The sequence below is a fragment of the Occultella kanbiaonis genome (assembly GCF_009708215.1).
Taxonomy (GTDB): domain Bacteria; phylum Actinomycetota; class Actinomycetes; order Actinomycetales; family Beutenbergiaceae; genus Occultella; species Occultella kanbiaonis.
The window spans coordinates 4617914-4733256 of sequence record NZ_CP046175.1; the positions used below are offsets into that span (position 1 = coordinate 4617914).

A 115343-nucleotide genomic window follows, 5' to 3' on the forward strand; every position below is an offset into this window, starting at 1 on the left:
ACGCCACGGTGGCCGGCGCGTACGTCGGCCAGGCCGGTGAGAGCGTCAACCCGTTCTTCTACGCCGTTGGCGCGGACGTGGACCGTCGCGTCGAGGCCGTCCAGGGTGCGCTCTACCTGGAGAGCACGCAGGTCGGTGGCCCGGTGACCGCGATCGGCACCGAGTACGCCGACGTGGTCGACTCCACGCTGCTGCGGGACCTGACCGTGTCCGGCAACGTCGCGGGTGCCACGCTGTGCGGCTCCGAGGTCGACGGCAACGTCACCTACACCGAGAACGGCGGCGTCCAGGTGGGCACCGGCTCGTCCATCGCGGTCTGCGAGGACGTCACCTACATCGGGGGCAGCCTCACCGCCTCCAACAACACCGCCGGCGTGGCCGTGAACGAGGCCATCATCCGCGGTGACCTCCGTGGCGAGGGCAACGACCCGGCCCCCACGGGCGCCGACAACCGCGTCCGCGGCGAGATCTCCGGTCAGTTCGTCGACCTGGCCCCGGCCTCGCAGCCGCAGGCCCGGACGTTCGGCGCCGAGGTGTCGAACGAGCAGATCCTGCTCGACAGCATCACCGAGCGTCGCACCGCTGCTGAGACCGAGGCTGCCGCGGACGGTCCCGCCAACCTCTGAGTTCCCAGCCCCACCCAGCAGGACCAGGAACGCCCGGGTGTCGGCCATCGGCCGGCCCCGGGCGTTCTGCGTCCCGGGTGTCGGCCATCGGCCGGCCCCGGGCGTTCTGCGTCCCGGGGTCCCCTGCCGCAGATCGGGCGTCCTGATGCCCTCCCGGGTCCGCCTCCCCGCAGATCGGGCTGCTGCAGCCCCGACCCCTGGCCTCCGACGCACTCCCCTGACGCGAACCGCGGGTCCAGGCGCACCCGACCCACACTTCGGGTCAGCGGAACCGCGCCGGGGCCTCCAAGCGGCTCCACTGACGCGAATCGTCAATGCACCCACCCACAACCCGCACCTCGGGTCAGCGGAACGAGCGCGCTCAAGATTCCCCTGTCCCGAACTGCGGGTCCAGGCACACCCGACCCGCAGTTCGGGTCAGCGGAACCGCGCCGGGACCTCAGCGCGACGCTCGTCGTCCACGTCGAGGTGACTTGGGCATCCGCCCGGGGCGGCAGGGGTGGGATCGGGCCAGTCAGCGGGCCGGGAACTGCGCCGCGAGGGCGCGCACGGCGTCCTCGTCGACGGTGACGCCGAGGCCCGGTGCCGTGGGCAGGGAGACCTGCCCGTCGGAGACGGCGCCGTCGGCCATGAAGTCCGCAGACATCAGGGCCGCGGACTTCAGCGACGTCTGCGGCCCGTACTCCATGGCCGCGAGCGACTCGGCGGCACCACTGACCTGCAGCCCGGCCGCATAGGCCAGCGAGGTGGCCATCGAGTGGTGCGGGGCGATCGGGACGTAGTTCGCCGCCGTCACCCCCGCGATCGCGAAGCCCTCGCTGATCCCGGTGCGCCCGATGTCCGGCTGCGCGATGCCGACGGCCCGCCGCGCGGTCCACTCGGCGAACTCGAACCGGTGCCGCATCGCCTCGCCGACGGCCACCGGGGTGGCCAGGTCCTGGGCGAGCAGTTCGTGGCCGCGCAGGTCCTCGGGTGCGAGCGGCGCCTCGAAGAACCAGATCCCCCGCTCGTCCAGGGCCCGGCCGAGCGAGCGGGCCGGGCCGAGCTGGTGCACCCAGTGGGCGTCCACGGCGACCCGCGGCGCGGGTCGGTCGCCGGCCGGTTCGCCCGCGAGCGCCTCCAGCACGGCGTCCACGGTGACCAGCACGGTGCGCGGGTCCATGCTCAGGTGCAGCTTCATCGCGTCGAAGCCGGCCCGATGGGCGGCGACGGCGTGCTCGGCCTTCTCCTCGGGGGTCGCCCCGCCGACCGTGGTCAGGTAGAGCGGCACCTCGGTGCGGTAGGTGCCACCGAGCAGGGTGTGCACGGGCAGGCCGTGGGTGTGGCCGGTCAGGTCCCAGAGCGCGATGTCCAGACCGGCGACGGCGTCCGCGTGGTGGCCGTTCAGGTGGCCGCGTTCACGCATGGTCTCCTGGAGGCGGAACGCGGTGGGCCGGGGGCCGTCGAGCTCGGTGCCGACGAGCAGCGGGGCGAACACCTCGTTGATGATGACCGCCGGGGCCTCGGGGGCCACCGGCGCGAGAGCCTCGCCCCAGCCGACGTGGTCAGCGGTGGCGATGCGGACCAGCACCGTCTCGTCCCGCGCCGGGTAGACGCTACGGACGTTCGGGGCGGCTCGGTACCGTGCTCCCCCGGCCTCCCGGCCGGGAGCGAGGGGCAACTGCAGCGGGAACGCCTCGAGGGACGTGATGGTGGGCATCGGAACGTGACTACCTTTCGGGGTGGTGGTCGGCGGATCGTGGGGGCTGCGCGCGGAACGGCGCGGCCGGCGGGGCGGACACACCGACCTCCGCGGCGAAGATGCGCCCGCTGTCGGGCGGCACCGGGTCGAGGCCGACCTGCGCGGTGGTGACGAACAGGACGCCGTCGGCGATGGTCACGGCGCTCGGGCGCGGGACGCCGGTCTCGACGACCGCGATGAGCTCTCCGTCCGGGGAGATCCGGCGCACCTCGGCCGCGTCCCACATGGCCACCCAGACGCACCCCTCGTCGTCGACCACGAGGCCGTCCGGGTTTCCGCCGGTCAGCGTGGCGACCGTGCGTCGCCCGCTGAGCCGGTCGCCGTCGACGTCGAAGGCCTCCAGGCGCCGGTGCGGCAGGGTGTCGATGTAGTACAGCGTCCGACCGTCCGGGCTGAACCCGATGCCGTTGGACACCGTGACGTCGGTGAGCACCGTCGTGACCGCCAGGTCCGGGCCGATCCGGTACAGCGCCGACGTCGGCTCCCGCGGCACGGACTGGGTGCCGACCCAGAACGCGCCGTCAGGCGCGCAGACGCCGTCGTTGAGGAAGCGAGCCGCGCCGTCGCCGAGCCCGCGCACCCACTCGGAACGGACGCCGTCGGGCGTGACGTGCCACAGGCTCTGCCCGCCCGCGACCGCCCAGCCCGCGCCGTCGTCGACCATCGGCGCACCGACGCCGATCCGGGGCCCGAGGTCGGCGGTGAAGGTCTCCGTCAGGACCGCGCCGTCGAAGGTGCCGGCGTGGAACGTGCCGAGGCGCATGTCCACCCAGAGCAGGTCGCCGGTGCGTGCATCGACCCGGATCGACTCGCCCTGCAGATACGTGCCCGTGCTGACCGGTTCAGCTCTTGACCGCACCCGCGATGCCCTCCACGAACGAGCGCTGGAGGAACAGGAACACGATGACGATCGGGATGATCGCGATCGAGGCCCCTGCGGCCAGACCCGTCCAGTCGGTGGTGTCGGTGCCGAAGAAGTTGTACATGCCGACGCCGAGGGTGCGCAGCTCGGGCCGCCCGAGGGTGAACACGAGCGGGATGAAGAACGAGTTCCAGGCACCGATGAAGTTCATCAGCACCACGGTGCCCGTGACCGGCTTGGCCAGCGGCAGCATCACCGAGCGGAACGTGCGCAGATACCCCGCGCCGTCCACCCGGGCCGCCTCGGCGAGCTCGTTCGGGATCCCGGAGAAGAACCCGACGTAGAGCAGCACCGGGACCACCAGCCCCGGGGCGGCCTGAGCGATCGCGGCGCCGAGCAGGCCGTCCTGCAGGCCGATCGCATTCACCAGCTGGAACACCGGGATGATCGTGTAGCCGTGCGGGATGAACATGGCCGCGACCAGGACGCCCATCACGATCTTGCGGCCCGGGAGGGTCTTCTCGGAGAGGGCGTACCCGGCCAGGGAGGCCACGAGAACCTGGATCACGACGACCGCGATCGCGAACGTCAGCGTGTTCAGCGTGTAGTCGCCGAACCGGCCGGTGGTCCAGGCCCGGACGAAGTTGTCCAGGGTCCACTCGTTCGGCCACAGCCCGATGCCGCCGAGCAGCATCTCCTGCGGTGTCTTGAACGCGGCGGTGACCATCCACAGGAACGGATAGATCCAGATGAAGCAGAACGGGATCAGGAACAGGTGCCACCACCGCATCCGGCGGGCCTGGCCGCTGACCCGGTTGCGAGCGCGGGGCTGGGACTGCGTCGGCGGGCCGGCGTCGCCGGCGACCTGCGCTGCCGCGTCCGCGCCCGCCTGGGCGCCGGCGCCGGGAGTGATCAATGCGCTCATGCTGCGGTCCTCTTCAGCCGGCCGGCCAGGAGCGGTCCCTGGAGCAGGGTGATGATCAGGGTGAACACGCCGAAGATCACACCGACGGCGCACGCGAAGCCGTATCGCGGCGCGGCGATGTTCGCATCGAACGCGTACCGGTAGATGTACGTCGGCAACACGTCCGTGGAGAAGATCGGGCCACCGCCGGTGACAGCCTGGACCAGGTCGAACGTGTTCAGGCTGCGCTGGAAGGTCAACAGCAGAACCACGACCGCGATCGGCATGATCACCGGGATCGTGATGTTGGCCAGCTGCTGGCGGGCACCGGCCCCGTCGAGCTTCGCGGCCTCGTAGAGGTCCTTCGGGACGGTCTGCAGCGCCGCCAGCCAGTAGATCAGGGTGATCCCGAAGCCCTTCCAGATGTCCACCACGACGAGGGTCGGCAGCGCGACGTTCGGATCCCCGAGGAAGTTGATCGGACGATCGACGAGGCCGATGCCGAGCAACACCTCGTTGACCACCCCGCCGACCGGTGCGAGCAGCACCGCGATGACCAGGCCGATCACCGCCGTGGTGGAGACCACGGGCAGGAAGATCGCGAGCCGGTAGATGTTGCGCCCCCGCAGGAGCACGTTGTTCAGGAGCATCGCGAGGCACAACGCGGCCGGCAGCTCGATGAACAGGGCGCCGAGGGAGAACAGGAACGAGTTCCAGAACGCGTTCCAGAACGAGGTCGAGTTCAGGGCCTCGCGGAAGTTGTCGAGACCGATGAACACCTCCGGCGGCCCCACGCCGTCCCAGTCGAAGAAGGCGTAGGCCCAGGAGGCGACGATCGGCCAGAGGCTGAACGCGGTGAACAGCACCACCAACGGCACCAGGAACAACCAGCCCCAGAGCACCGCCTGCCGTCGGGCGCGGCTCTTCGAGGGCACCCCCGGCTTCGAGGGTGCCGTGATCGCGGCTGTGGTCACCGCTTCACCTCCAACGTCGTCGCGGCAGAACACCGCAGTTGCCCCGCACCCAGGATCGGGGCGGGTGGGACGGCCCGCAGCTCCCGGCGGGAGCCTACGGGCCGTCCGTTCAAGCCGTTCGCCATCAGGCGGTGTAGTCCTCGAGCGGGTCCCAGTCGGCGAAGGTCAACTGGCTCCGGAGGTCGGCGTTCTCCGCCTCGTACTGGACGATGAGGGCCTCGACCTGCGTGTCGATGGCCGCGGCCAGCGGCTCGTAGTCCACGTTGCTGACGATGGACTCCAGGTACGCGTTCTTGACGTCCAGGTCGGCGTTGCCACCCGCGTCGGCCCAGAAGGCCTCGGCGCCCTGTGCGAGCAGCTCCGGGTTCGGGGCGGTGCGGATGTCCGTTGCTGCCACGGCCAGGATCCCGGCCTGGTCCTCGTTCTCCTGGGCCTGGTCCTCCCAGGCCACCTGTGAGGCCGTGAACGAACCGAACTCCTCGTAGTAGGCCTTGTAGAAGTCGACCGAACCGAGGAAGTCCATGGCGGCGAGGGCCAGGTCCGTGTTGGCCGACTCGGCGGACATCGACCAGATCGGCTGGTGGGCCGCCGACCGCGCCGCATAGGCGAGCCGACCGCTCTCCGGGACCGGGATCGGCGCGATGCCCATGCCGATGTCCGGCGCGAGCTTGCGAACCTCGGCGACGTGCCAGGTGGCGGTGGGGTACATCGCCAGCCGTCCGGCTGCGAACTCGGTGAACGGGCGACCGCCGTCCCAGCTCTCCCAGCCCGGCATGTTCACACCGTTCGCCTGCAGCTGGCGCCAGACCTCGACGGCGGCGACCACGTTGGGGTTGGCCAGGTCCGGCTCTCCCGTGGTCACGTTGACGCCCGGCTTCTGCGCGAACGGCTGCACGACCTCGATGAAGTACTGCGGTGCGACGGGTGCCACGCCGAACACGCTGCCGCCGCCGTTCTCGGTGATCGTGGTCGCCATCTCCACCATCTCCTCCCACGTCTCCGGCGGCCCGTCGTAACCGTTCTCGGCGAGGATGTCGGTGTTGTACAGCCACAGGTGGGTGTAGCCCCAGTCGCCCCACACGAGCGGGATGCTGACGAGCTTGCCCTCCCGGTGCAGACCGGAGGACGTCGGCTCGAGCGAGCCTTCCGGGAACCGAGCGGTGAAGTCGTCGTTGACCAGATCATCCAGGGAGGCGACCCAGCCGCGGTCGTAGAACCGCGTCAGCGCTGCGCCACCCTGCACCCGCATCACGTCCGGGCCCTCGCCCTGCTGGAACATGAGCTCGAGCGCGTTCAGCTGCTGGTCGGCGGGGTTCTCGATGATGTTCACCGTCACCCCCGGGTTGGCCTCCTGGAAGAGGTCGAACTGGGCCCGGTAGAACTCGCTCGCACCGGGCGGGTCAGGAACCAGGGCCACGGTGATCTCACCGCTGAGGCCGCCACCCTCGCCGCCGGACGTGCTGCCGGCATCGGTGGGATCGTCGCCGCCGCCACCAACCAGGTTGCAGCCGGCGGTAGCCATCACCGCGCCCGCACCCAGCAGCACCGAGCGCCGCGAGAATCCTCGCGAACTTCCTCGTGTCGTCGTCATTGCACAACCTCTCTGTTGTTACGGATGTCGCCAGGGATGCAGGCGTGATCTCCATCCATCGGCTCACTGTACACGTGCTCTGGTTCGATTATCTACGATATGGTTCTTTCACCCTTCGGCTGGTGACAGTATTCAGCCCAGGACCCTTCGATGGGGAAGAAATGAGGCTTCTGATGCAGAACGTAGCGATCCGCGGGTTGGTGCCCGTACTGGCGACGCCGTTCACCGAGACGCTCGATCTGGACCGCGGTTCACTGCGCCGGCTCGTGGAGTTCCAGGCCCGATCGGGCGCCGACGGCGTCGCGATCTTCGGGATGGCGAGCGAGGCGTTCACGCTCACCACCGCCGAACGGGAGGCGATCCTGACCGACGTGGTCGCCGCCGCAGGCCCCATGCCCGTGGTGGCGGGCGTCGGCGCGACCGCCATCGCCCCCGCGCTCGAGCAGTTGCGGCAACTGGCCGACGGCGGTGCGCGCGCCGCGATGGTGCTGCCCCCGTTCATGGTCAAGCCCGGCCCGCTCCAGCTCGTCGACTTCTACGCCACGCTCGCGGCCGAGGCGATCCGGCTCGGCGTCAGCATCATGGTGCAGGACGCGCCTGGTGCCACCGGCGTGGCCATGACCCCGGAGTTGATCGTCGCCCTCTCGGACATCGACGGGGTGGACTCGGTCAAGGTGGAGGCCCCGCCGACCCTGCCGAAGATGTGCGCCGTCGCGGCCGCACTGGGTGATCGCCCGATGGCCATGCTCGGTGGCCAGAACGCACAGTTCGTCCTCGACGAGTACGCGTGCGGGGCCGTCGGCACGATGCCCGCCTGCGAGTTCACGGACCTGCTCGCGCAGACCCTGGCCGCCTGGAACTCCGGGGACCGCGCCGGCGCCCGCGAGTCGTTCGCCCACCTGCTCCCGCTCATCGTCTGGGGCCTCCAGTCCGGCCCGGCCTGGGCGATCCACAAGGAGGTGCTGGTGCGCCGCGGCATCATCGAGTCGGCTTCCGTGCGCGCGCCGGCCCAGCCGATCCCGGCACGGATGGTGGAACTGCTGACCGAGGTCCTTGCGCCACTGCCCCTGACTCCGGCTAGCGTCTGACCCATGACCGCGGCCGGTCCGGCTCAACCGCCGGGCCGGACCTGTGGCGAAACGACCCCGATCCATCGAACAGGAGTGCTCGTGCGCGCCGTCATCGTCGGTTCCAGCTCGGTCACCGCTCAGCGGATCGCCGAGGCGTTGGTGTCCGACGGCGCACGGGTGGTCGGCATCAACTCCTCCGATTTCGAGCACCCCGCGCTGACCGTGAACGTCGTCGCGGACATGTCCGATCCGTCGCAGTCCGAACTGGCCATGGCGGCCGCCGTGGACGCCCTCGGCGGCGACGGGATCGACGTGCTCGTCACCGCGGCGGCCAAGCAGCTCGGCGGGCGCCTGCACGAGACCAGCGTGCAGACCTGGCGGGCCGTCCTCGCGGGCACCCTCGACACCACGTTCAACGCCATCCACGCCGCCGTGCCGCACCTCGGGCCGGGCTCCGCGATCGTCGCGCTGACCTCCGTGAACGCCTACCTCGCCCACCCGGGCAACTCGGCCTACGCCACGGCGAAGGGCGCGGTGCACGCGCTGGTCACCCAGGCCAGTCTGGAGTATGCCCCGCGCGGCATCAGGGTGAACGCGGTGGCGCCCGCGCTGATCGACGGCCATACCGTGCCCGACGGCGAGATCGGCTACCCGATGGGCCGCACCCCGACCTCCGAGGAGGTCGCGCAGGCGGTCGCGTTCCTCGCCTCTGCGCGCGCGTCCGGCATCACCGGCGTGATCCTGCCGGTCGACGCGGGACTGTCGGTGGCCTCTCCGGTCGCCTTCACGCGCCCGGCGATGGTGGCGCAGTGGCACCAGGGACAGCAGCGGTGACCACCGACGATCCAGGTCGCGACGGCACCCCTGCACGACGGTCGGGAGGGAGCCCGTTCCTGCGCGGCTCGAGGAGCTCGAACGGCTCCGACGGTCCGAGCGGGCCGGTTGGGCAGGGACTGATCGGTACCGTCACCGACTGGATCTACCGGCTCGCGATGCTCAACCTGATCTGGTGGCTGCAGGTCCTGGCCGGCGGGGTAGTCCTCGGGCTGGCACCGGCGACGTCCGTGCTCTATCACCAGGTGCGGAGCAACCTCACCGGTGACGTCGCGGGCGACGACTTCCGATCGTCGTGGGCCAGGTGGCGGCGCGACTTCTGGCGCGCCCAGGCCCGCTATCTGATCCCGCTGCTGACCGTGGTGGTGCTCGGCTTCTACCTCTGGATGTTGCGCGGGCAGGCGCTGGCCAGCACCGTTGCCATTCTCGCGGCGGCCTATCTGTGCTGGCTGATGCACCTGCCGGCCGTCGGCGAGCGTACCGACGAGGTGGCCCCGGACCGGGTCCTGGGAGCGACGCAGTTGTGGCTGCTCACGCTCCGTTCCTTCGCGGTGGCGCCATTGCCGTTCCTGGTGGCCGGGGTGACGACCGCCTTCGCGCTCGGACTCGGGGTCCTCTACGTTCCGGTCGCGCTCATCTTCGCAGTGCCCGCGGTACCCGCACTGGCCGCATCGCTCGCCGCTCGGTTCGTGCCGGATGCACTCCTCGAGCCACCTCCATGAGCGTCGCTCATGCCGTGAGTGCGGTGAATCCCAGTCCGACCGAGATCCGGTCCGCCTGTTCGATGAGGAGCATCGCGAGGTGGTCCTCGTTCTCCAGTAGGTTCATCGCCGAGAGCGGCCCTGAGACGGACATGGCGGCCACCACGGTGCCCGAGCGGTCCCGGATCGGCGCGGCCAGGCAGGCCCGCCGCAGCGCGAGTTCCTCGTGTTCGACGGCGTAGCCCCGCCCACGCACCAGGTCGAGCTCCGCGAGCAGGTCGCTCAGCGAGGTGATCGTGCTGTTCGTGTACCGCGGGTACTCGGCGCCGAGCAGCGTCTCCACGTCCGCCGCGTCGTGGTCGAGCAGCAGGGACTTGCCGAGCGCCGTCGCGTGCAGCGGGCCGCCCCGCCCGATCAGCGTGGACGCTCGCGGGGCCTGCTTGCCCTCGAAGTTGCAGAGGTAGAAGAGCCGGTCGCCGGAACGCTCGGCGACGTTCACGCCGAGGCCGAGCTCGGCAGCCAGGTCCTGCGCCACCTGCCGCGCCTGATGGTGCACCGGGCTCTGGTTCAGGACCACGGCCGCCAGGTTCACCACCTCCGGGCCGAGCGAGTACAGGCCGCTGCGCGGGTCATGGCTGAGAAAGCCGAGCGAGAGCATCGCCCCGACCATCCGGGACACGGTGGACTGCCCCAATCCACTTCCCGCGACCAGGTCGGCGATACGCTGCTGGGGATGCTGCGGCGTGAAGGCGGACAGAAGCGAGAGCGCCCGGTCGATACTCTGGGCGCCCTGCATCGGCTCTCGCTCGGCTACCTTCGCCATTCGTGTGCCCCTCCACTGGGTCGACTCTGATCGAGTCCGCCCCACTATAGCGGACGTTGGGACAGACATGCAGCATATGCATGTGTTATCGACGCGTGTCGGCGACCCGGGTTCGCCCACCACTGCGCAACTCGCCATCGACCTCGCGGCACGCACGTCCGGCACCAACCCCTCGCTGGGTCTTGACATCAGTACATGGTTGCCTGATCCATATTTCATCGCTAGCGTCTGCGATATAGATCCGTAACCTGCTCGATGCTGTTGGGTCAGATCCCTCCCGCTGTCGGCTGGCGCGGCATCGGGGACATCACTGCTGATCCGTGCCCCGGGCCACCCGCGCCGGGTGATACGACACCGGACCCCGTCAGGTCGACCAGAACCCCGTGGGCGTCGGCGCCCGCGGTCACCGCGGCCGATGGAGACCAGATCGTGAACGAACACACGAACGGACCGTTCCAGACCACCCGACGCCAGGCGATCGGCCTGCTGATCGGTGCCGGCGTGCTGCCGGCACTGACCAACGTGGGCTTCGCCGGGGCCGCCCATGCGGACCCGCTCCCGCGGCTATCCCTGAACGAGCCGTTGCGCGCCGTCGTCAAGCCCAACCTGAGCTTCGAAGCACTGACCACCATCTCGGGGCGGAATCACCGGATCACCTTCCACCGGGCCACCTGGGACGGCCCCGACGGCGGCCGCCTCGGCTCGATCGTGCGCGACACCGAGGTGCGGTCCGGTTCGACCTGGCTGGCGGCGAGCGGCGAGCCGGCCCGGTTCGACGAGCAGTGGGTGGTGATCGCCGGGGACCCGACGTTCCTCGGCGGCGGCAACTACTACCCGTCGGGGACGCCGCACTGGCTCGCCATCGAGTCGCTGGAGCAGGTCGGCGACACCGTGGTGGAACTGACCGCGGGCGTGGCCGACGTGCTCGACCTGACGATCCGTTGGGATGTCTCGGGAGGCCTGCCGCAGGTGCAGTGGTCCCTGACCGTGCATGCGGACGACGGCTACGTGGTCGGCTACCAGGCGAACGCGGTCACGGAGGAAGACGATGTCAACGAGGTGCTCTGTGGCTCGCAGCAGCACGCCCGGGTGATCGGCTCCGCGACCGCGATCAAGGCGTGGGAGCTGTTCGCCCCGATGGCGCTGGTCTCCCGCACGGTCGACGGCGTCCCACTCACCACTGGCGTGTCCATCCCGGCGGACGTGCTCGACTTCGAGCACGAGCGGTTCATCGGTCCCGAGGACCAGCCGTTCGCGATGAGCCTGCGCAACGAGTCGAGACAGGTCCAGGCCATCGCGTATGCGCCACCGGGCGGCCTGCGCTCCGCGCTGACCGCAGGGCAGTCGGTGGGCTACGCGTTCGGCGTGGTCATCAGCGCCGCGACGTTGTACGAGACCCAGACGGCGCTCTCCCGCACGGAGTACGGGTTCGCCCGCTACCGGAGCAACATCTACGACACGTCACTGACCGACACGGTCCACAACATCATGGACCTGGTCGCGATCGAGCCCGACGGCGATGACTCCGTCGACTTCATCCCGTCGGTCTCGGGGTGGTGGAATCGGGACAAGGGGTTCGCGAACATCGAGGCGGACCAGAACGTGCGGACGTCCGTGGCCAGCGTGCTGCTGAGCGCGAACCTGCTCGCCTCCCGGCCCGAGGCGGCCGGGGACTTCTGGCAACGGCGGGCCCGCCCGCTGCTGGAGCACATCATCTCCCGCCGGGACATCGGGCACACGCCCAAGGCCGGCTTCCACAACTACTCGCCGCTGGGCGGCTGGGTCGGGGACGCGAACACGATCGTGCCGGTCTGGGACCTGCTCCAGGGCAGGTCCGCCGGGGTTCACGCGATCGCGCTGGAGACGATCTGGCGCAAGTACCAGTTCCAGGGCCGCACCCCCATGAACATCCCGCTCTCGGCGTACCTGTTCAGCGGGGACGAGGCCTGGCTCGCCCAGGCCGTCGAGGTGGGCAAGTGGTACGCCCGCCACAACATCGACACCCCGTACACCGTGAACCAGGGCACGTCCGCCTTCGGATACACCTACGTCAAGGCCTGGCTGGAGCTGTTCGTGCTGTACGAACTCACCGGCGACTCCGAACTGCTCGCGGCGGCACACCGGGAGGCGAAGCGGTACATGGGCCTGTTCGAGGTGCGGCCGATCCCGGACACCACGATCACCTCACCGGTGGGCGAACCCATCGACGACATGTACTACCTGTGGGAGGTCAGCGACGGCATCCCCGAGTATCCGCGGGAGCTGCCGATCACCGAGGAGGATGTGCCGGCCTGGATGGCCTCGACCACCGGCCTGACGTTCGAACAGCTCAGCACCTACCTGAAGACACCGGGCGGCGGCTTCACGCTGAACCCGATCTGGGCGCCGTTCCTGCTCCGCCTCGCGCAGGTGACCGGGGACGACTTCATCCGGGACATGACGCACAACATGGTGGTGGGCCGGTTCACGAACTACCCCGGCTACTACAACCGGCAGTTCGTCACGGCGCCGATGCGGCCCGAGTACCCGATCGAGGGACCGCCCGGTACCAGCAGCATCTACTTCCACCACGCGCCGGCCCAGCTCGGCCTGGCGATGGACTACCTGATCAGCGAGCACGAGACCCGCTCCGAGGGCCAGATCGCCTTCCCGAGCGCGTTCGAGTGTGTGTTCGTGTACTTCCGGTACCGCACCTACGGGCAGGCACCGGGCTCGTTCTACGGCGATGACGGCGTGTGGCCGTACTTCCCGAAGGGGATCGTCCAGGTCTCCAACCCCCAGCTGAACTGGCTCACCGCAGCCTCGGCCGATGCGTTCTACCTCAGCCTCACCAGCGAGTCGGCCGGCGTCGAGAACGCCCAGGTGACCTTCGACCAGGAGCTGACCGGGATCGACCCGAGCCGCACCTACGACGTCGAGATCCGAATGGACAACGGCGCACCGCGCAGCGGACGCATCGTGCGGGGCCGCCTCCAGGCCCGGGTCACCGCGCACGGCATCACGACCATCAAGATCCCGGGCGCCGGCGTGCTCCAGCCCTGGCAACGATTGCCGGAGACGCCGGACCGGGCTGCCGTGAGCTACCACTTCGACGACTTCGACAACTCCGGTGGCACCACCGGGGACCGCGTCTACGGGATCACGCTGCCCCGGCCGGACCGCAGCGGTTACGACGTGTACATCCAGTCCAGCGCGGCGGACGGTACCGACGTCCGCCTCGACCACCGGGTCGCCGGTGGCGACTGGGTGCAGGCCCCGGAGAAGGTCTACCCCTACGAGTGGACCATCGGGGTCGACGACCTCACCGCGACGTTCGACTACCGGGTCACGGTGGCCGGAGTGGCCCGCCCGGACCGTTCGCTGCACCTGCCCGCCACGGTGACCGGCGCGCTCCCAGCCGGGCAGACCGTGGGCGGCGACCTGCTCCTGCGACCCTCGACCACGCCGTCGGACCCGTTCACGGTGACCGCACGGATCCGGAACACGTCGGGCACCACCGCAACCGGGGTGGAGGTTCGGGCCTACGCCCAACTCGGCTGGACCCTCGAGCCAGAGACGCCCGCACCCACCGAGCTCGCCGACGGCGAGGTGGCGGACGCCACCTTCATCGTCACCCCGACCGCCGGCGCCACACCGCGTTCGTACCCGGTGACCGGCCGGGTGCTGTTCAACGGGACCGGGAACCAGGTCCTCACGCCCGGCGCGATCACGGTGTTCGCAGCCACCGACGTGATCGAGTGTGTCTCCGACCGGAGGGCGCTGCCCGGCCCGGGCGCGAGCGCCACGATCAGCCTCACGCTGATGAACCGCGGGCCGATCGCCCGGACCGGGACGGCCACCCTCGGCCTGCCCTCCGGCTGGACCGCGGAGCCGGCGGCTACGGACTGGTCCATCGAGGCCCGATCCCTCGCGGAACTGACGTTCACGGTCACCGCGACCAACGCCCCGCCCGGCAGCGGCGGCTCGGTCACCGTCAACCCGGGTGCCGGCATGGCGTCCACCTCGATCGCTTACACGGTCGCGGACCCCAACGACGTGATCATCGGCCCGGACGCACTGGGATACTCGGAGGTCGGCAACTGGCTGGCGAGCAGCCTCGCCGGGCCGGACGGGTCGAGGTCGCGGTACAGCCCGGAGAGCCAGTACGGCGGCCAGGCGAACTGGACACCGACGATCGCGACGGCCGGCACGTACGACGTGTCGATCTGGTACCCGACCAACAACCAGACCTCCGAGGACGTCCTCATCGAGGTGGCCAGCCCTGCCGGGGTGGACCCCCACCACATCAACCAGCAGGAGCTCGCGGGCCAGTGGCGCCTCATCGGGTCCTACGACCTGGCCCCGGGGGAACCCGCATCGGTAACGATGACAGCGATCTCCGGCCTGTACACCCGGGCCCACTCGGCGCGGTTCCGCCTTCAGGGGGCGCCGAACCCGCCCGGTGTCGAGGTGACCGGCGCGCCGGCCCACGTCGACGCGGCGACCGGCGCCGACCTCACGGTGACCGTGGCCGGTTCGGACACAGACTTCACCGGCGAGGCCGTGGTGCATCTGCCGGACGGGTGGGTGGTCGATCCGCCGTCGGCCCCGGTCGAGGTGGCGCAGGGAGAGAGCGTGGAGCTGACGTTCGCCGTGCAGCCGCCCGCCGACGCCCCCATCGACACCGCCTTCGAGGGCACGGTGGTGGTCGCCGACGCGACGGATGCGTTCGCCGCCGTGATCGGGACGGCGCCGGACCCGCTGATCCTGGACAACCACTCCCCGGAGTACTCGGAGGAGGGCACCTGGACCTCGAGCAGCCTGGCGGGCTGGGACGGGCGAGCGTCCCGGTGGGCCCACGGCAGCAACGGCGGCCGCACCGGCAACTGGGTGCCGGCCCTCGCCGAGGGCGGACGCTACCTGGTGTCCGTCTGGTACGGCACGGACGCCAACACCACCCGCGCCGCGACCTATGACGTGGTGCAGTCCGACGGCACCACCGCCACGGTGCGGATCGACCAGCAGGAGCGCGCCAACACGTGGCGCACGATCGGCGCCTTCGACCTCGACCCGGCGACGGCGCACGTGCGGCTGCGCTGTGAACTGGCCGGGCACCACCGGCTGAACGGGGTGAGGTTCACGCCGGTGGTCGCGATCTGAGCGAGCGCGAGTCGCGGGCCTCGACGGCGGGCTCCTCACCCACCGTCGAGGCTCGAGGACATGCGGAAGTCGTAGTGGGCGGGCAACGGCTCGTCGGTGCCGACGAGACGCTGGAACTCGTCCCACAACCGGTCAAGGCCGAGGTCGCCCTCGCGCAGGTCCGGCAGCACGAGCGGCGTCTCGAGCAGTCGTGCGGCACCGGCGGCATCGCCGACCCGGATCAGCGCGAGGCACTCGAGGAAGGTCACGCGCGGTTGTGCCCTCGCGTCGTCGGAGAGTCCGTCGAGCAGGCCGAACGCCTCCTCGGCCTGGGATTCCTCCAGCAACGCGGTGAGCGTCTCGATCGCCAGCCCGGTCCGGCTCCGGTCGAGCTCGTGCGCACGGACCAGGTCACGTGCGCGGGAGGCCCCGTCCGGTGCGGTCAACGCGAGCGCGCGCCAGGCGTCGGGCGAAGCGTGCGCGTCCGCCGAGGACCGCCAGTGCTCGCGGGCGCGCTCGGTGTCCCCGGCGGCATGCATGGCATGGCCCAGGAGCAGGTCCCGGAGCCAGCCCGGCTCGGCCGCCGCCAGGTGCGCCTGCCACTGCGGACCGATTGCGGCGCCTCGCTGCAGCGCCGGACTGACCGCACCGGTCCTGGCCAGGTCGAGCCACGCCTGCTGTTCGGCGCCCAGGACCTCCGGGTCGAACGGGGTCGCGGGATCGAAGCCACGGTGGCCTGCCGCCACCTCCAGCGCACCCCAACCCAACGCCTCGACACCACCGCGCAACGGGTGCTCGTCAACACCCGTCCGCTCGAGCGCGGTCAGGCGCGCGTGGGCCCGGTCCAGCGTCTCCTCGTCGACGGTGGCCCGGGCGGCCGCGGCGACGACCTCGTCCCAGTCACGGTTCCCACCGTCGATGCGGATGGGTCGGTAGCTCTCGGTGAACCGCCAGGACTCCCCCGCCGGCAGCCGGAGGTGCTCGAGCTGGGTCCGGGCCAGCCCGGCCTGGATCTCGGCGTACGACTTCCGCTCCGACAGCCACTTCTGCCAGGTCAGGCCACCTGGACTGCCGCCCCAGGTGAACACCTTGCGGCCCACGAGCCGTGACGTGGACGCCTGGCCCAGGCCGAGGCCGTCGCCGTCGACCGCAGCTATCCACGGGTGCTCGCCGGAGGTGATGCAGAAGTAGTCGGCGCTACCCGCGTGCCGCGCGGGCCAGCTCACGTCGACGCCGTCCCGGACGGGGAAGCGCACCTCACTCAGGCTGCTGGCATACCCGAAGTGGAGCGCACGGTCGGCGGCCACGACGACTCGGGTGTCCTCGCTCTGCGGCACGGCGATGTTGCTCCACCAGTAGACCGGGAGGTCCGCATCCGTGGGGTTCTCGATGAGGACGTGCGTGAACAGGGAGTCCGAACCGTCCGGCAGCCAGGCGTCCAGTCGCCAGGTGACCCCGAGGAGCCGCTCGTACGACCACATCCGAAGCACACCGTCGCCGACGATCCCCGCGGCGACAGGTTCGGCGGTAAGCCCCCAGTGGCCGGTGGTGCCGAGATTCCACTCGACACCACCGGCGAACCAGGCGTTGCGCAGGGCGAGGTTGGCGAACTGGATCGCGTCGGGCAGGTGGAGTACCTCACGTTGGGTGTCGAGGTCGACGAGGCTGAGCAGGCGGCCGCCCTGGTCGAGGCTGAACGTGGCCCGCAGGCGCCCGTTGTCCAGCACCGCGACACGCTGCTGCGTGTCCTGGATGTCGCGTCCGTAGGCGTCCTGGTACCGGTACGGAAGGACCGTCGGGCGGCGCTCGAGGTGGGCCGCGCCGACGCCGAGGACCTGCTCCTCCGCCGGGGTGGGCCGCCGCCCGCCACCGCCGTCGAGGATGAGTTCACCGTCCGTCCCGAGCCGGGACATCGGGAGGACGGCGGTGGTGATGGCGACGTTGCTCATACGGCCCTTTGCTGACGGAGTTCACTGGTGACCAGAGGGTATCCGTGCGCGGCGTGAGCGGCCGTGCTTCACGCGAGTGCGGGGCTGATGGCGACAGCACCGGAGGACCCGACCAGGTCGGCGTATCGGCCGCCCCGGGCGAGCAGCCCGGCGTGGTCGCCGGACTCCACGATCCGTCCGTGATCGACGACCGCGATCTGGTCGGCGTCGCGCACGGTGGAGAGCCGGTGCGCGATCGTGATGGTGGTGCGGCCGGCGCTGACCACGTCCAGGGCGGCCTGCACGGCCCGTTCGGTCTCGTTGTCGAGCGCGCTGGTGGCCTCGTCGAGGACGAGCACCCGGGGATCGCGCAGCAACGTGCGGGCGATCGCCAGCCGCTGCTTCTCGCCACCGGAGAACCGGTAGCCGCGAGCGCCGACGAGGGTGTCGTAGCCGTCCGGCAGTGCCGCGATCAGGTCATGGACCTGGGCCGCACGGGCGGCCGCCTCGATCTCGGCGTCGGTGGCCTCGGGCTTGGCGTAGCGCAGATTCTCCCTGATGGTGGTGTGCAGCAGGTAGGTCTCCTGGGAGACCACCCCGACCACGCCGGACAGGTCCTGCAGGGTCATGTCCCGCAGGTCGACGCCGTCGATGGTGACACGGCCGGCCGTCGGGTCGTGCAGGCGTGAGATCAGTGCCGCGATCGTGGACTTGCCCGAGCCGGACTCGCCCACGAGGGCGAGGCTGCTACCGGCCGGCACGGCCAGGGTGACGCCGTCGACCGCCGGCCGATCGCCGTCGGGGTAGGTGAAGCTCACGCCCTCGAGCGCGACTGCACCACCGCCGTCGGCCGGCCGGACCGGCTCGGCCGGATCGTCGATGGTGACCGGCAGGTCCAAATACTCGAAGATCCTGCTGAACAGGGCCATCGAGCTCGTCACCTGGACGCCGACGTTGAGGACTCCCATCAGCGGGCGGAACAGTCCCGCCTGCAGGCTCACGAACGCCACCAGGGTACCGATGGTCATGCCGCCGGAGGTGGCCGGCAGGCCCGCGGCGAGGTAGAGGAGCGCGGGGATCGCGGCGAAGATGATGCTCATCGTGGCCATCCGCCAGCGGCCGGCGAGCTGGGCGCGGACCTCCAGGTCCAGCAGCCCCTCGGAGGAGTCGGAGAATTTGGCGGTCAGCGAAGGACCGGCGCCGAGGGTCTTGCCGAGCAGAACCCCGCTGACGGACAGCGACTCCTCGACCTGGCCGTGCAGGTTCGCGAGCGCACGCTGGCGCTTGGCGGTCACCTCGCGGCGCATCGTGGCGACCTTGCGGGTCAGCCAGATCGCCGGCGGGAGCACGATCAGGGAGAGCAGGGACAGCTGCCAGCTGAGCGCGACCATGGCGATCGCCGTACCGACGGCGGTGGTCACGTTCGAGGCGATCGACGTCGCCGCCGTGGTCACCACGGACTGCATGGCACTGATGTCATGGGTGAGTCGGGACTGCACCTCGCCGCCGCGGGTGCGCTTGAAGAAGTCGAGGGACTGGCGCTGCAGGTGCGCGAACACGTCGGTGCGCAACCGGTGCATCACACGCTGGCCGATGACGGTGGAGATCCAGGTCTGGAACACGCCGAGGACCGAGGTCACGACGGTGACGCCGAGCATCGCGCCGACGAGGACGAGGAGCAGGGGGACGTCCTGGTTCGGGATCGCCTCGTCGATGAGGTGCCGGGTCAGGAACGGGGTGGCGAGCCCGATGGCGGAGGTCGCGACGATCAGTGCGACCACGGCACTCAGCCGGGCTCGGTAGGGCGCGAACAGTGCGCCGATGCGGCGCAGGCTCACGGGGTGGGACTCGAGCTGGGCTCGGTCCTTGGGATCGGGACGGGTGGCGCCATCGCGGCCACGGGGGCTCTCTGGGTTCATGGCGAAGTCGGCCATAGGGACATCACTTCTCTCTGTCTAGGTCATGTACTGAGGTTACCTCATTATGAGGTTGGCGTCAATAGTAGGCTCCGGAGCGTGACGAACCCCCGGGGGCGTGAGCCCGAGCGAGCGCCCGAGAGCGACCCCAGTGATCTGCTCACGCACGCGACCCGCGCCCTGCGGCGCCGGTGGGCGGCATCGCTCGAGCCCTGGGGACTGGCCCCGCACGAGGCCCGGGCGCTGCGGGTGATCAGTGACAGCGACGGCGCCCGGCTGTCCGACATCGCCGCGCACCTGCGGATAGCGCCACGCTCGGCCACCGAGGTCGTCGATGCCCTCCAGGAGAAGTCGCTCGTGGAACGGATGCCGGACCCCACGGACCGGCGCGCCGTGCTCGCGGTCCCCACAGACACGGGCCGGGCCCTCGCCGAGGAGATCGGCGCGGCCCGGCTGCAGGTCTCGCGGGACTATTTCTCCCGGCTCGAACCCCAGGAGCAGGACCAACTCGCCGCCCTGCTGCACCGGCTCATCGCCGACTGAGACCGGCGCACGTCGGACCGATGGACATCGCCCGAGCGCTCGAGGACGACCAGCTGATCTCGATCGGCGACTACCTGCGACTCCCACCCACCGAGCGCCCGATCCTGCTGCAGTGCGCCGGCACCCTCCGCACCGGGCAACCGTGTCAGGGCCTCGTCTTCGCGCGGGCACTGACCAGTCGCGTGCTGGCGCCGCACTTCGCCTCGCGCAACCATGGCCCCGGCTGCGACGAGGCCGCCCTCGAGCACAGGTCCACCGACATCGACGAAGCGACGCGGACCCCTCAGGCAACGTCATCGACCCAGATCATCGAGCTCATGCCGACCACACCGGAGCCGACCACCCGCGCCGCGGCCCGTCGCCGCACTGCGACACCGGGACGCGACAGCCGGGCGCATCGCCACGAGGTCCCGGGCCTCGGTGGCGAACGTCGGGCCACGTTGCGCGCTGCCCTGCGCATCCTCCTCGGCCGTGGCTTCCGCGACGGCGCCCACATCCGATGGGCCGGAACCGAGGTCGACGCAGCCCGGTTCTTCGTCCACCTGGACAGCGTCGACCCGAGCGAACCAAGGGTCCGTGGGTACTGGGGACTCGTGGACCGCGCCGAGTTCTTCCGCCGCACCGGCGCGGTCCACCTGCACTCGCGTACCGGGGCCCTGGTGGTGATCCACCGCGACATCGCCGACGAGGCCCTCGCCGTCCACGGCGATCTCTCCGCGCTCCATGGGCAGTATGTCCTGGCGGTCTCGCTCGTCCGGACCTCCGCGGCCGGCAGACCCTACGTGCTGGTCACCGACGCCTCCGCCCTCGCCACCTGGTCACCGCCCGCAACGTAGCGGCGCCCTGTCGCGTCACCCACCGTGAAGCCGGCCGCGCGCGGCTGGTCCGGTCACGCCGGGGTGACCGCGGCCCGAGCGGGCCGCGCACCTACGGCCGGGACCACCAGCAGGACCACCGCCGTGACCAGTACCGTCGCAGCGAAGATCGGGCCACCGGTGGGCGCGGTGAACGGCAACAGCGACAGCGAGACATTCCCGGCGTAGTGCATCACGACGGCCGACGGGACCCCGCCGAGCAGCCGCTCGCTGATGAACCAGTACGTCAGCGACATCGGGACCATGCAGGCGAGGAAGCCCACCGCTTCCACGGCCCCGAGGCTCGACTGCGAGGTCCCGGGGAGCAGGAACAGCGGCACGTGCCAGAGTGCCCAGATTGTGCCCAGCACTGCGGCGGTGGCGATCGGTGAGAACCGTGCGCGCAACCTCGGCTGGACGTAGCCGCGCCAGCCGAACTCCTCCGAGAGCGGACCGGCCATGGTGGCGATCAGGAGGAACGGAAGCAGGTCGGAGCCGGCGAAGGCAGCGGTGACGTCGGCCATCCCGATCGCCGGCGCACCGAACAGCGGTCCGAGCGCGCCGGCCAGCACGGCAGGCGCAGCCCCCAGGCCGATCGCGGCGGGCAGCCAGAGCGCGAGCCGCCCGGCCCGCGCCACGCGTGGGCTCCGCACGCCGCGGAGCCGGTAGATCAGTGCGGCCAGGCTGGGCCCGAAGCCACCGATCGCGTAGAACACGAAGACGGCCGGGCTCGAAAGGTCGCCGCCGAGCAACACGGCGACCAGCCAGGACCCCCAGCTCAGGGCGAAGGTCAGGGCGAGGAAGCCGCCCACGCGGCGATCGGGGGGTGCGAAGGTCGTGGCGGCCGGTGCGGTGGCGATCGTGCTCATGGGGACCAGCCAACCGGCTCCGGTGGCATCCACCCAGGGTGCTTCCACCCGGAGTGCCCACGGGTGCTGGCCCTACCCCGCCAGCCCCGAGCAGGAGTGGGGGTCAGCCCGCTGCGATGACGAGAGCCGTCGCGATCGCGGCGATCCCCTCGCCGCGACCGGTGAGCCCGAGCCCGTCCGTGGTGGTGGCGCTGACCGTGACGGGAGCTCCGGCCGCCGCCGACAACGCCGCCTCCGCCTGCCCGCGCAGGCCGGCCAGCTTGGGCCGGTTCCCGATCACCTGGATCGCGATGTTGCCGATCTCGAAGCCGGCGGCGCGCACCCGCGCGCCGGCCTCGCCCAGCAGCCGGAGGCCCGAGGCGCCCGCCCATTCGGGCTCGGCGGTGCCGAAGTTGGAGCCGAGGTCGCCGAGCCCGGCGGCGCTGAACAGTGCGTCGGCGGCGGCGTGGGCGGCGACGTCCCCGTCGGAGTGGCCGGCCAGCGCCACCTCGTCGGGGAAGGTGAGCCCGGCCAGCGCGAGCCCGGTCCGGCCGTCCTCGGCGAACGCGTGAACGTCCACGCCGATCCCGGTGCGCGGCACTCTCATCCGTCCTCCTCGAGGTACAGGGCCGCTACGGACAGGTCGTGGCGGGTCGTGATCTTCAGGGCGCGCGCCTCGCCCGGCACCACGTGGACCGCGATGCCGAGGGCCTCGACCAGGCCGGCGTCATCGCCGGCGGCCACGGCCTCGGAGTCGGCGCGGGCGGCCCCGTGTGCGTGGGCCCGGCGCAGGACGTCGGCGTCGAACGCCTGGGGTGTCTGGATCGCGCGCAGTTCGGACCGGTCGGGCGTCGCGATGGCGCGGGGCGGATCGCCGTCGTCGACGGCCCGGATCGTGTCCACGACCGGGACTCCCGGGACAACGGCCGGATGGCCCGCGCGGACGGCCGCGACCAGGCGGCCGATCAGGTCGGCCGAGACCAGCGGCCGGGCGGCATCGTGGACGAGGATGACCAGGTCCGACTCGCCGAGGGCGCGAAGACCGGAGGCGACGGACGCCTGCCGGGTCGCCCCGCCGTCGACGACTTCGATGTCGACCGACGAGACCGGTGCGACGGCGGCGCGGACCTGATCGAGGTACGCGGCCGGCGCGGTGACCACGATCCGGCGGACCAGCCCGGAATCGGCCAGACCACGCGCGGCCCGGGCGACGAGCGCCTCGCCGCCCAGCGGCACGAGCGCCTTGGGCACGGTGTGCCCGAGCCGGGAACCGGACCCGGCGGCGGCCAGCACGGCGCCGACACTCACCTCCGGGTCCGCCCGTGGTTCAGGACGCGAGGACCTCGTCGAGGATGGCCTCGGCCTTCTCCTCCTCGGTGTGCTCGGCAAGCGCGAGCTCCGAGACGAGGATCTGACGGGCCCGGGCCAGCATCCGCTTCTCGCCGGCGGACAGGCCACGGTCGGCGTCGCGGCGGGACAGGTCGCGGACGACCTCGGCCACCTTGATCACGTCACCGGACGCGATCTTCTCGACGTTCGCCTTGTACCGGCGCGACCAGTTGGTCGGCTCCTCGGTGTACGGGGCGCGCAGCACCTCGAACACCTTCTCCAGGCCTTCCTTGCCGACGACGTCCCGGACGCCGACCAGATCGACGTTCTCGGCCGGCACTTCGATGGTCAGGTCACCCTGCGCCACCTTGAGCCGGAGATAGAGCTTCTCCTCCCCTCGGATGATCCGCTTCGAGATCTCCTCGATGAGGGCTGCACCGTGGTGCGGGTAGACGACGGTCTCGCCGACTGTGAAGGTCATGTGCTCGCACTCCCCTTTCGCAAGAACCAAGTTTACCACGCGAAATGGGCGCAATCTCGCGGCGCTTCCGCGTTTGCGCAGGTCATGGCGGTAGCCTCCGCCGCCACCGGCTCGGGTGCCCGGGCCGGGGCTCTTGAGGAGAATGTGAAGGCGACGGCCGTGTGCGGACAGGCATTAGGCTGGCGGCCAGGTCTTGTCGTCATTGCCAGACCCGCGTCCGCCGATACGTCCCGGAGCGTGGGCACCCCCGAAAGGAGAGCCCCGTGGCTCGCAACACCCGCCGTCTCGTGGCGTCCCTGTTGATGGCGGCCACGGCCGCAGCGGGCGTGAGCGCCTGCTCCCCGATCGTGACGCAGTACGGCACGTCACCCAGCGACGGCGTCCAGGTGGAGGTCGGCAGCCAGATCCGCGGCGAGAACCTGCTCATCCTGACCCGCGCCGAGGGCGCCGAGGGCGTCCTCATCGGCGCGGTCGTGAACCGCTGGGAGTCCCCGACGACGGTGAACCTGACCATCGGCGAGAGCGCCGAGGCCGCCTCGGTCGACGTCGACGGCAACTCGACGGTGCTGCTCAACCCCGACGCGGAACTCGTCACCATCGCGGCCGTCGCGGCCGCACCGGGCGCCACCATCGACGTCACGGTCTCCTCGCCCGAGCAGGGCTCGGTGACGGTCGCGGTGCCGGTCCTGGACGGCACCCTGGCGCCCTACGACGAGTTCCTGCCCCCGGCTCCCGTGGAGGAGTGAGCCGCTCGGCTCCTCAGCGTTCGTCGACCAGCTTGTAGCCCAGTCCGCGCACGGTCACCAGGACCTGGGGGTTGACCGGGTCGACCTCGATCTTGGCCCGGATCCGCTTGACGTGGACGTCGAGGGTCTTGGTGTCCCCCACGTAGTCGGCACCCCAGACGCGGTCGATGAGCTGCCCCCTGGTGAGCACCCGGTCCGGGTTGCGCAGCAGCAGTTCCAGCAGTTCGAACTCACGCAGCGGGAGGGCGACCTCCTCACCGTCGATGGTGACCACGTGCCGGTCGGTGTCCATCCGGATCCGGCCCACGCTGAGCACCGCCGGGGTGAGCGCGTCGATGGACTCGGTGCCACGCCTCAACACCGCTCGGATCCGGGCCAGGAGTTCGCGGAACGAGTACGGCTTGGTGACGTAGTCGTCGGCGCCGATCTCCAGCCCGACCACCTTGTCTATCTCCCCGTCCTTGGCGGTCAACATGATCACCGGGACGGCACTGCGCTGCCGCAGCTCCCGGCATACCTCCACGCCGGACAGTCCCGGCAGCATCAGGTCGAGGAGGACCAGGTCGGCGCCGGCTCGATCGAACTCCACGAGCGCATCGGTGCCGGTCGCGACCGCAACCACCTCGAAGCCCTCACGGGTGAGCTGGTACGTCAGCGGTTCGCGGTAGGACTCCTCGTCCTCAACGAGCAGGATGCGGGTCACGGCTCTCTCCTCCTGCGCCGGCCGCTGATGCGGGCGGCGCCTGTTCGTCGGGGGACGGCGCTCGGCCGTCACCATGGTGTTCTGCCTGGGGAATGCGAAGGGTGAAGGTGGAACCGCGACCCGGGGCGGACCACAGGGTCACCTCGCCACCGTGGTTCTGCGCGACGTGCTTGACGATGCTCAGGCCGAGCCCGGTGCCGCCGGTCTCCCGAGAGCGGGCGGGGTCCACGCGGAAGAACCGCTCGAACACCCGTCCGGCGTTCTCGCTGGAGATGCCCGGGCCCTGGTCCACCACCGCGATCTCGGCGATGCCGTCACGCGGCCGGACGCCCACGCTCACCCGGGTGCCGTTCTCGGAGTAGCGCAGGGCGTTGTCCAGCAGGTTCCGCACGGCCGTGACCAGGAGCGAGTGGTCGCCGAACACCCGGAGGCCACCCGTCCCACCGACGACCACGGTGATGTCCCGGGACTCCGCCTCGACGCGGATCCGGTCCACCGCCTCGGCGACCACGGCGTCCACGGACACGTCCACGAAGTCCACCTCGTTGTCCGGCGCCTGGAGCCGGGAGAGTTCGATGATCTCCTTGACCAGGGCGGACAGCCGGACGGCCTCCCGTTGCATCTTCGCGGCGAACCGGCGCACGAGCTCGGGGTCCTCGGCGGCATCGGCGGCGGTCTCGGCGAGCAGTGCGATGGCGCCCACCGGCGTCTTGAGCTCGTGCGAGACGTTCGCGACGAAGTCTCGGCGGACCTCCTCGAGGCGGCGTTGCGCCGTCTGGTCGTCGGCCAGCAGGAGCACCCGCCCTCCCGCCAGCGGGGCCACTCGCACCTCGAACGAGAGCCGGTCGGCACCAGGCACCGCCGAGCGCGGCACGTCGAGGTGCTCGTCGCGGATCTGCCCGTCGGCGCGGACCGCGGCCACGAGGTCGTTCAGCGTCGTGTGGGTGAGCCGGCCGTTGCGGACCAAGCCGGTCGTGTAGGCGTCCGGAGTGGCCCGCATGACCTCTCCACCGGACCCGAGCAGCACGGACGTGGAACGCAACGCGGAGAGCAGAGCCGCCACGTCATCGGACACGGCGGGCTCGGCGACCTCCGGTTCCCGGGCGTGGCTGCGCTCGCTCCCCCTGAACGCGAGACCGGCGGCAGCGCCGACGAGCAGGCCGACCAAGCCCACCACGAGCGGCAACCAGGAACCCTCCACAGCGCCAGACTAGGCCCAGCCATCGGGTGCTCCCGGCCACCTGCGGCCCGGTAGCCTGTTGTTCACCATGGATGCATGACCCGTTCATCCGGGCATGGGATTCTGAGGAGTACGTGTGCGTGGGTGCCGTCCCTGATCGGGGCACGGTGCGAACGGTGCGCCGGGCACGCGCGGAGCAGCCAAGGCGGACGACCGCCGTCGATGACCAGAGGGAGAACCACCGGTGCGAGCGATCTTCGAGCAGGAACTTGGCGCGGTCGGTGACGATCTGCTGCGGATGAGCCGACAGGTTCAGACGGCCGTCCAGGAGGCATCCGCCGCCCTCGCCTCGGCCGATCTCCAGGCGGCGGAACAGGTGATCATCGCGGACGACGCGATCGACCAGATCGAGCGCGAGCTCGACGACCGGTGCGTCAACCTCCTCGCCCGGCAGCAGCCGGTCGCGACGGACCTGCGGATCATCGTCTCGGGACTTCGGATGAGCGCGTCCATCGAGCGGATGGGAGACCTGGCCCGCCATGTCGCCCAGGTCACCCGGCTGCGCTACCCCGAGTCGGCGATCCCGGAGAACTCCCGCGAACTCTTCGCCCAGTTGGCCGATGCCGCCAACAAGGTGGCCGCGGACGTGGTGCAGCTGCTCGAGACCCGTGACCTCGAGCTGGCAGCCGCCATCGAACGGGACGACGACATCCTGGACCAGCTGCACCAGCAGACGTTCAACGAGACCCTCAGCCCAGACTGGACCGGAACGACCGCGCAGACCGTCGACGTGACGCTGCTGGCCCGGTTCTACGAGCGCTTCGGGGACCACGCCGTCGCCGTGGCACGCCGGATCTCCTACCTGGTCACCGGCGACCTCGAGGGCCTCGGCGACTACAACAGCTGACCTCGGCCAGACCCGCGAAGGCCGGGCCACCCTCGTCGGGTGGCCCGGCCTTCGTCTGCGGTCGGCGCGTCAGCGCGTCAGCGCGTCAGCGACCCTGGTTGGCGACGGCGGCGATCGCGTCCTTCGCGGCGTCCGGGTCGAGGTAGCGGCCGCCCGGAGTGATCGGCCGGAGGTCCTCGTCGAGCTCGTACACGAGCGGGATCCCGGTGGGCACGTTCAGGCCGGCGATGGTGTCGTCGTCGATGCCGTCGAGGTGCTTGATGATGGCGCGCAGCGAGTTGCCGTGCGCGGCCACCAGCACCACCTTGCCCGCGCGCAGGTCGGTGACGACGTCGCTCTCCCAGTACGGAAGCGCCCGCTCGAGCACGTCCTTGAGGCACTCGGTGGCCGGGATGGGCTCGCCGGCGTAGCGCGGGTCAGCATCCTGCGAGAACTCCGAACCGGCCTCGATCGCGGGCGGCGGCACATCGTAGGAACGGCGCCAGGTCATGAACTGCTCCTCGCCGAACTCGTCCCGGATCTGCTTCTTGTCCTTGCCCTGCAGGGCGCCGTAGTGGCGCTCGTTCAAGCGCCAGTTGCGCTTCACGGGGATCCAGTGACGGTCCGCGGCGTCCAGCGCCAGGTTCGCCGTGGTGATGGCGCGGCGCAGCAGCGAGGTGTGCACCACGTCCGGCAGCACGCCCGCCTCGACGAGCAGCTCGCCGCCGCGGGTGGCCTCGGCCGTGCCCTTCTCGGAGAGCGGCACGTCGACCCAGCCGGTGAACAGGTTCTTCGCGTTCCAATCGCTCTCGCCGTGGCGGAGCAGTACCAGGGTGTACGTCATGGATCCAGTCTGCCGCATCGCGGCAGCCGGGTACGACCAGGGACCAGCGGCACCGCGAACGGTTCAGACCGGCAGGATGAACATCGGGCTAGCCAACGCGACGCTCCCGCGCACGGGCCCGATGACGCCGTCGGTGATCGGGTGGATCGCAACCTCGTCGGATCGCTCACCGGCGACCAGGAGCTCCGAACCGACGACCTCGAGGTGCCGCGGCCAGGTCGCGGTGACCACCTCGCCGACCAGTTCGAGGCCGGCCCCATCGTCGGAGATGGCGAAAGTGGAGATCGAGTCGGCGCCCCGCACACCGACGGCGAGGCCACCACGGAAGGCGAGCAGGTGCGAGAGCTGGTGGACGTCCTGGCTCCGGCCGGGCAGGGTCGAGGCCGCGACGCGCTGGACGACCTCGCCGCGGCCGGCGTCCTCGTCCCAGGCCAGGACGACCAGCTCACCGCTGAGCTCACCGGCCACGTACACGTGGTCACCCGCCACGACCATGTGGCGCGGCCCGGTGCCTGGGGGCAGGTCGGTGAGGATCGGCTCGGGATCCGGGCGGCCCATGTCCAGGGGGTAGGCACGCAACTGGTCGGTGCCGAGATCGGCCACGATGAGGAACCCACCGCCCGCGGACAGGTTCGAGGAGTGTGCATGCGGCCCGTCCTGGCGACCGGCCACCGGACCGGACCCGGCGTGCGACAGGCTCATCACCGGGTCGGAGACGTCACCGGCCTCGGTCAGGGCGATCACGCCGACGCTGCCGTCGCCGTAGTTCGACGCATACAGCCAGTGCCCCTGGGGGTGCACGAGCAGGTGACAGGGCCCTGCCCCACCGCTGCCGGCCAAGGCCGTTCGGCGGAGCGCGCACTCGGAGTCGACGGCGTAGGAGGAGACGGTCCCCGGGGTGCCCTCCCCGACCGCGAACAGCCGCTCCGCGGCAGGGTGCAGCGCGAGGAAGCTGGGGTGGTCCGCGGTCAGCATCCGCTGGGCGGACGAGTCCGCCCAGTCACCGCCGGACTGGCGGTCCAGCCGCCAGATTCCACCGGAGACATCGGGGGTGGACGTCGACCCGATCCACATGTGTCGGACAAAAGTCATGGCACCCAACCTAACGGTCGAGTGCCATGACTGGTGAACCTGGCGGCCTCGGCCGGGCGCGATCTCCCTCACAAGGAGGCCGGCCCGCCGAGAGCCCGGTCAACGGGCCGAGATCAGTTCGCCTTCGCGTACGCCTCACGGATCTCCGCGGAGACGCGGCCACGGTCGCTCACCTGGAATCCGTTCTCACGGGCCCACTCACGAATCTTGCCCGCGTCGGAATTCCCACGCGAGGAACCGGACGACCGACGAGCCGTGCTGGTGGAACGGCGCCCACCGGAACGGCGCGCGTGACCGACCCACGAAGCGAAGGATTCACGGAGCGCGGCGGCGTTCGTTTCGTTCAGGTCGATCTCGTAGGTGACGCCATCGAGTGCGAACGTCACGGTCTCGACGGCATCCGAGCCATCGATGTCGTCGATGAGGAGGACGCGGACCTTCTGAGCCATGTGTATTCCTTGATCTCGTCAGTCGGGGGAAATGCCCCGAGTAAATACCGGGGGGGTTCAGACTGCCATCATCCGGAACACTATGTCAAAGGTGGTTGAACGTAGAACTATCCTTCTCGTTTGGTCTCGTCCCGAGATTCGCGTACGCTCCGTGCATCCTCCGCGGCCTCCGCTCGAGCCCGCGCAATACGCTCACGCCGATCCGCGTGGATCATTGCCCGAATGGCGACGACGAAGAGAATGGCAACACCCACCGACGGGGCAAGGGCCGCCATCGCATCCCAGAATCCGTTCATCGTGGCTTCACCAACGGGAATGTGATCGTCTCGCGGATCCCGTGTCCGGTCAGCGCCATGAGGAGACGGTCCACGCCCATCCCCATACCGCCGGACGGAGGCATCCCATGCTCCATGGCCTGCAGGAACTCCTCGTCGACACGCATCGCCTCGGCATCGCCGCGGGCCGCGAGCTGCGCCTGCGCCTCGAACCGCTCCCGCTGGATCACCGGATCCACAAGCTCCGAATACGCGGTACCCAACTCGAATCCGCGCACGTACAGGTCCCACTTCTCAACGACGCCGTCGATCTCACGATGCGCCCGGGTCAGCGGTGAGGTATCGACCGGGAAGTCCCGGACGAATGTCGGGGCGTACAGGTCCGACCCGACGAAGTGTTCCCAGAGGTCCTCGGCGACCTTACCGGGGGTCGCAATGTTCGAGTTGATAGTGATCTCGGCCTTGTCCGCCAGGACGAGCAATTCATCCATCGGGGTCTGCGGGGTGATCTCTGTGCCGACCGCTTCGGAGAGCGACGGATACAGGGACAGGTCCTGCCATTCCCCGCCGATTTCGTACTCGGTGCCGTCGGCCAGTGTCATCAGGGTGGTGCCGAAGGCGTCCCGGGCGGCCGTCTGGATCAGTTCCTTGGTGAGCGCCGCCATCGTGTTGTAGTCGCCGTACGCCTGATATGCCTCGAGCATCGCGAACTCCGGGGAGTGCGAGGAATCCGCGCCCTCATTGCGGAAGTTCCGGTTGATCTCGAAGACGCGGTCGATGCCACCGACGACGGCGCGCTTGAGGAACAACTCCGGTGCGATTCGCAGATACAGGTCGATGTCGAACGCGTTCATATGCGTCACGAACGGTCGTGCCGTCGCCCCACCGTGCATCGTCTGCAGCATCGGTGTCTCGATCTCGATGAAGTCGCTGCGGTGCAGGAAGTCACGCATCGAACGCACCACGGCGGCGCGGGTCCGGACCATGTCCCTGGCCGCCGGCCGTGTGATCAGGTCGAGGTAGCGGCGCCGCACCCGCGACTCCTCGGAGGACTCCTTGTGCAGGGTCGGCAGCGGCCGGATCGCCTTCGCTGCGATCTCCCAGGAGTCGGCCATCACGGACAGCTCGCCCCGGCGCGAGGCGATCACACGGCCGTGGGCGAAGAAGTGGTCACCGAGGTCGACGAGCGTCTTGAACCGCTCGAGCGACTCCTGGCCCACCTCGGCGAGGGAGATCATCACCTGGAGCCGGTTCCCCGCACCGTCCTGAAGTGTGACGAAGCACAACTTCCCGGTGTTGCGCAGGTGCACGATCCGGCCGGCGACACCCACGATGTGGTCCGTCTCGGTGCCTGGCTCGAGCTCCGGGTGATCGGCGCGCACGCCGGCGATGGTGTCCGTGACCGGCAGCGTGACCGGGTACGCCTCCACACCGTCGGCGAGCAGCTTCTCGCGCTTCTCCCGCCGGATCCGGACCTGCTCGGGCAGGTCGTCACCGTCCTCGTCAGGGGTGACGGTCGGTTCGGTCGGCTCGGCGGGGGGCAGGAACGGGTCAGTCACCCCCCGATTCTAGCGATGCCGCGGATCCGGCCAGCTCACCACGGCATTGTCGATGAGCCGGGTGGTCCCCACGTGGGCGGCGATCACCAGCAGCGCGTCCCCGGCACCACCGGCGTCCGGGTAGGGACTCATCGTCACGGGGTCGACGAGCTCGAGGTAGTCCGTCCGCACCTCGGCGGGGGCCACGGTCGCGAGTTCGGCGCGTGCGGCCCCGAGGACCTCCGCGGGCGGGCGGCCCTGCTCGGCGGCCCGGGCGCCGGCTCGCACGGTCCTGGAGAGCACCAGCGCGGCGGCGCGGTCCGTCGCCGACAGGTGCACGTTCCGGCTGGACAGTGCGAGCCCGTCCGGGTCCCGCACGGTGGGGACCGCGACCACGGCGATGCCCATGTTCAGGTCCGCGACCATCCGGCGCACGAGGGCGAGCTGCTGGGCGTCCTTCTGCCCGAACAGTGCGACATCACCGGCTGTCAGGTTGAGGAGCTTGTGCACCACGGTGAGCATGCCGTCGAAGTGCCCGGGCCGGTGCTCTCCCTCGAGGATCTCTCCCATCCGGCCGGCGACGATCCGCACCTGCGGCTCTGCGCCCGGGTACATCTCGTCCACGGACGGCGCGAACACCACGTCGACCCCCTCGTCCCGGAGCAGTGCCACGTCGGTGTCCAGGGTGCGCGGGTAGGTCTCGAGGTCCGCGGCGGAGGAGAACTGCAACGGGTTCACGAAGATCGTCACGACGACCTCGTCGGCGCGCCGGCGGGCCGCGCGGACGAGCGCGATGTGGCCGGCGTGCAGCGCCCCCATGGTCATCACCACGGCACGGGTGCCGCGCGGTCGGAGCGCGCGCAGCTCCGCCACGGTGTGCACCACGAGCGGCCCGGTGCTGCCGTCGTCGAGGTCCTCCGGGGCCTCGCCGTCGGAGGTGCCGCCAGCAACGCCGGCGACGGCGGAGCTCGCCACCGCGGCGTCGCTCGCCGTCGCGGTGGGTGCGTCGCTCGCCGTCGCGGTGGGTGCGTCGCTCGCCGTCGTGGTGGCCGCGGCACCCGGCGTCGCCGCGAGCGCGTCGAGCAGCTCGCCGGCCCGGGCCTCGCCGATCCGGCCGTTGACCAGGGCGCGCTGCACGGTGGCGCGGGCCAGAGCGACGTAGGTGGGGGCGACGTCGAGGAGTCCGTGCCCCCCGCCGTCGGCCTCGGCCAACGCGGCCAGGTGCTCACGCACGGTGCCCACGTCGCCGCGGACCACGGGGCCGGTCAACGACGCCTCCCCGCCCCGGAGCGCACCGTCGAGCGCGGCCTGCAGCAGCGGGGTGAGCAGCTGACCGCCGTCCTCGACCCCGGCCGCGGCCAGCAGCCGGATGGCCTGCGCGGTCAGTGTGACCAGGTGGTTCGCGCCGTGCGCGAGGGCCGCGTGGTAGAGCCCGCGGACGTCCTCGCCGAGGACCACCGGCTCGCCGCCGATCTCCACCACGAGCGCCTGCGCGATCGGCAGCACCGGCGGCGCTGCGGTGACCGCGAACGGGGCGCCGACGATCCGGGACAGGTCGAGGCTGGTGCCGGTGAACGTCATGGCCGGGTGGATCGCCAGTGGGATGGCACCGGCGGCGCGGGCCGGGGCGAGCACGCCGGTCCCGTACCGGCCGGCGGTGTGCACCACCAGCTGCCCGGGCTGGAACGCGCCGAGGGCGGCGAGGCCCGAGACCAGGTCGGCGAGCACGTCGTCGGGCACCGTGAGCAGGAGCAGCTCGCTGCGTTCGACGACCGCCTCGACCTCGAGCACCGGCACCCCGGGCAGCAGCGCGTCGATCCGATCCAGGGTGTCCTCCGAGCCACCGCTGGCCCCGACGACGGCGTGTCCGACCGAGCGAAGGGCACTCGCCAGCACCGTCCCCACCCGGCCCGCGCCGACCACACCGACGCCGAGCCGTCCAGGTCGAGAAGTCACCCGTGCATCCTGCCACCGTCGACGGGGTCGTTCGTCACCGCGCCGACGCGCCCGGGCAGCACGCCACCGTAGACGGCACGCACCGGCGGACTCGGCAGGATCCCACCGTAGGTGGCGGGCGGCGCGGCCGGATCAGGTACGGCGTCGGCATCCCCGGCTGCGGCCGCAGCCGCCGCGGCCGCAGCGACCCGTGGCAGCATCCAGCGCTCGGGTCCGGCCTCCCGCCTGGCCCGGCGGGCCCGCTCGGCGACGTCCACCAGCAGCTCGCGGGCGACGTCGGCGTCGATGTGCGTGACGATGGGCGCGATCGGGCCGGGCGTCGAGTGCAGCGAGAAGTTCGCGACCCGCAGCCGTCGGTCCAAGGGACCCTCGGACAGGCCGAGGGACTGGGTGCGCTCATGCGGCACGATGACCATCCGGCGCCAGATGCGCCCGGTCCGCAGGATCGTCACGGTGTCGGTGACGCGGAACCCGGTGCGCCGCCAGGTCCACCAATCGAGCCAGCGCACCCGGCGCGGCGACGTGACGAAACCTTCGGCGTCGCCGGTGCCGGACAGGCCGGCCTCGAGCAGCTCGAGAGGCCGAGGGGCGCCGAGATCGGGCTGGACCAGATACAGCAGTCGGCCCACCTCTTCGGTGGTGGCGACCGGGTACAGCACGCTGCCCGTGGTCTCCTCGGCCCCGTACCCGGCGATGTTCACCTGCAGCCGCCACCAGCCGCGGGTGCGCCACAGCAGCGGCTGGGACACCTGCATGGCCTGCACGCGGCCCGGCGGCACGGTGCGGGCCTTCGACTCGAGCAGCCCCTGCCGCACCCGGACGCCGTCGGGCGAGGTGGCGACGCGGAACGCGAACTCCCCCGCGAACCGGCCCCACGTGTACGCGACCGCACCGAGCAGCGCGGGACCGACGCCGAAGATCGGCGCCAGGCTCTGGCTCAGGACGGCGATCACGATCAGCACCGCCCCCGCCACCACGAAGGCCATCACCCAGAACGAGAGGGCGAGGGAGCCGATCAGCCGGCCCGGCGTCAGCGCGAGCACCTCCCGCTCCGGCGCGGCGGGAGCGGCGGGTGCCTGGCCGCCGTCGGCCGCTTCCGAGACTGTCACCCCGGCGGCCCGGGCCAGGAGCTCGTTGCGCAGCCGCTGGGCCTCGTCCTCGGTGAGGAAGGACAGGGTCAGGTTCGAGCCCGCCCCGCCCGCCGACTCGATCTTGAGCGAGGCGAAGCCGAACAGCCTGGCCAGCAGCGGCTGGGTGACGTCCACGGTCTGCACCCGGTCGAGCCGGAGGTGGCGTTGCTGACGGAACAGGACGCCGGAGTGCAGGTAGACGCTCTCCGGGCTGAGGCCGTACCGGGTCCGGCTCCAGGCCAGCGCCGAGTAGCCGAGGCCGATCAGCGAGCCGACCACGATGACCCCGATGATCACGAGCAGGAACTGCGTGGTGGGCAGGTCCAGCTGCCCGAGGGTGTCGGAGTACTGCCAGACGAAGATCGCGATCAGCGCGGCCGCGACCTTCCACGCGTTCAGCAGCGGGGTGATGCGATGCAGCTTGCGCCAGTCGACGTGGCTCTCGGCTGCGCGGTCAGCGCTCACAGGCCGGCCAGCCTCGCCTCACCGCGGGCGGTCAGCTGGTCCCGGAGCCGGGCCGCCTCCTCCTCGCCGAGCCCGGGGATCGAGGCGTCCGAGCCGGCCGAGGCCGTGTGGAGCTGGACGGCGGCGATCTTCATCTTGCGTGCGATCGGACCGGCCTCGACGTCCACGTACTGCATGCGTCCGTAGGGCACCACCACGAGGGACCGGAACATCACGCCGCGTCGGATGAGTAGGTCGTCCTCGAGCTCGGCGTAGCCGATCGACCGGACCTGCCGTGGGACGAGCCAGAGCAGCCAGGCGGTCAGCGCCAGCAGCACGGCGGGCAGGATCCACATCGCCGAGCCGACCACCACGGCGGGCCAGATCGTCACCAGGCCGGGCAGGCCGAGGAAGATCGCGACCGAGATCTGCCGCACCGGGATCAGGCGTGCGGAGATCGGGCGCCATTGCACGCCGTCGATGTCGAGTGCGGGGTTGTGCGGTGTGGGCATGCGGCCATTCTCCCTGATCCGCCCGTGCCGGCGCGTCCACCGCGCGGCGGAGCCCGACCTCGATCGCTGCTCCGGACGGGTGGGTCAGCCGGGCGCCGGCCCGTCGTCCTCGTCCTCGGGTGGCACTTTGCAGCACCACTGGGCGAACAGGCCGGCCGCGACGAGCACGCCACCGGCGAGGATCGCGACCCCGGACGCGAACGCCTGCTCGCGCGGCTCGGGCGCCTGCACCCGGGGCAGCGATAGCAGCAGGATCGCGAGGAAGTAGCCGATGTGAGCGGCCCCGGTGAGCGCGGCGGCCTGCCCCAGCACGAGGATCCGGGCCGCGCCGATCGGGTCCGTGACGGTCCGCTCACGCACGGCCCGGCGCACCCGCAGGCCGAGGATGACGACCACGACGGCCACCACGACGAGCAGCACGATCACCGCCGCCGAGACCGGCGGCAGACTGTTCCCCCGGGTGTACCACCAGCGCAACGCGATGGCGGCGATCGTTCCGACCACGATGACCGTGGCCGCCAGCGCGCGCCAGCCGACCTGCTGCATCGGTCAGTTCGGGTCGCGGCGCAGCGGCTGCCACTTCGGGGTCGCCGCCGGCGGTTGCGGCTCCGGGTCCGACTCGGGCCCGGTCCAGGGCTGACCGGACGGCCGGCGGGTCTGCTCGTCGATCTCGTCGTCGCCCTGCTGGGGCGGGAACGAGACCGGTCCGGACGCACCGAAGCCCGACGGCGGTGCCGGCGGTTCGAAGCCCGACGGCGCCGGCGCGGGTGGTTCCGCGGGTGCCGGCTGCTCCGGTGCTGGGGCCGGCGGCTCGTAGGCAGGAGGCTCGTAGGCCGGCGGCGCGGGCGGCTGGGGCGGCGCGGGCGGTTCGTAGGCGGGCGGCTCGTACGCCGGCGGCTCGAAGCTGGACTGCGCCGGTGCGGCGGGCTCGTACCCGGACTCGTCCTGGCCCGACGGCTCGAAGCCGGACTGGTCCTGGGCCGACGGCTCAAATGCCGGTGGCTGATGGGCCGATGGCTCGTAGGCCGGCGACTCGGCCGGCTGACCGAAGGCGGGCTGTTCGGAGGCATGCTGGCCGTACGAGGGCTGCTCGTACGAGGGCTGCTCGAAGGCGGGCTCCTCGTACGACGCCTGCTCAGCGGGCTCCTCGGAGGCGTGCTGCCCGTACGAGGGCTCCTCGTACGAGGACTGCTCGTACGAGGGCTGCTCGAGGATGGGCTCCTCGGAGGCATGCTGCCCGTACGCGGGCTCCTCGAAGCCGGGCTGTTCGGAGGGCGCCTGCGGCGCCGGTGGGTGCTCGGGCAGGGCGTCGGCGGCGGGCGCGGGCACCTGGTACGCCGGCGGCACGGCCGGCTGGACCGCAGACTCCTCGGCCTGCACCGCCGCCGGGCGCGCGAACGGCGAGTCCGCGTACTGCTCCGGTGCCGCCTCCGCATGCTCCGAGGCGATCGGTGCCGCTGGCTCGGACTCGTCGCCGTCGGCGTGCGCGAGGAGTTCGAGGTCCTCCACGGACTCCTGGCCCTCGTAGGACGCCTGGGCGAAGTCATCGACAGACTCCTCCGAGGAGTCGTCCGCCGCCGCCGGCGCCGCGGCGGGTGCGACGTCGGCGACGGACCCGCGGGACCGTTGCCCCGCCGTCGGGTCCAGCCAGTCGAGCGCGAGCCAGCGCACCCCGGACCGGTCCGGGGCGGTCTCGGCGAGGACGGCGACCGGTCCCCCACCGAGCCCTGGCAGGAACGCGGACGGATCCGCCTGCGCCCACGGCACAAGCACGAACGCGCGCTCGTTGGCGCGGGGGTGCGGGAGGGTGAGCTCGGGCTCGACGCTCGAGACGCCGTCGAACGTGATGATGTCGATGTCGAGCGTGCGCTCGCCCCAGCGCTCGCGACGCTGCCGACCGTAGGCGTCCTCGACCTCGTGCATGCGGTCGAGGAGATCCATCGGCGAGAGGGTCGTGCTCGCCAGCACGACGGCGTTGAGGAAGTCCGGCTGGGGGACGGCGTCGGGCAGCACCACCGCGGCCGTGCGGGCCAGCGGGGAGACCGTGGTCACGGTCAGGCCGGGGACCTCGCGCAGGTCCGCGACCGCCGCCCGCATCGTGGCCCGCACGTCACCGACGTTGCCGCCGATCGAGAGCACCACCTCCACGGGCTCCTCGGGCGCCCGGTGCAGGACGGCTCCACCCGGTTCCTGCGCCTCCTCGGGCGAAGCGGCGGGCACGCCGTCGAACGAGGAGTCCGCCTCGGCCGCAGGTGCGGCCGCGGGTGCGATGACGGCGGGCATGGCTTCGACCGCGGGGGCCGCGACCGCAGCCGCTGCGACTGCGGGTGCGGCGAACTCCGCCTCGGCGGCTGGTTCGACCGGCGCCGCTGCGCCCGTCGGCTCCCCGCGGGTGATCGCGATCTGCACGTCCGTGAACGGCACCCCGACGGGCGCCTCCGGCTTGTGGACCGTCACCTCGACGGATCTGACGGCGGCGGGAGCGAGCGCCGCGTCGGCGATCCTGGCGGCGAGGGTCTCGATCAGGTTGACCGGTTCGCCCTCGATGATCGCCACGATCTCCTGGGCGACGTCGGCGTAGTTGACCGTGTCGGCGAGGTCATCGCTGGCGGCGGCAGCACGGGTGTCGACGTGCAGGACCACGTCGGCGAGGAAGGTCTGCCCGTCGCGCCGTTCCTCCGGCAGGACGCCGTGGCGACCCACCCCACCCAGCCCGATGAGGCGGATGACGTCGTGGGCGTGGTTGTCCTCGGAGTTCATGGTGTCCCTTCTCGACCTTCCGAACTGGGTTCATTCTCTGCCGAACGCAGCGCCTGGGCCACTCTGACCGCATCCACAGAGCCTGCCACCTCGTGCACCCGCACGCCCCACACTCCGTGAGCGGCCACCAGCGCGGTGACCGCGGCGGTGGCGCGGTCCCGGAACACCGGGAGCGACTCGGCGCCCGCATCGGCGAGCAGCTGTCCGAGGAAGCGCTTGCGGGAGGCCCCGACGAGGACCCGGTGGCCGAGCGCCGTCAGCGCGTCCAGGTGAGCGAGCAGGCGCCAGTTGTCGGCGCCCTCCTTGGCGAATCCCAGGCCCGGATCGACGATGAGCCGCTCGGGCGCGACGCCCGCGGCGACGATCGCCGCCAGGCGCCCGCGCAGTTCGCCGACCACCTCGCCGACCACGTCGCCGTACGTCGCGTGCCCGGCCATGACGTCGGAATGGCCACGCCAGTGCGAGACCACGTACTCGAAGTCGCCGTCAGCCGCCAGCGCCACCATCTCGGGGTCCGCGAGGCCGCCGGAGACGTCATTGATGATGCTGGCGCCGGCGTCGAGGGACGCGGTGGCGACCGCGGCACGCATGGTGTCGACGCTGATCACGGCGCCCGCGGCGGCAAGCGCCTCGACCACCGGCACCACCCGCTGCAACTCCTCGGCAAGGCTGACCCGCTCCGCGCCCGGGCGGGTGGACTCCCCACCGATGTCGAGGATGTCCGCGCCCTGGGCGAGCAGGTGCCGTCCGTGCGCGATGGCGACGTCCTGTTCGAACCACTGCCCGCCGTCGCTGAACGAGTCGGGGGTGACGTTGACCACGCCCATCACCAGCGTCCGCGAAGTCATTCGGTCACCCTATCCATTCCCGGCCACCGATCCACCGACGCAGTGGCACGCCGGGGCGGGGCCGTGCCGGACAGGAGCGGGCCGTCGCTCAGTCGCGCGCGATGAGGCTCATCGCCTCGGCGCGGGTGGCGGTGTTGCGCATCTGCCCGCGCACCGCGGACGTCACGGTCCGCGCACCCGGCTTGCGCACCCCACGCATCGACATGCACAGGTGCTCGCACTCGATGACGACGATCACGCCGCGCGCGTCCAGCAGCCGGACCAGGGCGTCCGCGACCTGGCTGGTGAGCCGCTCCTGCACCTGGGGCCGCTTGGCGAAGACGTCGACGAGCCGGGCCAGTTTGCTCAGGCCCGTGACGGTGCCGTCGACCGACGGGATGTAGCCCACGTGGGCGACCCCGTGGAACGGCAGCAGGTGGTGTTCACAGGTGGAGTAGACGGCGATGTCACGGACGATCACCATCTCCTCGTGCTCGATCTCGAAGAACGTCTGGACGACGTCCTCGGGCTCGGCGTGCAGACCGGCGAAGATCTCCGTGTAGGCCTTGGCCATCCGCTTCGGGGTGTCCCGCAGGCCATCCCGGTCCGGGTCCTCCCCCACCGCGATGAGCAGATCCCGCACGGCCCGCTCGACGCCCTCGGCGTCATAAGGACGGGCGGGCGGCAGTTGTTCGACCATGAGGCTGTGAACTCCTAGGACTGATCCGGTGCGGACCCACCCGGACCGCTCAGGTCGGACTCGCCGGACGCGCCCGGTGCCGGCTGGCCCGGAGCCCGCCCGCCGACCGGGCCCGCGGTGGACTCGCCCGGGTAGGCGAACCGTTCCGGAACCTCGACGATCGTCTCGGCGGGGGCCTCGTCGTCGCCGGCGGCCGCAGCCTGGTCCTGCGGCAGCATCGGGGCGGCGCCGCTGGCGATCTCGCGCGGGGACTGTACCGGCGGCACGTCGCTGACGGCGCGGTGCTGGCTGGACAGCCAGACCGGACGCGGCTCCCGCTTCGTGATCGGGACGAACACCTCGGCCAGTTCGGCCTGGTTCAGGGTCTCCCGCTCCAGCAGCGCGAGTGCGAGGTCGTCGAGCACCTGGCGGTAGTGGGTGAGGATCTCCCACGCCTCGTCGTGCGCGGAGTCGATGAACCGGCGGACCTCGTCGTCGATGAGCCCGGCGACATCCTCGGAGTACTCGCGCTGGTGGCCCATGTCCCGACCGAGGAACACCTCGCCGTCGGCCTGTCCGAGCCGGATCGCGCCGACCCGCTCGCTCATGCCGAACTCCTTGACCATCTTGCGCGCGGTCGCGGTGGCCTTCTCGATGTCGTTCGACGCACCCGTGGTCGGGTCGTGGAAGACGATCTCCTCGGCGACGCGGCCGCCCATCGCGTAGGCGAGCTGGTCGAGCAGCTCGTTCCGGGTGGTCGAGTACTTGTCCTCGGCGGGCATCACCATCGTGTACCCGAGAGCCCGCCCACGGGGCAGGATCGTCACCTTGGTGACCGGGTCCGTGTACCGGAGCGCGGCCGCGACGAGGGCGTGACCACCCTCGTGGTAGGCGGTGAGCTTGCGTTCCTTCTCGTTCATGATCCGGGACTTCTTCTGCGGCCCCGCGATCACGCGGTCGATCGCCTCGTCCAGCTCGTGGTCGCCGATCAGCTCCAGCCCGGTGCGGGCGGTGAGCAGCGCGGCCTCGTTCAGGACGTTCGCCAGGTCGGCACCGGTGAATCCGGGGGTGCGCTTGGCCACGGCGTGCAGGTCGACCGTCGGCGCCATCGGCTTGCCCTTGGCGTGCACCTCGAGGATCGCCTGACGGCCCTTCAGGTCCGGCGACTCGACGGAGATCTGCCGATCGAAGCGCCCGGGGCGCAGCAGGGCGGGGTCAAGGATGTCCGGACGGTTCGTGGCCGCGATCATGATGACGTTCGCGTTCGCGTCGAACCCGTCCATCTCCACCAGGAGCTGGTTCAGGGTCTGCTCACGCTCGTCGTGCCCGCCACCGAGGCCGGCGCCGCGCTGGCGGCCGACGGCGTCGATCTCGTCCACGAAGATGATCGCCGGGGCATTCGCCTTCGCCTGCTCGAACAGGTCCCGGACGCGTGAGGCGCCCACACCCACGAACATCTCGACGAAGTCCGAACCGGAGATCGAGTAGAACGGGACCTCGGCCTCACCGGCGACGGCGCGGGCCATCAGGGTCTTCCCGGTGCCGGGCGCCCCGTACAGCAGCACACCCTTGGGGATCTTCGCCCCGACCGCCTGGAACCTGGCGGGCTCGGTGAGGAAGTCGCGGATCTCCTCGAGTTCCTCGATGGCCTCGTCCACGCCGGCGACGTCGCTGAACTTGACCTTCGGGGCCTCCTTGGAGACCTGCTTGGCCTTCGACTTCCCGAAGTTCATCATCCGGGAGTTGCCGCCCTGCAGGCGGGACATCAGGAACCAGAAGAGCCCGACCAGCAGCAGCACGGTGAGCAGGGTCATCAGCAGCGACGACCACCACGGCGTCTGCGGGACGACGGAGTTGAAGCCACCCTCCGGCTCCGCGGCGGCGATCGCCTCGGCGACCGTCTCGCCCTGCGGCGCGGCGTAGTAGAACTCGACGTCGCGACCCATGTTCTGGGCCTCGTCGCCACCGACGAGGTAGTCCTCGGTGAGTGTGAGGTTGACCCGCTGGGAGCCGTCGGTGATCTGCGCCTGCTCGACGGTGTCCCCGGCGAGCAGTTCGAGACCCGCGGACGTGTCGATCTGGCGGGTGCCGCCGCCGCTCATGAGTTGGAAACTCACGAAGATGACGATCAGCGGGATGAGCACCCAGATGAGCGGCCCGCGCAACAACTTCTTCACATTCATCCTAGGTGTGGGGCTGCGCCCCGTCCCTCCTGCTCGCAGTGTTAGACCGTGACGGTATACGACGGGGCCGTGAATTCCGGCATGTGTTCGCCTACGGCATGAACACCCGCGTCAGAGCACCGCACCCCGGGCGCCGATCTCAGCCCTGGTAGACGTGCGGAGCGAGCGTGCCCACGAACGGCAGGTTGCGGTATCGCTCGTCGTAGTCGAGTCCGTAACCCACGACGAACTCGTTCGGAACCTCGAAGCCGATGTAGCGGACGTCCACGTCCACCTTGGCGGCGTCGGGCTTGCGGAGCAGGGTCGCGATCTCCAGGGAGGCGGGGTTGCGGCTGCGGAGGTTGGACACCAGCCAGGACAGCGTCAGGCCGGAGTCGATGATGTCCTCGACGATCAGCACGTGCTTGTCGAGCAGGTCGGTGTCGAGGTCCTTGAGGATGCGGACCACGCCCGAGGACTTCGTGCCCGACCCGTAGGAGGAGACGGCCATCCAGTCCATCTTGAGGTCCGTGTGCAGCCGGCGGGAGAGGTCCGCCATGACCATCACCGCACCCTTGAGGACGCCGACCAGCAGGAGCTCCCGGCCCGCGTAGTCCGCGTCGATCTGGGCCGCGAGCTCATCGAGCCGGGTCGCGATCTGCGCCTCGCTGACCAGGACCTTCTCCAGGTCCGAGCCCATGTCGTTGGCGTCCACTCAACTCTCCCGATTGTCACTGTGTCGATGAGGTGCTGTCGGTCCGTGCGGATCATCGGGTGCGGCGGCGCGAGCCGACGCTTCCGGAGCGCGCAGGAACAGCCTGCCATACCTGCGGACCGCCTCGGTCGGCCCGGGGAGGTGGATCGGCCCCTGCCCGTGCCAGTCGGTGAGCAGGGCGTCGAGGCCCTGCACGTGCACCCGGGCGAGCGCGCCGCCGTCGGCTCCGGCCTCGACGGCGGCCAGCCGCAGGGCCCGACGGCGCAGGGCCGGGTGGGCGTCGACGAGCACCGACACGTCCAGCACCACGGCTGTTGCCGCAGGGTCGACGGCGGCGCTGTCCTCGACCGGGTCGGCGCCGGTCGAGGGGCCGGTCGCCATGCCGGTCGCGTTGCGGGTCGGGCCGTCGGTCCGGGCGTCGGCTGGGCCGTCGGTCCGGGCGTCGGCTGGTCCGCCGGTCGCGGTGTCGGTCGCGGTGCGGCGGGCCCGCTCGAGCAGTTGCCGAGCCAGTTCGTCGAGCAGGTCGGCGTCGTCACGGGCCAGGTCCGCGGTGCGGGCCAGCGCGACCTCCACGCCCGGCCCGAGTGCGCGGGCGAGCTCGGGCAGCACCCGTTCACGTACGGCCGCGCGGGGCAGGGCCGCGCCGGCCGCGGTACGCAGCGGTCCGTCCGCCGCGTTCGTCGGGTCCTCCCACGCCGCCAGGCCGAGCTCGTCGCAGGCCCGTCGGGTCTGTTCGCGGCCCACGCCGAGCAGCGGCCGCCAGAACGTCCCGCGGATCGGGGCCATGCCGGCCAGTGCCCGCGTGCCGGAGCCACGCGCCAGGCCGAGCAGCACCGTCTCGGCCTGGTCGGCCCGGGTGTGCCCGAGCAGCACCCCGGCCGCGCCGTGTCGCGCCGCGGCGGCGCCGAGCAGGTCGTACCGAAGCGCGCGGGCCGCACCCTCGGGACCTTCGCCGGCGGCGCCGCGAGTAGCACCAGCGACCGCGGCGCCATCGGGACCTTCGCCGGCAGCACCCCGCGCACCGCCACCGACCGCGGCGCTCCCCGGCCGCACGGCGCCGTCTTCGCTCGAGCCGACCCCGGGCCGGCCGGGACCGTCGCCACCCGCGGTACCTGCGCCGTCGGGCCCCACCACCTCGGCCGGGACCAGGCCGAGCCCGGCGCACACGGCGACCGCTCGCTCACTGACGGCGCGGCTGCCGTCCTGGAGCCCGTGGTCGACGCTGACCGCGCCCGCCCGCACCCCGAGCCGAGGTGCCACGAACGCGGTGGCGGCCGCGAGCGCGAGCGAGTCGGCACCTCCGGAGCAGGCGACCAGGACCAGGCCACCGGGTGCCAACGTGCCGTCGCCGAGGCGGTCCTGCAGGAACGTCCGGACGGCCGCCCGGACGGCGGCGACGGCCGGATCCAGCCGGGGCACTAGCCGTGGACCCGCCGGACCCAGATGTCGGGGTCGGCGATCTCGGCGGCGGTGGGCAGCTGCTCGGGCGCCGACCAGACCGCGTTCAGGCCGGGGTGCCCGACCTTGGCCACGACGGCCCGGACGAACTTCGCGCCCTCCCGGTACTGGGCGAGCTTGGCATCCAGGCCGAGGACCCGGCGCAGCAGCGTGTCCACGAACCCCTGCCCGGCGCGGCGCGCCTCGAACGACTTGCGGATGGTGCGCACGGTGGGCACCACCCGTGGGCCGACGGCGTCCATCACCACGTCCGCATGGCCCTCCAGCAGGGACATGATCGCGATCGAGGCGTCCATCGCCTCCTGCTCCGCGTCGGTCAGCACGGCGCCGAGGATGGCGCCGCCGGAGCCGGCGCTCACGGGTTCGGCATCACCGCGCAGCACCCGGGGCAGGGCGCCGAGCAGATCCCGCATCCGGGTCGCGGCGTCGTCCTCCACGAGCAGGGTCGCCATCAGGTCCCGCATCTGGGTGCGCAAGTGCTCGGCGAGCCACGGCGCGGCGGCGAACTGGAGGGCATGGGTCTGCTCGTGCAGGCAGACCCAGAGGTGGAAGTCGGCCGCCCGCAGGTTCAGCTGGCGCTGCACGTGCAGGATGTTCGGCGCCACCAGAAGCAGCCGGCCGGCACCTGCGACGGCACTGTCGCCGTCACCGGGTCCGGCGGACGGCGGGGTGAACGGGTCGTACTGACCGAGCACCCGGGAGGAGAGCAGACTCAGCAGCGCCCCGAGCTCCTCGGCGGCGAACCGAGGGCCGCCGAGGCCCTTCGGAGCCGGCATGAGGTCGCCGACGAGGTGGCGCAGCATGCCGAGGTTGCCCTCGGACCAGCGCGGTCGGTCGATCACAAGGACGGGGCCCGTGGCCGCGCGCTCAGCGGCCTCGGGCAGGGCGGTGACGGTGCCGACGAACTCGGGCGCCCGGGCCGCGCCGGTGCGCAGCGACGCCACCAGCGCGCTCAACTCGTCGCGTTCGGCCGTGGGGCCGGGCCGGGCCAGACGCCCGGCGCGCCGTGCGGCCAGGTCCCAGTCGACGGCGTCGCTCACCTGGTCACTCCCGCCTCGGGCCGGGCCGTGGGCCGGACCGCCCGCGCCGGTGTCACCTGCGGGCCGTGCGCGGCGAGGTTCATCCCCCAAGAGTAGGCGTCGTCACCGGCGCCGCGGTGAGCGGGCGGAACCGGCGCACCCGCCTCGGCTCTCTCGGCGCCGGGCCCGGCCCGCGCCCGCGCGCGAGAGGGCTGAAGCCGCAGCCCCTTGAGCACTGTCGGCGTCGGTCAGGTGCAGCCGCAGGCGGCGAGCCCGGCGGCCCAGGCGTCGATGGCGATCCGGGCCTGGTAGCCGGCGCCCGCGGGGAAGCCGTTGGCGAGGGCGCTGAACGCGAGCAGGCGCCCGTCCGCCGTGGTCACCAGACCGGCGAGCGCGACCACCTGCGGGAGGGTGCCCGTCTTCGCGGTCAGGGTCCCCGCGGCCTCGGTGTCGCCGAGCCGGTCGGCCAGCGTCCCCTCGAGGTGCGCGACCGGGAGAGCCTGGACGGCCGCGAGCAGTTCCGGGTGGGTGCCACCCGCGATCAGCACGGTCGTGTCGGTGAGCATCCGTGGCGTGAGGGTGCTGTCCCGGGACAGCCCGGAGGTGTCCTGGAACTGCGCGCCGGTGACGTCCACGCCGAGCCCGGCGATCACCTCCAGCACGGCGGCCCCGGCCCCGAGGAAGCTCGCCTCCTGGCCGGTCTGCACCGCGGTCATGCGGCCGAGCACCTCGGCCAGGACGTTGTCCGAGTGCTGCATCATGTACGCGACGACGTCCCGCAGCGGGGCGGACGCCACGGAGCCGAGCACGGTGGCGACCTCCGGACGAGCGGCCCGGCTGACGTCCCCGGTCACCGTGATCCCGCGGGCGGCCAGGGCGGTCGCGAAGCTCTGCGCCGCGGCCAGGGCGGCGTCGTCCTGGCGGCGGGTGACGCCGTCGACGATGCCGAGGTTCACGGCGAGCGGCGCGATCGGCATCGCCCAGCCGCCGGCCAGGTCGACCTCGCCCCAGTCGGGGGCGACGGCCGGGCCGGTGAACAGGGTGTCGTCCAGGGCCACGGTCACCTCGGTACGGTCCTGCTCGAGGAGTTCGGCGGCCACCTGCTCGGCGAGATCACCGAGCCCGGCGTGCCCGATCGTCGCCTCGGGGTTGCCGGCGTCCGCAGCCAGCGTGATGTCCCCACCGGCCACGAGGGTGACGGTCCCGTCGTCGCCACCGACGACTTCGGTGGTGAAGGTGTGCTGATCCCCGTACGTCTCGAGCACCGCCACCCCGGTCAGCAGCTTCAGGGTGGAGGCGGGCACGTACGGGTTCGCGGCCGAGGAGGCGTAGAGCTCCTCGCCGGTGAGCACGTCGACGATCGAGACACCCGGGGTGGGGCCGACCCGGTCGTCGGCGAACAGCGGCGCGGTCAGCGCGGCCAGGGCGTCCGCCGTCGGCACCGGCGCGTCCGGGTCGGCACCGGCGACCTCGGCGGGCTCCGCGACGGTCGGGGGGATGGAGTCCGGATAGGGCTCCGCCTCCGGCCAGGGCGGGTCGTCGGTCAGGACGCCGGGAACCTGATCGGTGATGTCGAGGTAGGCGTATCCGCCGAGTCCCGCGACCACCAGGGTGAGGACCAGCCCGACGGCGAGTCCCCGACGGCGTCGCTTGCGCCGTTTCGTGCGTGCCACGCTCACCCCATCCGGTCCAAGGCCACCACCCAGGGTTCCGCACTCCGGGCCGGTGTAGGACAGACTAGGGCAAGGACCATCAGGCGAACGGGAAGAGAAGACCGTGGAATTCGACGTCACCATCGAGATCCCCAAGGGACAGCGCAACAAGTACGAGGTGGATCACGAGACCGGACGGATCCGCCTGGACCGGATGCTGTTCACCTCCACGCGGTATCCGGACGACTACGGCTACATCGAGGGCACCCTCGGCGAGGACGGCGACCCGCTCGACGCGCTGGTGCTGCTCGAGGAGCCGACCTTCCCCGGCTGCCTGATCCGGTGCCGCGCCCTTGGCATGTTCCGGATGCGCGACGAGGCCGGCGGCGACGACAAGGTGCTGTGCGTGCCCAAGGGCGACCAGCGTGCGTCCTGGCGCTCCGACATCGACGATGTCTCGGAGTTCCACCGCCTGGAGATCCAGCACTTCTTCGAGGTCTACAAGGACCTCGAGCCCGGCAAGTCCGTCGAGGGTGCGCACTGGGTCGGCCGCGAGGACGCCGAGATCGAGATCCGGCGCTCGTTCCAGCGCGCGATCGACACCGGCTACTCGCACCCGCAGCCGCACATCGCGCACTGACCGGACGCGATCGGGAGGGTTCTGCGCTCGGGCTGCGCGGTGAGTTTCGAGGGCGGCTGGGGTCTGCCGTGGGTGAACCGACCGACCACACCACCTGGAGCCACCATGCCCGGTCCGCACGTGTCCCGCCTCGACCCGCGCTACGGGGATGACCCGACGCCGGCGTCCTGGGCCCGCACCGACCAGCTCCTGGCGGATGCGGAGCTGTACTGGCTGAGCACCGTGCGCGCCGACGGGCGCCCGCACGTGACGCCGCTGATCGGGGTCTGGTTCGACGACCGGTTCCACTTCGTCAGCGGGGTCCGGGAACAGAAGGTGCACAACCTCGCGGTGAATCCGCAGGTGGCCGTGACCACCGGGGCGAACGCGTGGGCCGCGGGCACCGACGTGGTGCTCGAGGGAACGGCGCAGCGGTTGACGGAGCCCGCGCAGCTGCAGGCGTTCGCCGATGCCACCTTCGCGAAGTACGGCGAGGCCTGGCAGTTCACGGTCCACGGCGACGTCGTGGGCGACGGCGACCACGCGGCCTGGGTGTTCGCGGTGGTGCCGGCGAAGGTGCTCACGTTCGGCAAGGACCCGCACGCCCAGACGGCGCACCTGTTCGGCTGACCGTTCCGGTGGTGCGGGTGCCGCGGTGCGGCCACCCTCACGGGAGAACAGGCAGGCGGGTGAACGTGCGAACGCCGGACGACCTTCCCCGGGTCCTCCGGCGTTCGCTGCTCGTGGTCAATGCCCGCTGTGCCTCGCGGCAGGTCCGTGCTGTCGGCCACGAACTCCCCGGTCGACCCTGACTACGGGCGGCCGGCGAGGGGGAGCACGTTCGTCCACCAGATCGGCACGTACTCCACGTTCCCACCGGGCCGCGGGGCATGCACGCGCATGCCGTCACCCGCGTAGATGGCAACGTGGTAGATGCCGCTCGCGCTCCCGTTGTTGGAGTAGAAGATCAGGTCACCGGGGCGCATCTGGCCGACCGGCACGTGACTGACGGCCGCGTACTGGGTGGTGGTGGTCCGCGGGATGCCGACGCCGGCGTTCTGGTACGCGCGCATCGTCAGGCCGGAGCAGTCGTAGGTGTTCGGTCCCGCCGCACCGAGCACGTAGGGCTTGCCCACCTGGGTGAGCGCCCAGGCCAGTGCCGCCGCGCCCGTGCCCGAACCGGTCGAGGGCGGTGTCGGTGCGGGGGCCGGCGCTGGCGCTGGCGCTGGCGCCGGAGCCGGTGCCGGTGCCGGTGCCGGTGCAGCCGGCGCAGGTGTCGCGGGCGCTGGGGCCGCGGGTGCCGGGGTCGCAGGGGCCGACGGCGTAGCGGCGGCGGGCGCGGTCGGCGCCGACGGCGTAGCGACAGGTGCGTCGATCGCTGCCGCCGCGGCCGCGTTCTCGCGTTCACGCTGCTGCGCCTCGAGGGCGGTCTGGCGCTCGGCCTCGAGCTCGGCGGTGGTGTTGCGCAGCGTGGCGAGCTCGTTGACGAGGACGGCTCGCTCGGACTGGGTGGTCTCGAGCGTGGTCTGCGCGGTGAACGCGGCCGCATCGGCGGCGGCGGACGTCTCCTCCAGCTCCGCGGTCGCCGCCTCCTGCTCGGCGACGGCGTCGTCGGCCCGCTGCTGCATGATGTCGGCGACCAGCTCTGCCGCGTCCAGCCTGCCGAGCGCGTCGGTGGCACTTCCGCCGAGGCGGTCGAACGTGGTGGCACCCTGGACCGCGTCCTGGACGCCGTCGGCGGAGAGGAACACGGACAGCTGCTGGAGATCCCCGCCGTTGCGGTAGGCGGCGGTGGCGATCCGGGCCACCTCCTGGCTCGCGGCGAGGACGTCGGCATCCGCCTGGTCGGCCGCGGCCCGCGCGGCGTCCGCATCCTGTTGTGCGGTCTCCAGGTCCACGGCGGCCTGGTTGTAGGCCTCGGCGGCGACGGCCGCGTCGATGTCCGCGGCGTCGAGCGCAGCGGCGTTGGCGGCCAGCTGTACCTCGAGGGCGGCGATCTGGGAGGCCGTGCTGTCAGCGGCGGCCTGCGAGTCGTCGATGTCGTCCTGGCTCGGGATCGTCGGCTCCGCGGCCGCCGATCCGACCGCCAGGGTGCCCGCAAGCACCACGGAGCCGAGAACGGCGACGAGTCGTCGCCCAGGTCGTGCTCTCACCGATCAGTCTCCGTCCGTTCCAGTGCCGACCGAACTGCTCCACCCCACGTGAACTACACCCATGTAATTTTTGGTCCGGGTCTGTTCGGCGTGTCGAGTTGACGGTTCGTCGCTATCCGCGCATCAACGTAGCGGAACTTGTTGAATTTGTGAACACGAGTCCCAACCTTCACACCAGTCACATCAACCACACCCATGAATCTCCGCAGAACCGCGCCGATACCGCCTGCGCGCCCGCCTGGACACCCATCGTCTCGGCATGTGAGATTTGCCCGTTGCCCCTTGGGACGGCACCTATCGTGGGAAGGGCCAGCCACCCAGCACCGCCACCCATTCGTCACACTCATCGGAGAGAGCCTTGAGCGAGAACTGGAACTTCGAGACCCGGCAGATCCACGCCGGGCAGAGCCCCGACGGCCAGACCGGCGCCCGCGCCGTGCCGATCTACCAGACGACGTCCTTCGTCTTCAAGAACACCGAAGAGGCCGCCAACCGGTTCGCGCTGGCAGACCTGGGGCCGATCTACACCCGCATCGGCAACCCGACGGCGGCGACCGCCGAGGACCGCATCGCTTCCCTGGAGGGTGGTGTCGGCGCCCTCCTGGTCGCCTCCGGACAGGCCGCGGAGACGCTCGCGATCCTGAACGTCGCCGAGGCCGGCGACCACATCGTGGCCAGCCCGAGCCTGTACGGCGGCACCTACAACCTGCTGCACTACACGCTGCCCAAGCTCGGCATCTCGACCACCTTCGTCGAGAACCCGGACGACCCGGAGTCCTGGCGCGCGGCGGCGCAGGAGAACACGAAGCTGTTCTTCGGCGAGACCATCCCGAACCCGAAGGGCGACGTGCTCGACATCGAGGCCGTGGCGAACGTGGCCCACGAGGTCGGCGTGCCGCTGTTCGTCGACAACACCGTCGGCACGCCCTTCCTGGTGCGCCCGATCGAGTTCGGCGCCGACGTCGTGATCCACTCCACCACCAAGTACCTGGGCGGCCACGGCACCCAGATCGGCGGTGTGATCGTGGACGGGGGCACCTTCGACTACGCCCAGCACCCGGAGCGGTTCCCGAACTACAACACGCCGGACCCGAGCTACCACGGCCTCACCTACGCCAAGGACCTCGGCGTCGGCGGCGCGTTCGGCGTGAACCTCTCGTTCATCCTCAAGGCCCGCGTCCAGTTGCTGCGTGACCTCGGTCCCGCGGCCAGCCCGTTCAACGCGTTCCTGCTGCTGCAGGGCCTGGAGACTCTCTCCCTGCGGGTGGAGCGGCACGTGGAGAACACCCAGAAGGTGGCCGCGTACCTGGAGGCGCACCCGCAGGTCCTCTCGGTGAACTACGCGGGTCTGGCCTCGAGCCCCTACCACGCGCTCGCGCAGAAGTACCTGCCCAAGGGTGCCGGGGCCGTGCTCGCGTTCGAGATCGAGGGCGGCGTCGATGCCGGCCGTGCATTCGTGGACGGCCTCGACCTGCACTCCCTGGTCGCCAACATCGGCGACGTGCGCTCCCTGGTGATCCACCCCGCCTCGACGACCCACAGCCAGCTGACGCCCGAGGAACAGGCCGCCAGCGCCGTCACCCCTGGGCTGGTGCGCCTGGCGGTGGGCCTCGAGCACATCGACGACATCATCGCGGACCTGGACAAGGGGTTCACGGTGGCGTCCGGATCGGGTGCGCGCGAGTCCGCGGCCGAGCCGGCCAACATCTGAGCCGGCACCGCATCCACTGAGCGAAGAGGGGCGGGGACGAACTACCGTGGACGCAGCCCAGCAGACGGAGGTGGCGATGAGCGAGTCAGGACGACGCGCGAGCCGTCCGTCGGCGCGCACGCGAACGCCCGGTGGTCCGATCCCCGCCTCGGCCGCGTGGCGCGAGGGCGACCCGGTCGGCCGGCGCCAGTTCGCCGACCTCGGGCCGCTGCATCTCGAGGCGGGCGGGAAGCTGCCCGAGGTCCGGATCGCGTACGAGACCTGGGGCACGCTCAACGCCCGGGCCGACAACGCGGTCCTGGTGCTGCACGCGCTCACCGGGGACTCCCACATCACCGGTGCGGCCGAACCGGGGCACCCGACGGCCGGCTGGTGGTCGGACATGGTCGGGCCCGGGCGCCCGATCGACACCGACCGCTACTACGTGGTCGCGCCGAACGTGCTCGGGGGCTGCCAGGGCAGCACCGGCCCGTCCTCGGACGCACCGAACGGAACCCCATGGGGCAGCCGCTTCCCCTACGTGACCGTGCGCGATCAGGTGGCCGCCGAACGGGAGCTCGCCGATCGGCTCGGCGTCGGCACCTGGGCGTTGGTCATCGGCGCCTCCATGGGTGGGCACCGCGCCCTCGAGTGGGCGGTCGGTGAGCCGGACCGGGTTGCCGCGGTGGCCGCCATCGCGACGTCCGCGCAGAGCACCGCGGACCAGATCGCCTGGGCCCACGCGCAGCTCGGCGCGATCCGCTCCGACCCGCGCTACCGCGGCGGCGACTACTACGACGCCGCCGATGACGACGGCCCGCACGCCGGACTGGGCATCGCCCGGCAGATCGCCCACACCACCTACCGCAGCGCCCGCGAACTGGACGAACGCTTCGGACGACTGCCCCAGGGCGGCGAGAACCCGCTGGGCGGCGGTGGCCGGTTCGCCGTGCAGTCCTACCTGGACCACCACGCGAACAAGCTCGCCCGCCGCTTCGACGCGAACTCCTACGTGGTGCTCACCGAGTCGATGAACACCCACGACGTGGGCCGGGACCGCGGCGGCGTGGATTCCGCGCTCGCCTCGATCACGGCCCGCACCCTGGCGGTCGCCGTCGACTCCGACCGACTCTTCCTGCCGAGCCAGTCCGAACGGATCGCCGAGGGCGCCCCGGACGGCACCTACCGGGTGCTCCACTCGGACTACGGCCACGACGGCTTCCTGATCGACTTCGACCAGCTCGGCCCGATCATCGCCGAGTTCCTCGGCAACCGCGCCTACCTCACCCGCTGAACCTGCGCCGTCGGGAGCTTGCGCCTCAGCGTTCGTGCAACGCGACCCCCAGCTGGTCCGCGGCCTGCTGCAGCACCGACTGCACCGCGAGCGTGTCCGACCAGGGCATGACCTCGCTCTGTACCGCGCCGGCCGCAAGGGCCCGGTTCACCTCGTCGAACTCCAGGGCGTACCCGGCGCCGTCGGGGGCCAGGTCCAACGGCTGCGGATCGGCGCCGGACCGGTGCAGCACGAGCGAGGTCGGGTGGTGGAACCGTGGCGGGATGTCGATCCAGCCGTCGGTTCCGAAGATCCGGCCCTGACCCGGCAACGGCAGCCGGAACGAGGTGAGCAGGCTCGCAGCGCGCCCGTCCGGGTAGCCGAGGCTGATCGCGGCCTCGGCGTCCACGCCGGTCTCGAGCAGGGTCCCGGTGGCCGTGACGGTCTTGGGGTCGCCGAGGAAGTGCTGGGCGAAGGAGACCACGTAGACACCGAGGTCGAGCAGTGCCCCACCCCCGAGCTCGAGCGCGAACAGCCGGTCCGCCGGGTCGAACTCACGGCGCACCCCGAGGTCGGCCTGGACCGCCCGGACCTCGCCGATCGCGCCGTCGGCGATCAGTTCCCGCGCCCGCACGAGGGCAGGCTGGAACCTCGTCCACATGGCCTCCATGACGAACGTGCCGGACTCGCGGGCCGCAGCGAACACCTGCTCGGCACCGGGGAGCGTGGCCGTGAACGACTTCTCCACGAGCACGGCCTTGCCGGCGCGGGCCGCCGCGACCGCCTGCCGGGCATGGTCGGAGTGCGGTGTGGCGATGTAGACGGCGTCCACCTCGGGGTCGGCGAGGAGGGCCTCGTGGGAGCCGTGTGACCGGATCGGGGTGCCCAGCGCGGCGCCGTGCTCGGCGGCGAACGCCTGCGCCCGCTCCAGCGAGGAGGACCCGACGGCGGTGAGCACCCCGCCGTCGACCTGCCCGAAGTCGGCGGCCACCTTGGCCGCGATCCGTCCCGGCCCGAGGATCCCCCAGCGCACCTGCGTCATGTCCCGCCCATCTCCCGCGATCGCCGTCGCGTTGTCGCTCACCCGCTGCCGGTGGCGCGCGAGGCGCGCCGGTTCCGCCATCATGGTGGCATGCCGACACCGCTGCCGACGCTGACCGCCGAACTACGGGACCAGTGGGACCTGCTCCGGAGCAGGCTCGACGACCTCGACGACGATGTGCTCGCCGAGCCGAGCGCGGTCGCGGGCTGGAGCGTCGCCGAACTGGTGGCCCACCTCGGGCGCGCCATGGCGGTGTTCTCCAGCTGCGAGCCGCAGCCCACCGACGTCGAGCCCCTGCCGCTCGAGGAGTACGTGCGCGGCTACGCGATGGGTGCGGACGAGATCTCCCGGGGGACGAAGGCTCTCGCGGCCGAACTGGGTGACGACCTCCTGCCCCGCCTGGACGAGCTCGCGGAGGCGGCGTTCGACCGGCTCGCGGCCCTCACCGAGTCCGGACCCGACGCCGTGGTGCTCGCCCGCCGCGGGCCGATCACGGTGCGAGACCTCGTGCTGACCAGGATCATCGAGCTCGTGGCGCACGGGTACGACCTCGCCACCGACCTGCCTGCTCCGGCGCCGGTCGACGCCGGTGCCCGCAAGATCGCCGCGGAGGCACTGCTCGATGCGCTCAACCGGGCCAGCGGCTACGACCTGCAGGTGGGCGACGAGGCGGCCTGGATCAAGGCGGCGACTGGCCGCATCACCTGGCCCGACGCCGTGGCCGCCGCTGCGCTGCGACCCGAGTACCTCAGTGACGGCCTGCCCGACGTGAGCCGTTTTCTGCCGTTGATCTGAGCGCACGACGGCTCGAGTCGCCACCCGGGCCGGGCGGGGCCGGGGCGGCCCGGTGGTGTTCGGCGCGGGTGGTCCGAATGACCTCGGCGCGGGCGTCGGCGAGCGCGAGGCCGCCCTCGGCGAAGCGCCACTGGGACCAGGCATCCGCCGGTTCGTGACCGAGCAGATGCGCGGCGGCGGACGCGAGCTCGCCGTGCTCGGCGCCACCTGCAAGCACCACCACGCCGTCCTCGCGGAGCCACGCCGGATGGTCGTGGTCCCTCGACCGGAGCACGATGCGCACCGGTGCGTCCACCAGTGCCGCGACCGCGCGCAGGTTCTCCGATGCCCGGACCGCCTCCGGCTCGCGTCGAGCCGCCGGGCGAGCCTCCGGCCGAGCGACCGGCTCGGGTCGAGGAGCGAAGCGGGACTCGTGCTCGTCGACCGGAGCGGGGCGGCCGACCGGCGCCGGCCCGTCGACCGGGCCGGGCCAGGTGAGCGGGCCGGGCCCGTTGAGCGGGGCAGGTTGGTCGACCGGAACAGGTGAGCTGACCGGAACCGGTGGGTCAGCCGGAGCGGGCGGACCGAACGGAGCGGGCGGCGTCGACGGGTCGGGCCGACCGGCCGCTGCCGGCCGGGCCCAGGGCTGGGCCGGAGCGGGCTGGGCCGGCGGGTCGGCCGGGCCGGCGTCCGCGGAGACCGCGGCACCGGCGAGCGGCGCGAGCTCGGGCACCGCCGCGCCGTCGAACACCCGCAACCTGGCCGGCGCCACGTCAGCGACCTCGAGCAGCGGGGCACCGGTGGGCGTCTCCCGGACGTCCACCGCGACCACTCGCACGCCGTGCAGCACCCGCAGGCCGGAGAGCACCTCCGAGGAGACGTCGCCGGCGAGCAGGTACAGCTGCGGTCCGGGCCGAGGTCCGGCGGGCCGGGCCTCCCGGAACGCGTTCCAGTCCCTCCGGAATCCGGGGACGCCGGCGCGGTAGCGGCCTGCGATGGTCAGCCAGGGCGCCGCCGCGTTCTCACCGGCCCGGGCGAGGGCGCGCATCAGGGTGGCCGAGTCGACCCGGTCCACGACCACCGCGGTGACCACCTGACCGGCCGGGTCCATCGCGGTCAGCACGGGCTCGGCGCCGTCGCTCCAGCTGATCGGGAACAGGTCCGCCTCGAGCACGTCGAGCAGATACCGGCGCAGCGCCGATTTCAGCTCCTGGGTCAATCGGCTCGGGCCCTGCCTTCCGAACGTCGCTGGGACGAGGTGTCCGGACTCGAACGCGAATGACGGCATCGGCAAGGATCTCTTCTGATGGCAGCGGGGGGCGCGGCGAGCCTCTCGTAAAGGCGCGCCGTCCAATCTGACTCTCCTGCCCCGCCGACCATTCTGGCACTCCTGACGCAGGGATCAAGGGCGCCGGAGCAACTGGGCCAGTTGCATTCCGGTAACACCTGCCAACTGCTGCGCCTGGGTGCGGCAGGAGTACCCGTCGGCGAGGTAGACGGCCCCCTCGGGGGCCTCCCGCAGGGCCGGCAGCAGGGCCTGCTCGGCCACCGCGACCGAGACGTCGTAGTGCCCCTTCTCCATGCCGAAGTTCCCCGCCAGCCCGCAGCAGGTGCCGAGCGTCGACACCTGTGCACCGGCCCGGCGCAGCACCTCAAGGTCCGCCTCGTACCCCATCACGGCGTGCTGGTGGCAGTGCGGCTGGGCGATCACCTGCAGGCCGGACAGCTCCGGCGGCGCCCAGTCCGCCGGCCCGAGCGGCGCGGGCGCGGTCAGCAGCTCCGCGAGCGTGTAGGTGCCCTTCGCCAGGGCCGCAGCACGGGGATCGTCGGGGAACAGGTCCGGCAGGTCCGAGCGCAGCACCGCCGTGCAGGACGGCTCGATGCCGATGATCGGGATACCCGCCTCGGCGTAGGGGCCGAGCACGTCCATCGTCTGGCGCAGCCGCGCCCTGGCGCCGTCGAGCTGCCCGGTCGAGATCCAGGTGAGGCCGCAGCACGCGCTCGCCTCCGGCATCCGCACGGTGTACCCGGCCTGCTCGAGCACCGCCACCATGGCGCGGGCGCCGGTGGTGTCCAGGTGCTCGGAGAACGAGTCCGCCCAGAGCAGCACCTCGGTCGAGCCCGAGGCGATGCCCGACGGCGGAGCCTGGCCGGGCACCGAGCTCGCCCCGGTCGTGGGTGCGGCCGTGTCGCGGGCTGCGCCCGCGCGAGCGGCGCGGGACCGATCGCGCGCCCGCCTGCCCCACCACCTGCGCAACGGCTCGTCCGCGAAGGTGACCATCCGCCGTCGGGTATCCATGCCACCACCGGCGAGCACGAGCTTCGCGATCGGGCGCACCCCCAGGACCGCGTTCACCAGCCTTGACACACCCGGCACGGACGTGATCAGCCGGGCCCACCGCGGCAGCCAGCCGAGCGCGTAGTGGCTGATCGGGCGGACCTTGCCGCGGTAGCTGCGGTGCAGCACCTCGGACTTGTACTGGGCCATGTCCACCCCGGCCGGGCAGTCGGACGAGCACGCCTTGCAGGACAGGCACAGGTCGAGAGAGTCGTGCACCTCGGGCGCGTCCCAGCCCTGCACGAGGGTGCCGTTCGCCATCTCCTGGAGCACCCGGGCGCGGCCGCGGGTGGAGTTCTTCTCGTCCCTGGTGGCCAGGTAGGAGGGGCACATGAAGGACCCGGCGTCGGTCAGGTCCGCGCGACATTTGCCGACCCCGACACACCGGTGCACGGCCGTGGTGAAGTCGCCGTCGTCGTGGGCGAACGCGAAGCCGGACCCGGACAGCATCGGCAGCGGGCGGGCGTGCGGGCGCCGCAGGTCGTCGTCCACGGCGCGGGGCCGCACCACGACGCCCGGGTTGAGCAGATCCTCGGGGTCGAAGAGCGCCTTGACCGCTTCGAACGCCGCGATCGCCTCGGCCGAGTACATCAGCGGCAGCAGCTCGCCCCGGGCCCGGCCGTCCCCGTGCTCGCCGGAGAGGGAGCCACCGTGGGAGGCCACGAGCCGCGCGGCGTCGAGCATGAAGGACCGGAACTGCGCGGCGCCGGCCTCGTCGGTCATCGGGAAGTCGATGCGCACGTGGATGCAGCCGTCCCCGAAGTGCCCGTACGGCAGACCGGACACCCCGTAGGAGTCCATCAGCGCCTCGAACTCGCGCAGGTAGGTGCCGAGCCGCTCGGGCGGGACCGCGGCATCCTCCCAGCCCGGCCACGCCTGCGCACCGGTCGCGGTGCGCCCGGCCAGGCCGGCGCCATCGGCACGGATCTGCCACATCGCGGTCGCGTCCGGCCCGGGCGGCATGATCCGGGCCGCTTCGGTGCCGGAGTCCGCGACGATCGCCTGGGCGGAGGCGAGCGCGGCCTCGGGCGTCTCGCCGCCCACCTCCACGAGCAGCCACCCGGCGCCCGGCGGGAGCTCCGGGACCGAGTCGGCGCCCTTGTGGGCGCGCACCACGTCGACGAGCTTCGCGTCCAGGCCCTCGATCGCGAGCGGGGCGTGGGCGAGCATCGCGGGCACGGCGTCCGCGGCCGCGGGCATGTCCGGGTAGCCGAGGGCGACGAGCACCGGCGAGCTCGGGATCGGCACCAGGTTCACGGTCGCCTCGAGGATCGTGACCAGGGTTCCCTCCGTCCCGACCAGGAACTTCGCGAGGTCGGTGCCGTGCTCGGGCAGCAGGTGCTCGAGGGAGTACCCGGAGACCTGGCGGCCGAACCGGCCGAACTCGGTGCGGATCAGCGCGAGGCGCGAGCGGACCAGGTCCGCCAGGCCGGGGATCTCGTCGAGGGCACCGGAACCGGTGCTCGTGGTGAACCGCCGCCCGGTGCCGTCCACGACGTCCAGAGCGATCGTGTTGTCCACCGTGCGCCCGTACGCGACCGCGTGCGGGCCGCAGGCGTTGTTGCCGATCATGCCGGCGAGGGTGGCCCGGGCCTGGGTGGACGGGTCCGGTCCGAAACGGAGGCCGTGCGGTTTCGCGGCCGCCTGCAGGTCCGACATCACGACGCCCGGCTGCACGCGGGCGGTGCGGGCGACCGGGTCGATCTCGAGGATCTTGTTCAGGTGCCGGGAGAAGTCGATCACGATGCCGGGCCCGACGGCGTTGCCCGCCACCGAGGTGCCGCCGCCCCGGGAGGTGACCGGGCTTCCGTGCGCGCGGGCGGTGGCGAGGGTCGCGAGGACGTCCTCGGTACTGCGTGGGAACACCACCACCTGCGGCGGCACCCGGTAGTTGGACGCGTCGGTGGCGTACTCGGACCGGCGCCGCGCGGACGCGTCGACCTCACCGTCGATCGCGCGGTCCAGGGCCGCGACCAGGTCGGTCAGCTCGGGCGCCACGGGGGGATTCGTGCTCACGGTCGACACGCTCGTCAGTTTCCCACGCCGCCCGCGCGCCGGGTGCTGACGTCCGCGCCTCGGCGCGGCCGCCGGACTCCCCCGCGTGGACTCCCCCCGCACGGCGGTCGTCGGCCGCCGTCGGCGGTCGAGGACCGTCGACTTAGTGGGATCACGGTCGAACTAGTGTCGGGCAACTGACTAGGTCGCGCCGGAACCACCTAGGTCGCGGACGCCGTCGCGTCATCCCGCCCGCCCGGACCCCTCCGGCCCGGGCGGACGGTGGTCTCATTCGGCGCTGAAGTCCAGCCCCGCGTCGGCGACGGCGTTGACGGTCCAGGTCCCGCCGTCGGTGTCGAACAGGCGCCACGCCGGCACCAGGACCACCGAGCCGTCGTTCTGGTGGACCGACATCAGGACGAGCTCCGACCCGTTGATCGTCACCTGCTGCACCGGCCAGTCGATCGGGGCGCCGGGCTCGGCCGGAACCGGGGCCGCGGTCGGCGGCTCACCGGAATCGACCGGTTCGTCCGCGGGACCGACTCCCGGTGCCTGCGCCGGTTCCTGAGCGGCGGCGTCGGGCGCGGTCTCGCCGGCGGACTCCTCCGTGGCCGCCGAGTCCTGCGCCGCGTCCGCCGAGCCGTCCCGGGCGATGGCGGCCCCGTCCTCGGCCGAGGCGAACGGCATCATCCCGCCGCCGAAGGCACCGAACCTCGGGTCGGTGAGCCGGGCCACGGCCTCGGTCGGCGAGACCACGTCATAGGTGCCGAGGGAGTAGACGTCCGCCAGCGACCCCCAGATGGACGCGATCCCACCGGTCGTCACGGTGAACTGCCACCCGACCACACCGTCGAGCGAGCCCGCGCCGATCGCGGGGGTGGCCACCACGTTCGTCGCGTGCTCCCCCGGCTCCGTGATGCTCCAGTTGAAGTCGTCGACGTCGACGCCGGCCGCGGTCAGGACCTCCTGAGCGGCGGCGATCGCCTCGTCCTGCCCGGCCGCGACCTGCTCGTTGCCGCAGTCGACCGTTCCGGAGTCCGCGTCCGGTTCGATCTGCTCGATCTCAGCACACAGCCACGGATCCACGCTCGGGTCGGTGTAGCTGGTGGACGCCGTGCCGTCGACGTACACCGAGAGCACCGGCCCACCGGCCTCCCACGATCCCACCGCCCAGACGCCGTCGGCGAGGACCGGCTCCCCCTCGAGCCCGAGCGCCTGCGCGAACTGCGCGACCCGCTCGGCGGTCAGTGCCGCGGTCGGGTCCAGACCATAGGCCTCGGCCGCCGAACCGTCCGTCGAGAGCCCGGCTGCGGTGAACTCCGTGCGTCCGTACCCGGCGAACATCCGGTCCGCCTGCGTCGTGTCGGCGCCGAGCCCTTCCGACGCCACCGACGGATCGGCCGCCTCACCTGACGGATCGCCCGCCGCGCCGCCACCGGCAACGGTCGTTCCGCCGTCGTCCTGCGGTCCGCTCGCGGCACCGATCGCGTAACCGCCGCCACCGAACACCGCGAGCGCGGCGACCGACGCCGCGACCAGCAGCCCGCGTCGGCCACGTCCGGCGGACGCGCGGCGCGTCCGTGCAGCGAGGAGTTCGTCGTCGTGCTCGGTGTCCTCGTGGTTGCCGCTGCCGGCCTCGTGACCGTCGCCCAGCTCGCCGACGCGTGCGGTCACCGCGAGCCGGAGCGCGTCGAGATCCGGGCTGGACCCGGCAGCCGGGTCGGCGGCGCGCAGCCGTCGCAGTGCCTCGTCGGTACCCTCAGGGCCGTCGGCTCTCATCTGGTGTCCTCTCACGTGCGGGCGGGTGCCGCTTCGTCCCGGCGGGCAACCCTGCGTCCCCTCTGCCCTGCCTGTGTGCCGTCGACGGCGGATGTTGCGTCGGGCGATCGGCGCACCGGTGTGTGCCGTGCCTCAGGCGCTGACGCGCTCGTCCCAGGCGGTGCGCAGCCGTGCCCGCGCGCGGGACAGTGCCGCGGCTGCTCCACCGCGGCCGATGCCGAGTGCGGCGGCCAACTCCTCGCCGTCGAGGCCCTCCCAGGCGTGCAGCATCAGGACGTGCCGGTCCCTGGCACTGAGCGCCGCGAGGGCCTCGGTCACCTGGGCGTCCGCGACCACCAGGTCCGCCGGGTCCGCGGCGTACTCGCCGTCGACGTCGTCCGGCAGTGCCTCGACCGGGATCGGGCGGCCCTTGCGCCGGTGGTTGGCGAGCACGAACCCGGCGGTCCGGTACAGCCACGGGAGCTCGTGCCCGTCGGGCACGTCCGCACGGCGACGCCAGGCGGTCGCGAGGACGTCCGCCGTCAGGTCGTCCACGTCGTCGCGCGGGGCTCGACGCAGGAAGTACCGGTGGACGGCGCCGGCGTGAGCCGTGAAGAGCTCCTCGAACCAGGCGTCCGAGCGTGCGGCGGCACCACCCACAGTGGCGGGGCCGTCGTGGTCCGTCATCGTCACTCCCGAATGCGCTGGGGGCACGGGCGGATGCCACGGTGCTCTCAAGATGCCTATGTCCCCATCACCACGATCGTTTCACACGATCGGCGCCGTGTTCGGTCGACGGCCCGCCCGTACCTGAGCCGCTGGCTGACCCGGGCGACCTCAGGCACAGAGGCGTGTGCGGGCGCGAGCGAGCAGGGCGAACGCGTCGACGTCGAGCGTGTCTCCCGGGGCGTCGGTGCTAGGACGCGGCAGTCGGATCAAGGTTGCATCGGCGCAAACGGTCGAAGGTCCTCCTTGTCGCCATGAACGATCAGACAGGACGCCTCGGGCACCTCGCGCCAGGCGCCGTGCAGGTCGCCCAGCGGCTCGGACACCACGAGCCGGGCGTCGTCGGACAGGTCGTGCAGGACTGGGTTGTCCGGGTACTGGGCACGCAACGTCGAGACGTCGGTACTGTGGAAGAGCGAACGGGACGCACCCACCGACGAGTAGCGGAACGCCCACGTCGTGTCGCCGTCGGTTGTCGCCACGGTCATCTGGACCGGTTGCTCGACGCCATGGTGACGACCGGTCGCCTCGACGAATCCGACCGCCCGTGCCACCGCCGCCGGCGGGTCGTCCAGCAACCCGAACGTCAGGGCGAGGAAGAACATCATCTCCGAGTCGGTCGACCCCTCGATCTGATTGAAGAGCGCCGGCTCCACCGCCATGGCGAGGTCACGCTTCATCGCCGGGTAGCCGGAGAGCATCCCGTTGTGCATCCACAGCCAGCGATCGTGGCGGAACGGGTGACAGTTGGTCTGCTGTACCGCGGACCCTGTCGAGGCCCGGATATGCGCGAAGACCCGGCGTGAGCTCGCGAGCGCCGACAGCTCCTGCAGGTTGCGGTCGTTCCAGGCCGGCTCAGTGCTGCGGAACACCCCAGGAGTGTCCCGCGCACCGTACCAACCGACACCGAACCCGTCTCCATTGGTCGTCGTCGCGCCGAGCTTCGAGTGTTTGCTCTGCACCACAAGAGAGTTCCGAGGCTTGAAGAGCAGGTCCTCCAGCAGTACCGGGGAACCGGAGTACGCGAGCCAGCGGCACATTGTCGCCCTCCTTGCGGGTCAGTGGTTGGTGCTTCGTCTGGGCCTCACGACCCAAGCGGTCCCCTCACCGATCAGCGGACTGCCGCCGCGTAGCGCTGCAGGAACAGGGCCTCGGTCAGCGCCATGCCGGAGATCTCTCGCGGGTCCACGCTCTCGTTCGGGGCGTGGATCAAGGCCTGGGGCTCCTCGACGCCGATCAGGATCAGCTCGGCGCCGGGATAGGTGTCTGCGAACACGTTGCAGAGCGGGATCGAGCCGCCCTGCCCGAGGGTCGCCATCGGCCGGTCGAAGACCTCCTGCATGGCAGCGGCCATCGCCGTGTAGGCGGGCCCGTCGGTCTCGGCCTTGAAAGGCTCTCCGGTCGCCTCGGTCTCAACACTCACGCGCACGCCCCACGGAGCGGCGGCACGCAGGTGCTCGTCGAGGGCGACCTTGGCGCTCTCAGGGCTCATCCCCGGCGGTATCCGCAGGTTGAGCCGCGCCGACGCGCGCGGCACGATGGCCGAGGCCGAACCGACGACCGGCGGGCAGTCGATACCCAGGATCGTCACCGCCGGGCGGGCCCACAGCATGTCCGAGACACTGCCGTCACCCAACAGCGACACACCACTGATCGCCGTTGTGTCGGCCCGGAACTGGTCGGGAGGGTAGAGCTCGCCAGACCAGGTCTGCGTGTTGTCCAGTCCCCGGATCGTCGTGTTGCCGCGGTGGTCGCGCAGGGTCGCCAGGATCGCGACAAGTGCCGCCAACGCGTCCGGGGCCGCGCCGCCGAACATGCCGGAGTGCACCTCCGACGCGAGTGCTTCGACGGTGACCACGACATTCACCATGCCGCGTAGGCTGACGGTCGCGGCCGGCTGACCGACGGCCGCGTTCCCGGTGTCACAGACCAGGATCGCGTCCGCGCGGAGCAGATCCGGGTTGTCGACGACGAACGACTCCAGACCCCCGGTACCCTGCTCCTCCGAGCCCTCGACCACGAGCTTCAGGTTCACCGGCACGTCCTGTCCCAGGGCCCGCAGCGCGATCAGGTGCATGATGATATTGCCCTTGCAGTCGGCGGTCCCGCGCCCGTACCAGCGTCCGTCCCTCTCGGTGAGCTGGAAGGGCTGTGTGCGCCACGCGGCGTCGTCGAGGGGTGGCTGCACGTCGTAGTGCGCGTAGAGCAGCACCGTGGGTGCGTCGGCGTGCGCGCACGGCCGAGAGCCGACGACGGCGTTGCTGCCGTCCGACGTCGCGGCCAGCCGGGTGTCGGTGAACCCGAGCACCGAGAAGCGCTCGAGGACCCACTGTGCGGCGCGGTGGCACTCCTCGGGTGGGAACTGGCGCGAGTCGGCGACCGACTTGATCGCGACCAGCTCGGCGAGCTCCTCGCGGGCCCGGGGCATCAGCTCGGTGACGCGGGTCCTCAGGTCCACGGCTCACTCCCCCGCCACGTTCGCGGTCTCGAGGCCCTCGACGAACTCCCGGAAGTCGTCCAGCTCGTCGGGGCAATAGACCTCGATGATCAGCAGCTGGCCCTGGAAGACCTTGCTGTCCGCGATCACTGGGCGTGCCCCCGGACCGCTCGCCCCGTTCGAGAGCTGCGACAGCAGGATGGACCGGTTCAGTGCATCGTTCGGGCTCTCGCAGGTGGCCCCGCCGTCATCGCCGAGGACACGCACGATCTGGTCCTGCGACGGCGCCGACGCGCCGGCCTCCTCGAGCGCCGCGATCAGCTGGTCGGCCTTCTCCTGCGCCTGGCGGGTCTCCCGGCCCGAGCTGAACGCGAGCAGCGCTCCGACGATGAGGACGGCGAGGATGATCCAGGCGGTGATGTAGATCCAGTTGCGTTCGCGTTTGCTCTGCGTCTCGAGGGGAGTGCTCATGATGGAGCCACCTCCCGCGGTTCAGGTTGCTTCCAGGAGGGCTTGCGGAGCTTGTAGAAGAGGAACGGCACGAACAACCCGAGTCCGAGTGCGCCGCCGCCCACGATCAGGAAGTAGAGCCCGGAGTTGCCGCTCGCGAACTGCGAGGGCGGAATGAACCCCACCAGCAGTGCGGCGAGCGAGGCCGTGAACCCGACGCCACACATCCCGACCAGCAGAGGTGCTCGGTAGCCACGGGGGTGGTCGGGATGCTTACGGCGCAACTGGATCGCGGCCACGAACATCAGGAGGTACATGATCAGGTAGACCTGGGTCGTGATCACCGAGAAGATCCAGTAGGCGCTGGAGACGTCGGGGATCAACGCGTAGGCGAGGCCGATCACGGTGGTGACGAGCCCCTGGACGACCAGGATGTTCTGCTGGACGCCGTTCTTGTTGAGCTTCTGCAGGAACGGCGGGAGGTAGCCCTCCTGGCGGGAGATCAGCAGCAGGCCCTTCGAGGGCCCGGCCAGCCAGGTCAGCATGCCGCCGAGAGAGGCGGTCACCAGCATGATGCCGACGATCGGAGTCAGCCACTGCCAGCCGAAGTTCGCGAAGACCGCGTCGAACGCCTGCATCACGCCGGCAGTGAGGGACAGCGTCTCGGCCGGCACGATCCATGCGATCGCCAGCGCCGGGAGGATGAAGATCGCCAGGACCATGCCCATCGCCAGGAACATCGACTTCGGGAACTCCTTGCCCGGGTTCTTCAGTGAGGAGACGTGAACGGCGTTCATCTCCATGCCGGAGTAGGAGAGGAAGTTGTTGACGATGAGCACCAGGCTGGAGAGTCCGGCCCACACCGGGAAGATGTTCTCGGACGTCATTGGCGCTGCGGACGCATTACCCTGCCCGAGGAAGACCATGCCGAGCACAACCAGGACCACGCCGGGAATCAAGGTCCCGATGATCAGGCCGCCGCTGGCGAGGCCTGCCACACCCTTGGTCCCACGTGAGGAGACCCAGACACCGGACCAGTACACGACGATGATGACTATGGCGGTCCACACGCCACTGCTGGCCAGCTCTGGGTTGAAGACGTAGGCGAGCGTGCTCGCCACGAAGCCCAGCAGACTCGGGTAGTAGAAGACCGTCATCGCGAACTGGCACCAGACGGCCAGGAAGCCCATCGGCTTGGAGATACCCTCCGAGACCCACTTGTAGATGCCGCCTTCCCAGCCGGACGCGAGTTCGGCGGAGACCAGGGACGTCGGCAGCAGGAACACCACGGCCGGGAGCAGGTACAGGAACACGCAGGCCAGACCGTAGACGGCCATGGTCGGCGCCGCCCGAAGGCTGGCGACCGAACTGGTGGTCATCATCGCCAGGGCCACCCACGAGATCCAGGCGGTAGGCGGGACCTTCGCTCGTGTTGCCATCTGGGCGACTGCGTCTCCGGCACTCATCCGAACCCCAGACAGGTGCGAGGCCTCCGAATTCCGGTCACCATGATCACTCCTTGCCAGAGAGCCAGTTGGTGAACCCCAGGCTAGGGAGACGTGCCCGGCGCCGGATCACTCTCAATGAGTGAAACGCCGACCCCGTTCGTCACTAGGGCTGGGCCTGTCAGCAGTCATGGATGACGGCGCCGCCCCGGTGCATGCAGGGGCTGCGGAACGAACGATCCGAGTGGCGTGATCGACGATCACGTCCGCCCCCATAGACCGGGCGCCATCCCAACGGCACTCGGCACGTCCGCTCTCGCCGGCGTCCCGCCGAGGCCGACAACGACCTGGTGAAGGAACCTCGGCACCGCCAGGACGGCTCCTCGACGCCGGGATCCGGCGGGGCGAATCGAGCGGCGCCCAAGGGGTCGGTGCCTGGTGAGCCCATCATGCGTGCTCTCGGTGGCGTCTCGTGACGGGTCCAGTCCTGCGAGCCAAACGCAGGAACGGCGCCGACTGAATCCCCCAGAGCAGGTGAGGCATCCCGCGGCCTCCGCCCATACAGTCGGTCCGGAACGGCCAACGGGCCGTTGACGGGAGGACGCCGGATGAGCGGCGACACAGGGATGAGCACCCGGGCGGGTGGAGTACTCGCGGCCACCTGCATCTCGACCCTGGTGGTGAACGCAAACACCTCGGCCGTCAGTATCCTGCTTCCCGCCATCTCGGAGGACACCGGCACGTCGGTCGCCACGCTGCAGTGGGCAGTGACGGGCTACTCGCTGGTTGGTGCTGCGGTGATCGTCACCTCGGGCTCGCTGGGTGACGTCTTCGGCCGCAAGCGGGTGTTCCAGCTCGGCCTGTTGTTGTTCGTCGCCTCGTGTGTCCTGATTGCCCTCGCGCAGTCCGGCGCCATGGTGATCGCCGGGCGCGTCATCCAGGGCGCGGCGGGGGCGACGATCCTGGCGTGCGGGCTGAGCCTGCTTTCGGTCGCCAAGAAGGGGGACGAACAGCTACGGGCGGTGTCCCTGTGGGGCGCCGCGGCCGCCGTCGGTGCGGCGCTCGGCCCGTTGCTGGGCGGCGTGCTCGTCGGCATCACCGGCTGGCAGGGGCTGTTCTGGATCGACGCCGTCGTTGCTCTGCTCTGCATGGTGCTGACCGCAGTCACTGTCACCGAGTCGCGGGACCCAACCCGGCCGAGGACGATCGACTATGCCGGCACGGTGCTGATCGCGCTGACGCTGACGCCGCTGATCCTCGCCGTCACGATGAGCGGCGAATGGGGCTGGATCTCGGTGGGCACGCTGAGCTGTGTCGCGATCGCGATCGCTGCCGGGATGGCGTTCGTCGCCGTGGAGAGACGGGTGGCCGTGCCGCTGCTCGACCTGGCCCTGCTGCGTAACCGGGTCCTCGTCGGGTCCACGATCGCGATCCTCATCGGCGCGGGAACGATCAACGGTCTGATGTACTTGCTGAGCCTCTATTTCCAGGACCCAGCCGCGCTGGGCTTCAGTCCTCTCCAGGCCGGCCTGGCCACCCTGCCGGCAACGGTCGGGCTGGTGGTCGTGGCTCCCATGGTGCCGAAGTTGGCGGCTCGGTTCGGCGGCCGACAGACGATCGGCGTCGGGTTCGCCGTCACCGCCGCCGGCTTCGTCATCGTTGGTCTGGTCGACGCATCGTGGCAGTACGCCGCGTTCCTGTTGCCATTGGTCGCGATCGCCGTCGGGATGGGCCTGTCGAACGGCCCCGCGTCGTCGGCGGCGACGGCGTCGGTTCCGGAGAACCAGGTGGGCGGGGCGTCCGGTGTGTCCAACATGGCCCGGTACGTCGGCGCCGCGGTGGCCACGGCCCTGGCCGCCACCATCTACGGCAGCGTGATCGGAAACCAGACGGCCGATGGTGCGTCGCCGTCCGACGCGCTGGCCGCCGGCCTGGCCGCGGCCTCGTGGATGATGGCGATCTTCAGCTTCCTGGGCGTCCTGATGGCCTTCGTGATCGCCCGGCACCGTGCACCCACCGGCACGTTGAACGACGCCGCCGCCTCGGCGGCGGCCCACACCCACACGTTGCCGACCTCTGCGACGGCCAGATCAGGGAGCCTCTCATGAACACGACCGACCCGACGGCATCGGCGCCGTTCACCAGCGCCGACTATGCGGCGCGGATGCGCCGCGCCGTGGCCGAGGCGACGCGCGCCGGGCTCGACGGCCTGCTGGTCATGCCCGGACCCGAACTGGTCTGGCTCACCGGCTACCGGCCCACGGCGATCACCGAACGACTGACCGTGCTGGTGCTCGCCGCCGACCACGAACCGACCCTGGTGGTGCCGGCCCTGGAACGGCCCGATGCGGAGGGCGCCACCGGGGCGCCCGGCCTCATGATCGTGGACTGGGCCGACGGCGAGGACCCGTTCGCGAGGGCGGGTGCCCTGATCCGTGCGGACGCCACCTTGGGGATCTCCGACTCCGCCTGGGCGATGCACCTCCTCGGGCTGCAGGATGCGGTACCCGGTACCTCGTACCTGTCGCTGACGCAGAGTCTGCCGATGCTCCGGGCCGTCAAGGATGCCGCCGAGCTGGCCCGGCTGGAAGCGGCCGGTGCCGCCGCGGACGCGACATACGAGCAGATCCTCGGGGTCCGCTTCGCCGGGCGAAGAGAGACCGAGGTCGCCGCCGACCTGGCGCGGCTCCTTCGGGAGTTCGGCCACGAGCAGGTCGACTTCACCGTGGTCGGATCCGGCCCGAACGGCGCGAACCCGCACCACGAGGCGGGCGAACGCACCATCGAGGTCGGCGACGCCGTCGTCCTCGACTTCGGCGGGCTCATGCACGGCTACGGATCCGACACCAGCCGCACCGTGTGCGTCGGCGAGCCGAGGCCCGAGATCCGTGACGTCCACGAGATCGTTCGGCTGGCGCAGCAGGCAGGGGTCGACGCGGTCCAGCCGGGTGTCGCCTGCCAGGAGATCGACCGCGCGGCCCGGGCAGTGATCTCGGACGCGGGCTACGGCGACAAGTTCATCCACCGCACCGGCCACGGCATCGGCACCACCACCCACGAACCGCCGTACATGATCGAGGGCGAGGAACAACCTCTGGTGCCAGGGATGTGCTTCTCCGTCGAGCCCGGCATCTACCTCGCCGGCCGGTTCGGAGTCCGCATCGAGGACATCGTCACGGTCACCGACACCGGCGCTCGGCGGTTCAACAACACCGAGCGCGAGCTGCGCATCGTCGGGTAGCGACAGCTCGCCGCGTGTGCTTCGGCGAACACCCCGGAGCACGTCTTGAGCGCGCGCTGACGTGTCTGCCACTGCACCGCACGGCGACCGGGCTCTCGTCAGAAGAGTGCCGGTATCTCGTACGGCGTCAGGTCCCGCTCGATGTATCCATCGGCCTCGGGCCGCTTCGGAAGTTCGATCGAGCGGGTCTCCAGGGGAGCGTATGGAACCTGGCCCAGGAAATGCGTGATCAGGTTGAGGCGACCGCGCCTCTTGTCGTCGGTACGCACGACGTGCCATGGAGCCCACTCGCTGCTCGTCCTCGCCAGCATGTCGTCGCGGGCGGCGCCGAACTCGTACCACTTCGCGTACGACATGAGATCCATCTTGGACAACTTCCAGATCTTGCGCGGATCATCGATCCGCGACTGGAGGCGCTTGGTCTGCTCCTGCTCGCCCACCTCGAGCCAGTACTTGACCAGCACGATCCCGGCATCGACGATCGCGCGCTCGACGTCGGGCGTCATCGAAAGAAAGCGCTGCGACTGCTCCTCGGTGCAGAATCCCATCACTCGCTCGACCCCGGCCCGGTTGTACCAACTACGGTCGAAGATCACGACCTCGCCACCCGCGGGCAGGTGCGGGATGTAGCGCTGGATGTACATCTGCGACCGCTCACGCTCCGTCGGGGCAGGGAGCGCCACCACGCGGAACACCCGCGGGCTCACCTTCGCGGTCATCGCCTTGATGGTGCCGCCCTTTCCGGCGGAATCACGACCCTCGAAGACGACGCAGACCTTCGCTCCTGAGGACTTCACCCACTCCTGCAAGGCGACGAGTTCGACGTGGAGACGCGCGAGCTCCTGCTCGTATGCCTCCCTGGGCAGTTTCGCTAAGCCTGCGTGCTGGTTCTGGTCCACGTCATCACCATGCCTCTCCTCAGGGGTGGTAGGCACTACCCACGCCAGGGTGGTCCGAGGGCCACACCTCGACACCTGCCGATCCTCCGGGCCGCGTCACGGGGATCCGCCACCTCATGCATCGCCTCGCGGCGGAGGGTCGAGCCTCAAACCCAGATCCGCTCCCGAGAGTCGGTACCCATCCACTACGACTGGGTGGTTCGCGGAGCCTGGGGCGGGCGCAGGGTGCCACAGCCCACCCCGGTTCGGGTGGTTGCTGGCAGGCGGTCCCGGACTACCTTGGCTGCACGGCACGTCCGGCACAGGCATGGGGTGGTGCACCATGGGCAACCAGCAAGACGGAGGAGCAGCCGCGGCTTCGCCAGGGACCAAGCTCGCGGTCTTGCTCGCGATGGCCATGTTCGTCCTCGTGGTGGACACATCCCTAATGAACGTCTCGATCTCCGCGGTGGTCCGGGACCTGGACACGACCGTCAGCGGGGTGCAGTCCGCGATCGCGCTCGAGGCACTCGTCTCTGCTGCGTTCATTCTGATCGGGAGCAAGGTTGGCGACCTGATCGGCCGCAAGCGTGCGTACGTACTCGGCCTACTCGGGTATGCGACGGGTGCGATCGCCATGATGGTGGCGCAGGACCTGAGGGCGATCGTCGTCTTCTGGGCCGTGATCGGGGGCCTGGGTGCTTCCTTGCTCCTGCCGGCGATGCAGTCGTTGGTGCACGGGAACTTCGAGGGTGCGGCCCAGCGCAAGGCGTACGCCCTGGTGGGTGCCGCTGCCGCCATCGCAGCGGCGGTCGGTCCCCTGCTCGGCGGCTTCATCACCACGTACCTCTCGTGGCGTGTGGCGTTCGGTATGGAGGTCGTGATCATCGCGATCGTGCTGTCCGGGATCCGGCTGGTGCACGACGCGCCGTACACGGGGTCGCGTGCGGTCGATCCGGTCGGTGCCCTGCTCTCGGTCCTGGCGATGGGCGGGCTGGTCCTCAGCGTCCTCGTGTGGCAGGAAGGGGGTGAGTTCGTCCTGCTGCTCCTCGTGGTCGGCGTGGTCGCCCTGGGCTCCCTCGTCCGCTGGTTGGTCAGTCGGAAGAAGAAGAACCGCCCGACCCTGGTCGACCCCGACCTGTTCAAGATCCCGACGTTCCGGCTCGGTATCTCCCAGCAGATGCTGCAACAGGTCGCCCTCGGGGGTGCCATGATCGCGCTCCCCATCTACCTGCAGATGGTTCTCGAGTACAACGCGATGGGGGCAGGGCTGTCCATGGCCCCGCTGTCCCTGAGTATGTTCGCGGTCGCGCTCCTGGCCGGCCGGAAGGCAGGCGACCGTCGCCCGAGCCGGATCGTTCGCATCGGATTCTTGCTGCTCGCAGCCGGAGTAGTGGCGCTGTTGCCGATCGTCCCGCGTGCCGAGTCCGGGTGGGCGCTGGTCGGCCCACTCGTCGTGGCCGGCAGCGGGCTCGGTCTGCTCGTGTCGCAACTGAACAACTACACCCTCGGCCCGGTCTCGGAGGAACGCGTCAGCGAAGCCGCGGGCATCAACTCCGCCGCCGGATCCTTCGGCCTGTCCTTCGGGCTGGCATTCGCCGGCGCCATCATGCTGGCGACGCTGTCGCTGACGTTCACGGCCAAGGCCGAGGGGAGTTCGGTTCTGCCGCCCGAGGACAAGGTGCAGGTCGCCGAGGCACTCGATCGAGATGCCCAGTTGATGAGCAACAGCGATCTGGAGGAACTGTTGGCGGACGAGCCGGAGGTCATCCAGGACGAGATCGTACGCATCAACACCGAAGCTCGTCCGCTGGCGTTGCAGGTGGCGTTGGCCGTTCCCACTCTCGCGGCTCTGCTCGGCCTGGCCAACTCGTTTCGGATGGTTCGCCTCCCTGAGCCCAAGCCGACGGGCGACACGGAAGGGATGGCATTCGGGTGACACCACGCAACGAGCAGGGCGCCCAGGGTCCGCTGGCTTCAGACCCGGACCTCGTCGAGTATGTCGTCATCAACCTGCCCGACCTCTCGTCGAGCCTCACGGTCGCGCAGGCGCTGAGGAGCCTGGTCGAGTCGTCACGGATCAGGATCCTCGACCTCGTCGGGGTCGCCATCGACGCTGAAGGCAGGTACACGGTCACCGAGCCCGAGTTGGTGTCGGCGCTGGCGGACCTGCGCGACGTGGATGGAGAGGTGGGCCGACTTCTCAGTGACGACGACATCGTGGTCGCCTGCCGTGCGCTGCCCGCACGTACGTCCGCGCTGATCCTGGTCGCCGAGGACCTCTGGGCCAAGGTGCTGGCGGACGCGGCCCGGTCCGGCGGTGGTCAGATCGTCGGTGGCGAGCGAATCCCACGGAGCCGGTTGGAGCAGGCCGAGCGTGCGTTTCGACGAGGACGGCCGGGCGGAGGTCGATGAGATGAGACGGGTGGCTGGTTCTCGACGAGACCGCGTGGGGGTGCTCCGCGCAAGCCCCATGCTGGACACGACAGTCGGCGCGACCGTCGGTCCAGTGATGAAGTGGAGGGTCGACGAGGTCCGTCAGCTTCTCTCACTCGTCGACCGTGACCTCCTGTCCGAGGAGGAGTTCGAACTTCAGATGTTGAAGATGTTCCGGCTCTGCTCGCCAGAGTGGTCTAGCGCATCAGGCTCAGACGGCGAGCGGTCGCCACTGCCTCCGCGCGTGAGTTGACGCCGAGCTTCTGGTAGATCACACGCAGGTGGAACTTCACGGTGTTGTAGGAGATGAACAATTGATCGGCGATCTCATGGAGCGTGAGGCGCGTTGGCAGCAACCGGAGCACACCACGTTCCCGAACCGTGAGCTCGGCCACAAGAGCACCGGTCGGCGAGGGGACAACCTCACCCCCCGCCACGACATGGCGTAGCCGCCGCATCCATCCGTCCGGCACGCGCCAGGCGGCCAGTTCGAGCAGGTCGAGCACATCGCGCCCACTGTCCCCGACCGTCTCCAGCATGCCGTGCTCGGCGGCGATCTCCGCAGCCGCCGCAACCTCCTTCTCCGCAGAACCGCGATCGCTGCCGTGGAGGCTGCGGCCCAGCAGCAGGTGGCGAACCACCTGGTGCCGCGCACACCGAGGCACAGCGAGCGCGAGCGAACCGGCGGCCTCCGTGCGCCGCTGCGCGGCCAGTAACACTCGGGCGTCACTCACGGGACGCCAGAACGGGTCCTCGATCTGCCGGGCCCAGTGTGCGGCATCGCCGGGCTCACGGCACGCGAGTCCGAGCACAACGCCGCGACGCGCCAAGCAGTCGGTAGCGCCACGTCCTCCGAAGTCGTATTCGCAGATCTCGGCGGCCGACCGGAACGCGGACCTGGCGCAATCGAGGGCGCCTTCCGACAGGTGCAGCTCTACGAGTTCGAGTTGGGCCAGGAACTGGACGAACACGTTCGGGTACGACGATTGCGACGACAGATCCTCCAGCAGTTGCCTGGCCTGTCCGTGGTCCCCGAGCTCTCGAATGCCGATGGCATCAGCCAAGGCGAGGTCGACCCGGAGCGTGCCCATGTCGCCGGCCTCTGCGATCGGCCGCACCCTGGCCGCCGTTCGCACAGCGTCGAGGGGGTAGCCACCCAGAGCTAGCGCGACGGCACGGGTACCCTCGAGGGCGACAGCACGCTCGGGGTCGTGGCTGACCCCCCGGACGACCTCCTCGACCTCCGGGCCGCCGTCGAACCATCGCTCGTCGAGAGCGATGCCGCGCGCGACCAGACTCCAGCCGAACCTTCCCAGGGAGTCGAGCCAGGCCGGCCCGTCGAACGCGTCCAGCGCGGCCCGGGCCTGGTCCTCGCAGCGGTGCCAGTCTCCGGAGGTGATCGCCGCTGCGGCCCGGAGGATCTCCAGCCTGCCGGCACTGTGGCCACTCACCGGCTGCGATGACTGCGCGGCGGCCAAGGCAATCTGGAACGACTGACGGTCGATCGGCATCTGGCACCATGCATACTCGATCATCGCCTCCGGGTCCGAGACGAAGGAGCTCGGAGAGATCTCCTCCGTCATGCGGCGCATGGCAGACGCTCGGCCGCCATCGAAGAGGTCGACTGCCAGGTCGGCGAGCAGACGGAGCGCCTCGCGCGGCCTTCCCGCCGACAGCCAGTGCTCGACAGCGCTCGTGCTGTCGTCGGTGGCCTCGAACCAACGGGCCGCCCGGGCATGAAGGTCTCGAAGACGCTCAGGCTGCCGACGCCCGAGCTCGGCCCGCAGCAGGTCCCTGACAAGTCCGTGCACCTCGAACCAGCCGCCGGGCTCCAGGGCCGTGACGAACAGGCCACGGCGCTCCGCCTCGGCGAGCATCTCGCCTGCCCCGGAGCTGTCGGTGAGCGCCTCGGCGAGCGAGTAGTTCACTCGGTCCGCCACCGACACGCCCAGGAGCAGACTGATCATCTCGGGTCGCTCCGCTCGCAGCACCTCGTGCCACAGGTACTCGTCGACGAGGCGACCGGACCCGGTCGTGGCTTCGTTCTCGTGGCCCGAACGTCGGATACCGTCCGCCCCTTGTGACCGAACTGCGAGAGCGGAGAGTTGGAGGGCAGCCGCCCAGCCGCCGGCCCATTGGGCGACCTCGGACAGCTCGTCAGGGGCCGCGTCCGGACACAGCCCGACGAGCATCGCCATCGCCTCGGCATCCGAGAACCTCAGCGCCTCGAAGGAGAGATCGGCGAGCAGACCGCTGGCCCGGAACCTGTCAACGGGCAGCCTCAGCCGGCGCCGGGTCAGCACCAACAGATCCAGCCAGGCGGGCTTGTGCTCGATGAATGCCGCAAGGCACGACGACGCCGAGGCATCGTCGTCCACGAGGTGAACATCGTCGATGACCAGCACTGTCCGGTCTGCTTCGATGTCCTCGAGCACATCGACCAGCGCGTGCACCGCGTCCTCGGGTCTGTGCGGGCGACGGAGCACGGACATGGTGCTATCGGCACAGCCTGGGGCGAGTTGGTCGACGGTGGCGGCGAGCGCCGTCGTGAGCTGCTGCGGGTCACGGTCCGCGTCATCGAGTGCCAGCCAGATCGCTCGCCGCCCGGTATGAGTGATCCAGTCGGCTGCGAGCGCCGTCTTCCCGGCACCTGCCGGCGCAACGAGAGCCAGAACCGGGCACTCGTTGAGATCCTCGAGCAGCCTCACGAGGCGCGGTCTGCGGATGAAGTGCGCCGGTGTGGTGGGAACGCGGAACTTGGACCTGAAGAACGGCGAGTCGTATCGCCCTCGCTGCACCAGCCTGGAGCCACGTGGATCGTCTGCCATGAGTACCCGATGGTTTGAGCCCTCCGAGTGGGCCGATGCACGCCACGGTATCCCCGGCACACCGGCCTGGCTTCATCCAGAATGCAGGATTCGCCGGCACGGCCGTCGCGGCAGGGCTGGGCACCAGATCAACCCACCCCGCCGAGGGTGGAGCGCAACCACCCAGCGTCTCAGCACCATCGGTGAGAACCGCACTGATCCGTGGAGGTCAACGATGGCGACCGTGAACGCTGACATTCCCGGCGCCGAGAGCCCTCGGGACCCAGTCGCTATGGAGGCGGACGACGTCGCCCGCGAACTCGGTGTCGATCCGGCTGTTGGACTCTCCAGCGACGAGGCCCGATCGCGCCTTGCCTCCCACGGGCCGAACCGGCTCGCCAGTGGGAAGCAGGAGCCCGCATGGCGAGCCTTCGTGCGGCAGTACCAGGACTTCATGCAATTGGTGCTCCTCGGCGCTGCGCTGATCAACCAGCTCGTGACCCAGGACACGGCTACGACGGTGGTCCTTGCCGGACTGACGGTGTTCAACGCCGTCATCGGCTTACGCCAGGAGGCGAAGGCCGAGGAGAGCGTCAAGGCGCTCTCCCAGATGATGAAGTCGATCGCGCGGGTCCGTCGTGACGGTCAGCCGACCGAACTCGACGCCGAGGAGTTGGTGCCCGGCGATGTGGTGCTGGTCGAGGCCGGCAACCGGATCCCGGCCGACGGTCGCGTGTCACTCGCCGCGACCCTCGAGATCGAGGAGGCCGCCCTGACCGGCGAGAGCCTCCCGGTCGGCAAGACAATCGAACCGGTCCCAGGTACCGACGTCCCGCTGGGCGACCGGCGGTGCATGACCTACATGAACACCTCGGTCACGCGAGGCCGCGGAGAGGTGATCGTGACGGCCACCGGGATGGACACCGAGATCGGGCACATCGCGCACATGCTGGCCAACACCGAGACGAGCAAGACCCCCCTGCAGAAGCAGCTCGACTCGCTGTCGAAGATCATCGCTTCGATTGCGGCGGTGGCCCTCGTCCTGGTGATCCTGTTGGGACTGGCTCAGGGTGCGACGTTCGATACCCTGTTCATCACCGGCGTCGCCCTGGCGGTCGCCGCGATCCCCACTGGTCTGCCCGCCGTGGTGACCGCCCTGCTCTCGATGGGCACGCGCGAGATCGCCCGTCGCAATGCGATCGTCAAACGGCTGCCCGCCGTGGAGACGCTGGGCTCGACGTCGGCGATCTGCTCGGACAAGACCGGCACGCTCACCCTCAACAAGATGACGGCACGCGAGATCGTGATCCCCGGACACCACCGCTACACCGTCTCAGGGGAGGGCTACAGCACGGTCGGTGACATCAGCCATGTCGGGGGCGAGCGATACGACCTGGATCCATACCTGCTCCCGATGGTGCTCTGCGCCGACGCCGTCCTCGACGGCGAGTCCCTGATCGGCGATCCTACCGAGGGTGCTCTCATCGTGCTCGGAGCCAAGGGCGGACTCAACATCACCGAGACGCGGGCCGCCTACCCTCGCGTTGCCGAGGTGCCCTTCGACTCCGACTACAAGTTCATGGCGACATTCCACACCGTGACCTCGGATGACGGACGGCCGGTGGTTCGCTGCTACGTCAAGGGAGCACCCGACGTCCTCATCGCAAGGTCGACCTCCGTGCGGCAGCCCGACGGCACGGTTCTGCCGCTCACCGAAGCCAACCGGCATCTCGCACTCGAAGCGAACGACCGGATCGCGAACGCCGGCGAGCGGGTCATGGTCGTCGCTGAACGCGACCTCGAGCCGGGCACGGTGGGGGCCGACGACGACCTCATCGGACTCGTCCAGGAGTTGACCCTGCTGGCGATGGTCGGCATCGTCGACCCGCCACGGCCCGAGGCGAAGGCCGCCATCGGCGAGTGCCACGAGGCCGGCATCCGGGTCCGCATGATCACCGGCGACCACGCCAGCACCGCTGCCGCGATCGCGAGCGAGCTCGGCATCGAGGGCCGGGCCGTCACCGGTGCGGAGTTCGCCTCGATGAGTGACGCGCAACTCCTCCGGGAACTCGACGACATCGGCGTCGTCGCTCGCGTCGCACCCGAGGACAAGGTTCGCCTGGTCAGGCTGCTCAAGGAGAAGGGCGACGTCGTAGCGATGACCGGGGACGGGGTCAACGACGCCCCGGCCCTGAAGACCGCCGACATCGGCGTCGCCATGGGTATCACCGGCACGGAGGTCTCGAAGGAAGCCGCCGTCATGATCCTCACCGACGACAACTTCGCGACGATCGTCGGCGCGGTGTCCTACGGGCGTTCCCTCTATGACAACCTCCTGAAGTACCTGCGCTTCCAGATGTCCACCTTGGTCGCCTACATAGCCATCTTCATCGGGGCCGGCATCTTCGGCATCGCCAACGGTGCGCCGCTGAACCCCCTCCAGATCCTCTGGATCAACATGGTGATCGACATCCCGCTCGCCATCGCGCTCGGCTTCGACCAGCCCGCCCGCGGTCTGATGTCGCGCGCCCCTCGGCCGATCAGCGCGCCGGTGCTCTCCCGCACCAACTGGATCCGGCTCTGCGTGCAGGGCGCGGTGATGACCGTCGGCTCGCTGGTCGCGTACCAGATCGGTGCGGGCCAGGGCGGTGCCGTCGTGGCCGCGACGATGCTGCTGACCACACTGGCGCTGTTCCACCTCTTCGGGGCACTGCTGAGCCGTGACCAGACCGGGACCATGTTCGACCGCAATTCGATTCCCGGCGCTGTGCAGTTGCGGCGCTACGCCGTCGCGCTGCTCGCGATCGTGCTGATCACGGCACTGAACTTCCTCCAGGAGATCTTCGGGACGACCGGACTCACCTTCGAGCAATGGTGCATCTGCATCGGGATCGCCTCCTCGATCGTCGTGGTCGAAGAACTGATCAAGGCGATCCTCAGGTGGCGCGCGGGGCCCACGGAGCCGGTGGCGCTACCCATTGGTCTCACACCCGCCGTGGCCTGAAACGAGGATGGTCCGATGTCGTTCAGCTTCGTCACCGCAGTTTCCTCAGGAAGTTCCACCACGGCCCGGGGCCCCCGGTCTGGACCGGGCTCACCCGTGAGGCCCGCGAACTGCAAGAGCCCAACAACACAAAGAGGTGCGAGATGACCACATTCACAGTGTGGAAGTACGAAGACCCCGACGGCGCCGCGCACGCTGAGAGCGCGCTGAAGGCGGCGGCCGCCGATGGCGTGGTCACGATAGTCGACCACGCCGTCATGAGTTGGCCCGAGGGAGCCGACAAGCCCGAACTCCACCACGACCACGACAGCCCGAAGCGCGGCGCCGCGTGGGGGGCGCTCTGGGGAATCCTCGTAGGCGCACTGTTCACGATCCCGGTGGCGGGGGTCGTACTCGGTGCTGGGATCGGTGCCCTCGCAAAGGCAACGGAGGGAACCGGCATCACGAAGGAGGATCTGGAGCGGATCCGGACCGAGGTCGGTCCTGGCACCTCTGCGTTGTTCTTGGTCACGGAGAACACGGACCTGGACGCCCTCGGTGACCGGTTCCGCGGCCGCGACAGCAAGTTGATCCACACCAACCTCACGGCTGCCGAGCGCGCCGTGCTCCTGGAGACCTTCGGTGCCGGATGACCGCCGCTCAGTTCCGCTCGATCTCGTCTCAGGCAGTGAAGGCGCGATCATCGGGACCGTGGTCTGTGCCGCCGTGATCGCGTACGGCGTCGGTCACGCGGACTCGACGGCGCAACTGAGCCTGATGATCATCGTCACCGTCGGCGTCTACTGGATAGCGCACCTGCATGCCGCAACGATCAGTAGTGCGCTCACCCAGGGCCATCATCCGGCCACGGCACTCAGACACGCCCTGACCGAGGCCGCGCCGGTCGCCGCCGCGTCGATCCTGCCATTGGCCGTTCTCCTCCTGACGCGCCTCGCCGGGGCGAGCCTGGACGCGTCGGCATGGACGGCGCTACTCGCGACCATCGCGTTGCTGGCCTTCTACAGTTACCGGGCCGGTGCACGGGGCGGTCTCGATGCAAAGGGAAGGATTGCCAGCGCCGCAGCGGGCGCCGGCATCGGGGTGCTCGTCGCACTCCTCAAGGTGGCACTGCACTGAAGGACCATTCGGTGAACGGAAAGCCGTTCCAGCTCAGCCCGCATCTGCCGGACCACCTCCCTGCTCCTGGAAAGAGCCTGCCATGTCGACCGACGGCACCGGATGGGTGGCAGAGCGGCTGCAGGTCGACGGCGCAATCGTCTACTGTCGGCGGAGCACGCAAGGGTCCGGCCCACCCCTCGTCCACATCCATGGCTTCGGTATCTCCGGGGCGTACCTCATGCCGACCGCCCGCGTACTGGCCAAGCGCAGGATCAACGTGGTGCCCGACCTGCCCGGGTACGGACGCAGCTCGCGGCGCGCCCACGTCCTGGGTATCCCCGCGCTCGCGACGGCGGTGCTCACACTTCTCGACACGCTGGACATCGACCGAGCAGTGCTGATCGGGAACTCGATGGGTTGCCCGATCGCACTTGAGGTGGCGCACGGCGCACCTGAGCGAGTCGAACGCCTTGTGCTGGTCGCACCTGCCGGGGGGGTGCAGAACCAGCCCCTGAGCCGCGGGCTACGCCAGTTGGTGACCGATGTCGCTCGAGAGAGCCCGAGCATGGCACCGATCGCACTTCCGGACTATCTAAGGTTCGGACCGATCAACGGGCTTCGCCTGTTCCACGAACTGACCCTCTTCCCCTCGCTGGAGCGCCTCCTTCGCACACCCGTGCCGACCCTGGCTATCCTCGGTGGGCGCGATCCACTCATGCCGCCACCCGCCCGCGTTCGCGAGCTCGGCCGACTCGCTGACGAACACATCACCATCGCGCTCCTGCGGCAAGCAGCGCACGCAGCGAACTTCAGCCATCCCGAGGAACTGGCTGGGTTGATCGAACTCTGGCTGGATGGTGCGCTCACCAGAGGCACTCCACTCCCGGACGGTGTCCGCCTGATCGACCCACACAGGGACGCCGGTCAAGGCTGAGCAGCGGTCCGCCGTCACGCACCCGTTTCCTCTGCGTCCTGAAACAACACACACCCAGGACAGTATTGACAGATTGGTAGCTTATTCGTTACCAATTACGAATGGATGCGTTCGCCGCCCTCGCGGACCCGGTCCGCCGGGACCTCGTGAGCCGGCTGGCCCGTGGGACGGCGCGGGTCGTCGACCTCGCGGGCGAGCACGCCATCAGCAGGCCGGCCATCAGCCGGCACCTGCGGGTGCTCGGCGAGGCAGGCCTGGTGACCGCCGACGACGTCGGCCGGGAGCGGCACTACCGGTTGGCACGCGGCGGCCTGAGTCCGGTAACCGACTACCTCGCAACCCTCGTGCCGGCACCGCGCTTCGACGAGACCGCACTCGACGGCCTCGACCTCGAGGTGCGACGCACCGTCCGCGACCACGCCACGCCCCATTCGGACAGGAACCGAACCACCACGGAGGAGTCAGCATGACGAGTACACCCACGCCCCGGGCCACGGGACGACGAGAGGAACGGGACGGGACGGCCTACCTCGTCTTCGAACGGACCTTCCGGGCACCGATCACCGACGTCTGGGCGGCGACGACCGAGTCGGACCGGCTGGTGCGTTGGATCGGCCACTGGGCGGGAGACCCCACCAGTGGTTCGGTGTCGTTCTGGATGACCGCCGAGGCTGCGGACGCGCCGGCGGAGACGATCCACATCGACGTGTGCGACGCGCCGCGACGCCTCGTGATGCGGTCGGCGCGACCCGATGACAGCACCATCGAGTGGACCTGGCAGATCGACCTCGCCGAGGCCGACGGCGTCACGACGCTGACGTTCGCCCAGGAGGTCGGTTCGGACACCCTGGCGGAGGGAGTCGGCCCGGGGTGGGACTACTACCTGGACCGCATGGTCGCCGGCGAGACCGGCGCCGACCTCGCCGCGATCGACTTCGACCAGTACTACCCGGCGCTCACGGCGCACTATCGCGCGGAACTCGCCCGGTGACCGCCTGACCGGTCGTCGTCGCCTCCGTCCCGCAGCATCACCGACCGCCCCGTCCGACCGCGCCCATCACCCGCCTGGCGCTCCTCCGCCGTCTGGCTTCGGCTTCGCCGGCGGGTGCAGCGTGCCCCGATGGATCTCGTAGACCGATGCGGTTCCGGGCGAGTCCGGGTCATCGACGATGGGCTCGTCCCGCATGAAGAGCCTGATGGCGTGGGCGAGTTCACCCGGGTGGCTGAAGTTGATCGCGTGCGCAGCGCCCTCGATGATGACGACGAGCACATGGTTGTCGGTCTGCCCGGCGACCTCCCGGATCCGTTCGGCACCTGGCAGCAGCGGGTCGCGGTCGCCGAGCACGACCAGTGTCGGCAACGACAGTTCGAGCAGTCGCTCGAGCGTCGGGTACCGGGTGAGCGCGCGGAACAACCGCACCGTGCTTGGTACGCCGAACCGCAGATAGTCCGGCGTCGCCACGCTGAGCATCTTGGCCGGCTCCCGTCTGCCGTCCTTCGTGAGCTGACCGATCGCGCGTCGGAGCGGCTGGTTCTGGATCCCCCCGGCCGGCGAGACCAGAACGGCGCGATCCAGACGCTCGGGGTACCGGTGCGCGAACTCGCAGATGACCGGACATCCCATCGAGTTGCCCACCAGCGTGGTCGACCTCACCCCGCGGTCGTCCAGGAATCTGGCCGCCGCGTGAGCGAGGTCGGGCACGTCGAGCACATCGCGAGGTCGTCCGCTGCGCCCGAAGCCGGGAAGATCGGGCACATACGTGAGGAACTCGTCCGCGAGCAACTCGGCGGTCGGCAGCAGGTACCGACCGGACAGCCCGAAGCCGTGCAGGTGCGTCATGACCGGCGCACCCGGCGAAGCCAGCGACGCGCGATAGAACACGTCCACCCCGTCGACCATGGTCCACGTGTCCGTCAGGCTGGACGCGGGCCGTCTCGGATGCAGTCGAGCGCGGTGACGATAACTCGCCCTCACGGGGTTTCCGGCCATCAGTCTTCCCGTCCGTCACACCGAAACGAGCGCACCGCGGCGGCCCGCTGTGAGGAAAGTCCCACCATCGACTCGCGATGTCAAGACGGTCGCAGCGCGTCGGCGCCCCGCATCGGACGCAGCAGGGCCCCGACGCCGACTTTCATCAGTGCTGGGGCCGAGTTCCTACCGGAGCCGCCTCAGGGAATCGAACCCTGGTCCCTCTCATGACGAGTGAGACGCTCCGCCGACTGATCCAATGCGGCGGGTGCTCCGCATCTGGAGCGGCGGGGCGCGCACTGTACTGCCGCCATGTGGGACCTGCCCGGGTGAGCCGTGACCGGCGGTGGCACAATGCGACGATGCGGCTTGACTGGGGACGGGGCAACGTGATCCGGCTCGACGGCGCCGAGGTCGCCCAGATCCCGATCTCGCCCTGGAGCAGGACGAGCAAGGCAAGCATCGGTGGCAGACCCTGGAAGCTTCGCCGGGGCAACGACTACCAGGCGACCCCGGACGGCGCCGCCGAGCCGACCTTCTCGGTGCAGCGCGAACGCGGGAGCAGCACGTCCTGGCACGCGTGCTCCGGCTCGGGCTGGTACGGACTGCGCAAGGAGGGCACGCTCTCGGTCGGGCTCACGCTGTGGCGGGCCGGTGCCCAGGTGGGACACACGGGCTACACGGGTGGGTTCCCGAACTACGTCCGGCTGGACTGCGAACCGAGCATTCCGGTGGACGACGCGGTACTGCTCCTGTGGTTCTGGTACGTCCTCGCCGCCTCGTCCCAGTGAGCCTGGGCCTACTTCCGCGTGCCCTGCGCTGCCCACCGGCGTGCGGCATAGTCGACGCCGACGGCCAGCCGGTACACCCCGACGAGGGTGGCGAGCAGGCCAACGACCGCAATGATGAACCCGGTGGTCAGCCAGGCACGGCCGGGGTCGCCCAGGGACTCGCCGGTGAGCTCCCAGACCAGGCTCATCTGCCGGGCCTGATCCATCGCGGCCCAGCCGATCACCAGTAACGCCACCCCGAAGGTGAGGACGACCGCCGACCCCACCGGACCGGGGTTCGGGACGTTCAACTCGTTCGACTGCGTCTCGGGCTCGCTCATCGGGCCATGAAACCATGCCGCGGGGTACGACACACTCACCAACTCATCGCGATCCGGGGTCATGAACCGCAGCGGTCCATCACCCGTCAGATCCGCGGTTCAGGCGTGACTCCGAACTTCTCGATCATGAACCGCCAGAACAGTGCGACTGCCTCGTGCTCGGGTCGCTCCAACTCATCATTTCGACCCGAGTGCGCCTGATGATTCATCGACGTGCAAGCCGCCAACTCGTTGGTCTCGCATGGCCGCTCCTGCCGCGACCAGTCTCCGGCCGGTCAGCCGGCGCTTCGTGCGCCGGTGACCATCGCCTCGACCAGGCGTCGGACCGCGAGGGCGTCGACAGGGCCGGGCCCGGTCACCAGCATGAACAGGGCGCCACCGTAGAGCGTGATCAGCAACGGCACCGCGCCGGGCGGGGCGCCCGCGTCCCGGAGCGCGAGATGCACCGCCTGCGTCTGCGCCTCGGCGGCCTCAGCGAGCCTGGCGAGCGCACCGGCCAGCGCTGGTCGCCGTTGGGCCTCCAACTGCAGCTCGTAGATCGCGAGGTAGCGGGTCCGGTGCGTGGTGGCGGCCATGACCAACGACGCCGCAAGCAGGTCGGTCAGCCGGCCGGCTGCGTCACCCGCCTGCTTCGTGGCGGCCGCAGCCGTCGCGGCCGTCGACTCGGCGAGGTGGAGCTCGGCGACCCGGCGAGCTGCAGCGCCGAGCAGCTCGTCACGGCTGGGGAAGTAGTTCGCGGTCGTGCCGATCGGCACGTGGGCTGCGCGATCGACGGCACGGTGCGTGACCCCTCCGACACCGGCGACCGCCGTGATCTCTATGGCGGCGTCTGCGAGGGCGTCGCGTCGTCGTGGGTTGGTGCGGGGCACCAGCCCAGTATGACAACATATGTACCACAACAAGTGTTGTGGAACAGGAATCGACGGGAGCGATGATGGAACCGACAGCAGTGGTGGCCGGTGGCGGCATCGCCGGGCTGGCCTCGGCCCTCGGCCTGGCGCAGGCGGGCTGGCACGTCACCGTGCTCGAGCAGGCCACCGAACTCGGCGAGGTCGGGGCCGGCGTCGCGCTCGCGCGCAACGGCGTCGCCGCGCTGCGTGGTCTCGGGTTCGACGATTCCGCGATCGAGGGTCTCGGGGTGCCGACGCGCGCGGGCGGCGTGTATGACCTGCACGGTCGCCCGATTCGTCCGATCGCGGACGACGTCGACGCCGTCGCGATGCGAGGCGTGCACCGCGCCAGGCTGCACTCGGCGCTGCTGCAGCGCGTTCGGGACCTGGACATCGACCTCGTGACAGGGATCACGGTCACCGGCGCACGCCCTGGATCACCCGACGGAGAGCAGGCCGTGGTGCGCACGACGGGCGCCGAACATGCGGCCGATCTCGTGGTGGCCGCCGACGGCGTCCGGAGCGCCGTGCGCGCCGCGCTGACCCCGTCCGCGCGAGCGGCCTACTCGGGCTACTCCAGCTGGCGGGCTGTGACACCGCTCGCACTGCAGCCCTCCGTCCTGCGTCAGTACTGGGGGCCGCACGCGGAGTTCGGGACGATGCCGGTCGGACCGGATCAGACCTACTGGTACGGGTACGTCAAGATGCCCGAGGGGCTCCGGCTGCTGGACGAGCATGCGGCGGCCCGCGACCGGTTCACCGACTGGGCGCCCGTGATCGTCGACCTGATCGAGCAGACGGACCCGGGCGCGGTGATGCGCCACGACGTCCTGTACCTGCCAGGTGGCATGCCCCGCTACGTCATCGGCCGGATGGTCGCCACCGGAGACGCAGCCCACGGTGGCCTACCAACCGTCGGGCAGGGCGCCGCCACCGCCTTGGAGGACGGCATCAGCGTCGCCAGACTGGTCGGCGCCCCGGCCGCAGCAGGGCGCCCCCTGGCCGCAGCGCTGGCGGCCTACGACTCCCAGCGGCGGCCCCGCTGCCGTGCGATCTCCCGCACCGCGCTCGTCACGGCCCGGTTCGGCTCCCACCTCGGTCCGCGGTTCCAGGGCCTTCGCAACACGCTGGTCCGGATGGCTCCCACGAGCGCGATCTCACGGGGCGCCGACGCCGTCATGGGCTGGAACCCGCCAGCCTGACGGGTCGGACACGAGCGACCGCACCGTCGGCCCTCGTGGTGGCCCCGGCGGCCGGGAACAGGAACGGCGAGACCCCGACTGTTCGTTGGGATCTCGCCGTTGTCGTGGAGCCGCCTCAGGGAATCGAACCCTGGACCTTCTCATTACGAGTGAGACGCTCTGCCGACTGAGCTAAGGCGGCGGATGCCCCGCAGGTGGAGCCGCGGGGCGCGCCCACTGTACCCGCCGCCGTCGGCGTTCGCCAAAACGATGGCGGTGTGATCCGGGCCTCAGCAGGACAGTCCGTCCTCCGGGACCGTGCCCTCCACCAGGAACGCATCCACGGCGTCGTCGATGCAGCTGCCCGCCCCGTAGGCGGTGTGGCCGTCGCCGTCATAGGACAGGAACACGCCCGAGGAGAGCTGCTCGGCCATCGACTCGGCCCACTCGTACGGGGTGGCCGGATCGCGGGTGGTGCCGATCACCAGGATCGGTGCGGCGCCCTCCGCCGTGAGCGGCTCGCGGACCGCCGAGGACTGCACCGGCATGGTGGCGCAGCCGACCTCGCCGTAGCCGTTGTACGGGCCGAACAGGCGGGAGATCTCGGTGAGCTCGTCGACCTCGGCGCGCATCGCGTCCAGGTCGAGCTCGACCGGGTAGTCGAGGCAGTCGATCGCCCGGAACGCACCCTGGTCTTCGGGGTAGTTGCCGTCCTCGTCGCGGTCGAGGGCGTAGTCGGAGAGGAACCGGATCTCGGACCCGTCACCGGCTTGCAGCGCGGCGATCGCGCTGGTGAGCGAGGGCCACGACCCCGGGTTGTAGAGCGCCACGATGATCGAGTTGAGCAGGTCTGCGTCGTTGACGGGCCGGTCGGGGTCGCCGCTCGCGACCGGGGTGTCCGCGAGCTGGTCGAGCAGGGCGATGGTCTGGTCGATGCCGGCCTCCACCCCATCGGTCAGCGGGCAGTCGGTGCCGGCCTGGCAGTCCTCGAGGTAGGACCGGTAGGCCAGGTCGAATCCGCCGGTCTGGCCACGGATGATCTCGCCGTAGCTGAGCGCGGGGTCGACCGCACCGTCGAGCACGAGGCGGCCGACGTTCTCCGGGAACATGTCGGCGTAGTGGGCGCCGAGGAACGTGCCGTAGGAGAAGCCGAGGTAGGTCAGCTGACTCTCCCCCATGACCGCCCGCAGGATGTCCAGGTCCCGGGTGGCGCTGACGGTGTCCACGTGCCCGATCAGCGGGCCGGTGTTCTCCGCGCAGGCCTCGCCGTAGGCGGTGTTGCCGTCGACGTAGGCCTGGAAGCCCTCATCGGTGTCGACGTCGAACTCCGTGCCGTACCACTGCTCAAGCTGCTCCGAGTCGTAGCAGCGCACCGCCGACGACTGCCCCACCCCACGCGGGTCGAAGCCGACCACGTCGTAGTTGCGCAGGATGTCGGTGCCGAAGTAGGCGGACGCGGACTCGGCCATCTCGACCCCGGAGCCGCCCGGCCCGCCCGGGTTGACGAACAGCGATCCGATCGGCTCCCCGACGGCCTCGAACACCTTCACCGCGATGGTGATGCGTTCCCCGCCCGGGTCCTCGTAGTCCAGGGGCATCTCGACGTCCGCGCACCGGTAGTTCGGGTCGCACTCGCTCCACTCGGGCTGCTGGGAGTAGAACTCCTCGAGTCCCTCGGGCACCGCGCCCCCGCCCACGGCCGGCGGCTGCACGAGCGGCGCCGGCGCGGCGCACCCCGCGAGCAGGGCGATGCCGGCGAACACGGCAGCGACGACGGACGAGCGGCGGGATGGGATGTGCACGAGGGCAGCCTATATAAGCAAACTGACGGCCCGGCGCCGGGTCGAGGGCAGAAGTGCCCGACGGCGGAGGTTCCGCGGGCAGGGACGTCGCGTTCGCGATCGGTTCAGCGTCGGTGTGTCGCGGTCCGTCCGGTGCGCCTGCCGATCAGGCGGGCTGGTCCGTACGGCCCGACGATCGGTCCGCTCCAGGCTTCAGTTCTGTGGTCGCAGCGCGACCGTCATCGCCTCGATCGCGAGCAGCGGCGCGGCGCCGGCCGCGATCCGGGTGCGCGCCACCCCGACGGACTGCATCCGCTGCAGCGACTGCTCGGGTGCGGACCCGGCTGCCATCTCCCGCACGGCCGATTCGGCGGCGCGGTTCATCAGCACCTGGTCGCTGTCGAGCTGGACCACGAGGACGTCGCGGTAGAACGAGAGCAGGTCCACCATCGCCCGGTCGAGGACGTCGATGAGTGCCCGGCGGGCCCGGCGCTTCTGCTCCTCCTCCAGCTGGCGCACCTGCGCGCGCAGCGCGGGCGGGATCGTGCCCCCCTCCTCGGCGCCAAGGTTGCGGAGCAGTTCGGCCTTCTCGACCGCGTCCCGCTCGGCGGTCGCGACCTTGCTCTCCTCGGTTGCCTCGTCCACGAGGGTGCCGGCGGCGAGGATCGCGTCCCCGACGCCGCGGATCGTCGCCGGGATGGCCAGCACCTTCGCCCGGTACTCGCGGGCCTTCGGGTTCGCGGCGAGCCGACGTGCCATCCCGATGTGACTCTGCGCGGCGAGGGCGCACTCCATCGCCAGATCCGCTTCCACGCCGTCGGAACGCACCAGCAGATCCGCCACGGCCTGGGCCGGCGGCACCCGCAGGTTCACCAGGCGGCACCGGGACCGGATCGTGACCAGCACGTCCTGCGGGCTCGGCGCGCAGAGGATCCAGACCGTCCGCGGCGGCGGCTCCTCGATGGCCTTGAGCAGCACGTTCGAGGTCCGCTCGACCATCCGATCCGCGTCCTCCACGATGATCACGCGCCATCGGCCCTGCGACGGCGAGCGCTGCGCGAGGCCGATCAGGTTCCGCGCCTCGTCGATGCTGATGACCACCTTCTCGGTGGCCAGCACGGTGACGTCCGCGTGGGTGCCGGCCAGCGCCGTCTGGGTCTCGTGCGAGGTGCCGTCGACGTCGGCGGGGTCCTGCAACGCGGCGGCGAACGCGCGGGCGGCCACGGACCGGCCGGAGCCGGGCGGGCCGGTGATCAACCAGGCATGCGTCATCGCCTCCGGGCGGCGCACGGCCTCGCTGAGCACGGCGATTGCCTCCGGCTGGCCGACCAGGGCATCCCAGACGCTCACGGCCGCTCCCCCGCAACAACACCGGCGAGCAGCGCATCGACCCGCACCCGGATCGCCGCGGCGAGGTCCTCGCGCGGCCGCGCGGCATCGAGGACCAGCCAGCGGGCCGGATCGGCGGCAGCCCGGTCGAGGAACGCCTGCCGGGTGCGGACGTGGAAGTCGGAGCCGGCTCGTTCGAGCCGGTCCGGGGCGTCGCTGAGCCGCCCGGTCAGCAGGACCGGGTCGAGGTCGAGCAGCACCGTCAGGTCCGGCAGGAGCGACTGGGTGGCCCACAGCGAGATCTGCTCCACCTCCTCGGCAGGCAGGACCCGGCCGCCGGCCTGGTAGGCCACGGAGGAGTCGAGGTACCGGTCGGTGAGCACGGCGGCCCCGCGCGCCAGCGCCGGGCGGACCAGGGACGCGACGTGGTGGGCCCGGTCCGCGGCGAACAGCAGTGCCTCGGTGCGCGGATCCAGGTCCGACCCGTGCAGCAGCAGGTCCCGCAGCGTTCGCCCGAGCTCGGTGCCGCCGGGTTCGCGGGTACGCACCACCTCTCGGACACCGCCGGCCGCCAGCGAGTCGGCGAGCAGGCCCAATTGCGTCGACTTGCCGGCGCCGTCGCCGCCCTCGAAGGAGATGAAGAGTCCGGTCACGTCCTGCAGCCTAACGACGCCCACCGACGGAGCGGACCACGTGCCCCTGCCGACCGCCTGCGCTGCCATTCGCCGGACGTCACAGGCCACCGGATGCGACGATTCGGCATGCGCGTGTTGTGCTCCACGACCGCTGGCGATGGCCACTTCGGTCCCCTCGCGCATGTGGCTCGCACCTGCGTCGATGCCGGGCACGACGTACTCGTGGCCGCGCCGGCATCCTACGCCGGAGCGGTCGCCCGGGCCGGCCTGGCGCACGCCCCGTTCGCGGACGTGCCGCCGGAACTGATCGGCCCCGTGATGGCGACCCTGCCCATGCTGGGCTTCGATGAGGCCAACGAAACCGTGACGCGGGAGATCTTCGGCCGCCTCGACGCCCAGCATGCCCTGCCCGGCGTGCGCCGCACGGTCGAGGCGTGGCAGCCGGACGTGATCCTGCGCGAGCCGATGGAGTTGGGATCGCTCGCTGCCGCTGAGGCGAGCAGCATCCCGCACGTCGAGGTCTCGATCGGGCTCACCTCGACGATGATCTGGGCGATCGGCCAGATCGCCCGGCCGTTGGCCGAGCTGGACGCACTGGTCGGCCTCCCCGAGGGTCGACTCCTGGCAGCCATGCGGTCCGCGCCCGCCTTCTCCGCCGTTCCTGCGATCCTCGACGACTCAGAAGCCATCCTTGGCGAGGCCGGCCTGAACCGCCCCGTCACCCGGTACCGAGCCGACACGACGCACGCCGGACGCCTGCCTGCGGCATGGGGCGAGCCGGCGGATCCCCTGGTCTATGTGACGTTCGGGACCGTCGCGGCCGGTCTGGACCACCTCTCCGGACTCCACGAGGCGGCCCTGGCCGCCTTGGCCGATCAACCCGTCCGGGTGCTGATGACCACGGGTCTCGCCGCGGGTGCGCTCGTCCCGCCGCCCTGGCCCAGGAATGCCCGGGTCGAGACGTACTGGCCACAGGACGACGTGATGCCGTTCGCGGCGGCCGTGGTGGGACACGGCGGATTCGGCACGACCATGTCGGCGCTGGCCGCGGGCGTTCCGCAGGTGCTCATGCCGTTGTTCGCGATCGACCAGCGCATGAACGCCGATCGGGTCGCAGCGATGGGCGCCGGAATCCGGGTCGAGGATGCCCCTGCGGGCGCCGACCAGTTGGCGCAGGCAGTGACGTCGGTGTTGGCCGGTGACCGGTACGGGGCGCGCGCGCAGGTACTGGCAGCCGAGATCGCGGCACTGCCCGAGGCCGCCGCACTCGTGCCGGAGATCGAGCGGATCGCCGACGCGCGGACGAGTGCGTAGTCGTCGACCCACCTCTCGACCCCTACTGCGTGACGGCCCTCACCATCGCGGCGAGGTCGGCCGGCCCTCCCACCGGCCAGCCCGCCTCGGCGGCAGCGAGCCGGAGCGCCCCCACCACGGGCATCTCGGCGGTCCGCAGCGGTGCCGCCGGGAACCCGGTGGCCAACGCGGCGCGGACCCCGTCCCGGACCGGGCCGTCGGTCGTGAGCAGCGAGCCGGCGAGCACGATCTCCGCGGGAATGGGGTCCGCGACCACCTGCGCGGTGCCGGCCAGTGCGGCGACAGCGTCCGCGATGATCACGCCGGCCACCTCGTCCCCGGCTGTGGCCAGGCTCGCCACCAGCGGCGCCACGGCGCCGTACTGGGCGGGTGCCATCGAGTGCACGGCGACGACGAGTGCCTGGCGTGCCTCGACACTGTCGGGGACACCGGCCCAGTCCAGGACGGCGGCGGTGAGCGCGGTGCCCGGGCCACGCCCGTCCAGCTGCGCGGCCGCGGCGCGCAGCCCCGCCAGCCCGATCCACACGGCGGACCCGCCGTCGCCGAGGATCCAGCCCATGCCGTCACATCTGGTGGTGACCTCGAGCCCGGCCCAGCTGTCACGGGCGGGCCCGATGGCGCCCCGGACACGGTCCGGGACCCCGACCCGGCACGCGACGGCGCCGGTCCCGCTGAGCAGCAGCATCCCGTCCGGGGCCTCGGCGGCGGCCGCGTAGGCGATCGTGAGGTCGCCGCGGACCTGGGGCCGGCCGGGCAGGCCGACGTCCGCCCAGGCGGCGGCGGTCACGTCGAGCACCTCTCGGACCGGCTCGCCGGTGCCGGCGCCGGCCATGCCGAAGAACCCGGACGCCTCGAAGACGCCGCCCAGCCCCGGCTCCCTGGCCCGGGCGTCCTCGAGCGCCGCCGCGAGGGTCTGCGCCAGGTTCGCCCGCACCGATCCCGGCGAGCTGCGGATGTTGCCGCCGGGCCCGGTCGCGAAGCTCAGTACGGGGCCGCCGGCGAGCCCGACGGCGACCTTGCTGGAGGTGCCGCCGATGTCCGCGCCGACGAGCACGTGCAGGGGCGCACCGGCGTCACTCACCGGGGAAGACCACCCCGAGCTGGCGCCGCGCCTCGTCCATGGTGGCCATCACCGCGATGGTCCCCTCCGGGTCGTGCCGCGGCGAGAACGTCTCGCCTGCGTGCACCCGGCGGGCCACCTCGGCGGCCTGGTAGGCGAACCCGGCACTCACCTCGGGCGTGAAGCTGCGGGCCTCACCGTGCCGCGGGCGCACCGTGACGGTCGTGGGCGCGTAGAACGTCCCGGCGAGCTCGATCCGCCCCTCGGTGCCGTTGATGGTCGCGGCGTTCGCGGTCGCCGAGCGCATCGTCGCGTGCAGCAGCGCCACCGCCCCGGAGGCCGTCCGCAGCGTGATGGCCTCCGTGTCGTCCACGCCGGTCGAGGTCAGGGTCCCGACGGCGGTGACCTGTTCTGGGGGACCAAGGATGTCGTGGGCGAACGAGATCGGGTAGACGGTCAGGTCGAGCATCGAACCGCCCGCCAGCGCGGGGTTGCGCATCCGGTGCTCGTCGCCGAGGGTGCGCATGTCCTGCCCGTGCTCGGCGCTCACGCTGACCACCCCGCCGATCTCGCCGGCATCGAGCACCCCGTGCACGGCGATCATGTGCGGCAGGAACCGGGTCCACATCGCCTCCATGGCGAACAGGCCGCGGTCGGCGGCGGCCGCGAACAGGGTCCGGGCCTCGCCCGCGTCCCGGGTGATCGACTTCTCCACCAGAACGTGCTTGCCGGCCGCCAGCGCGAGCAGGGCGTGCTCGAGGTGCTCCGAGTGCGGGGAGGCGATGTAGACCGCCTCGACCTGCGCATCGGTGACGAGCTCCGCATAGCTGCCGTACGCCGTCGGGATCCCGTACTCGTCCGCGAACGCACGGGCACGCCCGGCGTCCCGCGAGCCGACCGCGACCACCGACGACGCGGTGTTCGCGGGGATCTCCGCGGCGAACTTCCGGGCGATGCCCCCGGGGGCGAGGATGCCCCAGCGCAGGGCGGGGGCGGCAGCGGGGTCTGGGCCGAGATCGAGGGTGCTCACGCAGACACCTTAGGGTGCCGCGGCCGCGCCCGGCAGCGGGGCTGAACACGACTGCCCGACGGCGAGGGCCCGGTCGGTTCCGGGACCTCGCCGGTGGCGGGACTACTTCTTGGCCGTCGCCTTCTTCGCGGCCGGCTTCTTCGCGGCGGGCTTGCGGGCGGCGGTGGCCCGGGCAGGCTTCTTGGCCGGACCCTTCGCACGCTTCTCGGCGATCAGCTCGTAGGCGCGCTCGGCGGTCAGGCTCTCGACCGGGTCGTCCTTGCGCAGTGTCGCGTTCGTGGTGCCGTCGGTGACGTACGCGCCGAACCGGCCGTCCTTGACCACCACGGGCTTGCCCGAGACCGGGTCCTCACCGAACTCCTTGAGCGGCGGCGCCGAGGTGGCCCCGCGACCGCGCTTGGGCTGGGCGTAGATCTCGAGCGCCTGCTCGAGGGTGACGTCGAAGATCTGGTCCTCGGACGCGAGCGAGCGGGAGTCGGTGCCCTTCTTCAGGTACGGCCCGTACCGGCCGTTCTGGGCGGTGATCTCGTCCCCGGACTCCGGGTCCTTGCCGACCACCCGGGGCAGCGACAACAGCTTCAGCGCGGAGTCCAGGTCCACCGTGTTCAGGTCCATGTCCTTGAACAGCGAGGATGTGCGCGGCTTCGGCTTGACGGCCTTCTTCGCGCCCTTCTTCGGCGCCTCGGCCTCGTCCGGCTCGGGCAGGATCTCGGTCACGTACGGTCCGTACCGGCCGGACCGGGCCACGATCTGGTGGCCTGTCTCGGGGTCGGCGCCGAGCTCGCGGTCTCCGTCGCCGCCCGCCTCGAAGAGTTCCTTCGCCTTGGCGAGGGTGAGCTCGTCCGGGGCGATGTCCTCCGGGACGCTCGCGCGGCGGGCCTCACCGCCCTCCTCCAGCGGAGGTGCCTCGATGTAGGGGCCGTACCGACCGACCCGCAGCACGATGTCCTCACCGATGCCGATCGAGTTGATCTCCCGGGCGTCGATCTCGCCGAGGTCCTCGACCTGGTCCTTCAGGCCCTCGACGCCGTCGCGCCCGAAGTAGAAGCCGGCCAGCCAGTCCACCCGGTCCGCCTCGCCAGCGGCGATCCGGTCCAGGTCGGACTCCATGGCTGCGGTGAAGTCGTAGTCGACCAGCCGCGGGAAGTGCTCCTCGAGCAGGCGCACCACGGAGAACGCGAGCCAGCTCGGCACCAGGGCCTGGCCCCGGCGCAGCACGTAGCCGCGGTCCGTGATGACGCCGATGGTGGCCGCGTAGGTCGAGGGGCGGCCGATCCCCCGCTCCTCCAGGGCCTTGACCAGGCTCGCCTCGGTGTACCGCGGCGGCGGGGACGTCTCGTGACCGTCGGCCACCAGCTCCTCGGTGGCCACACCGTCGCCGACCTGCAGGTCCGGCAGCCGCGCGTCCTTGGCCTCGCGCTCCTCGTAGCGCTCGACGTCGCGGCCCTCCTCGTACGCGGCGAGGAAGCCGCGGAACGTGATGACCGTGCCGGACGCCGCGAACTCGGCGTCGCGCCCGTCGGACGCCGTCGTGCCCAGCCGGATGGACGCCGTCGACCCCTTGGCGTCCGCCATCTGCGAGGCGACGGTGCGCTTCCAGATCAGCTCGTAGAGGCGGAACTGGTCGCCGGAGAGCTCCCGGGAGATCTGCGCCGGAGTGCGGAAGGAGTCCCCGGCGGGGCGGATCGCCTCGTGGGCCTCCTGCGCACCCTTGGACGTGCTGGCGTACACGCGGGGCTTGGCCGGGATGTAGTCGGCACCGTACAGCTCGGTGGCCTGCTTGCGGGCGGCCGTGATGGCCTGACCCGACAGCGCCGAGGAGTCCGTACGCATGTAGGTGATGTACCCGTTCTCGTACAGGGTCTGCGCGGTGCGCATCGCCTGCCGGGAGTTCATCCGGAGCTTGCGGGACGCCTCCTGCTGCAGCGTGGAGGTCGTGAACGGGGCGGCCGGCCGGCGGGTGTAGGGCTTCTCCTCGACGGAGCGCACCTGGACCTGGCAGCCCTCGAGTGCGGTGACCAGGCCGCGCGCGTCGGCCTCGGTGAGCTGGACGGCGGCGCGGGTGCGAAGCACCCCGTCGTCACCGAAGTCCTTCCCGGTGGCCACGCGGGCGCCGTCGACGGCCACCAGGCGGGCCCCGAACGAGGTGCCGGCGGTCTGCCCGCGGCCACCGGTGAACGTGCCCTTGATGTCCCAGTACTCCGCGCTGCGGAACGCCATCCGCTCGCGCTCACGCTCCACGACCAGGCGGGTGGCGACGGACTGCACCCGGCCCGCGCTCAGGCCTTGACGGACCTTGCGCCACAGCACCGGGGAGACCTCGTAGCCGTACAGCCGGTCCAGCAGGCGGCGGGTCTCCTGGGCGTCGACGAGGCGGGTGTCCAGGTCCCGGGTGTTCTCCAGGGCCCGCTGGATGGCCTCCCGGGTGATCTCGTGGAACACCATCCGCTTGACCGGGACCTTGGGCTCGAGCACCTCGAGCAGGTGCCACGCGATGGCCTCGCCCTCGCGGTCCTCATCGGTGGCGAGGTAGAGCTCGTCGGCGCCCTTGAGGAGCTTCTTGAGCTCGGCGACCTTCTTCTTCTTGTCCGCGTCCACGACGTAGTAGGGGTCGAACCCGTTGTCCACGTCGATCGCGAACTTCTTGTAGGGCCCCTTCTTCATCTCGGCGGGCAGCTCGGAGGGCTGCGCCAGGTCCCGGATGTGTCCCACGCTGGCCTCGACGTCGAAGTCGGAGCCCAGGTAGCCGGCGATGGTGCGAGCCTTCGCCGGGGACTCGACGATGACCAGCCTGCGATGGGGTGTGGTCACGCGGACCTTCCTTCTCGGTTCGCGCCGACCGGACACGGTGGCGCGTTTAGGGGGACACTGCGGCTCGACGGTACATCGTCTTTCGGCGGATCGCCGCGGATCCTGCCCCGGAACCGGCTCTGTCGGGCCCGCTGGGGGCCGTTGCGCGCCGGCCGGATCGTCACATCACGCACCCGAGCCACCGGCGCCGCTCACCCTGGGGCGAGCGTGGTACCGCCGCTGGGACGAGGGTACCTCTCCCCAGGCCCCTGACCCGATCCGACCCACAAACGCGGCTAGTGTCGGTGCCACGGGATCGGACTCCGGGTCGCCCACGCGACCGTGTTCCGGCCGGGTCGCCACGATCCGGTCCCACCCTCCACCGCCTCTCGCACCCACCGGAGCACCATGTCCCAGCAAGCCCCTGCGCCCGCAGCCGCCCGCCGACTCGAGCCGTCCGACGTCGCGCGCGCCCAGGCGATCGTCGAGCGCATCGGGACCTCGTTCCGGAGCCGGGTGGTCGGCCAGGGCAACCTCCAGCTGAGCCTGGTGGTGGCACTGATGACCGGTGGGCACGTGCTCCTGGAGTCGGTGCCAGGCCTGGCCAAGACGACCGCGGCGGCGACGCTCGCGGACGCTGTACAGGGCTCGTTCACCCGGATCCAGTGCACCCCGGACCTGCTCCCGGCGGACATCGTCGGCACCCAGGTGTACGAGCCGGCCACCGGCGAGTTCAGCACCCAGCTCGGCCCGGTGCACGCGAACTTCGTGCTGCTCGACGAGATCAACCGGTCCTCGGCGAAGACGCAGTCCGCGATGCTCGAGGCGATGCAGGAGCGGCAGACCTCGATCGGCGGCGTGATCCATGAGCTCCCGAAGCCGTTCGTGGTGCTCGCCACCCAGAACCCGATCGAGCAGGAGGGCACCTACGAGCTGCCCGAGGCCCAGCTCGACCGGTTCCTGCTCAAGGAGATCCTCACCTACCCGAGCCACGCCGAGGAGATCGAGATCCTGGACCGGATCGAGCGCGAGGTGTTCGACCAGGACCTGCCGGCCGGGTCCCAGGTGAGCCTGGACGAGGTGCGCTACCTGCAGGGCGTGGTCAAGGGCGTCTACCTCGACCCGGCGATCAAGTCCTACATCGTGGCCCTCGTGCAGGCCACCAGGCCGCCGTCGCGGGCGCTCGGTGAGCGCCTCGGCCGGTACCTCACCTGCGGCGCGAGCCCGCGCGCGTCGATCACGTTCCAGCAGGTGGCCCGCGCCCTCGCGGTCGTGGCCGGGCGCACCTACGTGATCCCCGAGGACGTGCAGCGGCTGCGCCACCAGGTACTCCGGCACCGGATCATCCTGAACTTCGAGGCGGTCTCGGACCGGGTCACCACCGAGCAGGTGGTGGACGCGGTGTTCGCGGCCACCCCCACGCCGTAGCGGAGCCTCGATGTCCTCCCTGTTGGTCGAGGTCCGGACCAAGATGTCGATCCATGCCCACGAGAAGGTGCGTGGGCTGCTGGCCGGCGAGTACGCGTCCGTGCACAAGGGCCGCTCCATGGACTTCGACGACCTGCGCGAGTACCAGCGCGGCGACGACGTCAAGGACATCGACTGGAAGGCCACTGCCCGCAGCGGGCACGTGCTGCTGAAGCGGTACGTGGCGGTCAAGAAGCACAACGTGCTGCTCGTCGTGGACACCGGCCGGACCATGTCCGCCACCGCCGCGGGTGGCGGCAGCAAACGCGACGTGGCGGTGCTCGGCACCGGTGTGATGGGCCATGTTGCCACCCAGCACGGCGACCTGGTCGGACTGGCCTGCGGGGACGCCGACGGCGTCAGCTACCTGCCGCTGCGCGGTACCTCCGGGCACCTGGAGACCCTGCTCCAGCGCATCCACGGGCGGATCCGCACCGACGGCGCCGCCCAGGACCTGCTCGGTCTGCTGGACTCCGTCCGACGGACCATCACCCGGCGGATGATCGTCCTGATCGTCACCGACGAGGTGGACCTCGGCCCGGCCCACGAGGAGGTGCTGCGCCGGCTCCGGGTGCAGCACGAGGTCCTCTGGCTGACGATCTCGGACGCGGAACTGACCGACGACCGGTTCGCCGGGCGGGACCTGCTCGACGTCGACGCACTGCAGGGGCTGCCGGCTGCGCTGCGGGACGATCCGCAGTTGCGCCGCGAGCACGCCGCCGCCGTCGCGGCGGCCCGTGGCGGCCGGGACGCACTGCTGCGCCGGGTCGGGATCGCCGCGGAGCGGATCGGCTCCGACGCCGAGGTCATCCCCGCCGTGTTCCGGCTCCTCGAGAAGCAGCGCGCCGCCCGTGGCTGACGACCTCTACGGCCCGTGGCAGTACGGCGCCCTCTGGCCGGTGCTCGGCGCACTGCTCGTGGTGGCCGTGCTCGGCTGGTTCGGGTACCTGTTCTGGAGCACCCGGGCGGTGCCGGCGACGGCCCAGCCGACGCCCATGCACGGCCGCGGTCTCGCGGAACTGAAGCAGGCGCACCTGGCGCAGCTGCACGCCGTCGGGGTTGAACACGCCGCCGGCCGACTGCCCGAACGGGACGCCTACCAGCGCCTCAGCGCCATCGTGCGCACCTTCGCGTTCGCGGCGTCAGGGGTGCCCGCACACACGATGTCTCTGGCGGACCTGAAGCGGCACCACCCCGGGGTGCTTCCGGCCGCGATCGAGCAGCTGTACCCGGTCGAGTTCTCCGCCCCCGAGCCCGGCACGGACACGACCGACGGCCGCGGCAGCGCGGCCGACGTGCCGGGCGCGGTCGCCCTGGCCGCCGGCGTGGTGGGAGGGTGGCGATGACCGTCTCGATCCTGTGGGGCTGGCTGATCCCGGTGCTCCTGGTCGCGATCGCGGCCGGCGCGTGGTGGTGGTGGCGCCGCACGGCGGCCCGCACGTCCGCCGACGCCGTCCGGGTGGCCCACTCGGAGCGGCTCACCTCGTTGCCGCGCTACCGCGCGCTCGCTGCCCGACGGCGGCAGCTGCTGACGGCGATGACGGTCGCCGTCGCGGGGCTCGCCGTGGCCGGCACGGTGCTGCTGGCCCGCCCGATCGGGGCGTCGGCGACCGAGCCGGAACTGCACACCCGCGACATCATGCTCTGCCTGGACGTGTCCGGGTCGATGGACTCCTTCAACGAGGAGCTGCTGGCCACGTTCGCCGAGCTGGTGCCGCAGTTCGAGGGCGAGCGGATCGGCATGACGATCTGGGACAGCTCAGCCGTGACCGTGTTCCCGCTGACCACGGACTACGCCTACGTCACCGAGCAGCTGACGATGCTCTCGCAAGGCTTCGCGGAGAACGACTACGGCCAGCTCCAGGGCACCTACTACGGCGAGGGTGGCTCCTCGCTGATCGGGGACGGCCTGGTCTCCTGCGCGCTCCGGTTCGACGCGGTCGACACCGACCGGTCCCGCTCGATCATCATGGCCACGGACAACTACGTGTCCGGCAACCCGCTCGTGACGCTGCCGGAGGCGGCCCGGCTCGTGGCCGACCGCGACATCCGGTTGTACGCGCTGAACGTGACGTCCTGGGGTGAGAGCGACGAGAGCGTGGAGCTGGCCGAGGCCGCGGAACTGACCGGCGGGGCGAGCTACCTGATCGAGGAGCCGGAGGAGATCGCGGCGCTCGTGGACACGATCGCCGACTCCGAGGCGGCCGCGTTCACCGGCGCACCCCAGGTGCTGGAGTACGCGGCTCCCGGGGTGTTCCTGGCGCTCGGCGGGGCCGGCCTGGTCGCGTTGATGGGTCTCGCCTGGAAGGCCGGGCTATGACGCTCCTGCCGGTGGCCCCATGGTGGCTGATCGCCGTGTTCGCCGCGGTTACGGTCGGCTTCGCAGCCTGGGCCGGCCGGCAGGATCCGCGCCGGCGCCGGGCCTGGCTGCGCCGGGCCGGGATCGCCGCGCTGCTCGCCGTGATCGCGCTGCGGCCGGGCATCCCCGATCCGGACGCGCGCGCCGCCAACACGAACGTCGACGTGTTCTTCGTGGTGGACACCACGAGCTCGATCGTCGCCGAGGATCACGACGGCGGCCGGCCACGTCTGGAGGGGGTCGCCGAGGACGTGGTCGCGATCGCCGACGCCCTGCCGGGCGCCCGGTTCACGCTGCTCACGTTCGACCAGATCGGTCGGGTCGAGCTGCCGCTGACCGATGACACGACGGCGCTGCGCACGGCCGTCGAGGTGCTCCAGCCGGAGATCGCGTTCTACTCGGCAGGCAGCTCCCCGCTGACGGCGGTCGAGGTGATGGCCGAGCGGCTCACCGCCGCCCAGGAGCAGGAGCCCGACCGGACCCGGGTGGTGTTCCTGATGACCGACGGCGAGACCACCTCGAGCTCGCCGCCGGACGCCTCGTTCGCCTCGCTCGCGGACCTCGTCGACGACGGCGCGGTGCTCGGATACGGCACCGCGGAGGGTGGGCGGATGCTCGAGAACAGCGGCTACGAGACCGAGGCGCGGTACATCCAGGACAACAGCGAGTCCCCGAGCACGGACGCGATCTCCCGGATCGACGAGGCCGCGCTCACGGCGATCGCCGGCGAGCTGGACGTGGACTACGCACACCGGACCGCGCCGGGCGGCTTGGAGGACGTCGTCGACGTCGAGACCGGTGGCCTCGAGGCGACCGACGAGGAGCTCGCCGGGCGCGCCGACCTGGGCTGGCTGCTCGCCGTGCCGCTGCTCGCCCTGGTGCTCTGGGAGGGCGCACTGCTCGTCCCCGAACTGCTCGCGATCGGCCCGGCCCGGCGGCGCGGCGACGACGACGGGAAGCGCCGTCTGACGCGCGGCGATCGCAGCCGCAGCACGACCGGAGCCGGACGGGACCACCCCACCGCCGGGGACCGCAACGCGACGAACGGCGAGCCGGAGAACACGGCGACCCGCGGCGACCGGGACCGCACCACGAACGGAGCCCTCCGATGACGACCCCGACCGCTGCTCCGCCGTCGACCCCTCCGGGCCACGAGGGCGCCAAGCCCGGCGCCGGAACCCGGCCCGATGCCGGCTACGCCCACCCCGGCAGTACCGACACCGCCGCCGTCAACGACCGACGCAGGCTCCGCCGTCTCCGGCTCCTGCGCTGGTCCGTCGGACCGGCGGCCGTGGCCCTGCTGATCGCCGGCAAACTGCTCGGCACCCCGATCCTGAACGCCACCGCGGTGTCGGCGTACGAGGCGGGCATCGCGGACCCGATGGAGTACGAGCGCAGCCAGCGGCTATTCACGCTCGCCGGCTTCGCGAACCTGTTCGAGCGCGAGGTGTCGCCGTTCAACCAGGGCGACGTGCTGTTCCGGCTCGGGGACCTGCCCGGCGCCCAGGCCCAGTTCGAGCGGGCCCTCGGCCCGGCCGGCCCGGACCGCGCCTGTCAGGTGCGGGTGAATCTCGTGCTCAGCATCGAGGGCCAGGGCGACGCGCTCGGCGACGTCCCCGGCGCGCAGGCCCACTACGACGCGGCGCTGGCCGTGATCGACGAGGCCGAGTACTGCTTCTCCGAACAGGCCGGCAGCGAGGCGTCCGAGGCGGGCGATCGGCTGATGGACGCACAGGAGCGCATCGAGGAGAACTCGGACCCGGAGTCAGGCGAGGGGGACGACGGGGAGGAGGGCGAGGATGGCGAGGCCGAGGGCGAACCCGAGTCGGCGCCCGACCAGAGCACCCTTGAGCAGTTGGAGGAGCAGCAGGCCGGGGCCGCGCAGGAGCGCGCCGAGGGCGAGCAGAACCAGGAGTCGCGGGACTACGAGCCGGCGGAGTACGACGACGCCCGGTGGTGAGGGCGCATCGCGAGCATCGCGAGGGTCGCCACCGCTGACGCCGCGATCACCGAGGAGCAGGCGCCGACGTAGGCGATCACCTCGCCGGGACGCTCGTAGACCGGCACGTTGAGGGCCGTGAGCACACCGATCGAGGCGCCGAGCAGTCCCGTCGCGACGGCCACGACACTGAGCAGCGTGACCGCGTTCGCCCCCGGCGCACCGCGGTAGCCGCGAGGCAGCGAGCGGCGCCGCACGGAGCGGGCCGCCTCGATGATGAAGTACCAGAACGCGGCGACGGCGAACGCGGCGACCACGTCGGACGCGCGGTGCCATTCGATGGCCATCGTGGCCAGGCCGGTCGCGATCGCGTAGAGGGCACCGCCGATGGCGACGGGTCCGCGCCAGCGCTGAGGGGCGATCAGCAGCGCGGTCGCGGCGACCGACGCGGCCACCGTGGTGTGCCCCGAGGGGAGCGAGTTGGACAGGGCCAGGGTGGCGTCGAGGTCCGGCCGGGGCAGGATCGCCTTGAGGACCTGGGTGGTCACGTTCGCGCCGACCAGCAGGAGCACGGCGGCGCCGGCGATCGACCAGCGGCGCTGTGCCACCGCGATCACCACGGCGCCCACCACCGCCGCGGCGACGAACGGAACGGACACCACGTTGAGGATGGGCAGGATCGCCTGGGTGAGGGTGAGCGGGCCGGCGTCCGCACCGGACAGGGCGGCGTCGTCGATGAGCTGCCCGAGCCGGGTCGTGACGAAGAACCACGCCGTGGCCACCAGGACCGCCGCCGAGGCGAGGGCCGCGAGCAGCGGGGCGGTCAGCCCGCGCCTCCCGCGGGCGTCGAGAGGCGCCGGGGTCGGAGCCATGGTCACAGCAGTCATCCTCCACGGTAACCATGGCCGGCGGCCAGATACCGCGCCGACGTGCGCAGGGGTGGTGAGACTCGTGTGCAGATCTGTTGGTCCGCCGTCGACGGGGGTTGGGGCGCGGGCGCGGCAGCGGACCGCGTGAGCGGGGCGGCAGCGGACCGCGTGAGCGGGGCCGGGCGCGCAGTGCCGCCGCTCTCACTCGGGCAGCAGCAGGAGTCCGTCGAGGATCAGCCCGCGGACGTGCGGCAGGGCGTCCGCCAGGACGTCGGCGGGGCGGGTGTCGGTGAGCACCGCGACACCGGACGCGATCTGCCCGACCGTGAGTTCGCCGTCGCTCGCGCCGACCACCGCGGCCAGCGCGGTGCCCGCGCGCACGGTCCGCCCGAGACCGCCGCCCTGACGCAGCACGATCACCTGCGGATCCATCTGACCGGGCGTGTAGTGGCGCTCCTCCGTGACGTCCCCGGCCACGCGCAGACGTTGATCGGCGAGCACCTCGTCCCCGAGGTGCGCGAGGCGGTCCTTCGCGGCGAGGGTCGCGGCGATCGTGGGCCACAGGGTGGGCGCCAGGGTCCCGGTGATCTCCTCGAACCGGTGCCAGGGCAGGGCGGCGGGGCGCAGTGGCTTGTGCAGGGTGACGTACCCGAACCCGACGGCGTCCACTCCCCTGGCCTCGAAGTCGTCCAGCCAGGCGGTGTAGCCGCGCCGCCACGCGTCCGCGTCACGGTCCGGGGTGATGCCGCCGTCCCGCAGCCAGGTCTCGGCGTACTCGGCGGGGTCGGCGTACTCGCGCTGGATGACCCACCCGTCGAGGCCGCTCTCGGCCAGCCACTGCTGGACCCGGTCGAAGGCACCCTCTCCGCGGTGCACCTCCCAGTTGGCGAGGAACTGCGCCGTGCCGCCCGGCGCGAGCACCGCGTGAACGCCTGTGATCAGGTCACGGACGAGGTCGTCACCGCGGCGACCACCATCGCGGTAGGTATAGGTCTCCACGGCCTGGGCTGCGCCCCCGGTTGTGCGCGGGGTGATCACGAAGGGCGGGTTGGAGACCACGAGGTCGAACTGCTCCCCCGCCACGGGCTCGAGCATCGAGCCGTGGCGCAGGTCGACGGCGCAGTCGTTCAGGGCGGCATTGAACGCCGCGTAGGCGAGGGCAGCGGCGGAGATGTCCGTGCCGACCACCGACTGCGCGAAGCCGGCCAGGTTGAGGGCCTGGATCCCGCTCCCGGTGCCCAGGTCCAGGGCCCGCCCGACTGGGGTCCGCACCGTGAGTTCGGCCAGCGTTCGCGAGGCGCCGCCGAGGCCGAGGACGTGTTCGGCGCCGACGGCGGCGCCCGTGGTGGCCTCGCCGAGGTCGGCGGCGAGCCAGAGGCCGCCGCCGGAGGTGTCCACCGGGCGCAGGTCGATGCGGGCCGTGACCCGGTCGTCCGGAGCCGTGCCGGCGGCTGTCAGCAGGCCGAGTCCGGCGGCGCCCTCGACGCCGAGCTCCGGGAGCGCACGCGTCGCCTCGGCGACGGTGACGTCGTCGCCGAGGATGAAGAGCCGGACGAGGACGGCGGCCGGCTCGTCGCTGCTGCGGGCCACGCGGATCGCCGGGAGCACCTGCTCGCGCGCCATCGCCGCCGTCGCGACCTCGCCGAGCACGTCGGCGAGGGTGTCGACGTCGTAGTGACTGTGCAAGAGGTCGGATCGCAACCGGTCGATCTGCTGGGGCGAGCCGCCGATGCCTGTCACAGCGGCAATCGTAGAGGCGCGACGGGTGGGTGCCACGACGGTCGCCGTAGACCACCCCTACGACAGTGGAGATCCAGTCGGTCCGGGCCGTGTGGATGGAGGGTCATCGGGGTGTCTCGGCGGCTGGTTGTGGGTCGGTTGGATGGGCTGCTGTCCCTGTATCCACAACGGAAATCGGGGTCCTTGCGCTGTCGGTGGGACGTCCTAGAGTGGAGGTCAAGCAGTCAAACAGACGTACGAATGCCAGTCAGTGTCTCGGGCCATTCGACGACGGGGAGGTGAGCACACATGGACGACACCACCACGACCGGCACCGGCGGCCCCGGTTCGACCACCGGTGCTGTCCCGTCGGGTCCGGGTGTGGCGCTCGCGTCCCGGATGCATCTGTCTCTGGCGGACCTGATGGCGGGGTCGCTGGATGATCAGTTGATCGCGATCGAGGCCCTCACGCAGGGCATCGCGACCGCGGATCCGGTCACCGAGTCCGACCGGTATGGGTCCCGGTTCCTGGGCCACGCGGCGCTGCGGACGCACCTGATCACGCAGGCGTTGACCGGTGCCCAGCTGGACTGGATGGGCCTGGAGTCCGAGGCCGGGACCTGGGACACCAGCAAGGGATTGCGCACCTATCCGCATTACGTGGCCAAGACCTACGGCATCAGCGGTGCCAGCGCCCGCCGGATGTCGACCCTGGCCACCGGGCTACGCAACAGTCTGCCCGCGACCCGGACCTGGCTACGGACCGGAAAGATCGGCATCGACCAGGCCCAGATCCTGCTCAAGGCCACCACCACCCAAGCCGCCGTCGACGGCCTGCAATACCCCGCCACCCCCACCAACCCCAACACAGCCGAGGCGAGCACCGACGGCAGCACCAGCACCGACGGCAGCGATGGCACCGACGCGACCGCGGCCAGCGACCCCACCGAGGGCGCCGACGCCACCGAGTCCGTCGAGGCCACCGACGCCACGACAGGCAGCGCCGACGCCAGCGACGCCACCCCCGAAGCCGAGCCCGACGACGACGCGACCCCCGACCGTGCTGGGCGGGTGCAGACGGTGGAGGAGTTCCTACTCGCCAACGCCGCCACCCGCTCGCCGGAGGACCTGCGCAGGCTGGTCGATCACTTCGTCGCGATCGCCGACCCCGACGCCACCGACAAGGCCCACCACGCCGCCTCCGACCGCGAATACCTCAACATCGACCGCACCATGGACGGCTACCACCTCGCCGGATTCCTCACCCTCGAACACGGCCAATACGTACGCACCGCACTCGAAGCGATCATGGGCAAGCCCGCCGCCGGAGAGACCCGCACCTCCTCCCAACGCCGCGCCCAAGCCCTCAGCGACCTCGCCCACACCGCCCTGGACCACGGCAAAGTCGGCACCTCCGGATCCGTCCGACCCCACCTCGGCGTCCTCATCAACTACCCCGAATTCCTCGACATCATCACCACCACCGAAACCACCGAAGCCGCAACTGGAGCCGGAGCAGCCGGAACCGAAGACTCGGCAGCTGACGAGGGGCCCGACGCAGCCGAGGCAGCCAGCCCGACGGCGCCCCCGCAGCCGATCACCGAACCCCTACCCGGCCTGGACACCACCACCGACCCGACCGATGACCCGGCCGACCACAGCCCGCGCAGCAACGCCGGCCCGACCACAACGGACACGGCAGCCCGTCCGGCGAACGAGCCCGGCACGCCCGCGCAAGCACCCACTGTCGCGAACCCGGCCACTCCGGCAGGCGGGCCCGGCGCTTCCGCGCAAGCGCCCACCCCGACGAACCCGGCCACCCCGGTAGGCGAGCCCGGCGCTTCCGCGCAAGCACCGACCCCGGCGACCGGGCACGAACCCGAGGACTCCACACCTACGGCGAGCAACACGAGCCCTCCCGGGCAAGCACCCGCCCCCTCGCCCACGTCGGAGGCCACCGGTCTGCCCGACTGCCAATCGCGGGCCGTCGGAGCACTCGGCCAACCCACCAGCGGCACCGCCGTGCCCGGCACCAACAGCACCGCCCTGCCCGGCACCAACGGCACGGCCCTGCCCAGCATCGCCGTGCCCGGCATCGCCGTGCCCGGCATCGCCGTGCCCGGCATCGCCGTGCCCGGCATCGCCGTGCCCAGCATCGCCGTACCCGGTGGCGGGCGGGACTGGGCCGCGTTACTCGCCGCGGGACCAGCCACCTTCACCGACAACACCGGACCCGTCCCCCGCGACCTGCTCGACCGCATCATCGGCTGCTCCGGCGAGACCTACCGCATCATCTTCGGACCCGACAACGAAATCCTCAACCACGGCCGAGCCCACCGCCTCTACACCGCCGCCCAACGCCGCGCCATCATCGCCCGCGACCGCCACTGCGTCTACCACAACTGCACCGCCCCACCCGAACGCTGCGAAACCCACCACGGCACCAAACACTGGGCCGACGGCGGCAACACCGACCTCCACGACGCCGGCCTCGCCTGCTACTACCACCACCACTGGATCCACACCCACAACATCACCATGACCCGACACAACGGAAAATGGCACTTCTACCGACCCGACGGCACCGAAATCCACCCCACCAACCCGCCCTGGAACTGACGCGGTGCGTCAGGACCGCGTCAGAGGGATCCGTTGGCGCGGCTCGGGGGCAGCACAGCTGGATCCACGCGCCACCGCCACGCCCGAGGTGCGCCGTTCGTCCGTTGGACACCATCTGGATGCAGGTTGTCTCTACCTTGTCCCTATGGACGAGACGAACAAGGCGGTGTCGCCTGCGCCAGGTGCCTCGAGCATCGACAGCGATCCGAAGGCGCCGCCGAGCCGGATCCTGACCTGGCCGGTGACCGCCTGGGCGCTCTGGGACTGGGGCTCCGCAGCGTTCAACGCTGTGATCACCACGTTCGTCTTCACTGTCTACATCACCTCGGACGCGTTCGGCCCGGGTGCGGAGTCCACGCTCGGATGGGTCCTCGCCGGAGCGGGTGTGCTGATCGCACTGTTCGCTCCCATCACGGGCCAGAGCGCAGACCGGGCGGGTCGACGCACCCTGTGGCTGACGGTCAACACTCTGCTCGTCGTGATCGCCTCGGCCGGGTTGTTCTTCGTCCAGCCCGCGCCCGAGTACCTCTGGCTCGGCCTGCTCCTCCTCGCCGGCGGCAACATCGCGTTCGAGTTCGCCTCCGTCAACTACAACGCCATGCTCAACGAGATCTCGACGGCGAGTACCGTGGGCCGGGTGTCCGGGCTCGGCTGGGGACTGGGCTACATCGGCGGGATCGTGCTGCTGCTGATGGTCTACTTCGGCCTGATCAACCCCGACGTGGGCGTCTTCGGCATCACTGGCGAGAACGGCATGGACGTCCGCGTCACCATGCTCCTGTGTGCCGTCTGGACGCTGCTGTTCTCGATCCCGGTGATCCTGACGATCCGGGACAAGCCCAAGACCGGCGCCGCGCGAGCTCCCCGACCCGGTCTCATCGAGTCCTACCGCCTGCTCTTCCGCACGATCGCCGACCTTTGGCGTGCAGACAGGAACACCGTCTTCTTCCTGATCGCCTCGGCCGTGTTCCGCGACGGCTTGGCCGGCGTGTTCACGTTCGGCGGGGTGATCGCGGCCGGAGTGTTCGGGTTCAGCGCCGGGCAGGTGATCATCTTCGGTGTCGTGGCGAACGTCGTCGCCGGGGTCGCCACGATCGCGTTCGGCGCCCTGGACGACCTGCTCGGCCCGAAGCGCGTGATCCTGCTGTCGCTGACGTCCATGATCATCGCCGGCACCCTGATCTTCTTCTTCCACTCCGGCGGCACCAGGGTGTTCTGGATCCTCGGGTTGATCCTGTGCATCTTCGTCGGGCCGGCCCAGTCCGCCTCGCGCACGTTCCTGGCCAGACTCATCCCCGCGGGACGCGAGGGTGAGGTGTTCGGCCTCTATGCCACGACAGGGCGAGCGGTCAGTTTCATGGCGCCCGCCGCGTTCTCAACCGCGATCGTGGTGGGCGTCGCCGTGACCGGGCTGTCGAGGGATGAGGCTCAGTACTGGGGCATCCTCGGCATCATCCTGGTGCTGCTCGTCGGCCTGCTGCTGCTCATCCGGGTGCGCCCGCGCGAGCACCACGACACCGCCCTCGATCAGCCGCCGGTCACGAGCTGACGGCACCACCGCACCCGGGTGCGGTCCTGCGCGAGACCTGGAGTGTGGACGCGACGTCCCAGCGGTCAGACCCAGTCCGTGATCTCGAGACGGCGCCCGGCTTGCGGTCCCGCTGCCGCTCGGGCGCGCAGATCATCGACCGTGTCCAGGCCAGCCCTCAGGTAGCAGCCGGAGAGGTTGTCCAGTTCCCCCGCCGCGATGGCCGTCACGATCCCTGCCACGGCCTCGGGTGGGGTCCAGTCGGTCCGGTCCGCGTGCATCCGCATCCCGGTGGACATGTCGGTCGGGACCACACCCGGCGCCACCTCGAACGCCCGCAAGCCGCGCGAGAAGCCGGCCGCGTGCAACCCGCCACCGATGCGGAAGAGTGCCGTCTTGGCCGCGTTGTAGGAGCTCAACTCGGCGAAGTCGCGGGTGCCCGCCCCGGAGTTGAGGTCCACGACCCGCCCGCCGCCGCGACTCAGCATCCCCGGCACGACGGCCCGAGCCAGCAGGAACGGCCCGTACACGTCCGTGATGAGAACCTCTCGCCACTGGTCGGGATCCGCCTCCCAGAGCGGCACCTCGGCATCCACCAGGCCGGCGTTGTTGACCAGCAGGTCCACCCTCCCGAGGGCATACTCGGCCTCGGCGACGGCGGCATCGACGGCGACGCGATCGGTCACGTCCGCTGCCAGCACCACCGCACGACGACCACGGGACTCGACCTCCTCGGCCACGCCCGTCAGCCGGTCGACGTCCCGAGCGAGCAGCGCCACATCCAGCCCTGCGTCGGCCAAGCCGAGGGCAAGGTGGCGTCCGATGCCCCGGCTCGCGCCGGTGATCAGGGCGGTACGTGCGGCAGTTGGATCCATGCCCTCATCGTGCCATTGCCAACGCCTCGCCTGGCGCGGCGTTGGCAGACTATGGGCCATGACAGAAGACGCGGTGGACCTCAACGCGAAGTTCGATCTCTTCGCCGAGCCTTGGTCGCCCAAACTCGTCGCGCGCCTGAACGACTACGAGGTCAAGCTGGTCCGGATCAAGGGCGACTTCGTCTGGCACACCCACGATGAGACCGATGAGTTGTTCCTCGTGCTGGACGGGCTGCTCACCATCCAACTGCGGGACCGGGACGTCGTCCTCGGCCCCGGCCAGCTCTTCGTCGTGCCGCGAGGGGTCGAGCACTGCCCGCGCGCCGACGCGGAGGTCAAGGCACTGCTGCTGGAGCCCGCCGGGGTCGTCAACACCGGCAATGCCGGGGGCGACCTGACGTCCGTGGTCGAGCAGATCTGAGCCGTGACAGGCAGACCTGAGCCGTGGCGGGCAGATCTAAGCCGTGGTCAGCACGTGCGACGAAACGCCGAAGGGCGCCCCACGACCCTCACGGCCGTAGGACGCCCACCGGTCGGCGGCGCGAGTGAACTCAGTTCGCCGCGATCTGCTCCGCTTCGCGTTCGGCCTGAGCCTCGTTGGCGGCGTCCACCTTCGACGCACGCAGCCGAGAGGCGACGATCGCGCCGAACGCGATCAGGGCGGCCGCCGTGGCGATCGCGATCCGGACCACGTGGTTGGCGTCGGCCGGGACACTCATGACGACCACGGCGGGTGCGATCAGCACCGAGACCAGGTTCATCACCTTGATCAGCGGGTTGATGGCCGGGCCGGCGGTGTCCTTGAACGGGTCACCGACCGTGTCACCGATGACCACCGCGGCGTGCGCCTCGGAGTTCTTGCCGCCGTAGTGGCCGTCCTCGACGATCTTCTTGGCGTTGTCCCAGGCACCTCCGGAGTTCGCGAGGAACACCGCCATCAGCACCCCGGCACCGATCGCACCCCCGAGGAACCCGGCGAGCGCACCGACACCCAGGCCGAACCCGACGGCGATCGGCGCGAACGCGGCCAGCAGACCCGGCGTCGCCAGTTCCCGCAGCGAGTCGCGGGTGCAGATGTCCACGACCTTGCCGTACTCCGGTCGTGTCTCGCCGGTCATGATGCCGGGGAAGTCCCGGAACTGACGGCGCACCTCGAACACGATCGCCCCGGCCGCGCGGGTCACGGCGTCGATCGCCAGCCCGGAGAACAGAAACACCGTCGCAGCCCCGAGGATCAGGCCGACCAGCGTGATCGGGGAGACGATCTCGTAGTTCAGCATCGCCGCGACGAGGTCGTTCCCGCGCGCTGCCGGGTCGAAGTCGATGTCCGCCAGGGCAGTGTTCACCGCGTCGCCGTAGGAGCCGAAGAGTGCGGTCGCCGCGAGCACGGCGGTCGCGATCGCGATCCCCTTGGTGATGGCCTTCGTGGTGTTCCCGACGGCGTCCAGGTCGGTCAGGATCTTGGCGCCCTCCTCGTCGACGTCACCGGACATCTCGGCGATGCCCTGCGCGTTGTCGCTGACGGGCCCGAACGTGTCCATCGCGACGATCACACCGACGGTCGTGAGCAGGCCACAACCCGCGAGCGCGATCAGGAACAGCGAGAGCCAGATGGAGCCGCCTGCTAGCAGGAACAGCCCACACATGGCGGCCGCGATGATCCCGGCCGTGTACACGGCCGACTCGAACCCGACGCCGATGCCGGACAGCACCACGGTGGCGGCGCCGGTCCGCGAGGTGGCTGCCACGTGCTTGGTCGGCTTTGACGTGGTGCCGGTGAAGTACCCGGTCACGGCCAGGATGATCCCGGCCAGGACCACGCCGACCAGCACTGCCGCGGCCGTTACGAGCCGCGGGTCGCCGGCGTGCTCGGCGAGGTCGGCGCTGACGCCGGGGATCGCCGCGAAGGTCGACGGCAGGTAGATGAACGCCGCCACGGCCGCGAGGCCGGCGCCGACGAGAGCGGACACGTAGAAGCCGCGATAGATCGCCCGCAACCCGCTCTCGGTGCCGCGGACACGCGTGATCGCCACGCCGAGCACGGCCACGATCGCCCCGATCGCGGTCACGATGAGCGGGAACACGAGCCCCTGCTCACCCATGGTCGCCTTCCCCAGGATGAGCGCGGCAACCAGCATCACGGCGTAGGACTCGAACAGATCCGCGGCCATGCCGGCACAGTCGCCGACGTTGTCACCGACGTTGTCCGCGATGGTGGCGGCGTTGCGCGGGTCATCCTCGGGGATGCCCTTCTCGACCTTGCCGACCAGGTCCGCACCGACGTCGGCGGCCTTCGTGAAGATGCCGCCGCCGACGCGCATGAACATCGCCAGCAGCGCCGCGCCGAAGCCGAAGCCCTCCAGCACCGCGGGCGCATCGCCGCGGAAGCTGAGCACCACGGCCGCAGCGCCGAGCAGACCGAGGCCCACCACGCTCATGCCGACCACGCCGCCGGTGCGGAACGCGATGCGCGCCCCCTCGGCGCGTCCGTTCGCCCCGGTGGCGGCGGCAGCGACGCGCAGGTTCGCGCGGGTCGCGAGCCACATGCCGAGGTAACCGATCGCGGCGGAGAAACCCGCCCCGAACAGGAACGCGACCGACCGCCCGATCTTGATGGCGCCGTCGCCTGGTAGCAGGAACAACAACCCGAACACGACCACGGCGAAGATCGCCAGTGTTCGGAACTGCCGGCTCAGATACGCCGAGGCCCCCTCTTGGATAGCGGCGGCGATCTCCTGCATTTTCGGCGTTCCCTCACCGGCAGCGAGAACCTGCTTCCGCAGGATCACCGCCAGGACCAGCGAGAGAACACCGATGACAGCGATCACCGACACAATGACAACGCTCGTGTTTCCGAGCTCGAGCATCCGTCCTCCTCGACGAACTACGCACAGGTCCCCAGGCATCCGTGTCGCCTCGGGCTGAGCGAGAGTCTAGCCAACAGGGGCGATGCCATGAGCCACTCGGGTGCTCGGCCCGCCCACCCATGGCACCGCCCCCGGGCGCCAGGCGCGAGGCCAGCGCGCCCCACCCCCGGCCCTGCCTCAGCCCGACCGCACCTCGAACCGTTCGAACCCGACCTCGCCGACCGCCTCGGCGAGGCGGGCGAACCGCTCCTCCCAGCCGACGCCGTCGGCCGCGAACTCCTCCCGCGTCCCCTCGGGCCGGGCGCGCTGCAGGGCGTAGTGGCGCACGCCTGCGGCGTGCAGCCGCCGGGCCAGGGCGAGGACGTCGACGGCGGAGCCCGGGTGGGTAGTGGTGCGCACCTCCGCGTCGGCGCCGGAGGCCAGGGCCACGTCCAGGCTGCGCCAGGCCGCGGCCCCGCCGCCGGTGCGGATCACGTCCGGGTACCCGTCGGGCTCGGCCTTGATGTCGAGGCCGATCCAGTCGACGGACCCGGCGACGGCGGCCAGCCGGCTCGGGTACGCGCCCGACGTGTGCAGTCCGACGCCGAACCCGAGGCCGCGCACGGCTTCGATCGCACCGCCGAGGGCCAGCTGGCGGGTGGGCTCGCCGCCGGAGAAGACGACGCCGTCGAGCAGGCCGACGCGACCGGCCAGGAACTCGAGCACGTCCTGCCAAGCGTGCAGGCCCGGGGTGCGGGTGGGGATCAGGTCAGGGTTGTGGCAGTACGCGCAGTTCCACGGGCAACCCTGCAGGAACACGGTCGCGACGAGGCGCCCGGGCCAGTCGCACCCGGACATCCGGGTCAACCCGGCCACCTGCAGGCCCGCCGCCCGCGCGCCCGGGCGAGTGGGCGCCGTCGGGCCGTCCACCCCGGCCGGACTCACTGCGCCCCGGCGAGCGATCGACGTCGTGCTCACACCGGCTCCAGCACCGGAGCACCGACGCCCGCCGCCGCCTCCGTGAAGTGGCGCCGCTCCTCGTGCTCGCCTCTCTTGCCGATGTTGAACGAGCTGACCGGCCGGTGGTAGCCCATCACGCGGGTCCAGACCTCGCAGACAACGGGAGGAGCGTCCGGGTCGGCGGCGGCGCAACGCGGGCAGGTCGGCTGCTCCCCCGCCAGGTAGCCGTGCGCGGGGCAGATGGAGAAGGTCGGAGTGACGGTTAGGTACGGCAGCGAGAACCGCTCGAGCGAGCGACGCACCAGCCGCTTGCAGGCCTCCGCGCCGGAGAGCCGCTCGCTCAGGTACAGGTGCAGCACGGTGCCGCCGGTGTACTTGCGCTGGAGGTCGTCCTGGCGGGTCAGGGCCTCGAACGGGTCGTCGGTGAAGCCAACGGGCAACTGGGAGGAGTTCGTGTAGTAGGGGTTGGCGTCGGTGCCGGCCTGGACGATGCCGGGGAAGCGGCGCCGGTCCTCCTTCGCGAACCGGTACGTGGTGCCCTCGGCGGGGGTGGCCTCGAGGTTGTACAGGTGGCCGGTCTCCTCCTGGTAGCCGATCAGGCGCTCGCGCACGTGATCCAGCAGCCGGGCGACCAGCGCGTGCCCGCGCGGGTCGGTGAGGTCGTAGGCATCGGCGCTGAAGTTGCGGACCATCTCGTTCATCCCGTTCACGCCGAGCGTCGAGAAGTGGTTGTCGAGCGAGGGCAGGTAGCGCCGCGTGTACGGGTACAGGCCCGCCTCGAGCCAGCCGGCGACGGCGGTCCGCTTGAGCTCCAGCGACTCCTTGCCCAGGTCCAGCAGCCGGTCCAGCGCCGCCACGAGCGCGGCCTCGTCGCCCGCGTGCAGGTACCCCAACCGGGCGCAGTTGACGGTCACCACGCCGATCGACCCGGTCAGCTCCGCGGACCCGAACAACCCGTTGCCCCTCGCCAGCAGCTCGCGCAGGTCGAGCTGCAGCCGGCAGCACATCGAACGGATCATGCCCGGGTCCAGGTCGGAGTTGATGAAGTTCTGGAAGTAGGGCAGCCCGTACTTCGCGGTCATCGCGAACAGCGCCTGCGCGTTCCCGGAGTCCCAGTCGAAGTCCTTGGTGATGTTGTAGGTGGGGATCGGGAAGGTGAAGACCCGCCCGCCGGCGTCACCGGCGGTCATCACGTCGATGTATGCCCGGTTGATCAGGTCCATCTCGGCCTGCAGGTCGCCGTAGCTGAAGTCGCACTCCTGCCCACCGACGATCGGGATCTGCTCGCGCAGGTCGTCGGGGCACGTCCAGTCGAACGTGAGGTTCGTGAACGGGGTCTGGGTGCCCCACCGCGAGGACGCGTTCAGGTTGTGGATCATCTCCTGCAGACACTGGTGCACCTGTTCGTAGGTCATCGCGTCCGCGCGTACGAACGGGGCCAGGTAGGTGTCGAAGGAGCTGAACGCCTGCGCCCCGGCCCACTCGTTCTGCAGGGTGCCGAGGAAGTTCACGATCTGCCCGACGGCGGCGGAGAGGTGCCGGGGTGGCCGAGCCGCGATCGCGCCGGGGACCCCGTTGAAGCCCTCGTGCAGCAGTGCGCGCAGCGACCAGCCGGCACAGTAACCGGAGAGCATGTCGAGGTCGTGGATGTGCAGGTCCGCCGCGCGGTGGGCGCGGCCGACGGCGGCCGGGTAGACCGTGTCCAGCCAGTAGTTCGCGATGACCTTGCCGGAGGTGTTCAGCATCAGGCCGCCGAGCGAGAAACCCTGGTTCGCGTTCGCGTTGACGCGCCAGTCGCTGCGGTCCAGGTAGTCGTCCACCGTCGCGACCGGGTCGACGAGGGTGGGCCGGACGGCACTGCCCGACGGCGTCGCGTGGGTCTGGCGGGCGGGTGGGAGGTTCTGGGTACTCACGGTGGGCTCCTTGGTCCGAAGTGGATTCGACCTTTCGACCGTAGATCCGGACGAGGCTAGATGTTGTGGTGCAACACGCCGTGAGTTACTACATGTTGCGGTTTGCTGACCTGACGTACGAAAACACCGGGACGTTGGTCCCTGGCGCCACCACAATCGGGGGTGGGTGGACTCAACGGTTCGGGACGCTGGGTCGTCTACCTCTATGAAGGCCGGCCCGACGCCGGTCGCACGGGGTTCGCGCCGAACCCGCTGCCGGTGACAGGTTGCAATGAGGGGACATCATGAGCCACTGGGAACCGGTCCTGACGGACCTGGTGCGCCAACGAGGGGGTGCGTTGGTGCGGTACGCGGCCCTGCTGTGCGGGGATCGCGCCGAGGGTGAGGACCTCGTCCAGGAGGCCCTCACGAAGGTGTTCGCAGTGATGCGCAAGCCACCGCGTGGTGACGGCCGCGTCGCCATCGAGCACGCGGAGGCCTACGTACGCCGCACCGTCCTGACGCTCTACCTGGACGGCTACCGCCGCCGTCGGCGCTGGGCCGCCGTGCGGCACCTGCTGCCCGGTTCGGAGTCCACGGCCGGTCCCGAACGGCACAGCCCGGACCGCCTCGACGTGGACCGCGCCCTGGCCGTCCTCGGACCCAGGCAACGTGCCTGCATGGTCCTTCGCTACTACGCGGACCTCACCGTCCCGCAGATCGCCGACGAGCTCGGCGTGAGCCCCGGCACCGTGAAACGGCACCTGCACGACGCGGGCCTGCACCTGGTGGCCGAGCTCGATGGGTCCCTGGAAGGAGAACGGCGATGAACCTCGAAGACATGCTCCGCAACGAGGCGCGCGCGAGCGCGCCCAACCCGCTGACCTCCCGCACCGGTGAGCTCATCGCCGGGGTCAGGCGCCGCCGTCGGGCCCGCGCCGCCGGCGCCACCATGGCGAGCGTCGCCACCGTGGCCGCGATCGGCGTGATCGTGTGGCAGGTGAGCGACCTGGACTCCGGCCCGCTGCCGCCGGCCCAGCCGGTCGAGGTGTGCACGCTGACGATCGACGACCTCCTGCCGGACGGTGTCTCGTCCGCGGTGGCGTCCTCGGCGATCGCACCCGACGGGCAGGGGCCGGCCGCGGTGGTCACGACCACCGTGGCGAACCCCGACGACGGCGACTTCGAGGTGCCGGTCAGCTCGATCTCCTCCTATGCGGTGGACCCGGTGACCGGATCGGTGCGCGGGTACCACCTGGACGGACGCTCGGCCGAGATGATCACCGTGCCGGCCGGGAACGCGGTGGACTGGTCTGCCACGTTCGAGTTCTCGGCGTGCGAGGGGCAGTCCCTCGCGGACGGCGACTACGCGCTGCACCAGGTCGGCTCCGTCGTGGATTCCGGACGGTGGGCCACGGACGCGGCGGCGTTCTCGATCACCGACGGCGTGGTCGGCCCAACGGAGCCGGTCGGCGCCCTCGAGCCCGCCCCGGTGTTCGAGCCGGTGTGCGGCGACGCCTGGGCGCCGCCGACGATGAACACCGGCCTCGAGCTGACCGTGGCGTGGCCGGACGGCCCGTTCGTCTCCGATCCGAGCGCCGGGGGGAACTCCATCTCCCTGGAGCCCACGGCACGCAACGTCAGCGCGGAGTCGGTCGCGCACGGGGTCTACACCTGGACCGTCCTGGTCTCCGACGGCGTGGTCGTCTCCCCCGAGTACCTCGGCAGTGACGACACCCGTGATCTCGCCCTCGGCCCGGACGAGACGCAGGTCGTCAACGCCGGGCACTCGCTCGGGGACTTCTGCGCACCGGGCTGGTCGCCGTCCCTCCCGCTCGAGCCACTGGAGCCGGGCCGGTACGAGGCGTACGTGATGCTCATGGACCTCGACCTGTACTGGAGCGAGGGCACC

General features: G+C 71.0%; 96 protein-coding genes and 2 tRNA genes (2 of these 98 running past the window's edge). 39 read left to right on the forward strand and 59 right to left on the reverse strand.

Annotated features, from left to right (window positions below; translation table 11 throughout):
• Positions 1–626, forward strand: partial view of a hypothetical protein gene (locus tag GKS42_RS21240; RefSeq protein ID WP_154795638.1) — the 3' portion only. The gene continues 343 nt to the left of window position 1, outside the view; only the last 626 of its 969 coding nucleotides appear in the window; the start codon falls outside the window, past its left edge; its stop codon occupies positions 624–626.
• A gap of 514 nt (positions 627–1140) precedes the next feature.
• Here GKS42_RS21240 and GKS42_RS21245 read toward each other — a convergent pair.
• From GKS42_RS21245 to GKS42_RS21265, 5 genes are all read right to left on the reverse strand, one after another.
• Complete coding sequence (locus tag GKS42_RS21245; protein WP_154795639.1) at positions 1141–2325, reverse strand: mandelate racemase/muconate lactonizing enzyme family protein; 1185 nt, start codon at positions 2323–2325, stop codon at positions 1141–1143.
• Positions 2326–2335: 10 nt separating this feature from the next.
• Positions 2336–3226 (reverse strand): SMP-30/gluconolactonase/LRE family protein, encoded by an 891-nt coding sequence (locus GKS42_RS21250; protein ID WP_210769237.1) that lies wholly within the window; start codon positions 3224–3226, stop codon positions 2336–2338.
• Positions 3210–4154, reverse strand: coding sequence for a carbohydrate ABC transporter permease (locus GKS42_RS21255; protein WP_154795640.1), 945 nt, complete (start codon positions 4152–4154; stop codon positions 3210–3212). Before GKS42_RS21255 ends, GKS42_RS21250 begins: the two co-directional genes overlap by 17 nt.
• Positions 4151–5107 carry a carbohydrate ABC transporter permease gene (locus GKS42_RS21260; protein ID WP_154795641.1) on the reverse strand — a complete coding sequence of 319 codons (957 nt, stop codon included), beginning with the start codon at positions 5105–5107 and terminating at the stop codon, positions 4151–4153. The genes GKS42_RS21255 and GKS42_RS21260 overlap by 4 nt, the downstream gene beginning before the upstream one ends.
• 124 nt (positions 5108–5231) lie before the next feature.
• Positions 5232–6698 carry an ABC transporter substrate-binding protein gene (locus tag GKS42_RS21265; RefSeq protein WP_154795642.1) on the reverse strand — a complete coding sequence of 489 codons (1467 nt, stop codon included), beginning with the start codon at positions 6696–6698 and terminating at the stop codon, positions 5232–5234.
• Between the two features lie 173 nt (positions 6699–6871).
• Here GKS42_RS21265 and GKS42_RS21270 point away from each other — a divergent pair, with 173 nt between their 5' ends.
• From GKS42_RS21270 to GKS42_RS21280, 3 genes are all read left to right on the forward strand, one after another.
• Complete coding sequence (locus GKS42_RS21270) at positions 6872–7786, forward strand: dihydrodipicolinate synthase family protein (protein ID WP_154795643.1); 915 nt, start codon at positions 6872–6874, stop codon at positions 7784–7786.
• An 81-nt stretch (positions 7787–7867) separates the two neighbouring features.
• Positions 7868–8602 carry an SDR family NAD(P)-dependent oxidoreductase gene (locus GKS42_RS21275; protein WP_168217939.1) on the forward strand — a complete coding sequence of 245 codons (735 nt, stop codon included), beginning with the start codon at positions 7868–7870 and terminating at the stop codon, positions 8600–8602.
• Positions 8599–9324: a DUF624 domain-containing protein gene (locus tag GKS42_RS21280; protein WP_154795645.1), complete on the forward strand. Its 726-nt coding sequence runs from the start codon at positions 8599–8601 to the stop codon at positions 9322–9324. The genes GKS42_RS21275 and GKS42_RS21280 overlap by 4 nt, the downstream gene beginning before the upstream one ends.
• Before the next feature lie 7 nt (positions 9325–9331).
• Here the strand turns inward: GKS42_RS21280 and GKS42_RS21285 are convergent, their stop codons facing one another.
• Positions 9332–10126 (reverse strand): IclR family transcriptional regulator, encoded by a 795-nt coding sequence (locus tag GKS42_RS21285; protein WP_154795646.1) that lies wholly within the window; start codon positions 10124–10126, stop codon positions 9332–9334.
• A 429-nt stretch (positions 10127–10555) separates the two neighbouring features.
• Between GKS42_RS21285 and GKS42_RS21290 the strand changes: the two genes are divergently transcribed.
• Positions 10556–15265: a golvesin C-terminal-like domain-containing protein gene (locus tag GKS42_RS21290; protein WP_168217940.1), complete on the forward strand. Its 4710-nt coding sequence runs from the start codon at positions 10556–10558 to the stop codon at positions 15263–15265.
• A gap of 35 nt (positions 15266–15300) precedes the next feature.
• Here the strand turns inward: GKS42_RS21290 and GKS42_RS21295 are convergent, their stop codons facing one another.
• Both GKS42_RS21295 and GKS42_RS21300 read right to left on the reverse strand, forming a co-directional pair.
• Positions 15301–17193: a DUF5107 domain-containing protein gene (locus GKS42_RS21295; RefSeq protein ID WP_154795648.1), complete on the reverse strand. Its 1893-nt coding sequence runs from the start codon at positions 17191–17193 to the stop codon at positions 15301–15303.
• A gap of 68 nt (positions 17194–17261) precedes the next feature.
• On the reverse strand, positions 17262–19106 hold the full coding sequence (locus GKS42_RS21300; protein WP_154795649.1) for an ABC transporter ATP-binding protein: 1845 nt from the start codon (positions 19104–19106) through the stop codon (positions 17262–17264).
• A gap of 81 nt (positions 19107–19187) precedes the next feature.
• Between GKS42_RS21300 and GKS42_RS21305 the strand changes: the two genes are divergently transcribed.
• Positions 19188–19631 (forward strand): MarR family winged helix-turn-helix transcriptional regulator, encoded by a 444-nt coding sequence (locus GKS42_RS21305; protein ID WP_154795650.1) that lies wholly within the window; start codon positions 19188–19190, stop codon positions 19629–19631.
• Positions 19632–19651: 20 nt separating this feature from the next.
• On the forward strand, positions 19652–20467 hold the full coding sequence (locus GKS42_RS21310) for a hypothetical protein (RefSeq protein WP_154795651.1): 816 nt from the start codon (positions 19652–19654) through the stop codon (positions 20465–20467).
• Between the two features lie 53 nt (positions 20468–20520).
• Here GKS42_RS21310 and GKS42_RS21315 read toward each other — a convergent pair whose 3' ends face one another.
• The 4 genes from GKS42_RS21315 to GKS42_RS21330 form a co-directional block, all read right to left on the reverse strand.
• The gene (locus GKS42_RS21315) at positions 20521–21354 is read right to left on the reverse strand and encodes a type II CAAX endopeptidase family protein (RefSeq protein ID WP_154795652.1); all 834 of its coding nucleotides are present in this window, start codon (positions 21352–21354) and stop codon (positions 20521–20523) included.
• 103 nt (positions 21355–21457) lie between these two features.
• Positions 21458–21940 carry a 2-C-methyl-D-erythritol 2,4-cyclodiphosphate synthase gene (ispF, locus tag GKS42_RS21320; RefSeq protein ID WP_154795653.1) on the reverse strand — a complete coding sequence of 161 codons (483 nt, stop codon included), beginning with the start codon at positions 21938–21940 and terminating at the stop codon, positions 21458–21460.
• A complete protein-coding gene (ispD, locus tag GKS42_RS21325; RefSeq protein ID WP_154795654.1) occupies positions 21937–22641 on the reverse strand; it encodes a 2-C-methyl-D-erythritol 4-phosphate cytidylyltransferase in 705 nt (234 codons plus the stop codon). Before ispD ends, ispF begins: the two co-directional genes overlap by 4 nt.
• Positions 22642–22660: 19 nt before the next feature.
• A complete protein-coding gene (locus tag GKS42_RS21330; protein WP_133107964.1) occupies positions 22661–23143 on the reverse strand; it encodes a CarD family transcriptional regulator in 483 nt (160 codons plus the stop codon).
• 263 nt (positions 23144–23406) lie between these two features.
• On the opposite strand from GKS42_RS21330, the gene GKS42_RS21335 reads away from it, so the two are divergent.
• On the forward strand, positions 23407–23889 hold the full coding sequence (locus GKS42_RS21335) for a hypothetical protein (protein WP_154795655.1): 483 nt from the start codon (positions 23407–23409) through the stop codon (positions 23887–23889).
• A gap of 13 nt (positions 23890–23902) precedes the next feature.
• On the opposite strand, the gene GKS42_RS21340 is transcribed toward GKS42_RS21335, so the two are convergent.
• Positions 23903–24592 carry a response regulator transcription factor gene (locus GKS42_RS21340; RefSeq protein WP_154795656.1) on the reverse strand — a complete coding sequence of 230 codons (690 nt, stop codon included), beginning with the start codon at positions 24590–24592 and terminating at the stop codon, positions 23903–23905.
• The gene (locus tag GKS42_RS21345) at positions 24570–25793 is read right to left on the reverse strand and encodes a sensor histidine kinase (protein WP_154795657.1); all 1224 of its coding nucleotides are present in this window, start codon (positions 25791–25793) and stop codon (positions 24570–24572) included. Before GKS42_RS21345 ends, GKS42_RS21340 begins: the two co-directional genes overlap by 23 nt.
• 223 nt (positions 25794–26016) lie before the next feature.
• On the opposite strand from GKS42_RS21345, the gene phoU reads away from it, so the two are divergent.
• On the forward strand, positions 26017–26679 hold the full coding sequence (gene phoU, locus GKS42_RS21350) for a phosphate signaling complex protein PhoU (protein ID WP_154795658.1): 663 nt from the start codon (positions 26017–26019) through the stop codon (positions 26677–26679).
• A gap of 85 nt (positions 26680–26764) precedes the next feature.
• Here phoU and GKS42_RS21355 read toward each other — a convergent pair whose 3' ends face one another.
• The 16 genes from GKS42_RS21355 to dacB all read right to left on the reverse strand — a co-directional run bounded on the left by GKS42_RS21355 (position 26765) and on the right by dacB (position 46191).
• On the reverse strand, positions 26765–27502 hold the full coding sequence (locus GKS42_RS21355) for a phosphoglyceromutase (protein ID WP_154795659.1): 738 nt from the start codon (positions 27500–27502) through the stop codon (positions 26765–26767).
• Between the two features lie 63 nt (positions 27503–27565).
• A complete protein-coding gene (locus GKS42_RS21360; protein WP_154795660.1) occupies positions 27566–28594 on the reverse strand; it encodes a lactonase family protein in 1029 nt (342 codons plus the stop codon).
• A 113-nt stretch (positions 28595–28707) separates the two neighbouring features.
• A complete protein-coding gene (locus GKS42_RS21365) occupies positions 28708–29043 on the reverse strand; it encodes a histone-like nucleoid-structuring protein Lsr2 (RefSeq protein ID WP_154795661.1) in 336 nt (111 codons plus the stop codon).
• A 292-nt stretch (positions 29044–29335) separates the two neighbouring features.
• Positions 29336–30877 carry a lysine--tRNA ligase gene (gene lysS / locus GKS42_RS21370; protein ID WP_154795662.1) on the reverse strand — a complete coding sequence of 514 codons (1542 nt, stop codon included), beginning with the start codon at positions 30875–30877 and terminating at the stop codon, positions 29336–29338.
• 9 nt (positions 30878–30886) lie between these two features.
• Positions 30887–32812: a pantoate--beta-alanine ligase gene (gene panC / locus GKS42_RS27040; RefSeq protein WP_154795663.1), complete on the reverse strand. Its 1926-nt coding sequence runs from the start codon at positions 32810–32812 to the stop codon at positions 30887–30889.
• Positions 32809–34407 carry a PH domain-containing protein gene (locus GKS42_RS21380; protein ID WP_154795664.1) on the reverse strand — a complete coding sequence of 533 codons (1599 nt, stop codon included), beginning with the start codon at positions 34405–34407 and terminating at the stop codon, positions 32809–32811. Before GKS42_RS21380 ends, panC begins: the two co-directional genes overlap by 4 nt.
• Entirely contained in the window at positions 34404–34898 is a 495-nt protein-coding gene (locus GKS42_RS21385; protein ID WP_154795665.1) for a PH domain-containing protein, read from the reverse strand. Before GKS42_RS21385 ends, GKS42_RS21380 begins: the two co-directional genes overlap by 4 nt.
• Positions 34899–34982: 84 nt before the next feature.
• Positions 34983–35444, reverse strand: coding sequence for a DUF3180 domain-containing protein (locus GKS42_RS21390; RefSeq protein WP_154795666.1), 462 nt, complete (start codon positions 35442–35444; stop codon positions 34983–34985).
• 3 nt (positions 35445–35447) lie between these two features.
• The gene (folK, locus tag GKS42_RS21395; RefSeq protein ID WP_154795667.1) at positions 35448–37658 is read right to left on the reverse strand and encodes a 2-amino-4-hydroxy-6-hydroxymethyldihydropteridine diphosphokinase; all 2211 of its coding nucleotides are present in this window, start codon (positions 37656–37658) and stop codon (positions 35448–35450) included.
• On the reverse strand, positions 37655–38506 hold the full coding sequence (gene folP / locus GKS42_RS21400; protein WP_210769239.1) for a dihydropteroate synthase: 852 nt from the start codon (positions 38504–38506) through the stop codon (positions 37655–37657). The genes folK and folP overlap by 4 nt, the downstream gene beginning before the upstream one ends.
• An 88-nt stretch (positions 38507–38594) precedes the next feature.
• Entirely contained in the window at positions 38595–39185 is a 591-nt protein-coding gene (gene folE, locus GKS42_RS21405; RefSeq protein WP_154795668.1) for a GTP cyclohydrolase I FolE, read from the reverse strand.
• Between the two features lie 14 nt (positions 39186–39199).
• Positions 39200–41347 carry an ATP-dependent zinc metalloprotease FtsH gene (ftsH, locus tag GKS42_RS21410; protein WP_154795669.1) on the reverse strand — a complete coding sequence of 716 codons (2148 nt, stop codon included), beginning with the start codon at positions 41345–41347 and terminating at the stop codon, positions 39200–39202.
• Between the two features lie 139 nt (positions 41348–41486).
• Positions 41487–42041, reverse strand: a complete 555-nt coding sequence (gene hpt, locus GKS42_RS21415; RefSeq protein WP_154795670.1) for a hypoxanthine phosphoribosyltransferase — start codon at positions 42039–42041, stop codon at positions 41487–41489.
• Positions 42042–43460: a tRNA lysidine(34) synthetase gene (locus GKS42_RS21420; RefSeq protein WP_210769240.1), complete on the reverse strand. Its 1419-nt coding sequence runs from the start codon at positions 43458–43460 to the stop codon at positions 42042–42044. It lies immediately after the preceding gene.
• Positions 43460–44539 carry a zinc-dependent metalloprotease gene (locus GKS42_RS21425; RefSeq protein ID WP_154795671.1) on the reverse strand — a complete coding sequence of 360 codons (1080 nt, stop codon included), beginning with the start codon at positions 44537–44539 and terminating at the stop codon, positions 43460–43462. Before GKS42_RS21425 ends, GKS42_RS21420 begins: the two co-directional genes overlap by 1 nt.
• Before the next feature lie 227 nt (positions 44540–44766).
• The gene (dacB, locus tag GKS42_RS21430; RefSeq protein WP_168217941.1) at positions 44767–46191 is read right to left on the reverse strand and encodes a D-alanyl-D-alanine carboxypeptidase/D-alanyl-D-alanine endopeptidase; all 1425 of its coding nucleotides are present in this window, start codon (positions 46189–46191) and stop codon (positions 44767–44769) included.
• A gap of 103 nt (positions 46192–46294) precedes the next feature.
• Between dacB and GKS42_RS21435 the strand changes: the two genes are divergently transcribed.
• Both GKS42_RS21435 and GKS42_RS21440 read left to right on the forward strand, forming a co-directional pair.
• Positions 46295–46810 carry an inorganic diphosphatase gene (locus tag GKS42_RS21435; protein ID WP_154795673.1) on the forward strand — a complete coding sequence of 172 codons (516 nt, stop codon included), beginning with the start codon at positions 46295–46297 and terminating at the stop codon, positions 46808–46810.
• Positions 46811–46915: 105 nt separating this feature from the next.
• Positions 46916–47419, forward strand: a complete 504-nt coding sequence (locus GKS42_RS21440; RefSeq protein WP_154795674.1) for a pyridoxamine 5'-phosphate oxidase family protein — start codon at positions 46916–46918, stop codon at positions 47417–47419.
• 182 nt (positions 47420–47601) lie between these two features.
• Here GKS42_RS21440 and GKS42_RS21445 read toward each other — a convergent pair whose 3' ends face one another.
• Positions 47602–48942: a C40 family peptidase gene (locus GKS42_RS21445; protein ID WP_154795675.1), complete on the reverse strand. Its 1341-nt coding sequence runs from the start codon at positions 48940–48942 to the stop codon at positions 47602–47604.
• Between the two features lie 268 nt (positions 48943–49210).
• Here GKS42_RS21445 and GKS42_RS21450 point away from each other — a divergent pair, with 268 nt between their 5' ends.
• Both GKS42_RS21450 and metX read left to right on the forward strand, forming a co-directional pair.
• Positions 49211–50653 (forward strand): bifunctional o-acetylhomoserine/o-acetylserine sulfhydrylase, encoded by a 1443-nt coding sequence (locus tag GKS42_RS21450; protein ID WP_154795676.1) that lies wholly within the window; start codon positions 49211–49213, stop codon positions 50651–50653.
• A 76-nt stretch (positions 50654–50729) separates the two neighbouring features.
• Complete coding sequence (gene metX / locus GKS42_RS21455) at positions 50730–51926, forward strand: homoserine O-acetyltransferase MetX (protein WP_154795677.1); 1197 nt, start codon at positions 50730–50732, stop codon at positions 51924–51926.
• Between the two features lie 25 nt (positions 51927–51951).
• On the opposite strand, the gene GKS42_RS21460 is transcribed toward metX, so the two are convergent.
• The gene (locus GKS42_RS21460; protein WP_232847780.1) at positions 51952–52989 is read right to left on the reverse strand and encodes a Gfo/Idh/MocA family protein; all 1038 of its coding nucleotides are present in this window, start codon (positions 52987–52989) and stop codon (positions 51952–51954) included.
• 48 nt (positions 52990–53037) lie between these two features.
• Between GKS42_RS21460 and GKS42_RS21465 the strand changes: the two genes are divergently transcribed.
• On the forward strand, positions 53038–53742 hold the full coding sequence (locus tag GKS42_RS21465; RefSeq protein ID WP_154795678.1) for a maleylpyruvate isomerase N-terminal domain-containing protein: 705 nt from the start codon (positions 53038–53040) through the stop codon (positions 53740–53742).
• Here the strand turns inward: GKS42_RS21465 and GKS42_RS21470 are convergent.
• From GKS42_RS21470 to gadC, 8 genes are all read right to left on the reverse strand, one after another.
• Positions 53696–55009, reverse strand: coding sequence for a hypothetical protein (locus GKS42_RS21470; protein ID WP_168217942.1), 1314 nt, complete (start codon positions 55007–55009; stop codon positions 53696–53698). The two genes, GKS42_RS21465 and GKS42_RS21470, sit on opposite strands and share 47 nt — an antisense overlap.
• Positions 55010–55123: 114 nt before the next feature.
• The gene (locus GKS42_RS21475) at positions 55124–58075 is read right to left on the reverse strand and encodes an FAD-binding and (Fe-S)-binding domain-containing protein (protein WP_232847781.1); all 2952 of its coding nucleotides are present in this window, start codon (positions 58073–58075) and stop codon (positions 55124–55126) included.
• Positions 58076–58342: 267 nt separating this feature from the next.
• Positions 58343–59833 carry a hypothetical protein gene (locus GKS42_RS21480; protein ID WP_154795680.1) on the reverse strand — a complete coding sequence of 497 codons (1491 nt, stop codon included), beginning with the start codon at positions 59831–59833 and terminating at the stop codon, positions 58343–58345.
• 132 nt (positions 59834–59965) lie between these two features.
• Entirely contained in the window at positions 59966–60499 is a 534-nt protein-coding gene (locus GKS42_RS21485; protein ID WP_154795681.1) for a sigma-70 family RNA polymerase sigma factor, read from the reverse strand.
• Between the two features lie 248 nt (positions 60500–60747).
• Positions 60748–61578 (reverse strand): class II glutamine amidotransferase, encoded by an 831-nt coding sequence (locus GKS42_RS21490; RefSeq protein WP_154795682.1) that lies wholly within the window; start codon positions 61576–61578, stop codon positions 60748–60750.
• Positions 61579–61649: 71 nt separating this feature from the next.
• On the reverse strand, positions 61650–62996 hold the full coding sequence (locus GKS42_RS21495; RefSeq protein WP_154795683.1) for a dipeptidase: 1347 nt from the start codon (positions 62994–62996) through the stop codon (positions 61650–61652).
• Between the two features lie 3 nt (positions 62997–62999).
• Complete coding sequence (locus GKS42_RS21500) at positions 63000–63446, reverse strand: hypothetical protein (protein WP_154795684.1); 447 nt, start codon at positions 63444–63446, stop codon at positions 63000–63002.
• The gene (gadC, locus tag GKS42_RS21505; RefSeq protein WP_168217943.1) at positions 63443–64864 is read right to left on the reverse strand and encodes a glutamate/gamma-aminobutyrate antiporter GadC; all 1422 of its coding nucleotides are present in this window, start codon (positions 64862–64864) and stop codon (positions 63443–63445) included. The genes GKS42_RS21500 and gadC overlap by 4 nt, the downstream gene beginning before the upstream one ends.
• A gap of 614 nt (positions 64865–65478) precedes the next feature.
• Here gadC and GKS42_RS21510 point away from each other — a divergent pair.
• Complete coding sequence (locus GKS42_RS21510; RefSeq protein ID WP_168217944.1) at positions 65479–66978, forward strand: MFS transporter; 1500 nt, start codon at positions 65479–65481, stop codon at positions 66976–66978.
• Positions 66975–68111: an aminopeptidase P family protein gene (locus GKS42_RS21515; protein ID WP_154795686.1), complete on the forward strand. Its 1137-nt coding sequence runs from the start codon at positions 66975–66977 to the stop codon at positions 68109–68111. Before GKS42_RS21510 ends, GKS42_RS21515 begins: the two co-directional genes overlap by 4 nt.
• 98 nt (positions 68112–68209) lie before the next feature.
• Here the strand turns inward: GKS42_RS21515 and ppk2 are convergent, their stop codons facing one another.
• Positions 68210–69010, reverse strand: a complete 801-nt coding sequence (gene ppk2 / locus GKS42_RS21520) for a polyphosphate kinase 2 (protein ID WP_232847782.1) — start codon at positions 69008–69010, stop codon at positions 68210–68212.
• A 322-nt stretch (positions 69011–69332) separates the two neighbouring features.
• On the opposite strand from ppk2, the gene GKS42_RS21525 reads away from it, so the two are divergent.
• Positions 69333–70928 (forward strand): MFS transporter, encoded by a 1596-nt coding sequence (locus tag GKS42_RS21525; protein ID WP_154795687.1) that lies wholly within the window; start codon positions 69333–69335, stop codon positions 70926–70928.
• Positions 70925–71404 (forward strand): DUF6325 family protein, encoded by a 480-nt coding sequence (locus tag GKS42_RS21530; RefSeq protein ID WP_154795688.1) that lies wholly within the window; start codon positions 70925–70927, stop codon positions 71402–71404. The genes GKS42_RS21525 and GKS42_RS21530 overlap by 4 nt, the downstream gene beginning before the upstream one ends.
• Before the next feature lie 218 nt (positions 71405–71622).
• Here GKS42_RS21530 and GKS42_RS21535 read toward each other — a convergent pair whose 3' ends face one another.
• Positions 71623–73623, reverse strand: a complete 2001-nt coding sequence (locus tag GKS42_RS21535; RefSeq protein WP_487247353.1) for a helix-turn-helix transcriptional regulator — start codon at positions 73621–73623, stop codon at positions 71623–71625.
• Between GKS42_RS21535 and GKS42_RS26650 the strand changes: the two genes are divergently transcribed.
• The 7 genes from GKS42_RS26650 (at position 73561) to GKS42_RS21565 (ending at position 80259) form a co-directional block, all read left to right on the forward strand.
• Complete coding sequence (locus GKS42_RS26650; RefSeq protein ID WP_168217947.1) at positions 73561–74271, forward strand: hypothetical protein; 711 nt, start codon at positions 73561–73563, stop codon at positions 74269–74271. The two genes, GKS42_RS21535 and GKS42_RS26650, sit on opposite strands and share 63 nt — an antisense overlap.
• Positions 74272–74467: 196 nt before the next feature.
• A complete protein-coding gene (locus GKS42_RS21540; protein WP_154795690.1) occupies positions 74468–77236 on the forward strand; it encodes a cation-translocating P-type ATPase in 2769 nt (922 codons plus the stop codon).
• Positions 77237–77379: 143 nt separating this feature from the next.
• Entirely contained in the window at positions 77380–77868 is a 489-nt protein-coding gene (locus tag GKS42_RS21545) for a DUF1269 domain-containing protein (protein WP_154795691.1), read from the forward strand.
• A complete protein-coding gene (locus GKS42_RS21550) occupies positions 77858–78352 on the forward strand; it encodes a hypothetical protein (protein WP_154795692.1) in 495 nt (164 codons plus the stop codon). Before GKS42_RS21545 ends, GKS42_RS21550 begins: the two co-directional genes overlap by 11 nt.
• Before the next feature lie 82 nt (positions 78353–78434).
• On the forward strand, positions 78435–79268 hold the full coding sequence (locus tag GKS42_RS21555; protein WP_154795693.1) for an alpha/beta fold hydrolase: 834 nt from the start codon (positions 78435–78437) through the stop codon (positions 79266–79268).
• 101 nt (positions 79269–79369) lie between these two features.
• Complete coding sequence (locus GKS42_RS21560; protein WP_154795694.1) at positions 79370–79738, forward strand: ArsR/SmtB family transcription factor; 369 nt, start codon at positions 79370–79372, stop codon at positions 79736–79738.
• Positions 79735–80259: an SRPBCC domain-containing protein gene (locus GKS42_RS21565; RefSeq protein WP_154795695.1), complete on the forward strand. Its 525-nt coding sequence runs from the start codon at positions 79735–79737 to the stop codon at positions 80257–80259. The genes GKS42_RS21560 and GKS42_RS21565 overlap by 4 nt, the downstream gene beginning before the upstream one ends.
• Before the next feature lie 66 nt (positions 80260–80325).
• Here GKS42_RS21565 and GKS42_RS21570 read toward each other — a convergent pair whose 3' ends face one another.
• Together GKS42_RS21570 and GKS42_RS21575 are read right to left on the reverse strand one after the other, a co-directional pair.
• Positions 80326–81168 carry an alpha/beta fold hydrolase gene (locus tag GKS42_RS21570; RefSeq protein ID WP_232847783.1) on the reverse strand — a complete coding sequence of 281 codons (843 nt, stop codon included), beginning with the start codon at positions 81166–81168 and terminating at the stop codon, positions 80326–80328.
• 262 nt (positions 81169–81430) lie between these two features.
• Positions 81431–81503, reverse strand: a tRNA-Thr gene (locus tag GKS42_RS21575).
• 96 nt (positions 81504–81599) lie between these two features.
• On the opposite strand from GKS42_RS21575, the gene GKS42_RS21580 reads away from it, so the two are divergent.
• Positions 81600–82028, forward strand: a complete 429-nt coding sequence (locus tag GKS42_RS21580) for a hypothetical protein (protein ID WP_154795697.1) — start codon at positions 81600–81602, stop codon at positions 82026–82028.
• Between the two features lie 8 nt (positions 82029–82036).
• Here GKS42_RS21580 and GKS42_RS21585 read toward each other — a convergent pair whose 3' ends face one another.
• Together GKS42_RS21585 and GKS42_RS21590 are read right to left on the reverse strand one after the other, a co-directional pair.
• Entirely contained in the window at positions 82037–82348 is a 312-nt protein-coding gene (locus tag GKS42_RS21585) for a hypothetical protein (RefSeq protein WP_154795698.1), read from the reverse strand.
• A gap of 275 nt (positions 82349–82623) precedes the next feature.
• Positions 82624–83217 (reverse strand): TetR/AcrR family transcriptional regulator, encoded by a 594-nt coding sequence (locus GKS42_RS21590; RefSeq protein WP_154795699.1) that lies wholly within the window; start codon positions 83215–83217, stop codon positions 82624–82626.
• Between the two features lie 65 nt (positions 83218–83282).
• Between GKS42_RS21590 and GKS42_RS21595 the strand changes: the two genes are divergently transcribed.
• Positions 83283–84440 carry an FAD-dependent oxidoreductase gene (locus GKS42_RS21595; RefSeq protein ID WP_232847784.1) on the forward strand — a complete coding sequence of 386 codons (1158 nt, stop codon included), beginning with the start codon at positions 83283–83285 and terminating at the stop codon, positions 84438–84440.
• Positions 84441–84545: 105 nt separating this feature from the next.
• On the opposite strand, the gene GKS42_RS21600 is transcribed toward GKS42_RS21595, so the two are convergent.
• From GKS42_RS21600 to tmk, 4 genes are all read right to left on the reverse strand, one after another.
• Positions 84546–84621: transfer RNA gene (locus GKS42_RS21600), tRNA-Thr, on the reverse strand.
• A gap of 88 nt (positions 84622–84709) precedes the next feature.
• Positions 84710–86221 carry an alpha/beta hydrolase gene (locus GKS42_RS21605; RefSeq protein WP_154795701.1) on the reverse strand — a complete coding sequence of 504 codons (1512 nt, stop codon included), beginning with the start codon at positions 86219–86221 and terminating at the stop codon, positions 84710–84712.
• Between the two features lie 192 nt (positions 86222–86413).
• Complete coding sequence (locus GKS42_RS21610; protein ID WP_154795702.1) at positions 86414–87550, reverse strand: DNA polymerase III subunit delta'; 1137 nt, start codon at positions 87548–87550, stop codon at positions 86414–86416.
• On the reverse strand, positions 87547–88182 hold the full coding sequence (gene tmk / locus GKS42_RS21615) for a dTMP kinase (RefSeq protein ID WP_232847785.1): 636 nt from the start codon (positions 88180–88182) through the stop codon (positions 87547–87549). The genes GKS42_RS21610 and tmk overlap by 4 nt, the downstream gene beginning before the upstream one ends.
• 108 nt (positions 88183–88290) lie before the next feature.
• On the opposite strand from tmk, the gene GKS42_RS21620 reads away from it, so the two are divergent.
• The gene (locus GKS42_RS21620; RefSeq protein ID WP_354002722.1) at positions 88291–89478 is read left to right on the forward strand and encodes a glycosyltransferase; all 1188 of its coding nucleotides are present in this window, start codon (positions 88291–88293) and stop codon (positions 89476–89478) included.
• A 22-nt stretch (positions 89479–89500) separates the two neighbouring features.
• Here the strand turns inward: GKS42_RS21620 and GKS42_RS21625 are convergent, their stop codons facing one another.
• From GKS42_RS21625 to topA, 3 genes are all read right to left on the reverse strand, one after another.
• Positions 89501–90559 (reverse strand): N-acetylglucosamine kinase, encoded by a 1059-nt coding sequence (locus GKS42_RS21625; protein WP_154795705.1) that lies wholly within the window; start codon positions 90557–90559, stop codon positions 89501–89503.
• On the reverse strand, positions 90552–91568 hold the full coding sequence (locus GKS42_RS21630; RefSeq protein WP_154795706.1) for a Gfo/Idh/MocA family protein: 1017 nt from the start codon (positions 91566–91568) through the stop codon (positions 90552–90554). The genes GKS42_RS21625 and GKS42_RS21630 overlap by 8 nt, the downstream gene beginning before the upstream one ends.
• Before the next feature lie 102 nt (positions 91569–91670).
• On the reverse strand, positions 91671–94379 hold the full coding sequence (gene topA / locus GKS42_RS21635) for a type I DNA topoisomerase (RefSeq protein ID WP_154795707.1): 2709 nt from the start codon (positions 94377–94379) through the stop codon (positions 91671–91673).
• A 387-nt stretch (positions 94380–94766) separates the two neighbouring features.
• Here topA and GKS42_RS21640 point away from each other — a divergent pair, with 387 nt between their 5' ends.
• From GKS42_RS21640 to GKS42_RS21665, 6 genes are read left to right on the forward strand one after another with little or no spacing between them, the layout of a single operon-like run.
• Complete coding sequence (locus GKS42_RS21640; RefSeq protein WP_154795708.1) at positions 94767–95786, forward strand: AAA family ATPase; 1020 nt, start codon at positions 94767–94769, stop codon at positions 95784–95786.
• 10 nt (positions 95787–95796) lie between these two features.
• The gene (locus tag GKS42_RS21645) at positions 95797–96684 is read left to right on the forward strand and encodes a DUF58 domain-containing protein (protein ID WP_154795709.1); all 888 of its coding nucleotides are present in this window, start codon (positions 95797–95799) and stop codon (positions 96682–96684) included.
• Complete coding sequence (locus GKS42_RS21650) at positions 96677–97171, forward strand: hypothetical protein (protein ID WP_154795710.1); 495 nt, start codon at positions 96677–96679, stop codon at positions 97169–97171. The genes GKS42_RS21645 and GKS42_RS21650 overlap by 8 nt, the downstream gene beginning before the upstream one ends.
• Positions 97168–98145: a vWA domain-containing protein gene (locus GKS42_RS21655; protein ID WP_154795711.1), complete on the forward strand. Its 978-nt coding sequence runs from the start codon at positions 97168–97170 to the stop codon at positions 98143–98145. Before GKS42_RS21650 ends, GKS42_RS21655 begins: the two co-directional genes overlap by 4 nt.
• Entirely contained in the window at positions 98142–99296 is a 1155-nt protein-coding gene (locus GKS42_RS21660) for a vWA domain-containing protein (protein ID WP_154795712.1), read from the forward strand. The genes GKS42_RS21655 and GKS42_RS21660 overlap by 4 nt, the downstream gene beginning before the upstream one ends.
• A complete protein-coding gene (locus GKS42_RS21665) occupies positions 99293–100144 on the forward strand; it encodes a hypothetical protein (RefSeq protein ID WP_154795713.1) in 852 nt (283 codons plus the stop codon). The genes GKS42_RS21660 and GKS42_RS21665 overlap by 4 nt, the downstream gene beginning before the upstream one ends.
• Here the strand turns inward: GKS42_RS21665 and GKS42_RS21670 are convergent.
• Positions 100108–101010: a phosphatase PAP2 family protein gene (locus tag GKS42_RS21670; RefSeq protein ID WP_154795714.1), complete on the reverse strand. Its 903-nt coding sequence runs from the start codon at positions 101008–101010 to the stop codon at positions 100108–100110. The two genes, GKS42_RS21665 and GKS42_RS21670, sit on opposite strands and share 37 nt — an antisense overlap.
• A 183-nt stretch (positions 101011–101193) precedes the next feature.
• Positions 101194–102732, reverse strand: a complete 1539-nt coding sequence (locus GKS42_RS21675) for a DUF7059 domain-containing protein (protein ID WP_232847786.1) — start codon at positions 102730–102732, stop codon at positions 101194–101196.
• A 288-nt stretch (positions 102733–103020) separates the two neighbouring features.
• Between GKS42_RS21675 and GKS42_RS21680 the strand changes: the two genes are divergently transcribed.
• Together GKS42_RS21680 and GKS42_RS21685 are read left to right on the forward strand one after the other, a co-directional pair.
• Positions 103021–105330, forward strand: coding sequence for an HNH endonuclease signature motif containing protein (locus GKS42_RS21680; protein WP_154795715.1), 2310 nt, complete (start codon positions 103021–103023; stop codon positions 105328–105330).
• Positions 105331–105475: 145 nt separating this feature from the next.
• Positions 105476–106879: an MFS transporter gene (locus tag GKS42_RS21685; protein ID WP_154795716.1), complete on the forward strand. Its 1404-nt coding sequence runs from the start codon at positions 105476–105478 to the stop codon at positions 106877–106879.
• A 65-nt stretch (positions 106880–106944) separates the two neighbouring features.
• Here the strand turns inward: GKS42_RS21685 and GKS42_RS21690 are convergent, their stop codons facing one another.
• Complete coding sequence (locus GKS42_RS21690; protein WP_154795717.1) at positions 106945–107733, reverse strand: SDR family NAD(P)-dependent oxidoreductase; 789 nt, start codon at positions 107731–107733, stop codon at positions 106945–106947.
• A gap of 58 nt (positions 107734–107791) precedes the next feature.
• On the opposite strand from GKS42_RS21690, the gene GKS42_RS21695 reads away from it, so the two are divergent.
• Positions 107792–108154: a cupin domain-containing protein gene (locus GKS42_RS21695; protein WP_154795718.1), complete on the forward strand. Its 363-nt coding sequence runs from the start codon at positions 107792–107794 to the stop codon at positions 108152–108154.
• 130 nt (positions 108155–108284) lie between these two features.
• On the opposite strand, the gene GKS42_RS21700 is transcribed toward GKS42_RS21695, so the two are convergent.
• The 3 genes from GKS42_RS21700 to GKS42_RS21710 form a co-directional block, all read right to left on the reverse strand.
• The gene (locus tag GKS42_RS21700) at positions 108285–110600 is read right to left on the reverse strand and encodes a sodium-translocating pyrophosphatase (protein ID WP_154795719.1); all 2316 of its coding nucleotides are present in this window, start codon (positions 110598–110600) and stop codon (positions 108285–108287) included.
• Between the two features lie 177 nt (positions 110601–110777).
• The gene (locus GKS42_RS21705) at positions 110778–111557 is read right to left on the reverse strand and encodes an anaerobic ribonucleoside-triphosphate reductase activating protein (protein ID WP_232847787.1); all 780 of its coding nucleotides are present in this window, start codon (positions 111555–111557) and stop codon (positions 110778–110780) included.
• The gene (locus GKS42_RS21710; RefSeq protein ID WP_154795720.1) at positions 111554–113452 is read right to left on the reverse strand and encodes a ribonucleoside triphosphate reductase; all 1899 of its coding nucleotides are present in this window, start codon (positions 113450–113452) and stop codon (positions 111554–111556) included. The genes GKS42_RS21705 and GKS42_RS21710 overlap by 4 nt, the downstream gene beginning before the upstream one ends.
• 284 nt (positions 113453–113736) lie before the next feature.
• Between GKS42_RS21710 and GKS42_RS21715 the strand changes: the two genes are divergently transcribed.
• On the forward strand, positions 113737–114261 hold the full coding sequence (locus tag GKS42_RS21715) for a sigma-70 family RNA polymerase sigma factor (RefSeq protein WP_154795721.1): 525 nt from the start codon (positions 113737–113739) through the stop codon (positions 114259–114261).
• Positions 114258–115343, forward strand: partial view of a hypothetical protein gene (locus GKS42_RS21720; RefSeq protein WP_154795722.1) — the 5' portion only. The gene runs 51 nt beyond the window's last position; the window shows 1086 of its 1137 coding nt (coding positions 1–1086); its start codon is at positions 114258–114260; its stop codon lies off the right edge, out of view. The genes GKS42_RS21715 and GKS42_RS21720 overlap by 4 nt, the downstream gene beginning before the upstream one ends.

What these genes read in the sequence shown, in the direction of transcription:
- ftsH (WP_154795669.1), bottom strand. Translation starts at nt 41,347, where the DNA reads ATGAATGTGAAGAAGTTGTTGCGCGGGCCGCTCATCTGGGTGCTCATC.
- GKS42_RS21535 (WP_487247353.1), bottom strand. Translation starts at nt 73,623, where the DNA reads ATGGCGATGCTCGTCGGGCTGTGTCCGGACGCGGCCCCTGACGAGCTG.
- GKS42_RS21680 (WP_154795715.1), top strand. Translation starts at nt 103,021, where the DNA reads ATGGACGACACCACCACGACCGGCACCGGCGGCCCCGGTTCGACCACC.
- GKS42_RS21390 (WP_154795666.1), bottom strand. Translation starts at nt 35,444, where the DNA reads ATGCAGCAGGTCGGCTGGCGCGCGCTGGCGGCCACGGTCATCGTGGTC.
- GKS42_RS21285 (WP_154795646.1), bottom strand. Translation starts at nt 10,126, where the DNA reads ATGGCGAAGGTAGCCGAGCGAGAGCCGATGCAGGGCGCCCAGAGTATC.
- GKS42_RS21510 (WP_168217944.1), top strand. Translation starts at nt 65,479, where the DNA reads ATGAGCGGCGACACAGGGATGAGCACCCGGGCGGGTGGAGTACTCGCG.
- GKS42_RS21640 (WP_154795708.1), top strand. Translation starts at nt 94,767, where the DNA reads ATGTCCCAGCAAGCCCCTGCGCCCGCAGCCGCCCGCCGACTCGAGCCG.
- GKS42_RS21645 (WP_154795709.1), top strand. Translation starts at nt 95,797, where the DNA reads ATGTCCTCCCTGTTGGTCGAGGTCCGGACCAAGATGTCGATCCATGCC.
- GKS42_RS21565 (WP_154795695.1), top strand. Translation starts at nt 79,735, where the DNA reads ATGACGAGTACACCCACGCCCCGGGCCACGGGACGACGAGAGGAACGG.
- ispF (WP_154795653.1), bottom strand. Translation starts at nt 21,940, where the DNA reads ATGAGAGTGCCGCGCACCGGGATCGGCGTGGACGTTCACGCGTTCGCC.
- GKS42_RS21580 (WP_154795697.1), top strand. Translation starts at nt 81,600, where the DNA reads ATGCGGCTTGACTGGGGACGGGGCAACGTGATCCGGCTCGACGGCGCC.
- GKS42_RS21265 (WP_154795642.1), bottom strand. Translation starts at nt 6,698, where the DNA reads ATGACGACGACACGAGGAAGTTCGCGAGGATTCTCGCGGCGCTCGGTG.
- GKS42_RS21560 (WP_154795694.1), top strand. Translation starts at nt 79,370, where the DNA reads ATGGATGCGTTCGCCGCCCTCGCGGACCCGGTCCGCCGGGACCTCGTG.
- GKS42_RS21245 (WP_154795639.1), bottom strand. Translation starts at nt 2,325, where the DNA reads ATGCCCACCATCACGTCCCTCGAGGCGTTCCCGCTGCAGTTGCCCCTC.
- GKS42_RS21585 (WP_154795698.1), bottom strand. Translation starts at nt 82,348, where the DNA reads ATGAGCGAGCCCGAGACGCAGTCGAACGAGTTGAACGTCCCGAACCCC.
- GKS42_RS21270 (WP_154795643.1), top strand. Translation starts at nt 6,872, where the DNA reads ATGCAGAACGTAGCGATCCGCGGGTTGGTGCCCGTACTGGCGACGCCG.
- gadC (WP_168217943.1), bottom strand. Translation starts at nt 64,864, where the DNA reads ATGGCAACACGAGCGAAGGTCCCGCCTACCGCCTGGATCTCGTGGGTG.
- GKS42_RS21360 (WP_154795660.1), bottom strand. Translation starts at nt 28,594, where the DNA reads ATGACTTTTGTCCGACACATGTGGATCGGGTCGACGTCCACCCCCGAT.
- GKS42_RS21365 (WP_154795661.1), bottom strand. Translation starts at nt 29,043, where the DNA reads ATGGCTCAGAAGGTCCGCGTCCTCCTCATCGACGACATCGATGGCTCG.
- GKS42_RS21540 (WP_154795690.1), top strand. Translation starts at nt 74,468, where the DNA reads ATGGCGACCGTGAACGCTGACATTCCCGGCGCCGAGAGCCCTCGGGAC.
- GKS42_RS21300 (WP_154795649.1), bottom strand. Translation starts at nt 19,106, where the DNA reads ATGGCCGACTTCGCCATGAACCCAGAGAGCCCCCGTGGCCGCGATGGC.
- GKS42_RS21385 (WP_154795665.1), bottom strand. Translation starts at nt 34,898, where the DNA reads ATGCCCACACCGCACAACCCCGCACTCGACATCGACGGCGTGCAATGG.
- GKS42_RS21555 (WP_154795693.1), top strand. Translation starts at nt 78,435, where the DNA reads ATGTCGACCGACGGCACCGGATGGGTGGCAGAGCGGCTGCAGGTCGAC.
- GKS42_RS21330 (WP_133107964.1), bottom strand. Translation starts at nt 23,143, where the DNA reads ATGACCTTCACAGTCGGCGAGACCGTCGTCTACCCGCACCACGGTGCA.
- folP (WP_210769239.1), bottom strand. Translation starts at nt 38,506, where the DNA reads ATGACTTCGCGGACGCTGGTGATGGGCGTGGTCAACGTCACCCCCGAC.
- GKS42_RS21355 (WP_154795659.1), bottom strand. Translation starts at nt 27,502, where the DNA reads ATGACGTACACCCTGGTACTGCTCCGCCACGGCGAGAGCGATTGGAAC.
- GKS42_RS21480 (WP_154795680.1), bottom strand. Translation starts at nt 59,833, where the DNA reads ATGAGAGCCGACGGCCCTGAGGGTACCGACGAGGCACTGCGACGGCTG.
- GKS42_RS21440 (WP_154795674.1), top strand. Translation starts at nt 46,916, where the DNA reads ATGCCCGGTCCGCACGTGTCCCGCCTCGACCCGCGCTACGGGGATGAC.
- GKS42_RS21660 (WP_154795712.1), top strand. Translation starts at nt 98,142, where the DNA reads ATGACGCTCCTGCCGGTGGCCCCATGGTGGCTGATCGCCGTGTTCGCC.
- GKS42_RS21570 (WP_232847783.1), bottom strand. Translation starts at nt 81,168, where the DNA reads ATGGTCGACGGGGTGGACGTGTTCTATCGCGCGTCGCTGGCTTCGCCG.
- GKS42_RS21470 (WP_168217942.1), bottom strand. Translation starts at nt 55,009, where the DNA reads ATGCCGTCATTCGCGTTCGAGTCCGGACACCTCGTCCCAGCGACGTTC.
- GKS42_RS21255 (WP_154795640.1), bottom strand. Translation starts at nt 4,154, where the DNA reads ATGAGCGCATTGATCACTCCCGGCGCCGGCGCCCAGGCGGGCGCGGAC.
- folE (WP_154795668.1), bottom strand. Translation starts at nt 39,185, where the DNA reads ATGGTCGAACAACTGCCGCCCGCCCGTCCTTATGACGCCGAGGGCGTC.
- GKS42_RS21500 (WP_154795684.1), bottom strand. Translation starts at nt 63,446, where the DNA reads ATGAGCACTCCCCTCGAGACGCAGAGCAAACGCGAACGCAACTGGATC.
- GKS42_RS21525 (WP_154795687.1), top strand. Translation starts at nt 69,333, where the DNA reads ATGGGCAACCAGCAAGACGGAGGAGCAGCCGCGGCTTCGCCAGGGACC.
- GKS42_RS21685 (WP_154795716.1), top strand. Translation starts at nt 105,476, where the DNA reads ATGGACGAGACGAACAAGGCGGTGTCGCCTGCGCCAGGTGCCTCGAGC.
- GKS42_RS21700 (WP_154795719.1), bottom strand. Translation starts at nt 110,600, where the DNA reads ATGCTCGAGCTCGGAAACACGAGCGTTGTCATTGTGTCGGTGATCGCT.
- GKS42_RS21485 (WP_154795681.1), bottom strand. Translation starts at nt 60,499, where the DNA reads ATGACGGACCACGACGGCCCCGCCACTGTGGGTGGTGCCGCCGCACGC.
- GKS42_RS21295 (WP_154795648.1), bottom strand. Translation starts at nt 17,193, where the DNA reads ATGAGCAACGTCGCCATCACCACCGCCGTCCTCCCGATGTCCCGGCTC.
- folK (WP_154795667.1), bottom strand. Translation starts at nt 37,658, where the DNA reads ATGAACTCCGAGGACAACCACGCCCACGACGTCATCCGCCTCATCGGG.
- GKS42_RS21465 (WP_154795678.1), top strand. Translation starts at nt 53,038, where the DNA reads ATGCCGACACCGCTGCCGACGCTGACCGCCGAACTACGGGACCAGTGG.
- GKS42_RS21690 (WP_154795717.1), bottom strand. Translation starts at nt 107,733, where the DNA reads ATGGATCCAACTGCCGCACGTACCGCCCTGATCACCGGCGCGAGCCGG.
- GKS42_RS21655 (WP_154795711.1), top strand. Translation starts at nt 97,168, where the DNA reads ATGACCGTCTCGATCCTGTGGGGCTGGCTGATCCCGGTGCTCCTGGTC.
- GKS42_RS21620 (WP_354002722.1), top strand. Translation starts at nt 88,291, where the DNA reads ATGCGCGTGTTGTGCTCCACGACCGCTGGCGATGGCCACTTCGGTCCC.
- GKS42_RS21515 (WP_154795686.1), top strand. Translation starts at nt 66,975, where the DNA reads ATGAACACGACCGACCCGACGGCATCGGCGCCGTTCACCAGCGCCGAC.
- GKS42_RS21310 (WP_154795651.1), top strand. Translation starts at nt 19,652, where the DNA reads ATGGACATCGCCCGAGCGCTCGAGGACGACCAGCTGATCTCGATCGGC.
- GKS42_RS21695 (WP_154795718.1), top strand. Translation starts at nt 107,792, where the DNA reads ATGACAGAAGACGCGGTGGACCTCAACGCGAAGTTCGATCTCTTCGCC.
- GKS42_RS21595 (WP_232847784.1), top strand. Translation starts at nt 83,283, where the DNA reads ATGGAACCGACAGCAGTGGTGGCCGGTGGCGGCATCGCCGGGCTGGCC.
- GKS42_RS21715 (WP_154795721.1), top strand. Translation starts at nt 113,737, where the DNA reads ATGAGCCACTGGGAACCGGTCCTGACGGACCTGGTGCGCCAACGAGGG.
- GKS42_RS21315 (WP_154795652.1), bottom strand. Translation starts at nt 21,354, where the DNA reads ATGAGCACGATCGCCACCGCACCGGCCGCCACGACCTTCGCACCCCCC.
- GKS42_RS21545 (WP_154795691.1), top strand. Translation starts at nt 77,380, where the DNA reads ATGACCACATTCACAGTGTGGAAGTACGAAGACCCCGACGGCGCCGCG.
- GKS42_RS21665 (WP_154795713.1), top strand. Translation starts at nt 99,293, where the DNA reads ATGACGACCCCGACCGCTGCTCCGCCGTCGACCCCTCCGGGCCACGAG.
- metX (WP_154795677.1), top strand. Translation starts at nt 50,730, where the DNA reads ATGAGCGAGTCAGGACGACGCGCGAGCCGTCCGTCGGCGCGCACGCGA.
- GKS42_RS21490 (WP_154795682.1), bottom strand. Translation starts at nt 61,578, where the DNA reads ATGTGCCGCTGGCTCGCGTACTCCGGTTCCCCGGTACTGCTGGAGGAC.
- GKS42_RS21670 (WP_154795714.1), bottom strand. Translation starts at nt 101,010, where the DNA reads ATGACTGCTGTGACCATGGCTCCGACCCCGGCGCCTCTCGACGCCCGC.